62 protein-coding genes, 6 tRNA genes and 1 other RNA gene are annotated in these 82,326 nt (G+C 40.1%); 42 read left to right on the top strand and 27 right to left on the bottom strand.

Translation table 11 applies throughout. From position 1 onward, the window contains the following. From tnpA to D5018_RS07570, 3 genes are all read right to left on the bottom strand, one after another. A partial coding sequence (tnpA, locus tag D5018_RS22375) for an IS66 family insertion sequence element accessory protein TnpA (protein ID WP_416351532.1) occupies positions 1 to 170 on the bottom strand: 170 nt, incomplete at its 3' end. A 40-nt stretch (positions 171 to 210) separates the two neighbouring features. Continuing rightward, on the bottom strand, positions 211 to 1,875 hold the full coding sequence (locus D5018_RS07575; protein ID WP_133309252.1) for a hypothetical protein: 1,665 nt from the start codon (positions 1,873 to 1,875) through the stop codon (positions 211 to 213). Between the two features lie 249 nt (positions 1,876 to 2,124). After that, positions 2,125 to 3,933 (bottom strand): hypothetical protein, encoded by a 1,809-nt coding sequence (locus D5018_RS07570; RefSeq protein WP_121838402.1) that lies wholly within the window; start codon positions 3,931 to 3,933, stop codon positions 2,125 to 2,127. 237 nt (positions 3,934 to 4,170) lie between these two features. On the opposite strand from D5018_RS07570, the gene alaS reads away from it, so the two are divergent. From alaS to D5018_RS07530, 8 genes are all read left to right on the top strand, one after another. Further along, on the top strand, positions 4,171 to 6,795 hold the full coding sequence (gene alaS, locus D5018_RS07565; protein WP_121838401.1) for an alanine--tRNA ligase: 2,625 nt from the start codon (positions 4,171 to 4,173) through the stop codon (positions 6,793 to 6,795). 494 nt (positions 6,796 to 7,289) lie between these two features. Next, positions 7,290 to 7,490 carry a carbon storage regulator CsrA gene (gene csrA, locus D5018_RS07560; RefSeq protein ID WP_121838400.1) on the top strand — a complete coding sequence of 67 codons (201 nt, stop codon included), beginning with the start codon at positions 7,290 to 7,292 and terminating at the stop codon, positions 7,488 to 7,490. 258 nt (positions 7,491 to 7,748) lie between these two features. After that, positions 7,749 to 7,840 (top strand) — tRNA-Ser (locus D5018_RS07555). A gap of 23 nt (positions 7,841 to 7,863) precedes the next feature. Then, positions 7,864 to 7,940: transfer RNA gene (locus D5018_RS07550), tRNA-Arg, on the top strand. Between the two features lie 28 nt (positions 7,941 to 7,968). After that, positions 7,969 to 8,045 (top strand) — tRNA-Arg (locus D5018_RS07545). 39 nt (positions 8,046 to 8,084) lie between these two features. After that, positions 8,085 to 8,161: transfer RNA gene (locus tag D5018_RS07540), tRNA-Arg, on the top strand. Positions 8,162 to 8,184: 23 nt separating this feature from the next. Beyond that, positions 8,185 to 8,261, top strand: a tRNA-Arg gene (locus D5018_RS07535). Positions 8,262 to 8,279: 18 nt separating this feature from the next. Beyond that, positions 8,280 to 8,371: transfer RNA gene (locus D5018_RS07530), tRNA-Ser, on the top strand. A 159-nt stretch (positions 8,372 to 8,530) separates the two neighbouring features. Here the strand turns inward: D5018_RS07530 and D5018_RS07525 are convergent. Beyond that, positions 8,531 to 10,360, bottom strand: coding sequence for an ABC transporter ATP-binding protein (locus tag D5018_RS07525; protein ID WP_121838399.1), 1,830 nt, complete (start codon positions 10,358 to 10,360; stop codon positions 8,531 to 8,533). A gap of 82 nt (positions 10,361 to 10,442) precedes the next feature. Between D5018_RS07525 and D5018_RS07520 the strand changes: the two genes are divergently transcribed. Beyond that, complete coding sequence (locus tag D5018_RS07520; RefSeq protein ID WP_121838398.1) at positions 10,443 to 10,961, top strand: methylated-DNA--[protein]-cysteine S-methyltransferase; 519 nt, start codon at positions 10,443 to 10,445, stop codon at positions 10,959 to 10,961. Here the strand turns inward: D5018_RS07520 and D5018_RS07515 are convergent. After that, positions 10,955 to 13,162, bottom strand: coding sequence for an ankyrin repeat domain-containing protein (locus D5018_RS07515; RefSeq protein WP_121838397.1), 2,208 nt, complete (start codon positions 13,160 to 13,162; stop codon positions 10,955 to 10,957). The genes D5018_RS07520 and D5018_RS07515 overlap by 7 nt on opposite strands. Positions 13,163 to 13,716: 554 nt before the next feature. On the opposite strand from D5018_RS07515, the gene D5018_RS07510 reads away from it, so the two are divergent. Then, positions 13,717 to 14,280 carry a PhnA domain-containing protein gene (locus tag D5018_RS07510; RefSeq protein ID WP_121838396.1) on the top strand — a complete coding sequence of 188 codons (564 nt, stop codon included), beginning with the start codon at positions 13,717 to 13,719 and terminating at the stop codon, positions 14,278 to 14,280. Between the two features lies 1 nt (position 14,281). Here the strand turns inward: D5018_RS07510 and D5018_RS07505 are convergent, their stop codons facing one another. Further along, positions 14,282 to 14,947 carry a hypothetical protein gene (locus tag D5018_RS07505; protein WP_133309251.1) on the bottom strand — a complete coding sequence of 222 codons (666 nt, stop codon included), beginning with the start codon at positions 14,945 to 14,947 and terminating at the stop codon, positions 14,282 to 14,284. Positions 14,948 to 15,608: 661 nt separating this feature from the next. After that, entirely contained in the window at positions 15,609 to 15,824 is a 216-nt protein-coding gene (locus D5018_RS07500; RefSeq protein ID WP_121838394.1) for a hypothetical protein, read from the bottom strand. A gap of 156 nt (positions 15,825 to 15,980) precedes the next feature. Between D5018_RS07500 and D5018_RS07495 the strand changes: the two genes are divergently transcribed. Beyond that, positions 15,981 to 18,083 carry an ankyrin repeat domain-containing protein gene (locus D5018_RS07495; RefSeq protein ID WP_121838393.1) on the top strand — a complete coding sequence of 701 codons (2,103 nt, stop codon included), beginning with the start codon at positions 15,981 to 15,983 and terminating at the stop codon, positions 18,081 to 18,083. A gap of 47 nt (positions 18,084 to 18,130) precedes the next feature. Here the strand turns inward: D5018_RS07495 and D5018_RS07490 are convergent, their stop codons facing one another. The 8 genes from D5018_RS07490 to D5018_RS07455 are packed head-to-tail and all read right to left on the bottom strand — an operon-like array spanning position 18,131 to position 26,355. Further along, on the bottom strand, positions 18,131 to 18,838 hold the full coding sequence (locus D5018_RS07490; protein WP_121838392.1) for a DUF3379 family protein: 708 nt from the start codon (positions 18,836 to 18,838) through the stop codon (positions 18,131 to 18,133). After that, the gene (locus tag D5018_RS07485) at positions 18,831 to 19,394 is read right to left on the bottom strand and encodes a sigma-70 family RNA polymerase sigma factor (RefSeq protein ID WP_121838391.1); all 564 of its coding nucleotides are present in this window, start codon (positions 19,392 to 19,394) and stop codon (positions 18,831 to 18,833) included. The genes D5018_RS07490 and D5018_RS07485 overlap by 8 nt, the downstream gene beginning before the upstream one ends. 40 nt (positions 19,395 to 19,434) lie before the next feature. Beyond that, positions 19,435 to 21,075, bottom strand: coding sequence for a BatD family protein (locus D5018_RS07480; protein WP_121838390.1), 1,641 nt, complete (start codon positions 21,073 to 21,075; stop codon positions 19,435 to 19,437). Then, positions 21,069 to 22,949 (bottom strand): vWA domain-containing protein, encoded by a 1,881-nt coding sequence (locus D5018_RS07475; protein ID WP_121838389.1) that lies wholly within the window; start codon positions 22,947 to 22,949, stop codon positions 21,069 to 21,071. Before D5018_RS07475 ends, D5018_RS07480 begins: the two co-directional genes overlap by 7 nt. Next, the gene (locus D5018_RS07470; RefSeq protein WP_121838388.1) at positions 22,946 to 23,941 is read right to left on the bottom strand and encodes a vWA domain-containing protein; all 996 of its coding nucleotides are present in this window, start codon (positions 23,939 to 23,941) and stop codon (positions 22,946 to 22,948) included. The genes D5018_RS07475 and D5018_RS07470 overlap by 4 nt, the downstream gene beginning before the upstream one ends. Beyond that, positions 23,935 to 24,417, bottom strand: a complete 483-nt coding sequence (locus D5018_RS07465; protein WP_121838387.1) for a DUF4381 domain-containing protein — start codon at positions 24,415 to 24,417, stop codon at positions 23,935 to 23,937. Before D5018_RS07465 ends, D5018_RS07470 begins: the two co-directional genes overlap by 7 nt. Continuing rightward, positions 24,414 to 25,349 (bottom strand): DUF58 domain-containing protein, encoded by a 936-nt coding sequence (locus tag D5018_RS07460; protein ID WP_121838405.1) that lies wholly within the window; start codon positions 25,347 to 25,349, stop codon positions 24,414 to 24,416. Before D5018_RS07460 ends, D5018_RS07465 begins: the two co-directional genes overlap by 4 nt. 49 nt (positions 25,350 to 25,398) lie before the next feature. After that, positions 25,399 to 26,355, bottom strand: coding sequence for an AAA family ATPase (locus D5018_RS07455; protein ID WP_121838386.1), 957 nt, complete (start codon positions 26,353 to 26,355; stop codon positions 25,399 to 25,401). A gap of 316 nt (positions 26,356 to 26,671) precedes the next feature. Between D5018_RS07455 and fadI the strand changes: the two genes are divergently transcribed. Then, positions 26,672 to 27,982, top strand: coding sequence for an acetyl-CoA C-acyltransferase FadI (fadI, locus tag D5018_RS07450; protein WP_121838385.1), 1,311 nt, complete (start codon positions 26,672 to 26,674; stop codon positions 27,980 to 27,982). 6 nt (positions 27,983 to 27,988) lie between these two features. Further along, positions 27,989 to 30,109 (top strand): fatty acid oxidation complex subunit alpha FadJ, encoded by a 2,121-nt coding sequence (gene fadJ / locus D5018_RS07445; protein ID WP_121838384.1) that lies wholly within the window; start codon positions 27,989 to 27,991, stop codon positions 30,107 to 30,109. 550 nt (positions 30,110 to 30,659) lie between these two features. Here the strand turns inward: fadJ and D5018_RS07440 are convergent. The 3 genes from D5018_RS07440 to D5018_RS07430 all read right to left on the bottom strand — a co-directional run bounded on the left by D5018_RS07440 (position 30,660) and on the right by D5018_RS07430 (position 38,330). Then, positions 30,660 to 30,935: a hypothetical protein gene (locus tag D5018_RS07440; protein ID WP_121838383.1), complete on the bottom strand. Its 276-nt coding sequence runs from the start codon at positions 30,933 to 30,935 to the stop codon at positions 30,660 to 30,662. A 127-nt stretch (positions 30,936 to 31,062) separates the two neighbouring features. Next, positions 31,063 to 35,334: an EAL domain-containing protein gene (locus D5018_RS07435; protein ID WP_121838382.1), complete on the bottom strand. Its 4,272-nt coding sequence runs from the start codon at positions 35,332 to 35,334 to the stop codon at positions 31,063 to 31,065. Positions 35,335 to 35,537: 203 nt separating this feature from the next. Then, positions 35,538 to 38,330 (bottom strand): insulinase family protein, encoded by a 2,793-nt coding sequence (locus D5018_RS07430; protein ID WP_121838381.1) that lies wholly within the window; start codon positions 38,328 to 38,330, stop codon positions 35,538 to 35,540. A 334-nt stretch (positions 38,331 to 38,664) separates the two neighbouring features. Between D5018_RS07430 and sixA the strand changes: the two genes are divergently transcribed. Beyond that, positions 38,665 to 39,126: a phosphohistidine phosphatase SixA gene (gene sixA, locus D5018_RS07425; protein WP_121838404.1), complete on the top strand. Its 462-nt coding sequence runs from the start codon at positions 38,665 to 38,667 to the stop codon at positions 39,124 to 39,126. 13 nt (positions 39,127 to 39,139) lie between these two features. Here the strand turns inward: sixA and D5018_RS07420 are convergent, their stop codons facing one another. Together D5018_RS07420 and smrB are read right to left on the bottom strand one after the other, a co-directional pair. Further along, complete coding sequence (locus tag D5018_RS07420; RefSeq protein ID WP_121838380.1) at positions 39,140 to 39,532, bottom strand: VOC family protein; 393 nt, start codon at positions 39,530 to 39,532, stop codon at positions 39,140 to 39,142. A gap of 13 nt (positions 39,533 to 39,545) precedes the next feature. Next, positions 39,546 to 40,058, bottom strand: coding sequence for an endonuclease SmrB (smrB, locus tag D5018_RS07415; protein WP_121838379.1), 513 nt, complete (start codon positions 40,056 to 40,058; stop codon positions 39,546 to 39,548). A gap of 351 nt (positions 40,059 to 40,409) precedes the next feature. On the opposite strand from smrB, the gene prmB reads away from it, so the two are divergent. The 4 genes from prmB to D5018_RS07395 are packed head-to-tail and all read left to right on the top strand — an operon-like array spanning position 40,410 to position 43,877. Then, positions 40,410 to 41,354 (top strand): 50S ribosomal protein L3 N(5)-glutamine methyltransferase, encoded by a 945-nt coding sequence (prmB, locus tag D5018_RS07410; protein WP_121838378.1) that lies wholly within the window; start codon positions 40,410 to 40,412, stop codon positions 41,352 to 41,354. 16 nt (positions 41,355 to 41,370) lie between these two features. Beyond that, positions 41,371 to 42,465 carry a chorismate synthase gene (aroC, locus tag D5018_RS07405; RefSeq protein WP_121838377.1) on the top strand — a complete coding sequence of 365 codons (1,095 nt, stop codon included), beginning with the start codon at positions 41,371 to 41,373 and terminating at the stop codon, positions 42,463 to 42,465. 6 nt (positions 42,466 to 42,471) lie between these two features. Next, entirely contained in the window at positions 42,472 to 43,608 is a 1,137-nt protein-coding gene (locus D5018_RS07400; RefSeq protein ID WP_121838376.1) for an ATP-NAD kinase family protein, read from the top strand. Further along, entirely contained in the window at positions 43,602 to 43,877 is a 276-nt protein-coding gene (locus D5018_RS07395; protein ID WP_121838375.1) for a YfcL family protein, read from the top strand. Before D5018_RS07400 ends, D5018_RS07395 begins: the two co-directional genes overlap by 7 nt. Before the next feature lie 33 nt (positions 43,878 to 43,910). On the opposite strand, the gene D5018_RS07390 is transcribed toward D5018_RS07395, so the two are convergent. Together D5018_RS07390 and mnmC1 are read right to left on the bottom strand one after the other, a co-directional pair. Further along, entirely contained in the window at positions 43,911 to 46,349 is a 2,439-nt protein-coding gene (locus tag D5018_RS07390; protein WP_121838374.1) for an ankyrin repeat domain-containing protein, read from the bottom strand. Between the two features lie 98 nt (positions 46,350 to 46,447). After that, positions 46,448 to 48,382, bottom strand: coding sequence for an FAD-dependent 5-carboxymethylaminomethyl-2-thiouridine(34) oxidoreductase MnmC1 (mnmC1, locus tag D5018_RS07385; RefSeq protein ID WP_121838373.1), 1,935 nt, complete (start codon positions 48,380 to 48,382; stop codon positions 46,448 to 46,450). A gap of 443 nt (positions 48,383 to 48,825) precedes the next feature. Here mnmC1 and fabB point away from each other — a divergent pair, with 443 nt between their 5' ends. The 5 genes from fabB to D5018_RS07360 all read left to right on the top strand — a co-directional run bounded on the left by fabB (position 48,826) and on the right by D5018_RS07360 (position 54,619). Next, a complete protein-coding gene (gene fabB / locus D5018_RS07380; RefSeq protein ID WP_121838372.1) occupies positions 48,826 to 50,037 on the top strand; it encodes a beta-ketoacyl-ACP synthase I in 1,212 nt (403 codons plus the stop codon). A 200-nt stretch (positions 50,038 to 50,237) separates the two neighbouring features. Continuing rightward, positions 50,238 to 50,335, top strand: an RNA gene (gene ffs / locus D5018_RS07375) — signal recognition particle sRNA small type. A gap of 239 nt (positions 50,336 to 50,574) precedes the next feature. After that, positions 50,575 to 51,921, top strand: coding sequence for a hypothetical protein (locus D5018_RS07370; protein ID WP_121838371.1), 1,347 nt, complete (start codon positions 50,575 to 50,577; stop codon positions 51,919 to 51,921). Between the two features lie 160 nt (positions 51,922 to 52,081). After that, positions 52,082 to 54,235 (top strand): hypothetical protein, encoded by a 2,154-nt coding sequence (locus D5018_RS07365; RefSeq protein ID WP_121838370.1) that lies wholly within the window; start codon positions 52,082 to 52,084, stop codon positions 54,233 to 54,235. Between the two features lie 27 nt (positions 54,236 to 54,262). Further along, complete coding sequence (locus D5018_RS07360; RefSeq protein WP_121838369.1) at positions 54,263 to 54,619, top strand: hypothetical protein; 357 nt, start codon at positions 54,263 to 54,265, stop codon at positions 54,617 to 54,619. Positions 54,620 to 54,688: 69 nt separating this feature from the next. Here the strand turns inward: D5018_RS07360 and D5018_RS07355 are convergent, their stop codons facing one another. From D5018_RS07355 to dinG, 4 genes are all read right to left on the bottom strand, one after another. After that, positions 54,689 to 55,612 (bottom strand): histone deacetylase family protein, encoded by a 924-nt coding sequence (locus D5018_RS07355; protein ID WP_121838368.1) that lies wholly within the window; start codon positions 55,610 to 55,612, stop codon positions 54,689 to 54,691. A 273-nt stretch (positions 55,613 to 55,885) separates the two neighbouring features. After that, on the bottom strand, positions 55,886 to 56,548 hold the full coding sequence (locus tag D5018_RS07350) for a primosomal replication protein (protein WP_121838367.1): 663 nt from the start codon (positions 56,546 to 56,548) through the stop codon (positions 55,886 to 55,888). Continuing rightward, on the bottom strand, positions 56,545 to 57,312 hold the full coding sequence (locus D5018_RS07345) for a sulfite exporter TauE/SafE family protein (protein ID WP_121838366.1): 768 nt from the start codon (positions 57,310 to 57,312) through the stop codon (positions 56,545 to 56,547). Before D5018_RS07345 ends, D5018_RS07350 begins: the two co-directional genes overlap by 4 nt. Then, complete coding sequence (gene dinG / locus D5018_RS07340; protein ID WP_121838365.1) at positions 57,313 to 59,385, bottom strand: ATP-dependent DNA helicase DinG; 2,073 nt, start codon at positions 59,383 to 59,385, stop codon at positions 57,313 to 57,315. A 381-nt stretch (positions 59,386 to 59,766) separates the two neighbouring features. Between dinG and D5018_RS07335 the strand changes: the two genes are divergently transcribed. From D5018_RS07335 to D5018_RS07295, 9 genes are all read left to right on the top strand, one after another. Beyond that, complete coding sequence (locus D5018_RS07335) at positions 59,767 to 62,118, top strand: DNA polymerase II (RefSeq protein ID WP_121838364.1); 2,352 nt, start codon at positions 59,767 to 59,769, stop codon at positions 62,116 to 62,118. 119 nt (positions 62,119 to 62,237) lie between these two features. After that, positions 62,238 to 63,413: a porin gene (locus D5018_RS07330; RefSeq protein ID WP_121838363.1), complete on the top strand. Its 1,176-nt coding sequence runs from the start codon at positions 62,238 to 62,240 to the stop codon at positions 63,411 to 63,413. 348 nt (positions 63,414 to 63,761) lie between these two features. Continuing rightward, complete coding sequence (locus tag D5018_RS07325; protein WP_121838362.1) at positions 63,762 to 66,653, top strand: TonB-dependent receptor domain-containing protein; 2,892 nt, start codon at positions 63,762 to 63,764, stop codon at positions 66,651 to 66,653. 469 nt (positions 66,654 to 67,122) lie between these two features. Then, complete coding sequence (locus D5018_RS07320; protein WP_121838361.1) at positions 67,123 to 67,905, top strand: DUF3450 domain-containing protein; 783 nt, start codon at positions 67,123 to 67,125, stop codon at positions 67,903 to 67,905. Continuing rightward, the gene (locus tag D5018_RS07315; RefSeq protein ID WP_121838360.1) at positions 67,905 to 69,260 is read left to right on the top strand and encodes a MotA/TolQ/ExbB proton channel family protein; all 1,356 of its coding nucleotides are present in this window, start codon (positions 67,905 to 67,907) and stop codon (positions 69,258 to 69,260) included. The genes D5018_RS07320 and D5018_RS07315 overlap by 1 nt, the downstream gene beginning before the upstream one ends. Further along, complete coding sequence (locus D5018_RS07310; protein WP_121838359.1) at positions 69,260 to 69,787, top strand: MotA/TolQ/ExbB proton channel family protein; 528 nt, start codon at positions 69,260 to 69,262, stop codon at positions 69,785 to 69,787. The genes D5018_RS07315 and D5018_RS07310 overlap by 1 nt, the downstream gene beginning before the upstream one ends. Positions 69,788 to 69,800: 13 nt before the next feature. Next, complete coding sequence (locus D5018_RS07305) at positions 69,801 to 70,205, top strand: ExbD/TolR family protein (protein ID WP_121838358.1); 405 nt, start codon at positions 69,801 to 69,803, stop codon at positions 70,203 to 70,205. A gap of 1 nt (position 70,206) precedes the next feature. Continuing rightward, on the top strand, positions 70,207 to 70,821 hold the full coding sequence (locus D5018_RS07300) for an energy transducer TonB (RefSeq protein ID WP_121838357.1): 615 nt from the start codon (positions 70,207 to 70,209) through the stop codon (positions 70,819 to 70,821). A 4-nt stretch (positions 70,822 to 70,825) separates the two neighbouring features. Further along, the gene (locus D5018_RS07295; protein WP_121838356.1) at positions 70,826 to 72,070 is read left to right on the top strand and encodes a tetratricopeptide repeat protein; all 1,245 of its coding nucleotides are present in this window, start codon (positions 70,826 to 70,828) and stop codon (positions 72,068 to 72,070) included. 46 nt (positions 72,071 to 72,116) lie between these two features. On the opposite strand, the gene D5018_RS07290 is transcribed toward D5018_RS07295, so the two are convergent. Next, entirely contained in the window at positions 72,117 to 72,596 is a 480-nt protein-coding gene (locus D5018_RS07290; protein ID WP_165905017.1) for a nucleotidyl cyclase domain-containing protein, read from the bottom strand. Positions 72,597 to 73,324: 728 nt separating this feature from the next. Here D5018_RS07290 and D5018_RS07285 point away from each other — a divergent pair. The 10 genes from D5018_RS07285 to virB11 all read left to right on the top strand — a co-directional run. Beyond that, on the top strand, positions 73,325 to 73,657 hold the full coding sequence (locus D5018_RS07285; protein ID WP_121838354.1) for a TrbC/VirB2 family protein: 333 nt from the start codon (positions 73,325 to 73,327) through the stop codon (positions 73,655 to 73,657). Positions 73,658 to 73,672: 15 nt separating this feature from the next. Continuing rightward, a complete protein-coding gene (locus D5018_RS07280) occupies positions 73,673 to 73,993 on the top strand; it encodes a VirB3 family type IV secretion system protein (protein ID WP_121838353.1) in 321 nt (106 codons plus the stop codon). Continuing rightward, positions 73,990 to 76,464, top strand: coding sequence for a VirB4 family type IV secretion/conjugal transfer ATPase (locus D5018_RS07275; protein WP_121838352.1), 2,475 nt, complete (start codon positions 73,990 to 73,992; stop codon positions 76,462 to 76,464). The genes D5018_RS07280 and D5018_RS07275 overlap by 4 nt, the downstream gene beginning before the upstream one ends. Beyond that, on the top strand, positions 76,461 to 77,096 hold the full coding sequence (locus D5018_RS07270) for a type IV secretion system protein (RefSeq protein ID WP_121838351.1): 636 nt from the start codon (positions 76,461 to 76,463) through the stop codon (positions 77,094 to 77,096). The genes D5018_RS07275 and D5018_RS07270 overlap by 4 nt, the downstream gene beginning before the upstream one ends. Before the next feature lie 208 nt (positions 77,097 to 77,304). Next, a complete protein-coding gene (locus D5018_RS07265; protein WP_121838350.1) occupies positions 77,305 to 77,583 on the top strand; it encodes an EexN family lipoprotein in 279 nt (92 codons plus the stop codon). A 5-nt stretch (positions 77,584 to 77,588) separates the two neighbouring features. After that, entirely contained in the window at positions 77,589 to 78,605 is a 1,017-nt protein-coding gene (locus D5018_RS07260; protein ID WP_121838349.1) for a TrbL/VirB6 family protein, read from the top strand. Between the two features lie 141 nt (positions 78,606 to 78,746). Further along, positions 78,747 to 79,481 carry a VirB8 family type IV secretion system protein gene (locus tag D5018_RS07255; RefSeq protein ID WP_121838348.1) on the top strand — a complete coding sequence of 245 codons (735 nt, stop codon included), beginning with the start codon at positions 78,747 to 78,749 and terminating at the stop codon, positions 79,479 to 79,481. Position 79,482: 1 nt separating this feature from the next. After that, positions 79,483 to 80,400 carry a P-type conjugative transfer protein VirB9 gene (virB9, locus tag D5018_RS07250; protein WP_165905016.1) on the top strand — a complete coding sequence of 306 codons (918 nt, stop codon included), beginning with the start codon at positions 79,483 to 79,485 and terminating at the stop codon, positions 80,398 to 80,400. After that, the gene (gene virB10, locus D5018_RS07245) at positions 80,393 to 81,532 is read left to right on the top strand and encodes a type IV secretion system protein VirB10 (RefSeq protein ID WP_121838346.1); all 1,140 of its coding nucleotides are present in this window, start codon (positions 80,393 to 80,395) and stop codon (positions 81,530 to 81,532) included. The genes virB9 and virB10 overlap by 8 nt, the downstream gene beginning before the upstream one ends. Further along, on the top strand, positions 81,510 to 82,326 hold an 817-nt coding region (virB11, locus tag D5018_RS07240; RefSeq protein WP_121838345.1), incomplete at its 3' end, for a P-type DNA transfer ATPase VirB11. The genes virB10 and virB11, both read left to right, overlap by 23 nt.

The following is an 82,326-nucleotide window of genomic DNA, read 5'->3' as shown; positions in this document are numbered from 1 at the left end:
TTACTGTGTTCCACTTCTTTACGTAAGCGTTTTATTTTAGCTTTGGCGTTATGGAATGATTGGATAAGGATCGATTTTTGATGACAGAATTGACCTATGGTTAATCCTGAATCCCGTTGCTCTTCTAAAAGGTGCAGCCACTCTTCAGGGCTTCTATGTTGATGTCGCATTAGCTGTAGCCTTTGACAAATAAAGACCACTATGCCGATTTTAATTAACTAAGACAGGTGCTGTTTGGCAGACGGTTACAATAAACTCATCGAACATTCGCTTTAATTTAACGTGCTCGATGGGAATTGAAGGATCAATGGGGTCGTAAAGCAAGGGGGTAGCATTTTTTTGCTCTTTTGAAATTTTAGCTATCCATGCCAAGATCATTTTGGAAAGTTTTATTGCTTCTTGTCCTGTCCTTGCGCAGTTGAAAAAACGAAATTCAATAGTAGTTTTAGGGTGAGAGACTATGTGTCCCTTTTCAGCATCAGCAACCTGTGTTCCATAATCAAAGCCAAACTCGGCTGGTATTTTTACTGGCCGATATTTTACAAAGTAATTACCAACTCCCCAAGCTAAATCGAATAGTTGTAAAACCTCTTTATTATCGGAAAAGGAGCCAACGCTTTTCCCTGTATAGCCAGCAAGTAATAGTTCATTAAATGCGTCTAACAAACCTAGTAAAATATTTAGATTAACGGATGGGTCCTGTGCCAAGTATTTCCAAGTATCGGCTGAGAATTCTTCTGTTTTAAAGCATTGAGTCAACCAAGCTTTGTTTTCTACATCAACAAGTAGTCTGAAATAAAATTCTGGGTTGTAACCGACTGCCTTTGTTAGGTCTATATGCTTATGCCCTGAACTCGCCTTTAATCCTAGCGTTTGTGCTATTTCTGTAATAAACCAAGAAAATAGATTTTCAATAGATATTTTATGACCTTTTAGTTTGACGAGTTGACCAAGTTTGTATGGTGACACGTTAACTTCAGGGAGGGTGTGTTTATGCCAGTTATCAAAGAACAATGAAGCTTGCCAAGCACCTATTTGATAAGTAAGTGAAAGTTTTTGTTCATCTAAAACAATCTTACAATGAGCTCGATTAATGCTGTGCAATGTCAGTTTATCTTGAATGGCAGTTCGCCAACGATGAAGCAATGCAAGTTTTGCTTTTTTTGTCAGGAAACGAGGTTGGCTTTCGGGGAAGTAGTATTCAAACTCTTCACCATTTTTTACTAGTTCTAACTTTATATTTTGACATGGATTTTCGTTATGAGAATGCGTAAGTAAATATCGCTTTATTAGATAGGCATTGATAAATTTGGTGTCACACTCATCAAAAGCAAAAGAGGTGCAAGAGAAATTGCTCTCAATAAGGTGAGAGTTCAAACGTGATAATAGCGATAAATTATGTGGTAATAATGTCGAGAGGTTGAGCGCTACTTCGTGGTTACAGACCTCAACGCAATTTAATCTATTGCTGACGAGTGACGTGTATGCCTTTTCGGCTGACATTAGTTTTGCATATACAGTTGAAGAGTCGAATAAAGTTAAGAGCAAAATAATATCAATAGCAATAATAATGGCTCTAGAGAAGTGGTTACATATGTTCCATTTATGCTCCCAATAACAGGTTGAGTTCTTAAAATAATTGTAGAATAGCTCAGAGACTTCTTTTGCATGATGAGGCTTAACATCAACTGCCATAGAATGACCTAGTGAGCTGTTCCCGACATCGAAGTCGCCTTCTTTTAAATCTGACTCTACGAGAATTCTACTAAAGTCAGATTGATGCTGCGGAATGGTGGCAATATTATCAAACCATATCTCTAGTGCTTTTATCGCTTCAATACATTTTGCTTCATTTTGTAAAAGTTCCGACCTCATTAACAGATCATCTAACTTACTAAGAATTAAGTGATCTTGAGTTGGTTTTGCTGAAACTGAAGATGAAGTTGGGAGTGGTGAACTGTGAGCACAAGTTATTTCGGTTATACATGTTGATGAGATCATTTTTACTTAGTGATATTCAATTTTGACATCTGGAAATATACAGAGATCAGATACATGTAATGGTTAAATTTTATTCATCTGTGTAATTGGGGAGATTGCTCTCTGTTGAGTAACATTGAAAAATCATATCCATAATAACTCACGATATTCTTCTGGCTCTAACCCTAAGCTTTTAATGAAGTCATCAAACATGAGCTTGAGTTTGGCCTGCTCAATCGGAACCTTAGGGTTGATTGGACGGTAGTGAATTGGAGTTGTCTGCTTTTGCTCTTGAGCTATTTTGCTTATCCAAGCTGAAATAAGTTTAGAAATTTTGATCGCTTCTTGGCCATTTCTAGCGCAATTAAAAATACGAAATTCAATTGTGGAGTTAGGATGCGAAACAACTAAGCCCTGTTCAGCTGCTGCAATTTGTTGCTTATATTTTTGTCCTAAGTTAACAGGGATTTTTAGTGGTCTATATTTATCGTCATTAGGTGCTACTCCCCAAGCCAAATCTAAGAGTTGTAACACAATTGCATTATCAGCAAAATCACCTTTGCTTTTTCTTCTATATCCTGCTTTTAGCAACTCATTGAATACTGTTAATAATCCCTGAAATTCAGCAATGTTTGAGTCAGGCTCTTGTATTAAATATTTCTTTGTTTTATGAGTGTATTCGGCAGTGTCAAAGCATTGTGTCAACCATGCATTGTTCTCAACATCAACCAATAATCGGAACAGGAATTCAGGGTTATAACCTGCGGCTTGGCTCAAATCGATATGTTTATGTCCTGAGCTTGCTCTGAGTCCAAATTGCCGAGCTAAGTCGGTTATAAAGGTAGATAACATCGCTGACATCGACATTTCAATATCGCCTATTTTAACTGTTTCACCAATTCGGTAAGGCGATACGTTGACTTCAGGTAGAGTGTAATTGAGCCAGCCATCAAAAAATAATTTCGCATGCCATGACCCGATTTGATAGTTAAGAGTCTGAGATTTTTCGTCTAAATCAAATGTGCAATGAGTAAGAGGTATATTTAATGAAAGTAATTTGCTTTTGATGGTATCTCTCCACTGATTTAATAGCATTAATTTTTGAAAATCCATCATTCTTTTTGATTGCCTGTTTGGTGGATAATATTCAAACTCCTCACCATTTCTTATCAGCTTGGTATCTATCGGCTGACATCCATGTATAGGCTTATCGGATGTAAGTAAACATCTTTTTATGACATAGGTATTGATGAAGGCTTTACCATCAGGTGTGAGATCTGTGAATTTATGACTTGAAGGCTTAGTCGGAACTTGATGAAGCCAAAATAATACACAATAGGGGACAATAGTAGCCTTATTTAGCTTGATTACATGCTCATTGCTATCTAACAGTTTTTCTCTATTAACAACTACAGAGCTGTAAGCATGCTTGGCGGACATTAATTTTGAGTAAACCGTGGCGGGTTTGTAAATCGCTAGTAGTAAGATAATGTCAAAAGCGATGATGATGGCTATTTCAGGATCATTATAAGTAGTCCAACTTTTACTCCAGTGACCTTCTGTTTGTGAGTTTGAATAATATTGAACAAAAATCTCGGATACGACTTTTGCGTTTTGAGATTTGACTTCAAAAGCTAACAATCGATTTAATGTTGAACTGCTAGTATTGAATACATCATTTTTGACATTACAGCTTGTTATACATTGCTGAAATTCAGATTCGTAGTCACACGCTTGAGCAATAACAATATCATCAAACCAGCGTTCTAGATTTTGCACTGCGGTTATGTATCTTTCGTCTTGCTGTAATGCTTTGGGCGCGACAAACAAATCGTTTAGGCGACTTTGTATTTGCCAATCAGGAGTTGAGCCTTTTTTAGGAGAGAGCGGTGCTGAAGTTGTGGATAAAAAATTGTTCTGAGCCACCGAAGTAGAAGAGGCTTCTTTTATCATTTATCTTCAAAATTAAGGGGGTTATTACAACAATATACTGACAGAAACTCGTTTTCATGAGTGAATTTTTGTTTATTTTAAGCGTAACTGAAAGCTATCGTTAAAAATCTGACGTTTTAAATATTTTGTAGTAGGTGTTTTGTTGCTCATAGGTATATAATCTCCGCATTTTGTATGCGAGTAATATCAAGACAATTCATGCTTGATAATTAATCTTTCCAATTTCAGGACGAGTTCATGTATCAAACCACTGCCGTGCTTCGAACCGCGTTTTTAGAGTTTTTTGGTCGCAATGGTCACCAAATTGTCGATAGCAGTTCGCTGGTTCCGCACAATGATCCAACCTTATTGTTCACCAATGCTGGTATGAACCAGTTCAAAGATTTATTTTTAGGACAAGAGAAGCGTTCTTATACTCGAGCAACCACATCACAGCGATGTGTGCGTGCTGGTGGTAAGCACAACGATTTGGATAACGTTGGTTATACCGCTCGTCATCATACCTTTTTTGAAATGCTGGGTAACTTCAGCTTTGGTGATTACTTTAAAGAAGATGCCATTAATTTTGCTTGGACGTTTTTAACTGAAGAGTTAAAGCTGCCAAAAGAAAAACTGTGCGTAACGGTTTATGAAACCGATGATGAAGCATTCAGCATTTGGCGTGACAAAGTTGGCGTACCTGAAGATAGCATTATTCGAATTGGTGATAACAAAGGTGCTCAATACGCTTCAGATAACTTCTGGCAAATGGGGGACACTGGTCCTTGTGGCCCTTGTACTGAGATCTTTTATGATCACGGTGAGCACATTTGGGGTGGACGCCCTGGTACTCCTGAAGAGGACGGTGATCGCTTTATCGAGATCTGGAACCTAGTATTTATGCAATACAACCGTCAGCCAGACGGTACTATGGAGCCTTTGCCAAAGCCATCTGTAGATACAGGTATGGGAATTGAGCGTATTGCTGCCATTTTGCAGGGTGGTCACTCAAACTATGATATCGACATTTTCCAAAAATTGATTGCTAAAGCCGCTGAACTAACAAGTGCTAAAGATTTAGAAAATAAATCACTACGAGTTATCGCTGACCACATTCGTTCATGTGCTTTCCTAATTGCTGACGGTGTAATGCCATCAAACGAAGGTCGTGGCTATGTTTTACGTCGGATCATTCGTCGTGCGGTTCGTCACGGTAACAAACTTGGCGCAACGGATACTTTCTTCTACAAGTTAGTACCAACGTTAATTGAAGTAATGGGCGATGCAGCAAATGGCCTTAAAGAAGTTCAAGCTATAGTAGAGAAGGCACTTAAAGCAGAAGAAGAGCAGTTTGCCCGTACTCTTGAGCGTGGTTTGAATATTCTTGATGCGGCGCTTAATGGGCTTGACGGTAAGATCTTAGATGGCGAAACCTTGTTCAAGCTATATGATACTTACGGTTTCCCTGTTGATTTAACTGCTGATGTTTGTCGAGAGCGTGAAATCGACGTTGATGAAGCAGGCTTTGAAGCTGAAATGGCGAAACAAAAAGCACGTGCTCAAGCGGCAGGGCAGTTCAGTGCAGAGTATTCATCAGCAATCACGCTTGAAGAAACTACCGACTTTACAGGGTATGAACTACTGGCTGATAACAGTAGTGTTATCAAGTTGCTTAAAGAAGGTGAGGAAGTTTCTGAATTATCTGCTGGTGATGAAGCCATTATCGTACTAGAGCAAACTCCATTTTACGCTGAATCGGGTGGTCAAGTAGGTGATAGCGGTATCTTAACTGGCGAAGGTTTTGAGTTTGAAGTAAAAGATACTCAGAAATACGGTCAAGCATTTGGTCATATTGGTAAACTTGTTTCTGGCTCACTAAAAGCTGGGGGTAGCGTTTCGGCTCAAGTTAATAAGCAACGTCGTCATCGTACTCAATTGAACCATAGCGTAACTCACTTATTGCACGCTGCACTTCGACAAGTGTTAGGTACGCATGTTACTCAGAAAGGTTCATTGGTTGACCCTGACAAGCTGCGTTTTGACTTTTCTCACTTTGAAGCCGTAAAAGTGGAAGAGTTGGTTGAAGTTGAAAACTTAGTAAACCAACAAATTCGTCGTAACCATGAGCTTAAAGCAGAAGTGATGGATATTGATGCGGCGAAAGAAAAAGGCGCTATGGCTCTGTTTGGTGAGAAATATGATGCGGAAGTTCGTGTTGTCACCATGGGCGATTTCTCTATCGAGCTTTGTGGTGGTACTCATGTAGGTCGCACGGGTGATATTGGTTTATTCAAAATCACTCAAGAAGCAGGCATTGCAGCTGGTGTTCGTCGTATTGAAGCGGTAACTGGAGCTGCGGCAGTTGAGTTGGTGAATGCTCAACAGCAAGCGCTATCTTCAGCGGCTTCTCTGTTGAAAGCTGAACCGAATGCACTGGTTGCAAAGCTTCAAGCACAGCTTGATAAAGCCAAGTTACTTGAAAAAGAAGTAGCACAACTTAAAGCTAAGTTGGCATCAGCGGCAAGTGCTGATTTAGTCAATGAAACCGTCGAAGTGAACGGTATTAAAGTATTAGTGAAAAAACTTGAAGGTGTAGATGCAAAATCGCTTCGTGATCTTCAAGATCAACTAAAAACCAAACTAGGTACAGGTGTGGTTGTATTAGGGATTGCTGGCGATGCTAAGGTTAACCTTATCGCTGGTGTCAGCAAAGACCTAACCGCTAAAGTTAAAGCGGGTGAACTTGTAGGTATGGTTGCAGGCTTTGTGGGTGGTAAAGGCGGTGGTCGCCCTGACATGGCACAAGCTGGTGGTAGTCAACCAGAAAACCTAGAGAACGCACTAACTAAGGTATTACCTTGGTTAGAGGAACGCTTGATTTAACCTTTGTTAATGCTTCTTATAAACAATAAATAATGCGCTTTTAAAGGCGCATTATTTTTGAAGATATAAAATTAAGAAGAAAGCCGTTAGAAGTCAGGTCTTATATCTTACTGAACCAAGTGAGGGACTAGGGGTTAAAAAGGACTTCGATGGTTAATGAAAGCTCAGCGAACCGTTTGTTCATATACAGCCTTATGTGCTGAACCTGAACAGAAAGTTGCTGAAAATCATAATGCTTGAGCTGATATCTTGGGGATGCAAGATATACGTGTTAGGTTTAGGACGACATTTTATAAACATATTTCGATAGTTAATCAGTTGCTTGTACGGTAAAGTCATTCGGGTAAAGCATTACTCATTTGATAGCCACAAATCGCCATTTAATGACGTTTTCTCAATTGAATACTATTAATTTAGACCAAGCTGACCTTATAATAGGCGGAAATCGGAGATGTGCCGGATGTACGCTGTAATGGAAAAATAGGAGCGATCGAATGCTGATTTTGACTCGTCGAGTTGGTGAAACATTGATGATTGGTGATGAAGTCACTGTCACAGTTTTAGGTGTAAAAGGTAATCAGGTACGTATTGGTGTTAATGCACCAAAAGAAGTATCTGTCCACCGTGAAGAAATCTACCAACGCATTCAGTCTGAAAAAGAAAATTCATCAGAGGATAGTAACGGCAATTTCTGATTGTAGGGATTTGCAGTTTATTGAAGGCCAGCTTTTTAGCTGGCTTTTCTTTTTTAGGCTTTATGACGTTTATCTTTTATTTATTAAAACTCAGCGTTTCTGAACAAAGCCTACCTAAACTTGCACTTTTCCTACATAATTTACTTCTGAATAGGATAACCCTTCGACAATGTGATTAAAAACAGGGCAGTTAGATCGACATAAATAAAAAGGGTTTGACTTATTTCCTTCACACAGTAATATGTGCGCCAAGAAAACGGAGAGGTGGCCGAGTGGCCGAAGGCGCTCCCCTGCTAAGGGAGTATGGGCTTTATCTCCCATCGAGGGTTCGAATCCCTCCTTCTCCGCCATTTTCTTATTAGATTTTTTTGATGCGCGTGTAGCTCAGCTGGATAGAGTACCTGGCTACGAACCAGGCGGTCAGAGGTTCGAATCCTCTCACGCGTACCATCAAATCTAATATGAACTTGAAGTCGACGCGCGTGTAGCTCAGCTGGATAGAGTACCTGGCTACGAACCAGGCGGTCAGAGGTTCGAATCCTCTCACGCGTACCATTCAATTTCATGTTTATGTCTAATTTAGTAAATACCGATGCGCGTGTAGCTCAGCTGGATAGAGTACCTGGCTACGAACCAGGCGGTCAGAGGTTCGAATCCTCTCACGCGTACCATATTTACTTGCTTTTTAATCGATGCGCGTGTAGCTCAGCTGGATAGAGTACCTGGCTACGAACCAGGCGGTCAGAGGTTCGAATCCTCTCACGCGTACCATAAAAGTAAAAGTACCACGGAGAGGTGGCCGAGTGGCCGAAGGCGCTCCCCTGCTAAGGGAGTATGGGCTTTATCTCCCATCGAGGGTTCGAATCCCTCCTTCTCCGCCATTACTTTTACCCATTCTTATATCTATCCCTTTTTTAAATCTTCTTTTTAATTTAATCATCTTTATTTCTAAGATTATCTAATTTTTACTGGATAAAGTGCAATTGCGTGAACGTCAACAGAAGCGCACATCCATGTGCTCACGACTGTGGTATCCTTAACTAATCTATCCCTAAGAACCCACCAGTTTGATGTGCCCACAGTTGCGCATAAATACCACCAGATTTGATAAGCTCTGAATGTGTGCCTTGTTCAACCACTTTTCCTTCATCTAATACGATCAATCGATCCATTGCTGCAATGGTCGAAAGGCGATGTGCAATAGCGATAACTGTCTTGCCCTCCATTAATTGATATAAGCTTTGTTGAATAGCGGCTTCTACTTCAGAGTCGAGAGCAGATGTAGCTTCATCAAGTACCAAAATTGGAGCGTTTTTAAGCAGTACTCGCGCAATAGCGATTCGTTGTCGTTGCCCGCCAGAAAGTTTCACTCCACGCTCACCAACTAACGCATCAAGGCCATGATTGCCCTCATGATCCGATAAGTCTTTAATAAAGCTGCCTGCCTGTGCTTTATCGATGGCATCAAGTAACTCTTCTTCCGTAGCATCAGGGCGGCCATAGAGAATGTTCTCTCGAATACTTCTGTGCAGAAGCGAGGTATCTTGGGTCACCATGCCTATTTGGGCGCGTAAAGAGTCTTGGGTAACTTGACTGATATCGGTATGATCAATGTTGATTGAGCCATCGTTAAGATCATGAAAACGCAACAAAAGGTTTACCAGTGATGATTTACCTGCACCTGAGCGCCCAACTAATCCGACTTTTTCACCGGGCTTGATGGAGATATTTAAATCATCAAATACTGGTTTATCTTGGTCATAATAAAATTGCACTCGGCTAAAGTCGATTTTCCCTTGGGTAACCTTTAAAGCTGGAGCATTCGGAATATCCACCACTTCTGTGGGCTTAGATAAGGTTTTCATGCCATCAGCAACGGTACCAATATTCTCAAATAGTGCACTGATTTCCCACATGATCCATTGAGACATACCATTGAGTCGCAGTGATAAGCTAACCGCTATAGCAATAGCCCCTACTGTAATTGCGGATTCTTTCCAAAGCCAGATTGAAAGCGCTGCGATACTGAATGCCAGCACATAGTTAAGGGTTTGAACCCCAACATTTATTTTGGTGACTAAGCGCATCTGCTTGTAAACGGTTTTTAGAAACCCGTCCATCGAGTCTTTAGCGTATTGGGCTTCGTTGTCGGTATGAGCAAACAACTTTACTGTGGCGATGTTGGTATAACTGTCGACGATACGACCTGTCATGGTTGAACGTGCATCAGCTTGCTCAGTCGAGACTTTTTTTAATTTAGGTACCAATAAATATTGAATACCTATATAACAACCTAACCAAACAAACATAGGTAACACTAAACGCCAGTCTGCTGAAGCAATCATTACCAGCATCGAAGTGAAGTACACCAGAATATAAACCAATACGTCCAATAACTTCATTACAGTTTCACGAACCGCTAAAGAGGTTTGCATAACCTTAGTGGCGACACGACCAGCATAGTCACTCTGGTAGAAACTGATGCTTTGTTTAAGCAGGTGCTTGTGAGATGACCACCGAATCGACATAGGGAAGTTGCCCATTAGCCCTTGGTAAACGATAAGTCCATGCAGGAGCGATAGTGATGGAATGACAACCAGAGTGAGTAACGTCATCCCGAGTAGTTTCATGCCTTCCTCTTGCAATAAGGTATTTGGATTTTTATTTACCAGCCAATCAACCAACTGACCCATAAATCCAAATAACGACACTTCTAAAATAGCTAGTAGAGCTGTCAGTACAGACATGATGGCTAATTGTGTACGATAGCCTTTAGTGTGGTGCTGGCAAAACGCGAAAATACCTTTTGGTGGCTGCGTGTGGCCTTCAATGGGAAGAGGATCGACCCATGACTCAAATCGCTTGAACATACTTATCCTAAATTTAAAAATAGTCGAAAAACGATTCAGCATACTGTAGATTCAGAAATCGGCAACTAGGGATAACAAATAAATGTTGAAATTTCATAACATAAAAGAAAAAGACACAGCGAAGCCGATTGTGTCGAAGCTTGTTAATTTTTCGTTAGGCAAGGTGCTACTAGCTGCAAATATAGATGGCCTGACACATTTAAAGCTAAATGAGCAGTCATTAAATTTGGCATCGAGTGATGAGCCACAAAGAGCATTGGCAGACGAACATATTGAAAATGCAAGTGTGCAGCTTAATGAGTATTTTGACGGCCTTAGAAATGAGTTTGACTTATCCCTTGCTCCCCATGGAACTGATTTTCAAATGCAAGTTTGGCAGGCATTACTTAAAGTACCATTTGGTGAAACAGCGAGTTACAGTGATATTGCCGAACACATAAAACGACCAAAAGCAGTTAGGGCGGTTGGAGCTGCAAATGGTGCGAACCCTATTGCGATTATTGTTCCATGCCACCGAATTATTGGCAAAAGCGGCCAGTTAACTGGTTATGCTTATGGGGTTGAGATTAAACGAACCTTGCTGCAACTAGAAGGTCATTGAATAGAACATTGGCTTGATGGTTTAAGCGATTCTTCTAAAGCTATTAGATAGATCAAACAGTCTGCACATTCACTCTGTTGGGCTATATCTCTAGGGGAAGATACAGCGGGCTCAAAAAAGCTTCTCTTACCTAATAGATGATCATAGGTAATATGAGGTTCAATGGCTTGTATAGCATCAATATTTTGATGAAAAGCCAAATAGTGCAATGGCTGCCAACCAGATACTGAACATACTGCATCAAGTAACTCTGGGTATTTCTTTATTAGAAATTCAATTACTTTGTTTTGTCCATAATCGCAGGCGCCATGAATAGGCAAAGGAGAGCGTTTAGGCTGATAGAGTAAATCTGGGTTTGTTTGAACTAAATATTCTACGACGTTTAAATTACCATATCTTGCCGCTAGATAAAGTGGAGTTGGGTGGAGATGCAAAGGCTGTGATTTAGTATTTAATTGGTAAAGATATTCTACGACTTCTTTTTCCCCCATGATTGCTGCACATTGCATAGGAGTGTGACCATTATCATTCACACAACTTGGGTTTACACCGTTATCTATTAGTGCTTTTACGCTTGGCAAATCACCAGATTTTGCGGCATTCAAAAGCCCAACTTGCTTAAATTTAGGTGGAGTTTTATCTAACATTTCCGCTGTAAAATATTGATAGTCAGAGGAGAGCAAGTAACTAAAAATAGAGGATTGCTCGTAGTCAGCATCAAGCACCAAAACTCTTTGGATGATAGCAAGGCGGATTTCAGGATTATTAATCATGGTTAAAGTTTGAATAAGATCTGTTCTGCTCTCATGTTCTTTAACCCAACTTAAAACATTCTTTTTAAAATTTTCATCAACTTGAATTCGTAAATTTAAGTAAATGATTGGCTGTAGCTTAAGAATCTCACAACACATCTGGTTATATTCTTGATTCACGCTTGGGTTTGATTTTAAAGGTGGTTTACAAATATGACTGAATACATCTTCAAAGGCTGTAGCTCTAAAAATAGCTTGATGGATCATTCCGCAAGCGTCTTGTAATGTAAGTAAAGAAACATCAGAGGGTAGATCATCTAACTCTACAGGAGCCTGTTGGTCGGTTTCTGCTTTGTATAAATAGGACGAATCCTGCGCTTGAAAAAATTGATACCCATCGATATTTCCTAATGAAATACTATCTCTATTGTGCGCTTGCGGATCTGTATTTTCCTGTTCTTGTGACTCCATATCACCTGAAAGTTGTTGAATTGTCAGTGGAAAAATACAGCATCGGACTAAATTACAAAATAATAAAGCATCTCTGTCAGAGTACCTTACTTTCCATCGGGCTTGAAAGTCAGATATAGGTAGGCCTAGTTCATGAACAACTAGACATTTCAATGATTGTCTATAGGTATAATTATTGATGAATGCGTCGCTTGAATTTACAAAGCAATCGATGACTAGAGCGAGCAGTTGAGCTTGAGCTTGTTCAAATTTTTCACTGTTGTTAGCTGAGAGAGAAAGTAGTAAACGGTGGTAAGTAAACTCAACATTGGGTTGCCAACCTCTATAGTAAGGCGTTAATTGTAATATCAGTTGGCGTATTTGTGTTTTTGTAAGTTGCTTTGTATTTAGTAATTCGATGATTTTATTTAACACTAGACAGCTATTGCTAAAACGTTTGCTGGTAATAACATCCTCCTTTACCTTCAGTTCTTCCGGAATGAGGATAACTTTCTTTTTTTCTTTATCGTCTTTCGATGTTTCTGTTGTTTTCTGCGGTGGTACTTCTGATTTAGCATTCTCAGGTTTCAACTGTGTTTGAGAGCTTGCTTGGCGCTCTTTTACCTTCTCTAAAACAACTGATGGTTTTTGTGATTCAGCGGGTTTAGTAGCAGGAACTGGCGAGGTAAAGCTTTGGTTACTTGCGGCTGCTGTGACTGCATCAAAGAGGGTGGTTGTACATTTGGCTTGCTCTTTTGCTAGTTTCATCAATCCTTTTAGTTCTTGGTTTTCTCTGGCATCAGTTACTTGAGCATCAATGATTTCATTTAATTTTTTCGATAAAACTGGAGGTATAAGAGGAGCCTCTTCTACAAGTACGTATTCATCATTTTCAACGTCTCCAATGTCTTTTTCTTCTAGTTCAATAGCTGGCTCATCTACTCTTTGTGGGTCTTGCAAAGGGGATGCGTCGCTCCTTAATTGAATTTCAATGCTCATGAGATCACTTTGCCTTTTTATATTTCAGCTAGTTATATCAAATTGGAGTTATGTGGTTAGTTAATTTTCTTTAATCCTAAAAACATCAGTTGGCTACGTTCTCAAGCGTAGAAAAAATGGTTACTAGCAAGGCTTAGCTTGCAGCAAGTAGTTACTCTACTTGCAAAAGTTATAACGCCGCTAGCAGGCATTTTAGCAAGCTTGTGGGCGTAGAGCGATTCATCCATTTTGTGAATAACAATGGTTCGGACACTTTTTATAAGTAATTGAATTTACAAAATTTTATAAATTGAATCTGAAAACACAGATTCATTAAAATTCAATGACTTACTAAATATTGAGGCACGACCAATCAAAAACTGTCCGAAGTATTGGAATAATAAAATTTTTAAAATTATTTCGAACTTAGATAGATATGACCTTAAGGAGCGTTCAACTGATGTTTTTAGGATAATACTAGAATTAGATGTTGGAGCTGTTAGCCTCACGCTATTTTCAGGGCTAAAAAAGTGATAGCATCGCGGCATCTATAAGTTTGAATTGAATCGTTGAAAATGTCGTTATCCAAAGAGTTATCCAATCGCTGTAGCGATAAATGTGAGTTGTGCGGTGCAGAAAGTGAATTAGCCGCGTTTGACGTGAGTTCTAGTTCTCAGTCAGATACTGAAATTGCCCTTTGTTCAATTTGTACAGCGCAGGTTGAAAAAAGAGAAGGTTTTGATGTTAATCACCTGCGCTGCTTAAATGACAGTATGTGGAGTACAGTACCTGCCGTGCAAGTGATGGCCGCAAGAATGTTAAATCGTCTTAGCAGTGAGACTTGGGCACAAGACTTAAAAGATATGCTTTATCTTGATGAAGAGCTTCAGGCTTGGGCTGATGAGGAAGCTCATGATGATGAGGATGACATCAAGCATGTAGACTGTAATGGTGCCGTTCTTAATGCAGGTGATTCAGTTGTTGTAATTAAAGACCTTAATGTGAAAGGTACCAGCTTTGTGGCCAAGCGCGGCACAGCAGTGCGCAATATTTCATTAACTAATAACCCTGAGCATATTGAAGGACGAGTCAACGGTACTCGTATTGTCATCCTGACTCAATATGTTAAAAAATCCTAATTTATCTTTTTTTTGGTTGTTGAGTTATCGGTAATAATGGGGTTTTTTCATCAGCTCCAATTTCAACAACGATGGGAGGAGGCGTTAATGACGTCCCCTTTACCTCTTGTCGTGACGATTCTAGTGTTCTTTGAGTTATTTCAGCTTTAAGATCCTTTAAATCTTTAACTACTTCTCTTGCTTTTTCAGTTAGTCCTTGGTCGTATGCATGAAAAGCGGTATTAATTAAGGCTAATATATTTATTTCGTCTTTAGTTAGTTGCTCATTATCTCTTATCTGAAAATAAGAATAGGGAACCCCTAGTGTGCTTTTCGCATCATGATCCACATACCCCCTAAGCGTTCTAAGAGAGATTGGCTCTGAACCATAACCTTTAACGAAAACAGGATCTCTAAGGGAGCGACCATCTGTATCTTGCAAATCATTAGGTAAGTCTTTACTAGGATAAAACTTGCGAGCATTATTCATTTCTTCTTGTGTATATGACTTGAGAAAATCAGAAGTTGAAGGAGAGTTTTGAGCTGGAAGATTATCAATAAGATCTAAAAAATCGAGAACGTTTTTACACTCTGGCTTTATAACGAGTTTTCGATTTTGAGGCGTGTAGTTTTCTGAAGAGGTTACATCTAAGGAGTCTAAAGCAGGGATTGCTATTGAAGCAATCATACCGCTTACAATTATAGGTAAGCAAATCATAACACCGATTGAAGTAGGCGAGCTAAATACTATCGGAGACCAAGCTAAAACAGAGCAGCAAAATGAAGGCGCTTGTAGCATGATAAAAGTTGCGTCACCAGCAGCAGCCGTAATACCTACAGCAGCGCCACATGCTAGACCTTGCTCTACTGGAGTTAATGGAAGGTCTTTCTTATTCCACTTTTTTTGAGGTATTAATGTGAGGGCGAAGGTCTCATTATCAAAATTACTCTCTTTAGCGTGAGTGACTATCCAGAACCCTTCTTTTATTTATTGCGCTTTCATGAACAGTCGATGAGACGTTGTATGTTGTGCTTCCAAATGTCGCAGACCCGTCAAGAGTTAGGTCATGAGGAGTGTTCGCTACAAATTGTAGGTGTAGCTGCTCTGAAGAAGTTTGTGCTACAGCCATGTTTTTTTACCAAGTTACCCATGCATATAGATTGTGGCTTAATATTTAATTGTTAGTGTGATTTTTAGGTAACTTTTTGATTAAATTAGATTCACTTTGACTGGTACTAAAGTTTATAGTCGTTTGGCGTTGTGTTCAACTCACTAAGTTTTATTGTTTTTGCCTTGAGTAGAAAGCGCTCGTGCAGGGCGAAGTCTAATTATGAAAACTCAGTAAACGTTAGACTTGCTCCATTTCCAACTCAATATCAGTACAGCCTTTTTTACAGTATATTCCAGGGCTTTTACCTGCTGATTCTTTTGGTAAAACAAGCATAAGGTCATGACTACACTCAGGACATTGACTTGCTTTTCCTGCTAATACTCGTTTTATCAAACCTTTCTGATTTTTGAAAGATTGGCTGGTGAGTTTATTTATTTTATCAAAATCAGACATATTTCTTCTTTTAAGCAATTCAACTTCAACATTATATCAAACTCAGACTTTTGGGCGTACTCGTTACTTAAAAAAGTGAGATGAACACTAATTAATTTTTATGTCACCTCATATCGTGGTTTAGTCATTAACTCATTCAAAGCTTGTGAGTTGCCAATGTCAGGAATAGATGGATTACACTATGACAAACAGTGGGGTTTTGACCACAAATATGAATTTTGTCAAGGACTGAAATTTGAGAGCAGGAAGACAGTTTCGATTATTTATTACGATTCCGGCCGGCAAGTAGGTGTATTTCGATATGTAGTGACGCCTCCTAAAAATCAATCATTGGTATGGGGCATTGCTCGCTTTATGGCCGGTACTCCGTATGGTCCTTGCTGTGATCCCGCCGCAGTGAATTCAAGGCATGATAAATTAGCTGAGAAGCTGATGGGGGACTTGGAAAAGCATTTAAACACAACCTCGTTCATTCAGAATTCGATTGCAGCTGGCAATATTACTGAAATAGAGCAGATTCCAAAAAGTGTATTAGCTGATCGTATTTTTAATCATTCTGGTGAAGTGCTACTTCATCATGCTGTTAGAGTTAATTCAACAGAAACAGTAACCGTATTAAAAGCAAAGGAGGTGGACGTAAATGTAATAGATAATTGTGGAATGACACCCTTAATGCTGTGTTGTATTGATGATAACGCTGATATGGCAAAGTTATTATTAGATAAGGGAGCTAAAATCAGTCATTGGTTGCATAAAAACTATTGCGATGAGAATGGTCGTGTTGTGTTTCCGCCCAAAACAGGACTCTTTCATTTAGTTGCTCACTATGATGCAAAAAAATGCATGGAGTTATTTATTAATGAGGAGCAATTCAAGGGCTATTTTCTGGATGAGCAGAATGAAGAGGGGATAACACCGCTTCACATTGCTGCAAAACGAAACCGTTTGATGATAATGCAGATGATGTTTAAATCGGGAAATCGTAGCTTTTCAATCAACCGTCCGAGCCATGTAGGTGATAGGCATACGGCTCTGCATATGGCTGTCGTTAATGACCACAATGAAGTTTTAACTTTATTATGTGCTAATGGTGCTGATATCAATGTTGCCGATAAAATGGGCAACTATCCTATCCATCTTGCATTGTTAAGGCGCAACGTGGCCTCCGTAAAGCTTTTGTTGGAAGGTGGGGCAGCATTAGATGTGCTCAATTCTGAAGATTTAACTCCCATAGAACTCGCTGGGCACTTAGATTTAGATACTCAATCTGAGCAGGTGTGTTTGCTCGCTCTTTTTGTAGATTATCTAGAACAAGTTGAAAATGATAATGATGCTTGCAAACACTTATACCATAAAATGGATGCTGGTATTTATTTTGACTCGGTATTAAATGATCAAATTGCAAAAGTAAAAAAATGGGAACCATACATTCCCGACTTGAGGTATCAAAACCACTATTTTTACTCTTCATTAGTTCAACTGAGAGATAAAACGTTATTAGGTTTTGCTGTTGAACATTCCACTGATGTTGTGTTTCATAGATTAGTCAATTCATGTCCAAAATACATGATTAATGTAGTGGATTTTTGCGGAATGAGTCCACTGCATCTAGCCGTAAAAACAAATCAACCTGAGAAAGTCAAAGCATTACTTGAGCGTGATGCGAATCCCCATCTTATTGCCTATAATGGTGAATCCCCTCTGTTCTTGGCACTTAAATATACTGTAAGTCCATTAGTATTAAAGGTTTTATTGGAACATGATGCCGATCCAGACTTTTGTATTACCCAAGAGTATCTATTTCAATTTGATAGATGCAAATATCTGATTGAGTATGCTGCTGAATATGCGCAGTTGGAGAAGTTACAGATATTACTTGAATTTGGAGCGGATGCTAATAAGTTTGGTTCAGTCAAATGCTGTTCTGCTTTGTATTGGGCAATAAGTCGTAACGCCACACCTAAACAATTACAGCTAGATATGATTCATTTGTTATTGGAATCTGGTGCAGATCCGAAATTTGCTGATATCCGTGGAGAGACACCACTTCATTTAGCTATCGAGCTTGGAAACGTTGATGTTTTGGATTTATTGCTGAAAGAGAGGAAACACTATTTTGTCCAAATCTTGGATATAGTTTTGCCTAATGCCCCATTACCCATGCTTCAACATGCCTATCAATTAGCGGGCAAATTAAAAAACAAGCAAGTAGGGACTAGGATAAAAACGCTATTGGATAACACATTTCCCAAAAAATAAGGCTCTGCATTATGAATGAGAGCCTTTGAGATAACTTTTAAAATCAATTAGATAAACGTATCTTTAATTTCTTTCTTAACATAATTTAAGTCTTGTTGATCTTTACCAACCAAAATCATGTAATTTCCATTTTGATCAAAAGTCATGCCTTCAAAGCCGTCTTTTTCAAAATTGGATTTCGCAATCATTCTATCTTCATTCGGAATGATGAAAACAGTCACTTGCCCACCCGTTTTGTTTTGCATAACAAGGTGCATACCTTTGATACCTTGGAAATCACAGTATTTCGCAAACACTACTTGTCCAGGTTGCTTTGTAAAGTGCCCACCTTTTAGCCCTTTTATGCCATTTAATTCATGGTTGATTTTAGCAAAGCTAATATCCTTTGAAGCTGAAAAGTGCTCTGGTCCATGATGTTGGTGTGCAATCGCATAAGAGGTTAAATCAATCTCACCTGTGCGCAACATAGTGAAAGTTACGCCCGCGACAAAAGCGACGGAAGCGGCCATTGATACCACAAAGCTTGTAGTGCGTTTAACTTTTTGATGTTGCTTTAACTGCTGGCGTAAAATTAAGCGCTCGGTTAAATCCTCAGGGGGAGATACGTGCAACGCATCCGCAATTTTATTATCCAGTGACTTTAAGTCACTCAGAAAGTCATGTTTAGCAGAGTCTGCGTTTGCCGCTTCTAAAAAAGCTTCGTCTTGACTATGCGGTTCAGCATAAGCTTTACGGCGAAATTCTAACTCATCCATGCGATAGCCCCCTTGTTTCTGTCTTTTCCATTGCTTCTTTCAATTGGTTACGCGCCCTAAAGAGTCGAGTCATGACTGTGTTTCGGTTTAAATCAAGAATGCTGGCGATTTCATCTCCGGTAAAACCACCGATAACTTGCAACAGCAAAGGTTCTCGGTATTCCATTTCTAAATTGCCAATTTGCCTTCTCAATAAATGTTGTTCAGCATGCTGCTCATTAGAGCCTGAAAACACATCTTCTAGATGGTCTTGCTCTATATCGGAGTAATCAAATTGCTTACGTTCAAACCGACGAGCGTTCTCACGACGTAAAATCGTGATCAACCAAGCCTTGGCTGCTTTGTCATCCTTTAAGGAATCTAAAGCTTTCCATGCGCGTAAAAAGGTTTCTTGAGTTACGTCTTCAGCAACATGTTTGTCCCCACACAACCAATACGCATAACGGTATATGTCAGTGTTCAGGGCACGAACTAGGCTCTCGTAACGGCGTTGTTTAGTAATCATGTCTATAGAGACCGTACTATCCGCCTTTTTATTTCGAAAATGTTTCAACATTTTTGCATTCTTTTTGGGCTGAACGCCATACCTTAGGTCGTTAAGGATTTAAAGGCGTTAAATGGTTGTCATTTTTTTTCGCGTTAGATGCATTTAAAGACTCAATGGCTTCCCTAAGAGCTTTTGCCGTTAGTTGGCATTGTCCCTTTCCATATTGAGCAGCCTGTAGTTCCTCTATAACTTGTTGAACTTCTGTTGACACTTGAGATACTTGTGACAAATTCAAAGTCGTTCCTTGGAGTTGGCTAGCATATTTTTGGAGCAGTGTTAGCACTTTACCATACTCTTTGGCTTCAAATGCTTGTTCTATCTCTTTTATGGAGATATCAGACCACTGAGCAGATGCTCTAGGAATTGCCATTTCTTGTGTGTTCGGCTGACGACTTTGTCGCCACCACATGAAGGTGGAGAATAACCAAAGCAAGGCTAAAACAAGAGAAACCCATGGCCAATAGCCTGCTGACTCAACTGGTGCAGGCGTTGTTGCAGTTTGAGGCGGTGCGATAGGCTCTTGTGTAGCTGAAGCAGGTACAGATCCAATGACCTTTATTGTTTTTGCAGGCAAGATTGCAAATTCTTGCTTGCGCTTGATTGGGTTCCACCATGGAACGCGAACTTCCGGCAAGGTAAAGGAGCCAGGCTTGGTTGGAACGATTGCAACCGTTTGGCTTACTTCAGCCACTAAAGAGTTGCCACGAACATAAGTTTTACGTACTGGTTTTTCAGGGTAGCTCTTCAACGCGTTAGAGTAGCTTAGGTTAAGTGTTGGAACACTGGTATCGTCAGTATTCGAAGCCAAAATTTTGATGGTTCGCGTGATAGGGGAACCAACCTCAAACACATTTTTGTTTTCTGGCCACGTTTCTTTTAGAACCACTAAATCAGAAACTAACCAATCACCGTAATAATCAGCGGGTTTAGGTAAGATTTGAATGGACTGTGGTTTTGCATTTAATAGAACAGGGCGACTTTCATTAAAGCCAAATAAACCACGGCTTGGTTGAGTATTGGTTAACACATCGCCACTAAAACCTGCTCCAGTAATTTCTAACTTACCAGCCTTGTTTGGAATAACGCCATAGGTTCTTTCAATGACTCGAAAACGGCGGCCGTTGACGATTTCGGTTGTATCTTTGTCATTGCCTATTTGTTTAACTTGAGCATCTTCAATGTTAGGGGCATTTAATGCCCCACGCTGCAAATCAACGGCAAGGTAAAGCTTCATGGTGTAAAGCAAAAGCTGGCCAACGTAACCTTGCTGGTGATTCAGTGAAGTGATGATGTAAACGTCTTTATTCTTCTGCTTAGCATTTGCATCCGAAACGACTTGCAGAGCGATTTCATTCGATTTTACATTGTCGATTTCGAAGCTAGGGATCTTCACGATACCTTTGTGTTTCGGAGCCAACAGAATTTGCCAGCGGGTTTCTCGTTTAGCGTCGAAGTTGATGATTTGAGTGCTTCGACTCACGCTAGTACGTCCGACAATAAAATCTTTGAGTAGGGCAGAGGTGTTGAGAGTTTTGCCTTCAACTTCGTCATCAGCGGTAACGTTTAAAATGAAATACTCGCCTTTAACAACAGGGTTTCTATCAACCGATGATTCTATTTTTGTAATAGCCAGAGCAGGAGAGGAAGTGCTGACCAATAGAATAAATAATGTTAAGAGTCGTTTTACCACTGTTCTTGTCCTTCTACTGTTCGACCTTGTTGACGGCGTTTTTGATACTCAAGTTGCATTTTATTTCTGATCAACAGTTGTGGATCATCTGGGATGGCATTTAACGCCCTTTGCATACTTGCTGGCAATTGCTGTTTAGGTTCACCATTATCTTGTTTTTGTTCAGCGGCTGTAGCTTGTTGTTTTTTGGATTTCTGTTTATCCGCTTTTGGTTGCTCAGACTTTGATTTCTGTTGCTTTTGCTCAGATTGTTTTTGCTTTTGGTCATTCTGATTTGTCTGCTGGTTTTGCTGTTGAGGCTTATTGTTTTGCTCATCAGACTGTTGAGAGTCATTGGCAGACTGTTTTTGCTGATCTGACTCTTGATTCTGATTGCTTTGTTGTTGCTGGTTTTGCTTCTGTTGTGATTTTTGCTCGTCACTATTCTTGTTATTCTGTTGATCATTTTGCTGAGGTTGCTGATCTTTTTTGTCTTGGTTTTGTTGTTTGTTATCACCGCTACTGTTTTGTTTCTTTTGTTGCTGCTGTTTTTGCAGTTTTTTTGCAAGCTCTAAATTATGCTGAGCGTCAGCCATGGATGGAGCTTGTTTTAGAGCTTGCTGGTAACGTTTTTCAGCCTCGGCATAGTTGCCCATTTGCATTAGCGTATTGCCTTGATTGTAGAGCCCTGTTGCTGAATTATCTTGTTCAAATCCTTTCAAAGCTTGTTTGAAATCACCAGCTTTGTATTGTGCACTGTGTTGCCATTGTGGTTGATTGAATTGTTTAGCCGCTTGTTGATACTCTTTGTTGTTATAGGCCTCTTGCGCTTGTTGATTCTGCGTTTTCCATAGGGAATTCCAATCCATTGCTTTTACTGGTTGTGGCATTAGTAGACCAGCACACAATATTAGAGTGAACAGAGTGGCCCCGTTTCTAAATAACATAAGTACAAAGGGGGTCAGTAATAAAGCGATGTATGGCCCTAAGTCTTGCCATGTTTCACCTTGTAAGTCAGTCAACTTGGCTTGTTTTTTTACACTTAGCTGATTAGTTATTTGCTTGATATCATTATCATCAGCTCGATATTGGATCATGCTTCCTTGTCCTGCTTGTGCCAATTCGCTTAATAAGTCATATCGAGTTTTTGCCACCACAACTTGGTTAGCGTTATCTCTTAATAATTGTCCATCTGGCAAACGAATCGGTGCGCCTTGTTTACTGCCAAAGGCCAAAATAATCAAGCGAAAATTCTGATCGTCAAGTTGAGCTTTGGCCTGTTGCAGTTGCTTTTCGTTAATACCATCAGTGAATACAATAATGTCACCTTTAATATGTCCGCCGTGAGTAAGTAGTTGCTTCGCCTTATCAATACCTGAAGCTAGGTTCGAACCCGCCACGGGCATAATATCTGGCGTTAGTGTTGGCAAGAAATTTAACAGCGTTCCTTTATCACGAGTCAACGGGCTTATGGTAAATGCGTCTCCAGCATAGGCAATTAAACCCGTTTCCCCTTCGTTGAGCGCTTTGATCAAATCAATAGCTTTATACCTCTCTTGGGTTAAGCGGTTTGGAGGTAAGTCTGTAGCATAAGTGGATAAAGACATATCCATGAGCAGTACTCGGCCTTGAGTGCTGGCAAAAACAGGTAAATTTTGTTTTGTAACAGCGGGGCCTGATAAGGCAATGACCAGTATAAGCCAAAAACCACTTAGTAAAAGTACTGAGTTTTTATTGTTTTGTGCACCAGTATCAATAAGTAAGGTTGCTAAGTGAGGAGAAATATAACGGTTCCATACCGTATTTCCGCCTTGTTGTCGCCAAAGTAACACCAGTACCATTGCCAGAGGAATGAGAGCAAACAACCATTCAGGACGAATAAAATGTAAGGTCATTTTTGTTCTCCTGATTTGATTTTGGTTAGATTTTGCAATGTGGGCAATCGACTGAGACACATAAATACGTGAAGTAATAGCATGAGGGCTAGAGGATAATAAAACAGCTCTGAACGTGGGCGATACGTTTGTTGATCACGGGCGATAGGTTCTAACTTATCAATTTCATGGTAAATCTTTTCTAATTCCTCAGTATTACGGGCGCGGAAAAATTTTCCATGGGTTTTATTTGAGATGGCTTTTAGTGCATTGATATCGAGATCCATAGATGGATTTACGCGCTGACGCCCAAATAGGGTTCTTTGCTCTAAGATATCGGCACCTACGCCAATGGTATAAATGGTGATCCCTTGTTTGGCAGCAATATCAGCGGCTTGTTGCGGGTCAAGTACCCCTGCATTGTTAGAGCCATCGGTAAGTAAAATCAATATTCGATTGCTTTCTTTAACTTTATCAAAGCGTTTAACGGCTAGCCCAATGGCTTCGCCAATAGCGGTTTGTTTTCCAACTAGCCCAATTTGAGCTTCTTTTAAAAATTGGCTTACCGAACGTCTATCAAGAGTAAGAGGTGCTTGCAGGTAGGCGTGATCGGCAAACAAAATCAATCCTATGCGGTCGCCTTTACGACGTTGGATAAAGTCACTGACAACATGACGGATCATGGTAAAGCGATCTACGGTTTGATTATTGAGTACCATGTCTTCAATTTGCATACTGCCAGATAGATCCACTGCGACCATGAGATCACGACCTTTACTCGGCAGGTCAATAGGATCACCAAACCATTGCGGGCGGCAAATGGCGGTTAAGAATAGCAACCACAATAGCCAATAGCCGTATTTTTTTGTGGAAGCCTTTTGTTGTTGGACACCAGTAAGTTTGCCGGTTGCTGGCAATTTTAAGTGACCACCTTGTTGTTTTTGCTTTATGCGTTTGAAAAGAAGTGGCAAGGGAAACAATAGCCAAATCCAAGGCCAAATTATGGTTAACATTTGTCCTCCTTTTTAAGTGGAAGCGATTGCTTTAACCAAATTGCAGCAAGAGTGCTTAGCTGTTGTTTTTCTTCTTGTGTTAACGGAGTGGCTTGGTAGCGTTTTTCTAATAAGCTAGCTATTTTTCCTTGATGTGATTTAGGCATGGTTTGATCTAACCATTGGTACCATTGATGGCCATCTACGGCTGCAATATCTGCTCGGTTACGATAACTCAACGCTGCACGCTTGAGAATTGCATTAACTTGGACGGCATAAGTGTCAATGTCGAATGGAATAGCATGCAACTCAGCCATAGCTGCCTTCTTTACCTTTTGATTATTTTTATGGCGCTTAATGAGTAGGTAAGTCATTACTATCAACAGTACAGCTGTGATAATTACAATCCAATACCCGATAGCAAGAGGCCATAGCCCAATTACTTCAGGGGTATGAATATCTTTTAACTGTGCTAATGCTGGATTATTGGTATTCATTGGCGTAAAAGCTCCAATTGCTCACTGAGCTTTTTGCCTGCATCGATAGAGTTTGGGTAAACATGTATTTGCTGCATGAGTGATAAAAATTGTTGTCTTTTTTGTTGTTCGCTGTTCAGCCATGATTTATACGATTGGCGAGTTAACACTGTTTTCTGCTTGCCTTGTTTAATAGGCAAACTAAATTGCTTAGGCAGCTCTAGTTGCCCTGTACGGAGCGGATCGGTAACTAAAAAAGCCTTTACTTCACAATGGCGTTTAAGTTCAGTGAGTGGGGCAATGCATTCGGGAGTAAAGTTTTGGCCGTCAGAAATAATCCACACCAAGGAACCAGGCTTTGCTAATCGTTTTAAACGCATGCAGGCATTAAATACATGGTTTGGTTGATAGTCGTCATTATCTATATTCGCGAGTTGATTTTGATGAAGCTCATTTAAGGTAGAAATGAGCTGTAAAATGCCATGACGACGGCTTTTGGGTTTCAGTTCTACATGATCAGTTTCTGTTGCTACTAATGCACCGAGCCGATCGCCTTGCTGAACGGTATGCCAGCCTAATGTCGCTGCTATGTGACAAGCTTGCACAGATTGCAGCAATAACTGAGAACCAAAAAACTGGCTGTGACTGAGGTCTACAAAAAGTAGAATTGGCCTTTCTCGCTCTTCTACGAATAACTTAGTATGGGGCTTACCGGTACGAGCCGTGACTCGCCAGTCTATACTACGCACGTCATCACCTTGTTGATAATGCCGTACTTCAGCAAACTCCATGCCTCGGCCTTTAATATTACTGCTTCGGTGACCCGCTAAAGCTGCTTTGGCTCGGTGGTTTATGTTCGGCAGTGCTTTAGCTAGGTTTTGACAGGCTAACAGTTCTTTTTCAGAAAGCTCATAACCATTGGCAAATAGAGGCAATTGTTGTTCAGTTATCATGGATCCCATTAACTACTTTTGGTGAACGTATCTATTAAATTCATATCGCTTAAGGTACAGCCACTAAACTGAGCACTTTTTGGATCACATCATCTGTGCTGATCCCTTCAGCTTGAGCTTGGTAACTTAACAAAATACGGTGTCGCAGCACATTACCTGCAACTGCTTGTATATCTTCAGGCGAGACATAATCTCGCTCTTGTAACCAAGCTCTAGCTCTGGCACATCGTTCTAATGAAATAGTTGCACGAGGACTGACACCGTATTCTATCCATTGTGCAAGTTCTTCATTAAAGTGCTGAGGTTGACGAGTTGCCATCACAATATCGATGATGTATTTCTCTAGCGGTTCGGCAAGGTAAATATCCAATGCAGCATCACGAGCAGAAAAAATATCCGCTTGAGAAATAGGTTCCATTGACGGCAACTGGTGCGTTTGTGCTTCTTTGCGTGATTGACGCAAAATTTCCATTTCAGTTTCAGCACTCGGATAATCAAGATTCAAGTGCATAAGGAAACGGTCAAGCTGGGCTTCTGGGAGTGGATACGTGCCTTCATTTTCTAATGGATTTTGTGTCGCCATTACTAAAAACAAATTGGGTAACTTATAACTGTTTTTACCTACCGTCACCTGCCCCTCAGCCATCGCTTCTAATAGTGCAGATTGCACCTTAGCTGGGGCTCGGTTGATTTCATCTGCCAATATTAAATTATGGAATATTGGCCCAGCTTCAAATTCGAAAGCTCCAGTTTGAGCGCGATAGATATCTGTACCTGTTAGGTCAGCAGGTAATAAGTCTGGCGTGAACTGAACTCGATGAAAGTCACCTTCAATACCGTCACACAAGGCTTTGACAGCGCGGGTTTTTGCCAAACCTGGAGGGCCTTCTACCAATAGGTGTCCATTGGCAACAAGCGCAATAAGTAGGTTTTCTGTGAGTGTCGGCTGACCGAGGATCACGGTATTTAAGTATTGTCTTAGTGTTTGAAAACGGCTTAGAGACATGATTTTTCTCAGTAAATTAATTGCTTCGACTACGTTTGATGGTGTTTTTTATCATTTTATTTATGGAAAGTTCAAGGGATATTAAATGATTCATAATGAGATAAATCTAAACGAGTGTTTGAATTTCATCCGTAAATAGTTAGAATCAGATCACAGTTTTATGGTCTGACCTGTTGTTGCCTGACAAGTTCCGTTTTCAAACCAAGTTTTTGATGTTAATGGAAATCAGTCATTTTCAGATCGGTTTATTTATTCCATTCAAATTTATTCTATGGTTATAGGATCTAGTGTATGGATTATTTCAAAGGGGTTTTTTATGGGTGGTAAGCAACAACTGACTAACAGTCGCGGCGAACGAGTTGCGATTGTGAGTGGTTTACGTACACCGTTTGCTCGACAAGCAACGGCATTACACGGAATTTCGGCATTAGACTTAGGAAAGATGGTCGTTAACGAGTTGCTTTCTCGCTCGGAACTTGATCCTAAATTAATTGACCAATTAGTTTATGGGCAAGTGGTACAAATGCCAGCGGCACCCAATATTGCTCGTGAAATCGTATTAGGCACTGGCATGAATGTACATACGGATGCTTACAGTGTCACTCGTGCTTGTGCGACGAGCTTCCAGTCAACAGCGGATATCGCTGAATCTATTTTATTGGGCAACGCTGAAATTGGTATTGCGGGTGGCGCGGATTCATCATCGGTTGTACCGATTCAATTTTCTAGACGCTTTGCTCATGGTTTAGTGGACTTATCAAAAGCGAAAACATTAGGTCAGCGTTGGAACATCATTAAAAAATTAGGTTTAAAAGACTTAAAGCCAGTACCTCCAGCCGTTGCGGAATATTCGACGAATTTAAGTATGGGACAAACCGCAGAGCAAATGGCAAAAACGCATCAGATCAGCCGTGCTGATCAAGACGAGCTAGCTCACCGATCACATACTTTGGCTGCTAAGACATGGGAGTCAGGTGTTTTAAAAGATGAGGTGATGGTAGCTCATGTTCCGCCTTATAAATCTTTTATCGAGCAAGATAATAATGTTCGAACTGATTCTAACTTAACGAGTTACGCTAAGCTTCGTCCTTCGTTTGATCGCAAACATGGAACTGTGACCGCTGCTAACTCAACGCCATTAACCGATGGTGCTTCAGCAATTATTTTAATGAGTGAAGGTAAAGCAAAAGCTTTAGGTTATAACCCGATTGGTTATATCAAGAGTTATGCCTTCAGTGCAATTGACGTGTGGGAAGATATGTTAATGGGACCGTCTTATGCTACTCCAAAGGCGCTTGCTAATGCCGGTATGCAGCTTGAAGATCTCGATTTGATCGAAATGCACGAAGCCTTTGCCGCTCAAGCTTTAGCGAATATGAAAATGTTTGCTTCTAAAAAGTTTGCAGAAAAAAAGTTAGGTCAGTCTCGCGCCATTGGTGAAATTGATATGAGCAAATTTAATGTACTGGGTGGCTCGATTGCTTATGGTCACCCATTTGCGGCAACTGGTACGCGTTTGATCACTCAAGTGTGCCGAGAGCTTAAACGTCGAGGTGGTGGTACGGGCTTGGCAACTGCTTGTGCTGCAGGTGGTTTAGGCGCTGCAATGATTGTCGAAGTGGAGTAAATCAAGATGGAAAGAACTTTTAATTTAGAACGTCGTGATGATGGTATTGCAGTGGTTACTATGGATGTGCCAGGTGACACCATGAATACTCTCCGCGCCGAGTTTGCTAATGAAATAAGTGAGCTACTTAGTGAAATAAAGCGAGATAATAGCATTAAAGGGTTAGTGCTAATTTCAGGTAAAAAAGATAGCTTTATTGCTGGTGCTGACGTCAAAATGTTGGATGCCTGTAAAACCAAAGATGATGTCACTGCAATTACTAAACAGGGCTATGAAGTCTTTGCTGAACTTGAGGGGCTTTCTTTCCCTGTAGTTGCCGCTATTCATGGTGTGTGTTTAGGTGGTGGCCTAGAACTAGCAATGGCCTGTCATGCAAGAATTTGTACTGATGATGCTAAGACAATGCTAGGGCTGCCAGAAGTCATGCTTGGTTTACTTCCTGGTGGTGGCGGTACACAGCGCCTACCTAAATTAGTGGGGATCACAACAGCTTTAGATATGATGCTTACGGGTAAGCAACTTCGTGGCAAACAAGCGCTAAAAGCTGGTCTAGTGAATGATATGGTTCCTCAGTCTATTTTGCTTGAATCTGCAATCAATTTAGCCAAATCAGGTAAGGTCGCACCTAAGCCACGTAAAAAATCACTAATTAATCGCTTATTAGAAGATACATCAATGGGTCGCAATATTGTTTTTGATCAAGCGGCGAAAAAAGTCCATAAGAAAACTCAAGGAAATTATCCAGCTCCACCAAAAATTATTGATTGCATCAAAGTGGGTGCAAACAAAGGTATGCAAGCTGGTTTAGAGGCTGAGTCTCGACATTTCGCTGATTTGGTTTTGACTAAAGAATCAGCAGCACTGCGTACCATTTTTTTCGCTACTACAGAAATGAAAAAAGAAGCGGGCGAAGCGGAAATTCGAGACTTGAATAAAGCTGTTGTTTTAGGTGGTGGGCTGATGGGAGGCGGTATCGCTTCGGTAACCGCTACCAAAGCTAAAATGCCTGTCCGCGTGAAAGACATTGCAGAGCAAGGGCTAAGTAATGCCTTGGCTTATGCTTATAAGCAACTCGATAAAAAAGTAAAACGTCGTCACATAACTGCTTCTGCTAGAGACAATACCATGGCTTTGATGACCACAACGACTGAATATCGTGGTGTCAAAGATGCAGATATTGTTGTTGAAGCTGTGTTTGAAGATTTAAATCTAAAACATCAAATGGTGAAAGATATTGAGCGAGAATGTAACGAAAATACCATTTTCGCTTCTAATACCTCTTCTCTTCCAATTGGTCAAATCGCAGAAGCCGCCGAGCGACCTGAGAATGTAATTGGCCTGCATTATTTTTCTCCAGTAGAGAAAATGCCGCTGGTAGAAGTTATTGCTCACGAAAAGACGTCACAACAAACTATTGATACCACGGTAGCTTTTGCGCGTAAGCAAGGTAAAACGCCAATTGTGGTAAAAGATGGTGCAGGCTTTTACGTTAATCGTATCCTTGTGCTTTATATGCTAGAAGCAGCGCAAGTTTTACTTGAAGGTCAGCGGGTTGAGCATTTAGATAAAGCACTGGTTAAATTTGGTTTCCCTGTTGGCCCAATCAATCTTTTGGATGAAGTAGGTATTGATGTTGGTGCTAAGATTTCACCAATCTTGGAGAAAGAGTTAGGCTCTCGATTTAAAGCACCAGATGTTTACGAAAAATTATTAGCTGATGGTCGTAAAGGGCGAAAGAGTGAAAAAGGTTTTTATCTTTATGGCAAACAAGCTAAGAAAGGCAAAAAGCAGGTTGATGAATCGGTTTACGCCTTATTTGGAATTACCCCAAGCCATGATCATGATCCGAAAAAAACCGTTCAACGTTGCGTGGTACAAATGCTAAATGAAGCGGCGCGTTGTCTAGACGAAGGCATTATCGCTTCACCAAGGGATGGAGATATCGGTGCTATTTTCGGTATTGGGTTCCCTCCATTCCTAGGTGGTCCATTCCGTTATATGGATGAAATGGGCGCTGATAAATTAGTGACGCTTCTTAAAGGATATCAAGCCACTCATGGTGATCGATTCGAACCTTGTGAATTGTTAGTAAAAATGGCGGAAGAGGGTAAAAAGTTTTACAGCTAATTTTTACAGTCAAGAGATCTGCGTCAAAAAACTGACAAAAAGCGGCAAAAACAAGCCGCTTTTTTATTGCCTGCCGGAAAATTGTCGTTATTAATCAATTTGATATAAGTGATATCTATATGGCAAGTTAACCTGCCATTCTGGTGGTAACTCTTTTTTCGTCATACCTGCGAAGGCAGGTCCCCAGAGACTTTGAGTTCAAAGGAAATAGGTGGTAAGAGTTCACTTTCTCTGAAGGTTTGGTGTTGAGTTACTTGTTTTAGGGGAGATAAAGGGTAGTGATGCGGGTATTTAAATGAAAGTTATAGCGCGTTTGGGATTGATGTAATCGAGTGAATAGATAAGTTATTAAGAGAGCAGCAACGCTGAGGATTGATACCTCAGCGAACGCTGATGCTTTCATAATAATTCCTACTCGGAATTAGCTCCACCAAGCTTTTGCAGATACTACTTCTAGTTCTCTCAAGCCCTTTGGTAGCTTCACTTTATGAGTTTTAGGCTTTGCTAAACCCATAGCAATAAGGATGTTTCTTAGCATAGTGAGACCCTTTTAGGCGATTGGTGCTAATCGTACTTTTGGGGTTGCAGCAATTAAACGAACTTTAGGAGTTGCAGCAATTAAACGAACTTTAGGAGTTGCAGCAATTAAACGAACTTTAGGAGTTGCAGCAATTAAGCGTACTTTTGGGGTTGCAGCAATTAAGCGTACTTTTGGGGTTGCTACATTTAAATTTACTTCAGAAACTTCTTTTTTACTTTGTACGTTATTTGCAAGTGCGAAAAATGCTGTAGTGACAGACGCAGCTAATAGGATTTTTTTATACATAGTTCTCTCAATATGATTAATGAAATTTTCATATTGTCTAAGCACACATCGTGCCAACAAATGTTCTTATTTTTAATTGGAAAAGCTATGTTTACTTCTACTACATCGAGATACTAGGTTAGGCCTCCTAACCTTTATTGTTTTTTAAAAACTTTGTAAATTCTAATGGTGGCAATGGCTTACTAAAAATATAACCCTGTATTTCTTCACACTTCAGAGCACGAAGCGCAGTCAGCTGATTTTGTTCTTCAACACCTTCAGCAACTACTTTGAGCTCCATGTTATGGGCAATCGTAATAATTGAATCTACCATTTTGAGGTCACGATCGGATTTATCAATATCATCGATAAAAGATTTGTCTATTTTAATGGTAGATATCGGGAAGTCCTTAAGATAAGTTAGGGAGGAGTAACCCGTACCAAAATCATCTAAAGCTAAGCTTATTCCCATGTTGCGTAACTTAGTCATTACTTTAATGGCTTGTTCAGGGTCTTGAATTACCGTACTTTCAGTTATTTCAATTTCAAGATGTTTAGAGTCAAGCTCAGAATATTTAAGTACTTGAGTGATTCTTTTTTCAAGATCAGGCAAAGCGAATTGTCGTGAAGAAAGGTTTACTGCAACTCGACCGTTGAATCCATATTTTTCAACCCACTTTTGAGTTGCATGACAAGCTTTGCTGAGTACAATTTCACCGAGCTCAACAATTAGCCCTGTTTCTTCAGCAATCGGAATAAATTCAGCTGGAGAAATAAATCCATGAACTGGGTGTATTAAGCGTACTAAAGCTTCCATCCCAGACAATTTATTTGAACTTAGTGAAATTTTGGGTTGGTAATAAACTTCAAAATAATCTTTTTCCAACGCTTCTCTAATGAGATTCTCTACTTCTAATTGACGAATAGCCCCAGCATTTTCAGATTCTTTATAAAAATTAAAGCTATTGCCACCATTAGACTTGGCTGAATACATAGCAACTTCAGCGGATCTTAATAAATCATGTTCGTTAGCTTCATCATCGGGGTAAAGCACAATGCCAATACTGACACCTACAACAGCTTGATGAGTTTTTAAAGAAACCGGTTTTATAAAGGTTTCAATAATTCGACTGGCAATTGCTGCGATATATTTTATGTCGGTCAGCTTTTCGATAACAATAGCAAACTCATCTCCGCCTAAGCGGTATAGAGTGGCATCACCATCTAAAGCCTCTGTCATTCGTTTTGATACTTGAACTAACAATTCGTCACCTAGGGCATGACCTAGTGAATCATTGATTTTTTTGAAGTTATCAATATCTAAAACCAGTAAAGAGTGACGAGCTTTACGTGTGACTAAGCTGGTTAATGTCAACTGCAAACTGTCGCGATTTGGTAACCCTGTCAGGTTGTCTGTAGAGGCAATTTGGCGCATCTCTTGTTCTTGGGCTTTTTTGATGGTGACATCAGAGAAAATAGCAACAAAGTGGCTGGTGTTACCTCTATGGTCATAAATGGTGTCTATCGTCACGTCCATTTTAAATAGGCTACTATCATTGCGCTGAGCGTCTATTTCACTGGTCCAGCGACCGTAGTTAGTAAGCATATGTTTTACTTGCTGGGTAAAACTATCTGGGTATTGAGTAAATTTAAGCTTTTTACCTATAAGCTCTTCATTTGAACAACGCATGATTTTGCAGCAAGCAGAATTAACTTCGATAAATTGAAAATCAGCATCGAGAATAAACATACCTTCAGATATGTTTTCAATGGCCGTACCAAACAGCTTTAACTGTTCTTCGTTACGCTTAAAATCATTAATATTTTTTATGGTTCCTGTCATACGAACAGGTGAACCATCATCTTCACGCTCAACAACACGAGCACGATCTAAAATCCAAATCCAGTCGCCATTTTTGTCTTTAACACGGTAAGGAACTTCGAAGATATCCGTACTAGCGTTTAAGTGCTCACTGAGCATTTTGTTGACATGCTTCCGATCCATGGGATGGATATTATGACCTTGGTCTTCATTTTCTGCTCTTTGTCCTATTTCGGGAAAATTGAGGCTTTGCCAGACATTAGAGCGGAAAATTTTACCAGTTCGAATATCCCAATCCCACATCTCATCGCCACTTCCCCATAAAGAAAGCATTAGTCGCTCTTCGCTCAAAGCGATCTGTTTTTGAGTCTCTCTACGATTTTTTAAAAATTTTATAATTAGAGCTAAAATAAGTAAGCATATAAGAAAATAAGTAAATTTAGCTTCTCTATCTAACCACCAAGGGGGATTTATGACCACTGTTAAAGCTTTTACATTACCTTGTTTTTCAGTTAGAGGGTCTATGGCTACAATTTCGAAGGTATATTCACCATGAGGGATGTTTGTATATGTCGCGGAGTTATATTTTGCTGAAATCCACTCACTATCAATTCCTCGCATTAAATATTTAAATTCGCTTGAGGCTTGTGTTGAAGAAAAATTAAACGTAAATGGGGAGTCCGAATAATTAAAAATATATTTGTTGTTTTGTTTATGTTCTTTTAGATCAACTTTTTTATTTAATATGGATATTGATGAAATGTGGGTTGTTATTTCTTTGCTTGATTTTATGTGGTTTTTTAATTTTTTAAAATCAAAAATTGAAATGCCTTGAACGCCCGCTAACAAAAATTTATTTTTTTTGTATGGTAAGATTGTTGCTGTGTTATATTCAGATTGGCTGCCATTATTCATTTTTAATGAATAATGATTGTTATTTAGAATGATTAATAACTCAGATTGAGATGTAGCGATCACTTCATCATTTTTACAATAAATTGAATATATGAATTTGTTTCCGTTATGTACAGTTGAATACGAGTTGTTTACTAAGTGGTATTTTTTTAATGAATTTGACGTGCCAAGGTATAAGTTGTTATCAGAAATACAGATGCTGTGTATTTCTTGATCGTATATTTTGTTTATTATATTGGGTTTTATTTCAAACAAACCATCTTTACTTGCTATATAAATAGAGTTTTTATTTTTTATGATATCGAAAATTGGCTTTTTGTCTGATACCTTAATTTTGTTAATGACTTGTTTTTCTTGGATTTTATATAAGTACCCTTTATCTGTTCCAGCTAGTAATGAGCCTTTATCTTTTAATACTGCAGTGATTTTTCCATCAATAATTTTAGTTGAACTATTACTTTTATTGTCAAAAAAGTACAAGCCGGAGTTAGATGCTATATATAGCTTGGACTTAAATGGAGCTATAAACTTATAACCTTTTAGCTTCGATTTTTTTGTGTTGACTTTGAAAAGATCAATGTTTAATACTGATATTTCATCGTTAGTGGAATAGTAAATCTTGTCGTGATTGTTCTCAAGACTCCAGACAGAGCTTTCTGTTAGATTAAGTCTATTTATGAGATTTTTTACGTTTTTTATTGTGGTTAGGCCATAATCAATACTTCCAATGTAAAAGTCATTGCTTTCTGTTTTAAATGTAATTATTGGAAATAATTTTCCTTCGATTTTACCTATGACTTCATTTTTTGTGATGTTATATATTATTTGATTGTTTAAACCTAAGAGCTGGTTCTTATATATGGCTAGGTGGTTATATGAGGTGCGATTTAGGACTTTCTTTGAATAATTACTGTTTAATTTAAATAATCCATCTTCGCTGCTAAAATACACATTGTTATTATGTGATATTAAGTCGTTTATATTTTTTTTTATTAGTTTCTTTTGACCGTTCTGAAGATAAAAAAGCTCTTTGTTATAGCTCCTGAATACTAACTTTGAATCTGTAAGTAAAACAAAGTTTCTTATCCCAATCGGAGAACTATCTTCATATAAAACTTTTGGGTTATGCCTTACATTAATCAATATTTTCGAATCTGTTGTGATAGCAATCGAGTCATTTTGGGCCTCAATTGACCATACAGGTTCACTATTAATTAGTTCATCATGTACTTTTTCAAAAATTTCAAGCTTAATGTTATATCTAGCCAAACCACTATCAGTACCAACCCAAAGCGTACCGTTATCGTCCACGAACAAACTGCGAATAAATGAACTAGGTAGCCCACTCTCGCCTGCGTAGTAATGGGTAAATTCAGTACCATCAAATCGGTTTAATCCATTAACCGTGCCCACCCACAAAAAGCCATCTTTATCTTCTACAATCGAGGTCACCGTACTCTGTGACAATCCTTCAGCAACACCGTAAGTCTCAGTATTGAGAATAATGTGTGATTCTGGAATTTCGATCAGATCTGTTTCTTCGTCTTTAGATATCGAATCGTCTGATTTTTGTTCAGTGATTGAGGTCGGTTTGGTTTGGGAAGCTTCTACGGAGTTGCCAGAAGCATGGATAGTCCCTGAGAGGATAAGTAAAAACACGGCACAAATGTGTCTGAAATACATAGTTATCTTTTTATTTATTGTTATTGGCTTAACGAGTACGATAGAACACAACACTTTTTCAGATTCTTAACCATTTGTCAAAGCTATTGTATCTAATTGACACTATTTGTTGCGGCCTTGAAATATTGTGTCAATAAATGGCTAAACAACAGGATTTTGACGGTGTTTTTCTCTGACTCAATATTGTCAATTATGAGCATTCTCTAAAGGCTGAAGCGCGTAGAGTGGTGCTTGAATGAAATAAGATCTTCTGGAATGGATTGAGTGGCTGTAATCTGTTGGTTTTGATGTTCTTCACCACAAGAATAAAGAACGATTCTGTCTTTATGATTGGTTTTCATTTTTTCTATTAAAAAACGGATCAGCTCTGCTCTAGTGAGGAGAGTTATTTCATTCACTACTTGTTCTCTTTGATTAAATTGATAATCTTTGTTCCCAATGCTGGTCCAATACCTCTGGCTTCGAGTTTTAAGATTAGGATCATGTTCCATAATTTGGCTGATGAGCCCAGCTTTGGTTTTTTCCCATTGCTCGGAAGTTAATTCCATGACGGTATAGGCAAAATCTCCAATGAACTTGTCAATTTCTTGTAAGAGCAATCGCGGCCCACTGTTAGGGGATTGAATGTAGAAAATCATTCCTGGATGACGATTGAGCGGCAAGTAGTTTGTTCCAACCATATATCCAAGTTGTTTTTGGGTTCTTAACTCGTGGAAGAATGAAGATGACATAGTGTGATTGAGTAAACTGAACAGAGCCATGTTGAGTGTGTTGGTATGCTCAGATTGGAAATAAACTAAAATGGCACTATCTTGGTGTTCGGTGCTTACTTTACTGACTAACGTCCCTCGATTTTTTAAGTTAACGAGTTCACGTTCACTTTCAGGGCTTGGAGCGGATACTAAATCCAGAACTTCGCTCAAATGTTCGCAGATATCTTCGGCTTCCTCTTGTAAATAATCGCCATATAAGAAGCCTTCTAAGTATGTGGCTTCGTAAAATCGTTCAACATGCTGATGGAGTAACTCTAGTGTTGCATCCTCAATTTCTTTCGCTAGTTTTAATGGCTCATAGCTTCTTAATTGTACGGTTGAGGTTAATGCTGAAAATAATTGAGAAATAGGGCGGGTGTTACTTATATTTCTCCAGTTTCTGATCAGCTGTTTGGTCACTCTCTGAAAGCGTGTTTGGCAAAAATTACGCTCTTTAGCTTTTTCGATGATCAGCTTCAATAAGTCTAACTGCTTGATAGTAAAACCACTGATATGGAGCGTGAGTCCTGCTTGATGTGGATAAATATGATAATGAATGCCAGCAACCTCGGCATCATAGGTATATTCAGCGAGGTAATCTAAGACCATTTCTATGTATAAGCGGGTATATGCGGCGTGAGTTTGCGTATCGCAAGCATGAAGTGAATCAATGGCTAAATAGATGTGACCTTTCGGTACATTGAATTTTTGGTCTTTTTGATACCAAAGTCTGAAGCCTTTTCCGTCTTTTAAAATACTTGGAATTGTGAGTGGATAATCCGTTAACCTAGGGCGCGCCTTTTCAATAATAAAAGGGTTTGGTTCTGGTAAGGTTAGTTCTGATCTAATATGAGGATTATTACATTTTTGGATCAGCCATTGGCCTACCTCATCGATCCTATATTCGGCTTTATACCACTTGCTGCAAATTTGCGCTTGGATTTCAGGTGCAATAACTTGCAAGCGCATACGCTCAGGCTTTAGCATTGCTAATAATAAATTGGTTTCTGCAAGGTTTAGCCCGTCCATACGGTAATCACCATAGATAACATCTTCAACAGGATAATGTTGCATGTTGATGCTGAGGTGGCTAACCAGTTCCATGGCTTTAACGGGTTCTTGATAATCGAATGCCTGTTGAAGCAAGTTAGCACGTTCTTGATAACGCCAATTTTCTAATCCATCTTGTTTTATCAATTCTAAATATTCGAAAGTGGTAATGACAATGTCATCAATGTGCTCTAGTCCTAGCTCTGTAAGCTGATACAGTATTGAAAAATCTTTAAAATTATACCCAGAGGCACCGCCACCAGAAGAAAGGTTGTTAACCCAGCCTTTTGATTTTAGATATGAAAGCAGACTGCCTTTAGTTTCGTTTCCTAACAAGTGACTGATAAAGGTGAGTGGTTTACTAGGGTAATATTCTTCTACATTAGGTAATAAAAAGCTGATGGTTAATCGTCGCTGACTTTTAACTGGAACTACACTTATTTTCTTTTGTAATTGTTGTTGATCATACAAAGGTGTTTTCGGGTAATTTTTGCTAAGAAACTTATTTTTGATATCGGAAAAAAACTTGTGAGCCAGTGCTTCAAGTTCATCTAAAGAATTTGGAGAAATTAAGCACAGAGTCATAATATTTGCACTGTACTTATTGTGATAAAACTCGAGAAGTTCTTGTCGTAATTCATTTTCGTCACCGCCAAGCGTTACCAAGTTACCTACAGAAAATTGAGTAAATGGGTGATTTGGATTACATGTTTCTTTCTCGACATCGAAAATTCGGCGTACATCATCTTTTAGCTTTAAACTGAATTCAGATTCAATAGCGTGTCGTTCTCGATCAACGAATTCAGCATCAAAAAGCGGAGAGATAAAAAATTGACTAAAGCGGTCCAGTAAAGCGTCGAAATAAGCAGGAGCGATTGAAGAAAAAAAGTTGGTATGCTCGCTGCCAGTCCACGCATTATTACTGCCGCCATAATGGTTTACAAACTCATTAAATTCACCACATTTAGGATATTTTTGAGTTCCAAGGAAAAGCATGTGCTCTAGAAAATGAGCCATGCCCTCACGATCTGATGGGTCGTCGAAGTGCCCAACATTAACGGCCATAGAAACAGCTGATCGGTTAGTTTTGTCGTCTTGTATCAAAAGCACCTTGAGTTCATTGTCTAGTCTAATAAACCGATACTGACGATGATCATTGGGGCTGGTGATGATTGAACGTGGTTCGGTGGTCAATGATTATTCCTGTAATGTGAAAGCGCAAAAGAGTTCAACCACAATATATAGTGGTTGCTGTTTGCTGATTTCGCAAATTATGCCGGAAATATTTTTTGATATTAGTTCTCAGCCGTTTTAAATTGCTTTAGAAAATTATAGTGAGCAGAGTTAAACAATTACTGTGATATAGTTCGGATTTCAACCAGATGACCGGCCTAAGTATCAATTTGTTTCAATATTGATTTATTCGGCTTTTGCCATTGCCCGTTTTGAAGTTACAATTGGGTTAATAACCAATAAAGTGAGGCAACATCAAAGTCAGGTGTCGCGTCATTTTGATGATGAGATATCTATGCAATTTTTCTTGATGCGCCATGGTGAGGCAAGCTTTAATGCCAAAACTGATGACGCTCGTGTCTTAACTCCGAATGGGAAAGCTCAGGCTTCTCAAATTGGGCATTGGCTTAACGAACAGGTAGAAACATTTGATTTAATTTTGGTAAGTCCATACGTGAGAGCCCAACAGACTTGGGATGAGGTGAAAAAGTCGTTAGGCAAAGTTCCTCGCATCGAATCACTTACAGAACTAACACCTGATGCTGACCCTGAACGTTGCGCCATAGCAGTTGAAGCGTATGCTCAACATTATCAAGCCAAAAATACCTTGGTTATCGCTCACATGCCGCTGCTTGGTTATTTAGTTAGTGAGCTTGTTTCGGATATTGAGCCCCCCTTATTTTCGACTGCTGGAGTAGCTGTAGTTGAAATGAATAGCGCATCGTCAAAATTACTGGTTCAACATAGTCCACACTGATACTATTTTTAAACTATTCAACTTTACCTTCAGGTGGCTGCCAAAGTTCGACTTTGTTGCCATCTGGATCGATTACCCAACCAAACTTTCCAAATTCAGAAACCTCGGTTGCTTCCATCACATTGCAGCCCTCTGATTTCAAAACGTCGAGTAACGTAAATAAATCATCGACGCGATAATTCACCATAAAGCCGGCTTGGCTTGGTTCAAAGTACTTTGATGTGTTATCAAATACACTCCATACGGTAGCGCCGTCAGGGGTTGGGTTCTTTTCATCATGCCACTGAAAGCTCGTTCCACCCCAGCTTTGTATATCAATACCCAAGTGCTTTTGATACCAAGCTCTTAATTGTTCTGGGTTACTAGATTTTATGAATACACCGCCAATTCCTGTTACACGTTTCATTTAATTATCCTTTTTATTCGATATCGATTAAGACCAGAAGAGCAGCATCACTTCCCCATTCTTTTGGCGCTTGATGAAAAGCTAACACTTTCGGGTGTTGAGCTAACCACATTGGGAGTTGCTGTTTTAAAATACCAGAACCATAACCGTGCATTACGCTGCAACACTCAACCCTTTGTTTGATACACGCGCGTATCAATGCTGCTATTTCAAGTTTGGCTTCGGTTTGTCTCATGCCGTGTAAATCAAGCAATAGATCAGGCACAAAGTCACCACGACGCAATCGTTTTAATAAGTGATTATCTACGCCACTTTGTTTCCAACGCATTGGTCCTTCATGTGGAAGTAAAGGCTGATAGCTGTCAGAAAAAAAACTGTCAGCATCAATTTTTTGCTCACGTTGAATCGTCACATTCCTTGATTTAGTGGCTTCTCGAAAGTGTCGCTTATCTTGTTTAAGGGGCTTAATTCCTTTCATCAAATCAGCAAAACTTTCCATATCATTAAGTTCGTCTTTGTTTTTCATTGCTTGGTTCTTTGAGATAAGTGACGATATTTTACTGAATCCTAAGCCAAGTTGACATAGAATATACCCTTGATAATCCCAATGGCACGATTTCAGCGAGGATTAATTGGTATTTAGGTAAGGTAACTTTCAGAAGTCTGGTCGATGTTAAAGGTAAGAACTTAGTATAAATACCAATTAAACTCGCACTGCGTGTGCTTCTGAGCGTACATTCTTCTTTGTTATGAAAGCTTAAATTAGCCCACTAGTTTTTCGCTTTCATGCCTTGAATAATGATACGCTCAAAAGCCCTGAAAAACTGCCACTGGAATTATCAAGGGTATTTGTAATTGCACCAGCTAGGAGTGTGTTTTGGACAGAATTTATGTGGAAGAAGCGGTAAATGAACTGCAAACCGTAGGTGATATGCTGAGATGGGCGGTCAGTCGTTTTAATGATGCCGATATTTACTATGGGCATGGTACTGATAATGCGTGGGATGAGGCAATTGCTTTGGTTTTCCACGCGTTGCATTTACCTCATGAAATCGGTCAGCAAGTCATTAACACTAATCTACTGACGTCTGAAAAACACAAAATCGTTGATTTGATCATACGTCGTGTTAACGAGCGTATTCCAGTACCTTATCTTACAAACAAAGCTTGGTTTTCTAACTTAGAGTTTTATGTTGATGAGCGTGTATTAGTACCGAGATCACCGATTGCAGAAATGATTAGCAATCGTTTTGGGCCTTGGTTATACAATAAGCCTGTTAACCGAGTATTAGATTTATGTACAGGTAGTGCTTGTATTGCAATCGCATGTGCTTACGAGTTTGCTGAAGCCGAAGTTGATGCGTTGGATATTAGCGATGATGCTTTAGAAGTTGCTCAAATCAATGTTGAATCTCATCATTTGATGGACAGGGTGTTTCCGATGCAATCGGACGTATTTTCGTCAATTCCTAAAGGTCCACAATATGATTTAATCGTATCTAATCCTCCTTATGTGGATGCCGAAGATTTATCCGATATGCCTGACGAATATCATCATGAGCCTGAAATTGGCTTAGGCTCAGGGCGTGACGGCTTAGATCTCACTAAACGGATTTTGGCTAATGCGGCTGATTACCTAACTGAAAATGGTGTATTAGTAGTAGAAGTTGGTAACTCAATGGTTCACTTGATGGAGCAGTTCCCTGAAGTACCATTTACTTGGGTTAACTTTGAGCATGGTGGTGACGGTGTGTTTGTATTAACACGAGATCAATTGATTGAGAGTGAATCACTATTCACCATTTATAAAGACGAAAATTAAAACATCAAGGAAAACCATGTCAGGAAACAGCATTGGAAAGAATTTTGTCATAACGACTTTTGGTGAGAGTCACGGTATCGCGTTGGGATGTATCATTGATGGTTGCCCACCGGGTCTTGAAATCAGCGAGCAAGACATTCAATTGGAACTTGATCGTCGCCGTCCAGGGACTTCACGATACACGACAGCACGTCGAGAGCCTGATGAGGTTAAAATTCTTTCTGGTGTGTTTGAGGGCAAAACCACAGGTACATCGATAGGCTTGTTGATTGAAAATACCGATCAGCGTAGTAAAGATTATTCCAACATCAAAGATAGTTTTCGACCCGGACATGCGGATTACACTTACCAACAAAAGTATGGTTTACGTGATTATCGAGGTGGAGGCCGCTCTTCGGCAAGAGAAACCGCCATGCGGGTTGCTGCTGGCGCAATAGCCAAAAAATACCTCAAAGAAAAACTGGGTATTGAAATCCAAGGTTACTTATCCCAGTTGGGGCCAATTACTGCCGATGCTATTGATATTGAGCAAATCTCGCAAAACCCATTCTTTTTTCCTGATGAAAGCAAAATAAAGCAGCTTGAAGATTATTTAAAAGATCTCAAAAAGCAGGGCGATAGTATTGGCGCGAAAGTCAGCGTAGTGGCGACGAATGTTCCTGTGGGGTTAGGAGAGCCCGTATTTGATCGACTTGATGCTGACATAGCACATGCACTAATGAGCATTAATGCGGTAAAAGGTGTGGAGATTGGTGATGGTTTTGGTGTTGTAAATCAGAAAGGCTCTGAAGGTCGCGATTTAATGTCGGCTAAAGGATTCCAATCTAATCATGCAGGTGGTGTGTTAGGAGGCATTTCTTCAGGCCAACCTATCATTGCCAATATTGCGCTTAAACCAACTTCAAGTATTAGTGTTTCTGGTGAAACCATGGACATTAATGGTAATGATGTCGATATTGTTACTAAAGGCCGTCATGACCCTTGTGTAGGTATTCGAGCAGTGCCGATCGCTGAAGCCATGTTAGCAATAACATTAATGGATCATTTTCTACGTCAACGTGCTCAAAATAGTGATGTTTCAACACAAACACCAATTCTAGGAATGGAATAAGCAAATATGAAATTTCGACTTGGTATGTTTGTTAATCCCTTCGCCGGACTTGGTGGCAGTGTTGCCTTAAAAGGAAGTGATGGTGTTGCTGAGCAAGCTTTAGCTCTAGGCGCGGTCCCTAAAGCGCATTTAAGAATGGCTGAAGCGCTAAAAGTGCTGCTGCCATATAAAAATAAAATCCAAATTCTCACAGCCAGTGGCGAAATGGGCGAGCTGGTGGCTAAAGAGCTGGGTTTTCACGTCGAGCTTATTTATCAAACTTCTCATACGCCAACTTCAACCGATACTCATCAAGTTGTAGAAGTCCTTAATCAGACTGAAATTGATTTACTACTATTTGCAGGTGGGGATGGTACAGCGCGCGATGTGTATTCAGTTGTTGATGATACCAAACCTGTATTGGGTGTCCCTGCAGGAGTAAAAATTCATTCAGGGGTGTATGGCGTAACACCTAAAGCATCTGGCCTAGTGGTTAAAATGTTACTTGAAGGTGAATTGGTCAGTCTAATGCGTGCTGATGTTATGGATATCGATGAGTCGGCTTTTAGAGAAGGCCGAGTCAAAGCCAAGCGTTATGGTGAAATGTTAGTGCCAGCCGAGCCAAGATACATCCAAGCGGTAAAAATGGGTGGGAAAGAGGTTGATGAGTTGGTTTTAGCTGACATAGCCGCAGATGTAATTGAGAACATGGAGGATGAACTCTTCATTATGGGCTCTGGCTCGACGGTTGCTTTTGTTATGGAAACCTTAGGCATAGAGAACACCTTGCTTGGTGTCGATCTTATTCAAAACGAATCATTATTAGCTTCAGATTTAACGGCACAACAACTGTTAAGTTTAACTGAAAGTCAATCAACCAAATTGGTGATAACCCTAATAGGCGGTCAAGGACATATCTTGGGGAGAGGAAACCAACAATTGTCCTCAGACTTGATCCATCGCATAGGAAAGGAAAATATCATCATCCTTGCCACTAAAACCAAATTAAAAGCACTTGAAGGTCGTCCTTTAATTGTAGATAGTGGCGACCCCAAACTAGATAAAGAACTCAGTGGCTACTATCCAATTACCACTGGTTACCACGATAGCGTGATGTACCAAGTAGCTGCACCAGATGAATTGGAGAATGAAATTCGATGTTAGAACAATATGAAATGGCTTTAGATAACTGGATTGAGAATGTCGTTTCTAACGGTGATGATGATGCCTTATTTGCCAGCGGCTACTTGCAAGGTCATATTGCAGTAGTGCTTTCAGAGTTAGAAGTCGAGGGTGATAGCTCTTTGCCTGCATTGGATTCAAAAATTGAAGTATGTATGGAACTTGCAAAAGATGAATTGGAAGAGGATGATTTGCAATTGGTCAAGTCTGCATGGTCTGAGTTGAGAACGGACTTAGAACTACTAAAGTGAAGCACGAGGAGCAGCTTCAAATGTTGCTGTTCCTTATTTCATCAGTGCTTTTGGGGGATTCATTTTTTGTTGGCGAGACTTAAAATAACTTGCCCATTTTGCTACTTGTTCTTCTGGTTCAGCACGTAATAGCTTTAAACACCTATCAAATTCAGTTTCTCTAGAAACCAGTGAGGTAAACCAACTTTTACTTGCAGTTGATAAAGCACTTTTTACTTCTTTGCTAACCTCGTCAGGTCGTCTGTTAGTGGAGTGATAAGTGATTGCAAGTTTTGACTGAGGATCTGAAGATGCGGATAAACTACCACTAGCATTTGCACAGGCCGTTATTAAAAGATCAAATTTTTGCTTTTCTATGTCATCTTCTATCGCTAGCTTAACGTTATAGCCAATGCGAGAAATACGAACAAAATCTTTAAGCGTTGAAGTTAACTCTTCATCGAGTATATCAGTTGTCTTTACCACCCCTGTATTGTGGTCAGGCTTATAATAGCTATCGGAAATCTCTCCTCTTAAAAAACGACCAAGTTGAGTAATTCCCGTGACAACCTGAGGGTCTGTAAGCCAAAGCTCAGAAGTTCTATCAGGTGGAACAGCAAGTAAAGAATGAAGTTGATCGGATAATGTTTCTTTCCCTCCTGTGTTTACTTTTTCCAGTATCCATTGAATTTGGCGGTACTGATCAAATATTTTGTCAGAATCGCCATAGTCTCTCGCACTTCTTAGAAAAGATTCTAAAAATACAGTTTGAAAAACATTTAAACCATCTTGGGGGCATATTTCATTAATAGAAAATCCCGCACTTAAGAAAAGTGCTAAAATATCAGGATTTCCGCTTTTTGCTGCTGCGAATAACGGTGTAAGCCCCGAATGGTTTGGTTGCTTAAAAAGAGGATTTTTTTGCACATTTTCTTTTATAGCGTGTAGAGTTACAAAATTGACTTGTTCAACTTGCGCTGTTTCGGCAATATTCGTCCGTTGACATGGCACTAGCATGAGATCTGTAACTAATGCCAAATTTCCTTTTAGGCATGCAATGTGTAAAGGGGTATTTCCATCTTTGTCTTGAATATTAAGCAATGCACCAGCATCGAGCAGGGCATCAACAATTCCCGACTGTGCAAGATTAATTCTTTTACTAATAATGGGATGGTTGCTATATAAATCTGCGGTTAGTAGGTGCAAAAAAGTTTGGCCATTATGATCTTGGCAATTAACATCAAGGTTATGACCACTTAGCAATTCAAATATTGGAAGTGAACCAACGAGATGTATGGCAGATTGTTGTTCAAAAAACGTGTTTGACTTGAGATTTACGTCTGCCTTGCATTCCAATAATAGTGTTACTGCTTGAGAGTTGTTCAATAATACAGCCCACATAAGTGGAGTATATTGGTTAGTTATTTCCCACCTCGCCTGTGCTTCAATTCTATATGCCCAAGTGTTAACTTTTTCAGGGTGTAGTTTTAACAATCTTTCAAGAATATCAGCTTTATGTTGAGCTATGGACCAATGAATTAAAAAGCTGACTTCGTCATCAAAGGCATGAACTGCCCCAACTTTAAGATGACCACTTCTTATTGTTGCAGTACTCATTAAGTCATCAAAACTGTGTTGATTGTATTGGTTTATATCACTTTCGAGTAGCCAACCTTTAGCTAAGTAAGCTTTAATATGCGGTTCTAGTTTTATGTCATGTTTATATTTGTCGTAAGTATCGTTCTTAGAAAGAGTCGATGTGTAATCGTAAGGCCATGCTCGTTCAGTATCTGATTTGGTTGAAGGCCTGTGAGCACGTAAAAAGATATCTATAACTTCGACTTCTTCCAGCTCGAACTCTTTCACTTCAGATTGTATATCGGGCTTCTCTGTTAATTCTATGTATAACTTAAATGCTTCTCCTGCAATTGTTTGATCCTTGTGGCTATCTGGGTATTTATCTGGATGTAATGCAAGGCAAATTTGTTTACGAAGCTTACGTTTTGTTTGCGATGCCATTGATGCTGGCCAAAGTAGTTTTTGTATTTCTGACTCGACTTCTTCTGGGCTTGCTTCTAGCTCCTTTAGCTCTAACAGCTTTTGATAAACTTGATTTAACTTTTCATCGGTTGCGGTTTTTTGGGGGCATGGTTCTGTTTGTATGTCTATGGCGTGGTGTTTTATTTCTGCTACTTCTACTGGCACTAAGTTTGTTCGAACGTCTGTTTCGGAGTGCGTAATTTCTTGCTCACCAATGGTCTTCGCCTCTGGTTTTACATCGACTAAAGTCCATTCGGAAAGCTCATCGGCTTTTTGTATGGCTTGATGAGCTGAGTGAGAATGAAACTCGCTAACTTTGGGGCAACAAGCTGCAGGTGCAAAGTTTGAAGCAGGTGACAGAGAATCACCCTCTTCATTGATGTTTACTTCTGTGAGTTCAAATAATAATGCAGCTTGTGTTTCATTTCCTGCTTCGGTGATTGCAGTGGCCATTGTGTATACAAAAATATTTTGGTAACACCGAATTTAGCATTTAAAGGGTTATGCCGTAATAAAGCTAAACAAATCTTAATCCGGAAACCATTGCGGTATTAATTTAAAGGCCGTCCTTTGATTAATTTTCGTTTCCATAAGCGATTAGGATTAACTTTTTCAAATAATGTAGGGCTAACAGGTGGTAGCTCATTACATAATACTGCTGCTAACGCCTCTGCGGCCAAAGGGCCTGAACATAATCCTCTAGAACCTAATGCTCCCAATATGTATAGGCCATTAAATACTGGCAGTGGCATATTTTGCCAATAGTCAGCCACTTGTTGTTTTCTCTTAAATGGCTGCTCAGCTTCGAGTTGTTGTATAGCCTCAAAATTAGGGGCTAGTCCCAGCATAGGAAAGTGATCTCGTGTTACTAAGCGAACACCAACCCTTGCATCCTGTTCACTAACATCAATACTATTTACCCACTCTCTATCCGGGTAGCTTTCCTCCATTCTTTGCTTATTTTGTTGTTGCTCAAGTTCAGAGTAATGAATGTTTTCCGCTCCTTTTATATAGCTAGCACCTAAGCAGTGATGCTGGTTATGGGATGGCGTCAAATAGCCATGGGCACAAATAACTGTTTTCAGTTTTGATAGCTCATTATTGGATGGAATATGGCTAACTTGTCCACGAAAAAGGCTGGCTGGCAAATGACGCGTTTGCTCAAAACCAGTTAAACCATAACCGGATGCATTGATGACTTTTTGGTAGGGGCCGTAGCTTTGATTATCTGAATGCAATATCCAGCCTTGAGGCGTTTGCTCTAGCTTAACAATCTGAGTGTTAAAGTGAGTGTTTACCTCGGTTAGAACGCTAGCTTTGTTTAAAGCGGCTCTAGCAAAGTCAGCTGGACAAACCCATCCAGCTAAGGGGTAATATAAACTGTCTTTATCGATTGAAACGCCTGAAATCTCGTTGGCCTTGTCTGCCGAAATGGATTGTAAAATCTGTTGAGGCCAATCATTGCCATTCACAATTTTTTGTAAGCGAGCAGTAGAGCGTTCTTCGTGACCTGATTGCACCACACCACAAAAATCATGGGCAATGCTAAACCCTTGCTGATGCAGAGACGATATGCGTTGGCGACAGAACAAAAATGCCTGCTGGAAATACTGACTGAGTAAATCATTTTCTGGTGTTAAAAGAGGGTAGAGTCCTCCCTGTTTGTTGCCAGAAGCCCCTTGGGCTACAGAGTTATCCTTACAGAAAAACTCAATAGGCTTTCCTCGTTCAGCCAGTGATAAGGCTAAGTTAACACTTGCTAAACCGCCACCAATGATGGCAATTGAAGATTCAATATCTGCGTTTTGTAGGTGTGTGCTAGTGCTATTTTCGTTGATAGAGTTACCCGTCATAAATTGCAAATAACGGGATTGCAGTAGCGTCTTGTCAGTTTGATTGGGCAAGAAAATGTTAGCATATGGCTGGCAGCTACTTGCCATAAGTTGAACAAATTCAGCGTTTATCTCAGAAATATTAACATCGGGCGAAAGTTGCCAACCATCAATTTTTGTAGCGCTTAGTTTACAGAGCTCAATAAAATCATTCGTTGACTCGTGGGCATAGCGATCTAATAGCAGCTTTCCGTCATCAAACTTTAATCGTTGGCAACCTAAAATATCAACCCATTGAATGGAGTTCAGATCATCAAGAACTTGTTGTAAGCGTGGAGGTAAAAGCTCGAATTCTGCTTCAAGTTTCAGTGACAAGTGCCCAGAACCCAACAAAACCATATGGATTGACTGCTCTGGGTAGTAGGTTCTTCGAACATACTCTAAGCAAGCAATTTCAAGTGAACACTGGTTACCAATATGAGCAATCGCTAGCAAAGTGTGTGGAGCTGCATTGTCAAATAAGCTTTGTTGAAACTCCAATAATTGTTCAGAATACTGGGGGTATTCCGGATAGTTATCTTGAAAAAACTTGATTATCTCAGCAGGATAGCGCTTAATTGTGGTCATTTCACCAGCTGTAGTTTGGTGTGTCACAGAACTTACCTATATTCAATGAGTAGCCAGATTCTAGGCGGGTATTTTACCCTTGATAATGGAAAGCTGACCACTTATTAGTGACAAAACGGATATTATTGTCGCAGAAATTAGGTACTAATTAGGGTCTGCTGATCTTTCATGATTGTTTTTGCAGCGATAAATTAGTTATCTTATGAAAGGCAGAGTTTGTGCGGTGTGGTGATTACCGACATACAAAGCAGTCGTTACTTCGTTTCCACATAAACAAACGATAACGCAGCAGAAGTGACCAATTTACGCTGTCTTCGATGCTTTTGAGCACTTCTTGTTCTGTGTTGTGACCAGTTTACTTAGATGGCTAAGCTTCACTGCTCACGCCTTGAACAGAAAAAGTGCTCAAATAGCACAAAATTTAATCCTGAAAGTTCAACAGACCCTAGTACAAATTGGATAGTTAACACATGAAAAGAGTCGTCATTAGTGGATTAGGTGTTGTTTCAAGTATTGGTAACAACAAGCAAGAAGTCACTGAATCATTAAAAGCTGGTAAGAGTGGTATTACTTACTCAGAGCAGTTTGAAGAAATGAACCTACGCAGCCGCGTATGGGGTGATATCAAATTAGATCCAAGTGAGCACATCGATCGTAAAGCGCTTCGCTTTATGGGTAATGCTGCTGCATACGCTTATATCGCTATGGAACAAGCGATTGAAGATGCGCAATTGACTGAAGATCAAGTGAGCAATTTTAGAACTGGTATTGTTGCAGGTACTGGTGGTGCTTCTTCATCAAACCAAGTTCAAGCTGCGGATACTCTTCGTAATCGTGGTGTTAAACGTGTAGGTCCTTATGTTGTACCACGTATTATGTCTAGTACTGCATCAGCTTGTTTGGCTACACCATTCAAAATTAAAGGTGTGAACTACTCAATCAGTTCAGCTTGTGCTACCAGTGCCCACTGTATTGGTCATGCAGTAGAGCTAATTCAACTAGGTAAGCAAGACATCGTATTTGCAGGTGGTTCAGAAGAAGTTGATTGGACTTTGACCATGGGCTTTGATGCAATGGGTGCGTTGTCTACTCAAAATAACGATAACCCAGAAAAAGCGTCTCGTACTTATGATGCTGACCGTGACGGTTTTGTTATCTCTGGTGGTGGCGGTATCGTAGTGGTTGAAGAGCTTGAGCATGCTCTTGCTCGTGGTGCGAAAATCTATGCAGAAATCGTTGGTTACGGCGCAACTTCTGACGGTTACGACATGGTTGCCCCATCAGGTGAAGGTGCAGTGCGTTGTATGCAAATGGCTATGGCTGATGTTGATACACCAATTGATTACGTGAATACTCACGGTACATCAACACCAGTAGGTGATGTACGTGAACTTGAAGCCATTAAAGAAGTTTTCGGTAATGAATGCCCAACTATTGCATCGACTAAGTCTCTAACTGGTCACGCACTAGGCGCTGCAGGTGTTCACGAAACGATTTATAGCTTGATCATGCAAGAGCAAGGTTTTGTTGCTCCAAGCATTAATATTGATAACTTAGATGAGGCGGCAGAAGGCTTACCAATTGCTACTGAGTATCAAGAAAAAGAGCTTAACACTGTAATGACCAATAGTTTCGGTTTTGGTGGCACTAACGCAACTTTAGTGTTGAAAAAGTACAAATAAGCGATATTAAAATTTAACTTACTAAAGCCCATCTTGAATGGGCTTTTTTGTGCCCTCAGCTTTTTCACTAGGCGATAAAACACGCATTTAACTCTAATTTTATTGTTTTTGTTGGTTCTACTCTTGAACCGACTTTAGGGATAAGAGATAATTCGCCCGTCTTCGAAACGACCTTATCTTTGAAGAATTCAATGGTGACCCTAGGGTCCCCCCGCAATGATACCTTGTGGACTCGGTCAGGCCTGGAAGGGAGCAGCCGCAGCAAGTGACTCATGTGCCGAGGTGTTGGCTCTAGGGAAGCCTCCAAATATCTCAATTATATTTGGAGGTTATTTCTGTTTATATATAAATCTTTTCTCATTTCAATATCAAACTCCAGATTATTCTTAACAAATAATACACAGCTCTATCCATACCTAGCTTTAAGCTAACATCTAAATTCTAAGTTAATCTTTGTTAAATTGAGCCTTGAGCTTTCGAATGTCAGCTAAAGTTTAGTCACAAATTATCCGATTTTTTTGTGGTAGATAATTGCTTATGTCAACATTATTCCCATCTTCATTAAGTGGTATTCCTATCACAAGTTTATCTCAGAGTGATGACCGCTTTGACCTTGAAGAAATACCTGCAGAGGGAACTGATAAATATCATTGGGCAAGGTTAGAAAATGAAAACTTAGCTAAAATGAGTAAAATTAGAAAGTTTTTTCAATTCTGCCGACCTCAAAGAAATACAGTCTCAAGAGAGCAAATACCAACGCTAAAATCAATTGAATTCACCAATGAAGAGTTACTCATGTTTGACTATGAAGTTACATCTGAAAGTATGTCAAGCCCAAGCCATAAAAGGGAATTTCGAGAACGTGAGTTGATGATGTTAGAAGCTGAGCATAAGCTGATGGTGGAAGAGTTTGAGCGCGAGAAACGTTGTTTTCCAGATATTCATGGTCCATCAGAATTAAGTTTGACACCAATTCAGCCCCCAAAAAAGTTATCAGCAGGCACCGCTTTTGCAACAGCTGTAGAATTAATGGGAGGGGAGAATCCCGCACTTTGGGAACCTGAGAAATTTGTCAAAAAAATTATCGAACGAACAGAAGATGATTTGTCATGGCACATTGGCCAAGTATTCCTTGAAAAAGTCAAAGCTGGAGAGCCGCTTCCGATTATCGGCTTTAAGCGCACCTGTAATGAGATGAAATCTGAGATAAGCCGTTTCTTAAAGTTGAAAGAAGTTTCAGATAAAAATAAAGAGGGGCTAAGACAATTTTTGTTGCAGTTGTCTGAACTCGAAAAAAATGGATATTCCTATCAAGATTCATTGAAAGCTTGCTTAGTGTTCCCATTATTACAAGCTCTTGTTTATAACGATTGTAAAGATAAAAGTTGTTGGAAGAAAGATATTAAGGCTTGTGCTATTCATAGAATAGATAAAAGATATAGAGAGCAAGGTTTTACTGAAACTGCTTCAACCCTTGATATAATAGAGCTACCGTTTGATTTATTATTCTCAGAAAATCACACTGCAGATGAACAAAGTCTACTGGATGTTATTGCCAGACATCTTTCGGCTATAACAGGAATACCTAAAACATTCGACTATTCAACAAAATTACTAATAAAAGATTTCATAAGGCATTGGCAAAAGAAGATTTATTGTCCTTCTTTTGCCCCTTTAAATGATGTCAATTTATCACTAGGCGCTCATACTCCCTTTGTGCCATGGGGATTCATAAAAACAGTTAAAATTGATCACGACAATGGGAATATGTCTTGTGCATTTTTTTCTTATCACGATTTACTTCATGAGATTGATATAGAATCAGGAGCTTGTCAGTATTCACAATACTTTGCTGTATTGAAATTCTATAAATGTGGATTGTAGGCTTCTAACTGTTTTTTGAAAAACTTAAAAGTATAGGCTCGACTATAGAAATTTACGTCTGAATATTAATCTTTGCTGACAATATCTAGAATATATTTGTCTTAAAATCAATCAAGAATATATCCTACAGGTCTTTGTATATTGGCATTATCGAGGATGTATGGCAGCAGACGCTTCAGGGGTTAGTGTCAGTCCTGCTCCAACTGCTTTTCAACCCGAATTAGTTACCGCTGAGTACCCGCCTGTTAACGGTAACCAATCGATTGACTCCAATGAAAGAACACCTTTATTACATGGAACTCTACCAGTAGGCTCTGTTCAAACGGCTCGCTCACACAATGAGATTGCACGGGCTCGTTGGCAAAACGCGGTATTTACTATCCAGCAAGTCCCTTTACCTGAATTGCTTGAGCAAGCATTTACAGATCTACAAAGAGAAGAACTTGAAGCCATTGATGCCGCTAGGAAAGTGCTAGAGGGTGAGGTGGCTTTAGGTCGCAAAGAATTCTTTTTAAACTTACTCAAATCTATCGTGGTGGCAGCAGGTTGCTCAGTTGCCTTTTATTACGCTCTTACTAATGGAGACTTAGAGCTAATGATCGCAGCAGGGATACTGACAGCGATTTTTACCTTGGCGGCTTTAGACAGTATTAGTGCTTTAGTAAATTGGCGTCGTCTTGTATCAAGTGGGAAAGGTTTGCCTATTGGTGCAGATGCCATAGGCAATTTAACTTATCCAGTTGCGGCTTGTCTGACCACCGATGAAAAGGTTCGTCAGACTATAGCGCGCTTAACTTCCTTAGTTGTTAATGGAGCGTTGCGTTTAGGGACTGGCATTGTTGGAACATCCGCTCCTACCAACTTGCTTTCTGCCAAAGATGTGATCAGTCAAGGTAAGAATCTTATAGATACGGGCGAAAAATATATTGGAAGGCGTATTAATGGATTAGATATTACTCTTTCAAAATTAACTGAATTAAAGAGAGCGGCTAGAAAAGAACGGCAAGAGGCTGAATTATTTCGGCATCGCCTTGCAACTCTCTATAAACAGCACAGATATCAAAAACAGAATTTGCAAAAGTTTCGAAGTGAGTTGATCAAAATAATGGATGATTTGAAAGCTCAAGTACGTCAATTACGTGCAGATGTTAGAGATGATTTTGACCTGGCTAAAGCTTGGGTGGATTGTTGGAGGAGATTGCCTCGAGATACTCAGCAATTATTCCCTGAACTTCAATCAATGAGTCAGAGTACTTTCGAAGTGTTACACCCCAAACTCAATGAAAACTCTGCTGAGAATACTTATTTACTAGGTATTGATCCTAATAGCTTAAATATAAAACCAGATGGAAGTCGACCTTTTGTTGCACATGCTGAGAGAGAACTCGAATCTGCTGAGAAGGAAGTCGAAGCTGCTCATAAAGCACTAAAAGATGCGAGTGTTCATTTTGCGGGGAAGAATGTTTGTTTCAAAGCATTTAAAATGCCGTTTGCAATAGGCGGATTTTTAGGCTTAGGTGCTGCCGCGGCTCTTACTGTTGGTTGGGCAGGCACTCCAGTTGTTGCTTTTATGTTGGGTAATTGTGTTATATCAGTAATGGATTTAGACAAAGCGATTGCAAATTATCGTCATATAAAAAAAGAAGGACAGCCTTTGCCAATTGGAGATGACAGTATTGGGTTTGGTTTTTTTGAATCCTTAAAGGCTATAGGAGTTGAAGAAAAAAAAGCAGAAAATTGGGCAAAAAAAACCTCGACATTGGTGCGATTTTTATTCAGCTCTGGCGCATCAGCTACACAAAGCGATGTCATGGAAAGAGTCAAACAATTTGAAAATGTTACCGATAATGTTAAACCTATTCTTGAAGAAATCACCGCTCTTGAAGATCAACAAAAAAAACTTGATAAAGAAGAGTTAAAGTTACAAATAAAACTTAACGAGCTTGAACGAGACTTAAAAAAAGCATCAAAAATTGAGCTTGAAGCTTCAAGTAAAGCACATTTAGCACATCTTGAGAATATTCAACGAGTGGCAAAAATTAAGGTTAATGTCCAGATCGCCTTGTTGTTTTATTACTCTGAGCTAAAAGCGTTATTACCAAATGAAAACCGAGCTTTCTTACAGCAGTTTATTTTTCAACTAAATCAACTATCACCAAGTACAAAGCCAGAGGTAACAAAAGCTTTGAAAACGATATTTGATTCACTTCCAGCGGAAGCTCAAGGTGACATTAAGCAGCAAGTAGATGTTGAGGCGAAGCTTGGAGGCCCAAAAAATATGGCACTTGAACCAGCTGTTATGATGACAACTTAAAGTTTAAGCACTATTTTAGAGGTGAAGATGGCAACATCCGGTGTAGTTGGGGCAATGTACTGGAAGCATCAGGTTGGTAGAGAAGAGTTTTATGATTTAGCCCAAATAACTTTAGGTGAGGCAAGCCAGTGTATTGATAGAGGCTCGCCAGAGCTGATAGAGTTTATGTTACTTGAAACCAAAACGTGGAAAACGGTTAAGCATTCAATGCTTTTTGCAGTAAAAGAAGAAGCGAACAATCAAGGTGAATCTTTTAAAGTGATCTTAATATCGCGAGACAAATCAATAACAGAATTTATGACTAAAAACGCACAACATGAATTAAGATGCTATTTATCTGAAAGCCTAAAAGAATATCGAAAAACCAAGAAGGATAAAAAGTAGACATAACTCCCCAATAATTTTTTTTTAAAGTAGAAGTGTCACATTTTGTCAGAACTAATTAGGGCAAGCCTAATTAGGGCAAGCCATAGAAGCGCACAATTTGGTAGCTTGCTGAATAAGATGAAAATGCCGATTTATCAATTGTTGCCTATCTCGGCTATATCCTCCACCAATTACCGCGGCTACGGGAATATCATTTTTAGCTGCTGTACTGAATACTAACTCATCTCTTTTGGCTATGCCTTGATCGCAAATGTTCAGATAACCCAAATCATCATCTTGGTGAATATCAACGCCAGCGTCATACAAAATAAGATCAGGCTGGTGAAGCCTGATAAGCAAACTTAATGTTTCCTCTACAGTTGTTAAATATTCATCGCTTGAGGTGCCTTTTTCAAGCTCAATGTCATAGCTTGATTGCGCTTTTCGAGCGGGAAAATTTTTTGCACAATGCAATGAGCAAGTAATGATTTTATCATTATCTTGAGCCATCGTTGCAGTGCCGTCACCTTGATGTACATCGCAATCAAAGATAAGTACTTTTTCTATATTTGGCTCTTTTAAGGCTTGGGTTGCCGCAAAAATCAAATCATTGAACACACAAAAGCCACTACCGAAATTGTAATGAGCATGATGATATCCCCCTGTCAGATGTATCGCTCTGCCATGCTCAATGGCTAATTTTGCTGTTAGGGCCGTTCCTGCAAGAGAGTGGCGACTTCGAACCATCAGTTTCTCACTCCAAGGAAAGCCGATACGCCTCATGGCTTTTGGGTTTATAGTATTCGTGAATAACTGGTCGACATAATCAGGACAGTGAATGGTTTTGATATCGTCAATGCTTACTGGCGTAGGCGAGTAAAATTGTGCTGGCACTGCTAATTTATTATCAAGCAAATATTGATAAATATCTCTATATTTGCTGGTGGGGAAACGGTGATTCTTAGGTAAATCCAAGTCGGAATATGAAGAGTGATAAATCAGGGGGAGCATAATAAAAATTAGGGCCTGTTGATCTTTCGTGATTGTTTTTGCTGCGATAAATTGGTTATCTTATGCAAGGCGGAGTTTGTGCGATGTGGTTATTCCACATAAACAAACGATAACGCAGCAGAAGTGACCAATTTACGCTGTCTTCGATGCTTTTGAGCACTTATTGTTCTGTGTTGTGAGCAGCTTACTTAGATGGCTAAGCTTCACTGCTCAGGCCTTGAACAGAAAAGTGCTCAAATAGTACAAAACTTAATCCTGAAAGATCAACAGGCCCTAGTAACCTTTTTTAGCATTCGGTCGTTCAAATAGCGCAATGCGTTCTTCAATGTAACTAATGGCTTGACGGCACTTACCTAAGCGCTTTTGTGTTTCTAAAATTTCGTGCTGTAATTTGAGCTTTTCTCTGCTAGGGCATGTCGACAATTGTAAATCGAGAGCATGAATTTTTTGTTCAATTCGTGATGCCCAGTTTAAATGTTTATTTAGTTCATCATACAATTTGTGAGAGTTTTGCATGACATTACTGGCTATCCACTCAAATCCGCTGTTTTGATGTGCTCTTTGTTGCTTGTTGATATATCTAGCTCTAGACGATGCTTTAGCTTGACGAGCCGCTTTTAGGTTGATGTTTGTCGTCGCTAGAGCACGTTTTACCGCGGAAAATTGGTCGTGTATTTGCTGGCAACTTATCTCAATGGTTTCTTTATTTAAACCCACTCGAAGACGCTTTTCTAGTTGCTGGATTTGGGAGCGAATTTGTTGGATACAGGGCTGAAGTTTTGCTCCTGTCTGTAAGAAAAGCTGGGTATTAAATCTGTCAGTATTTTGCAAAAGCTTACATTCGCCTTGAGCTAGTCTAGAATCATGTTGCAGTACTTCTTGCTCTAGTTTATCTAGTTGTTGTGCTAACTTGCTGATCAAAGCTAATGAATTCAAAACCAATTGCTCCATGCTAGGTGAATGGACATGATGATGACAACACTGATAAATAGTGGCTTGATCACAGAGGAACCAAACTGAATGGCAAAGCGTGCGCCTATAAATGAGCCAAGCATCATAAATAAGCCCATCGATAGCCCAATTTCATACATTACATCAGACTGTAGCATAAATACCACTAAGGCCGTGATATTACTCACTAATGTCATGGCTCTAGCTAGCCCACAGCAATTTAAAGTGGGAAGTGAATACAGTCTTGATACTGTAATTGTCCAAAAGGCACCAATCCCAGGGCCGGCAAAACCATCATAGCCACCTAGAAAAAAACCACTTAGCCATTGTTTGATTTTGTTTGGTGTAGTTTTAGGTGAAGCTTCGTTTTTACAACCAATCGCATTAGGACTGAATAAGGTATAAAGTGCAACGCCAATAATGATGGCGGGTAGAATAAGTTCAAGCCAATAATTATCAATAGCCAGTACTAATAAACTACCACACACAGCACCAATAAAAGTGGCAATTGCGGTGTGGTACCAAAGTGATGGAGTAAAAAACTGTTGTTTAAAATAAGTCATTGCTGATGTGAACGAGCCAAAACAAGCGGCGAGCTTATTGGTGCCCAAAGCAACATGAGGCGGTAAGCCTACAGATAGTAAAGCTGGTATCGTTAGCAAGCCACCACCACCAACTACAGCATCAATAAAACCTGCTGCAACACTTACGCCTGATAAAATCAGCCAATGACTGGTTTCTAATAACATTTACTCAATCACTCTTCGAAAAGGTGGCAGCGCATCTAACAGTGATTTGCCATAGCGTTTGGTTAATAAGCGTTTATCAAGAATGGTGACACGTCCATAGTCTTGCTCTTTTCTTAATAAGCGACCACAACTTTGAATAAGCTTTCGAGAAGCATCGGGTACGGTTAATTGTAGAAACGGGTTACCACCTTTGAGCTTGATGTACTCAGCATGGGCTTGTTCAACAGGTGAGGTTGGTACTGCAAAAGGTAATTTGGTGACAATTAAGTTAGTTAAGTAGTCGCCGGGTAAGTCTAGCCCTTCTGAGAAGCTACCAGTACCAAAAATAATACTGGGTTTGTTGTTATCACAGCGTTGTAAATGTTGCTTTAAAAGCTCTTGTCTTGGAGAAGAGCCTTGGATCAATAGCGGTACTTTTAGTTTTGACTCTAATAGTTCACTGACTTTATCCATCTGCCAATAGGACGCAAATAAAACCAGGGTTGCAGTTTCGTCTTCTACCAGCTCTAAGATTTTGTTGGCTAATTCTTGAGTAAAATGATCATCAGTTGGTTCACATTCCATCTTAGGAATATACAGAGTGCCATTGTTTTCATAATCAAATGGCGATTGTAAAGCCAAGTAGCGGCTTCCATCATTTAAGGTTAAGCCAACTTGATGACAAAAATGATCGAACTTATTTAACGCACGAAGCGTTGCACTACATAGCACAACTCCAGCGGCTTTTTGCCACAATAAGTTCTCAAGCATAAAGCCGACTTCAATAGGCGAGGCCTGAAGTAAGTAATCACCTTGTTTTGCGGTTAGTAGCTCAGCCCATCGAGCCGAAGGAGCACCTTTGGCTGAATCTTCCTTAGCCATGGCCTTCCAGAGTTTGCTCACGCCTTCTAAGCGCTGCATCATAAATCCAGTTTCGGTGAGTAAGGCTTCAGCTTGATGCTTGGGAATTTCACCATCCTTTATCGCTTCGTTTAAAACGCTTTGGATTTTGGCAAATTGCTTAACAGCTGAGTTTGAAGCCGTGGCTAAATTCTCGGCTGGAATTTTTAGTTGCTCAGGGATCTTACCGTGTTCAAATCGCCAGCGAGATTCTTGGTTATTAAATAGCTTTAGATGAGAATCAAAAAACTGTGCAACAAGTTTCGAACCTGACATCATCTCAGCAATGTGATCTTGTAAATTTTGCGCGGGTGAAATGACGGAATCACTTTTTATTTGATTTTGTAGCTTGGAAACCGTTTTCATCAGCTTTTCTAGCCAATCGGCCGTTGCTTTTACGGTAGATTGCGCACTACTAAAATCACGTGCAACAGAGGGCAAGTGGTGTGCTTCGTCAATCACGTAATAGCTTTCTTCTGGATCAGGCAATATTACGCCACCGCCAAGTTCAAGATCTGCAAACAGCAAGCTATGGTTAACGATCAGTACGTCCCATGTATCCATTTCATCGCGTGCCGAATGAAACGGGCAAAGTCGGTGATTTGGCTGCATACGATGACAAGAGTGTTTGTCGGAAGATATTTGTTGCCAAAGATGATCAGGAATAGGGCGCTTTAAGGTATCAATTTCACCGTTCCATTTTCCCTCATGGAAATCTTTTAATAACTGTTCGAGCAATTTGATTTGCGATTGTTCAGGCTTAGTCTGCCACATTGCAACTTGACCACCGGACTCAGAGCCAATCATCATTTCCAGCTTTGACAAACACACATAACGCTGACGCCCTTTAACCAAGCCAAACTTAAAGCCTAACTCAGCTTGCTGGTGAAAAAATGGAATATCTTTATGAAGTAGTTGTTCTTGCAGAGCCACGGTTGCAGTTGCAATGATGACTTTCTTTTTTTGCTCTAAGGCTAGGGGGATTGTGCCCAATAAATAAGAAAGGGATTTACCAATCCCTGTTCCCGCTTCAACCACAACAATTCGGCGATGCTTATCATATTCGCCGGCAAGGGTTTTAGATATTTCCGCTACCATGTAGTTTTGCTCACGACGAGATACAAAGTTCGGTAACGCGGCAGCTATGTCTTTGTATATAGCTCGAATACGAGTTTTAATTTTGGTTGTGAGCATAAGTAAGTAGCAGTATTGTCCGTTATTGGTTCAGCAGCTTCAGTTTTATCTAAAAACTACATTCCATTACTTTAAAATTGTACCTGATTATCTATCAAATTCAGCCAAATACTAGCTAGTGTGATAATTCACTAATAAATCGACACTTAATAATTGTCATACCTGCGAAGGCAGGAAATGAAATAACGACAGCTTTTTATGTCGATCATCCAGCGACTTTTAAGAACAAACAAAGGCACTAGACTCCCGCTTTCGCAGGAGTGACAGCGAAGCACGCTGAATTTCATGGTGGTTCAGGAAATTATATAACTGTATATATTAACAGGTTTAGTGCAAAATGCTTATTAGAATTTTTTGGTTTGCACTCAGGTGACCGTACAAATGCCCCAGCAAATTATCACAGGTAAAGTATTAACTCGTCGATTGAAAAATCTCGATAAACAGAACTTTTTGGAATACTTTATAGCGACTGAGCAAGGCTGTGTTCAGGTCGATGTTGCTGCGGCTGATTGGGTTTGCTTTTGCCATCAAAGTGATTTGCTTGAACTAAAGAAAGTAGCATCTTCCGTTCATTTTCAGGCTCAGGCTGTCGAGCTGAGAAGTTTTACTCTTCAACCTGTATGTGCACTGTATGTTAAATCAAGCCGAGATATGACCCTACTGAGACGCATTTCAACTGAATATAACATTGCGTTATTTGAAGCGGATATTCGGCCCGAACATCGTTTTCTTATCGAGCGCTTTATTGCATTTGATGTCGACTTTATTGGTCAATTTGAGCCCTCAAGTGATAATACGGCTAGATTTACTGCTGAAAAAGCAAGGAAAGCGATAGAAAAGACGGACGTTAAGTTAAAAAGTGTATCGCTTGATTTTGAATGTTCAATGGAAGGTGAATTGTATTCTGTAGGCCTTTATAGTGAAACGCACCAATCCGTTTTTATGGTTGGGGAAGACGTTGAAGGCAGCCCAGAATATTTACATTATGTAAACGATGAACGGCAATTGATCTTCGCATTATTGGATTGGTTTACTGAGCATGATCCAGACATCATCATTGGCTGGGCTGTAGTGACATTTGACTTAAGCTTGTTATATCGCCGAGCCAAGCTTCACGGCATCCCTCTCACATTAGGACGAAAAAGTAGTCTGTTAACATGGAAAGTCGAGAATAAGCATCGACCAGAAACTTTGTCGCTGCCCGGAAGAGTCGTTTTAGATGGGATTGACTGGCTAAAAGCGGCGTTTTATCAATTCGATAGTTTCTCTTTAGAGTTTGTGTCTCAGCAATTGCTAGGAGAGGGCAAAGCGATCGATGAAGTAAAAAATCGTGGAAACAGAATTACTGAATTATTTCATCAAGACAAGTTAGCACTGGCACACTACAACCTTACTGATTGTCGGTTAGTTTGGGAAATCTTCGAAAATACTCAGCTATGGCAATTTGCTATCGCTCGTAGTGAATTGACAGGTTTAGAACTTGGGCGAGTTGGTGCATCTGTAGCTGCATTTAACAACCTGTATCTTCCTCACTTACATCGTAGTGGTTATGTTGCACCTCAGTTTCCAGCAAGTCAGGGCTTAGAAAGCCCTGGCGGATACGTGATGGCTTCAGTTCCTGGTTTGTACAAAAATGTACTAGTTTTAGATTTTAAAAGCTTATATCCATCCATTATTCGTACTTTCTTAATCGACCCCAAAGGGTTGATCGAAGGACAAGAAGCTGAGTTAGAAGAAAGAGTATCCGGATTCTTGGGAGCCGAATTTCATCGACATAACTCCATTCTACCTAGTCTCATTGCCAACCTTGATGTACAGCGCGACTTAGCTAAAAAAGAAAATAATCAGCCATTATCACAAGCCATCAAAATCATTATGAACTCAATGTATGGGGTGCTTGGCTCGACGGGCTGTGTTTTCCATGATGCAAAATTAGCAAGCTCAATCACCATGCGTGGTCATGAGATCATGAAGCAAACAAGAGTGTGGATAGAAGAGTTAGGTTACAAGGTGATCTACGGGGATACGGACTCTACCTTCGTTTGGGTTGAAGATATTGATGCTAATTTTTCAAAGATTGGAAACGATCTAGTAAAAAAAGTTAATTGTAACTGGCAGAAAAAACTACAAAAAGAGTATCAACTTGACAGTTTTTTAGTGCTTGAGTTCGAAAAACATTATGAACAATTCTTCATGCCAACATTACGAGGATCTGAGCAAGGAAGTAAAAAACGATATGTAGGACAATATCGAGATAAAAATAAGCAACTTACTTTATCGTTTAAAGGAATGGAAAATGTTCGACAAGATTGGAGTAAAATTGCAAGAAGGATCCAATTTGAACTATTTGATAGATTGTTTTCTGGTAAGCCATTAAGTCATTATTTGAGTGAACAGCTTACGCAATTAAAAAATGGTGAATTAGATAATGAGCTAATTTTTATTAGAAAACTTACTAGACCACTCGAGGATTACACCGCTAAATCTTCCCCTCATGTTAAAGTCGCAAATCATCTACTCGCATTAACTGGAGATAAAAAATTCAGTAAGCGTGGCTGTAAAATTGAATATATAAACACTATCTCAGGCGCAGAGTCTGTATATCACAAAACATCACCAATTGATTATGACTATTACATAGACAAGCAAATTAAACCAATAGCGGAGCCTATTTTTGATGTAACTGAAGAGAGTTTGGTAGAAGTTCTAAGCAATCAGTTGAGTTTAATATGAAATCTTTTAATGAAAACCGTAACTTACATTAATAAAGTTTAATTTCATTATCTTGGAGTGCCTATATGCTTTTGTTATAAGAAACAACGCATTTAACTGTATTTAAAAGGTCACTCAATATGAAAAAATCTTTATTGGCAACTGCTGTAGCGGGTTTAATGCTGTCACCTGTTGTGTTTGCAGCTCAGTTATATGATAACGGCAATACATCGATAACAGGCTCAGGTGCAATAGGAGCCGCAGTCGTAAACACTAACAGCAAAACTGAAGCTATTAATGGTGGCAGTAAAGTTCACCTCGATTTTGCACACAAGCTGCAAAATAATTGGAATGTGTTTGGCACATACGAGTGGGGCGTTAATCTAGCAGGTCAACCCGAACTTAAAGTAAACAATGATGCTTTAGTCTCTGATCAAAAAAGTGATTTTTTCTATAACCGTTTAGGCTTTGTAGGAGTCTCTCATCCGGTATATGGTAGCTTAGCCATTGGTAAAATGTACGGCGCATGGTGGGATGTTGTTAAAGACACCGATAATGGAGCTATCTGGGATGGTCTAGCTGCTGGTGTATACACATTCAAAGGTGATGGTGGTGTAAACGGTGTTGGTCGCAGTGATCAAACCATTCAGTATCGAAATACCTTTGGTAATCTGAGTGTTGCGATTCAAGCACAAGTTAAAGAAAACTCTTTCAGCATCGATCCTACATCTAAAGATTCACCATTTCCAACTCACGCTTTACCGGCGAACATAACCTACAAAAATACCTACGGAATTGGCTTACGCTATCAAGTTGTTCCACAAGTGACGTTAACAGCTGGTTATAACAGAGGAAAATTCGACATTGATTATGGCGCAATCAGCAATATCAAAAAGCCAGATGATGCAGATAAAATCTATGGTGGCGGAATTGTATTAGGTGACTGGGATGCACCTGGTTTCTATGCCGCCGCAAATTATAATCAAACGACATTCCATGATGTTGATAACATCGGACGCATGATCCCAAGCTCAAAAGGTGTTGAAGCCGCGGCATCGTATTTAATGGATAACGGCCTACGTTTTTATGTTCAGTACGATGTATTAAATGCAGGAGATGATTATAAACAAGCCTATGACGGTGACACGTTCAAACGTGCCAACGTAATCGGAAGTTTACAATATCAAATTGACCCTCAAACATTAGTTTACTTAGAAGGTCGCATTGACAAGAGTGACTTTAAAGGTTCACATGAAGCCGCAATGACTGCATCAGATGATGATGGAGTTGGGATAGGTATCAAATATAGTTTTTGATAACTCGCAAAAATAAATTTAACAAAATCTTAAAAAGCTGGAATCACCTTCCAGCTTTTCTATTTTAGGCTTGATTTCAAATAAAACTCAACAAATACAGCCTTGTAATCGTATCTTGTTTCTCACCGTTCTTTCCCTCTTTGCTGACAGCAAAAAATAATTTATTTCAAAAGTGAAATATTTTTCGCGCCTGATGTTGCTTAAATGTTTCAAATATGATTTTATTGCGTCATTCAACAAATTTATGTGACGCAAGTTGCAGTTTTAAGTTGAGTGAACTGCCTAATTTGGTGCAATTCAAAACAGGCAGAAAACTATAAAGACATAAAATGTCCAGGGAGATAGACAATGCTTAAAAATAATTTATTAGCTAAATCAGTGAAGTTTGCATTGATTGGCGGTGCTGCTACGGCGGCATTTACTTCTACAGCAGTTTTGGCTGAGGAAGATGGCGCTAAAGTAGAGCGCATCGAAGTAACTGGTTCACGTATTCAAAGAACTGACATAGAAACGGTAACTCCAATTACCTCTATTGGTCGTGCAGAAATCATGGCAACAGGTGCTATCAATGTTGCAGATGTACTAAACCAATCTCCGGTTGCTATTGCTGGATCAGATCAATCAAATACTTCATTTTCAACTTCAAGTGTAGGTTTGAATACAACTTCATTGAGAGGGCTAGGAGAAGCGAGAACTCTAGTGCTTGTCAATGGTCGCCGTTTTGTTTCTGGTGTGTCACCATCAAGTGGCTATGCTGTCGACTTAAACGCAATTCCTACATCGATGATCGAACGTATTGACATACTTAAAAGCGCATCATCAGCAGTATATGGTTCAGATGCTGTCGCTGGTGTGGTAAACATTATTACCCGTAAAGATTTTGAAGGTGTAGAGGTTGATGCCCTAGCTGGTATCTCACAAGAATCAGACCGTCAAAAGCATGCAATTAATATTACAGCAGGTAACACTTGGGACACAGGTAACGCTACTTTCGCTGTGGGTTATGATGAAGATAAAGGTCTTAAGTCATCAGATCGTGACTTTTCACGCTTTGACCAAGCTGTTGTTTTGGACAAAGATGGTAATGAGATGATAGGAAATATCTTCTCATCTTACCCTCCGCAAGGTCGTGTTGGTGGTTTAAATGCAGATGGTACACCATTTAATTTTGCACATGAAGAAGGTAAAAACCGCTTTAACCGTGCATCATATCGCCAATTAGTTACTCCACTAAAACGTTCTTATGTAGCATTCAACATTCGCGAAGCAATTTCTGACGATATCGAATTCTTTGGTGAAGCAAACTGGAACTCATCTAAGACTTTTGATTCTACAATTGAACCAACACCATTTTCTACAGATGATGTATTTTTGCCAGCTCGTGGTGGGAAAGGTGGAATCAAACTTTCGAACCCAATGGTTCCTCAAAAATTACGTGATGCTCTAATAGCACAACGTAACGCTGCAATTAAGGCACGTGAAGAAGCTAGAAAGAAAGATCCTAGCTTGCCGGTTATTAATCCGTTAACTGACGATGATATTATTCCTACACTGGTTCGACGTATGGTTGAGTTTGGTGCCCGTTCTACGGATCTTGAAAGAAGTACAATTCGTTTTGTTAATGGTATCGATTGGGCTATCAACGATAATTGGAACTTCAATGGTTATGTCTCATGGGGACAAACTGATCAATCTCAAGAAAATGGTGGTCAAGTTAACGTAGAACGTGCAGCACTTGCATTTGATGTGATCAAGGATGCTAATGGTAACCTTGTTTGCCGTAACGAACTTGCACGTTTACAAGGTTGTGTGCCGTTAAACTTATTCGGTGCAGGAACAGTTACACAAGATGCAGTTGATTATGTTAGATCACCTGCAAAAGTTAGTGGGCAGGTTCAACAATTTGTAGTAGCAGGTTCTGTTACTGGTGAATTACCTCTAGAGCTACCAGGTGGTAACATTGGCGTTGCAATGGGTGTTGAGCACCGTTTAGAAAAGGGAACATTCAAACCAGGAGACTTAGCTCAAACAGGTGCTTCAAGCACAAATAAATCAGAGCCAACAGATGGAAGCTTTACGTCTGATGATGTATTTGTTGAAGCAGTACTTCCAGTACTTGATAACTTAGAGTTAGATCTAGCTGCACGTTACACTGATCACGAAATAACAGGTGGTGATACGACGTGGAATGCTGGTATTAAATACTCCCCAATCGAGTCACTATCGCTACGTGCTTCTGCTGCCAAAGCAGTAAGAACACCGAACATTGCTGATTTATTTGGTGGTCGTGGTGAAACTTTTGCTGGTGTTACTGACCCATGTAACAATGTAAAGGCTTCAGACACCTCTGAAGTTGCTAAAAATTGTTTATCCATTCCTTCAATTGCAGCACGCGTAGCTCGCGATGGTAGCTTTAAACTCACTCAGGTAGAGGCACAGAGCACAGGTGGAACAGTTGGTGGAAGTAAGGATGTTAAAGCTGAAATCGCAGATACGCTGAGTTTAGGTTTTGTATGGCAAGTTATTGATGGTTTATCAATGACTGTAGACTATTACGATATTTCTATTGATAATGCAATCGCAACGACAGGAAGAACTACGGTACTAAACAGATGTTTTGAAGTGTCGAAAGATAAATTTGACCCTACTTGTGACGGAAAAGTTGTGCGTGATGGCAATGGTGCACTTACAGAAGTTCATTCTGGTAAGAGTAATGAAAATCGAATTGAAACTTCAGGTGTAGATATTGAGTTAAATTACACCATGGATTTAGGTGATGGTACTTTAAAAGCTGATTTAGTGTGGAACCATGCTAATAAGTTTGAAACTACTCCATTACGTGGTGGTGAAACAATCGATTCTGTTGGCGAAGTCCTAAGTCCTGATGATCGTGCAAACTTAAACTTATACTACACTCTGAATGAGTTAGATCTGTCTTGGAGAATGCGCTACTGGTCTGCTTCAACAGACTCTAATGAAGGAAGTAACTTTAACTTTACTAACTTTAAACCATTAGAGAAGTTTAATAATTTCGGTGGTGTTGTTTACCATGATATGTCAGTCGGTTATCACATTACGGATAAAGTGCAAGCTACTTTAAATGTTCGTAACATTTTTGATAAGCAACCTCAATTTGCTGGACAAGGTTTCAGTAGCGGTGGTACTGGTATCAACACTGTTTCAGAGGCATTTGATGTAACTGGTCGTTATTTCCAATTAGGATTTAATGTTAAATTCTAACAACTAAATTAACCTTAAACTCTAAAAAGCCTTAGTCAGACTAAGGCTTTTTTTATGGTCGCAGAAATGTAAGATTTAGATTGCTGGCAAGTTAAATTTGATAATATTTTCTGTATGTCAGCAAGTGATAGGTTGTACTAAAGAGTCCGATGAGGCTAACTAAATAAAGGAGATATAATTAAATGGCATTAACATTATGTATTCTTTGATGGCTTTGCTTTGTAAACAAAATGTTAATAAAAACAATTATATTACTTAATTCCCACCTCAGAGTTTAAGAACTATTGACACTCGTCAACCTTTTATGGAATTATGCCTTCGGGTCTATGCCTAAGGGTATAGAAAAAGGGAAAATAAAAACAATCACAATAGAAAGATGTACTTACGTGATTGCATGAAGTATTAAAATAAACACTCAGCAATATCAGTAGGTTAACACTTTTTAATTAACAAAAATTGGTTGGGAACTATGTCCAAGGTAAGCAAGAGAACTAAAATTGCTTCGGCGTTAGTAGGTGTACTAGCGATTGCAAGCAGCAACCTGGCAGTTGCAAATCCTCTGAGCGATGTTCAAAAAGCAGACGGTAAAATTCACACTTCTGCTGCGGCTTCTCAGAAGAAAGTTGATAAGTATTTTGATCAGGCACAAGATCTGCTTATCCAATATGACTCTGTTGCGGGTGAGCGTGAAACGCTAAAAGACTACAACGATTATGTAGCAAAACTGGTTGCAGACCAAGAAACGACTATGGCTGCAATTCAAAGTGACATCGACGGTGTTGATGCACTTCGTCAAGGTGTTGTACCTCTTATGTTTAAGATGGTAGATGCACTAGACAAATTCGTAAAGCTGGATCTTCCTTTCAAAACTGACGTACGCGAAGAGCGTGTTCAGCGTTTAAAAGAAATTCTTGACTCTGCAGAAGTTACCCTGGCTGAAAAATATCGTCTGATTTTAGATGCATATAGTATCGAGCGTGAATACGGTACTTCTACCAACGCTTATGAAGGTAAGCTAAACCTTGGTGGTAAAGAAGTATTAGTAGACTTCCTACAATTTGGTCGTGTTTCTCTAGTTGCACAAAGCATCGACCAAAAGAATGCTTGGGTTTACAACAAAGAAACAAAATCTTGGGATGAGCTAAATGATGGTTACCTTCGTAACATCACTAAAGCTATTCGTCAGGCTCGTGGTCAAGCTGCACCTGATATGTTCGCTCTACCAATCCCAGCTGCGGAGGCTGCTAAATAATGAAAAAGTTAATCACATCCACACTAGTGGCTGCTAGCCTTTCTTTAGTAGCTGGCATGGTAAGTGCTGCTGATGCGCCTACGTCTGTAGACCAACTTCTAAAGCAGGTTCAAACCGACCGCGCAGCAAAAGGCAAAGTAGACAAGAAACGTGAAGCTGAATTCCGTGCAGAACGTGCTGACAAAGCGGCGCTTCTTAAAAAAGAAAAGCGTGCTCTTGCTAACGAAAAGCAGCGTGGTAAAGACTTACAACAACGTTTCCTAGACAACGAGCGTCGTATCGCCCAACTTGAAGCTGACTTGGTTGCAGCTCAAGGAGACTTAGGTGAAATGTTTGGTGTTGTTAAAGGTGAAGCTGGCGATTTCGCTGGTAAGCTTGCATCTTCTAACATTTCTGCTCAGTACCCAGGTCGTGACAAATTTGTTGCTGACTTAGGTGCTCGTAAGCAGCTTCCTAAAATCAATGAGCTAGAAAAGTTCTGGGAAGACCAACTTTTCGAAATGGTTGAGCAAGGTAAAGTTGTTAGCTTTAATGCAGATGTTACTGGTCTAAACGGTGAAGTAACTAACACTAAAGTAACTCGTGTTGGTCCGTTTAACCTATTAGCTGACAACCAATATGTGGTTTACAACGATACTTTAAGCATCATCCAAGACCTAGCTCAACAGCCAGGTGGCCAACAAGTATCAAGCGTACAAAACTTCCTAGGTTCTACTTCAGGTTACACAAAGCTTTTTGTTGACCCAGCACGTGGTAACCTACTTAAAGTATTCACTGGTAAAGCTACTCTAGAAGAGCGTATCGAAGCTGGTGGCCCAATCGGTTACATTATCATCGGTATTCTTGTTGTTGGTGCTTTAATTGCACTATTCAAGCTAGTAACTCTATACGCTACGGGTGCTAAAGTTAACGCTCAACGTAAAGACATCAACAACCCAGGTAACAACCCTCTTGGTCGCGTACTTCAAGCTTACCAAGCGAACAAGTCTGGTGATGTTGAAACTCTAGAGCTGAAACTTGATGAAGCTATCCTAAAAGAAACGCCTTCTCTAGAAAGCGGTATTTCTATCATCAAAGTATTCGCAGCTATCGCGCCTATGATGGGTCTATTAGGTACAGTAACTGGTATGATTGCTACCTTCCAAAGCATTCAGTTATTCGGTACTGGTGATCCTAAGCTAATGGCTGGCGGTATCTCTATGGCTCTTATCACGACTGTACAAGGTCTGATTGCTGCCCTACCACTAATGCTTCTACACGCTATTGTTAGCGCGAAGAGCAAGTCTGTAGTTCAAGTACTAGAAGAGCAAAGTGCTGGCCTAGTTGCTGAGCACGCTGAGAAGAGGGCTCAATAATGATGCTATTCCTGATGGACATTTGGGATTCCGTCAGGGGCTTCATGGCCGCTGGAGGCGACGTCCTCTGGCTGGTTGCGGTAGTACTATTCCTAATGTGGGTGTTAATGCTTGAGCGCTACTGGTTCCTAAACTGGGTATCACCAGCTAAACATAAAGCAATCATCAAAGCATGGGATGAAAGAGAGGATTCAACCTCTTGGTACGCACACCGTATACGTGAAGCTTGGGTATCCCAAGCCAAACAAGAGTTAAACGCGGGAATGCTTATCATCAAAACCTTAGTAGCTATTTGTCCTATGATTGGACTATTAGGTACAGTAACAGGGATGATTCAAGTATTCGATGTGATGGCAGTACATGGTACGGGTAACGCTCGTATGATGGCAGCTGGTATTTCAATGGCTACCATGCCAACAATGGCAGGAATGGTAGCAGCGTTATCAGGCGTATTCTTTAGTACACGTCTAGACGCAAAAATGAAAATCAGCATTGAGAAGCTAAAAGATAGCTTGCCACACCACTAGAGAGAGATTGAATATGGCACGTAAAAAGCATTCCGGCGTAGAAGATGAAGCACAGATCGATATGACTCCGATGTTGGACATCGTATTCATCATGCTTATTTTCTTCATCGTGACAACATCGTTTATCAAGCCATCTGGTCTTGATTATGAAAAACCTGAAGCGAGTACGGCTCCAAGTCAACCTTCTTCTAACATCTTCATTGGTGTAAGTAAGACTGGTGTGATCAAGATGGAAAACCGTAACGTAGATATTGAACGTGTAACAGCAAACGTTGAACGTATGCTGGCCGAAACACCTGACGCTGCGGTAATGATTGAAGCCGATAAGCTAGCTGAACATGGTATCGTGGTGAAAATCCTTGATAGCGTGAAGAAAGCAGGTGTAGACAAAGTGTTTGTATCAGCAGGGAAGGATTAATATGTTCCGAGGAATAGTATCTATCATTATTGGTGGTGCTGTTACCTTTGGCCTGTTTGTCTTCATGGCATTCTTAGTAGGTGGCGGCGCAGGCCGCCACGCTGAGAAAACTGAGTCACCACAGATTCAGATCAGCATGGAGAGGCAGGACTCTCAGGTACAGGACAAGCCTAGGGTTAAACCTAAGCCACCGACGCCACCGGAGCAACCACCTAAGCCTGAGGTACCACCACCAGATACGTCGAGCAGCATTGATACAAGTTTGAACTTTAACCCGAATGGTGTTTCTACAAGCGCTTCTCGTGGTGGATTTAAACTTGGTAACATGATGACCCGTGATGGTGACGTTACTCCAATCGTACGTACGGCACTAGAGTATCCACCTCAAGCGGCTCGTGACGGTAAAGAAGGTTATGTAGTACTTGGCTTTTCTATCAACACTGTTGGTGGTATCGAGGACATTAAAGTTCTAGAAGCTAAGCCTAAGCGTATCTTCAACAAAGCGGCACGCCGTACTTTGAGAAAATGGAAATACAAACCGCAAATCGTTGATGGCAAGCCACAAAAACGTACTGGTATGAAAATCCGTTTGGACTTTACGTTAGACAAAGGATAATAACATGGCAAAGTTAAATAAATTTGCAGCTGCTATTATGCTTTCCTTTGGTGCATTGACTGTGGCAACTTCAGCGGTTGCAGCAGACAAATGCCCAATTGAGAAACGTAAAAACCAAGCAGTTGGTCAGAGTGTAGGTAAAAAGATCCAAAGATCTTACAAAGCCTATACTGAAGGCAACATCGATGATGCTTTAGCAACTTTGCTTGAAGCATCACCGAAGAAAGATTTTGATAAAGCGTCTGTTGCCCGTATGTTGGGTAACTTTTATGCAGAAAAGAACCAACTAGACAAAGCATTTACACAGCTGAAACAAGCGGCTGATTTAGATGTTCTAGGTGGCACTGAACATGCTGATACGCTTAAGCTTGTTGGTATTTTAGCAGTTCAATCTGAAAAATTTAAAGTGGGCATTAGCTACTTTAAAAAATGGTTGGACTTTACTTGTAAGCAAGATGAAGACGTTTATCGGTTATTAGCGGTTTCATATTCTCAAGTTAAAGACTGGGATAATGCGATCAAGTATGCTGATCTTGCGATTAAGCATGCTAAAAAACCGAAGAAAGATTTTTACAACGTAAAAGTTAACGCTTACTACAACAAGAAAGAGTTAAAAAACGCGGTAAAAGTTCTTGAAACGGCGGTTGAACTATTCCCTGGTGAAGGTTCATTCTGGCGTCAGCTATCTCAGTTCTATCTAGCAACTGAACAGTACAAAAAAGCCCTTTATACTTATGACTTAACTTATAAAGCAGGTTTCTTAACAGCTGGTTCGGGTATTACTCGTTTAGCACAATTGCAAGCTCGTTATGGCGGTCCTTATCACGGTGCTAAGTTGCTTGAAAAGCACATTAAAGCTGGTGATGTTAAAAAGGATAAAAGCTCTCTTCGTGTTGTAGCTGGGTTATTCCAAAATGCTAAAGATATGAAGAAAGCCGCTGACTACTTTGGAGAAGCTGCTGCGATTGATAATGATGCTAAGCTATATTTGAAGCAAGGTAGAATGTTATCAAGCGTTCAACGTTATTCGCAGTCAATTAAAGCTTATGATAATGCGATTAAAGCGGGATTAAAAAATCCTGGCGAAGCGTACTATGAACTTTCTCTTTCTTATTTGAACCTTAAGCAATACAAGTCATCGCTTAAGAACATCTTACTTGCTAAGAAAGATAAGAAAACTAAGAAACATGCGACTTCTTTTGAAAAGTACATCAGAGAAAAAGCACGTATTAATAAAGTTAAGCTTTAATCTTCTATACTTGTAAATAAAAACACCTCCAATTGGAGGTGTTTTTTTATTTCCAATAAATTATTTTTTCTGGCTCTTGCACATCAGTCGCATTTATATTTATCTCACTTTCCACTTTTTTAATAAGACCGTCTGACTGTTTGTTAGTTGTTGGTGTGCAATGCCCAACTATCACTCTACACTCGAATCTTTGATTAAATCGTAACTGAGAGTCGTTTTTTACTTCATTAATCGCGATACTTATCCTTTTTAATACTGCCTGTAATCCGTTTGTATCTAGATCGAATAAACCGATTGTGAAGTAACCTTTTTCACTTCTAGCCAATAAGTCATTGCTTCTTATAAAGCTATTTTGCAGTTTTATGGACAGAATTTTAAGCACTGTATTAGGATTGCTTGTTTCATCCATGTTAGGACATAGATACAATAAGGCTAATCCTTTTTGTTGTGATAGATGTTTTTGCCATTCTCGGTTAAAAGCTTCGGTAAAGTAGGCTTGGTTATAGACGCCGGTTTCTTGGTCCATGAAACTGGGTTTCCGCCATGAATACAACATGCTTTCTCCTAAAAGCATTCACGCAATAGCATCAAGTATAGATGACAAACAACTTTATGAAAAAATTAAAAATATTTTCAGTAATGCTCTGAATTTAAAATAATAAGTGGTGGCTTTGTTGTCTTTTATTTCTATTGAATGCGCAACATCAGCACAAGATTTGCGCAATGGCTCATAGCAATTGCTATAAAAAGTAAGCAAGACAAAGAACTCTAACAGTTCTATTTACGGTACTAAGTTCTGCATTATAGCCAACATTTACATTTCTAATTTTTTTAAAATAGTGTTGCGCTAAAGTTAATTCATACTATTGTGATCTCCAATATTTATCAAAGTTATACTACCATTCCTTCCTAGTCGAACAGCACTAGCTCATCGGATATTGGTAATATTGGTAATATTAATAATTAATCTGATATTTTCATAAATAGATCAATAAGATATTATTTTTCATCAAGGTAATATTTTTTGGCTGTTTTCGGTAATTGATTACTTTTTAAATTTCCTTCTTCTATTCATATCTGAATTTTGTCATCTCAATGTCGCATTACGTTTTCTTTTTCAATCAATGTATTTACAGCACAGTTTACTGATGCAATCTTGAATGTACCTATTTAGAAACAGATGCTTTCAAGGACATGAAGTGTCTTTCATAAACAACTCTAGCCCTAGCTTTGGGCATATGCTTGGAGTAGATAATGAAAGTAAATTCACTCAATGCCATTACTACCAATTCGATTCAATCAAGCAGACTTAGGGCGCTGGTCGCCCACCTTTTTTTGATTTCCATTTTACTGCTGACTCCCGAATTCGCCTTTGCTGATCCTATTTCTGAAGGTGTGGATTGGGTGATGCAATTACTCACCAATGGCATTGCTCGCAGTGCTGCAATTATCGGGATTGCTATTTTGGGTTATCTAGCTTGGTTTGGGCGCATTACTGGTGAGACTTGCGGTAAGTATATTGCAGGGATAGTGCTGGTATTTGGTGGTTCAACCATTGTTGATCTCATCATTTCAGCTGTTAAGTAGAGGGGGGTAATTACTATGTCTTTTACTGAGTTTCGTGATCCCTTGTTCGTGGCTGTCACTCGTCCAGCAATGAAATGGGGCGTGACCTTGGATGGCATTATCATTGCGGCAGCTGTTGTAACTGTCCTGATGATAGCCACTAAAAATCCCTTTATTTTACTGCTGTACTTTCCTCTTCATGCACTCATGTATTCATTGTGTTTACGTGATCCTCTTATGTTTCGCTTACAAAATCTGTGGATGAATACCAAAGCCAAATCTGTTTGTAGGCGATGCTTAGGTTACGCCAGTGCCAGTCCTGTTGTTAATACTCGCAATAAGGAGAGAATGTTATGAGTGCTGTTGCCATCGAAAAACTCACTGAACAATGGCAGAGAGAAAATTCCGTCGATGAATATATTCCTTATCAAGCGCATGTGGACGAGCACACCATAAAAACCCATAGCGGTGATTATTTGCAGATTATAAAGCTGCAAGGTGTGGCGCATGAATCCGCTGATCCTGAGCAAGTAAACCTCTGGAAAGAGCAATTCAATTTGATGTTACGAAATATCGCCAGCCCTCATGTGTGTTTATGGACGCACCTTATTCGTCGTGAATCCAAAGTGGTTCCAAAAGGTGAATTTAAAGCCGATTTTGATAAGCAGTTAAACCAGAAATACATCAATAAAATCTGCCAAAGCCAGTTGATGGTCAATGAGCTATATCTAACTGTCATCTACCGTGATGCCAATGTGACGCTTAAAACAAAGTTACAAGTAAAATCGCCCTCGGTTGAACAGTTACTTGCCGAACAAAAGCAAGCGATATCAGCGTTGAATGACGTTGTTAATACGGTTTTATCATCATTGGAAAGTTATCAGCCTAAACGGTTAGGTATCTATTCAAAGGACATTATTAATAAAGTGAAAGGGAAAGTGTTCTACAGCGAATTACTGACACTTTTAGATTATCTGACCAATGGCGAGTGGCAACCCAGAGCTATTACCACTGCTGATATGTCAAAGTCATTACCCAGAGCAAGACCATTATTTTCTGATAACACCTTTGCCCTGAAAGGCATTACGCAAACCCGTTTGGGCGCGTGTTTAAGTATTAAGGAGTACCCTGAACACACCGAAGCGGGTTTGCTTAATGCACTTTTATCAGCACCGTTTGAACTGGTGTTAACACAGAGCTTTCAGTTTCTATCAAAGCCAATTGCTACTGAGATTTTACTACGCCAACAAAAAAGGCTGACAGCCACAGGAGATTTTGCTCATTCTCAAGTCGATGCCATTGATATTGGGTTGGATGATTTAACCGCTGGACGCATGGTTTATGGTGAACATCATTTGGTGCTAACCGTATTGACTGACACAACAGAAGCCCTTGATAAGCATCTTTCAGCATTAAAATCTGAGCTGGCCGACCAAGCCATTATTCTCACCAGAGATGATTTATCAATTCAGTCAGCGTTCTACTCACAGCTTCCTGCAAACAGTCGCTTTCGTCCTCGTCCGGCTCGAATATCTTCTCGCAATTTTGCCGGATTTTGCGGTTTTCATAACTATCCATCAGGACAAGTTTGCGGCAATCAATGGGGCGATGCAGTAACGGTACTACAAACCGTTTCTGGTGCTCCCTATTACTTTAATTTCCATGAGTCTAATACGCATAGCCAAGTCCTTCAGGCTCATGTAAATCGTGAAACAGGTAAGGATGACAAGCTCAAGGATGAGCATCACGCTTTGGGTAACACCTTAATCATCGGTGCTTCTGGCTCTGGTAAAACTGTTCTGCAAGGCTTTTTGATTTCTCAAAGCAAAAAGTATCAGCCAACGCAAATCATCTTTGATAAAGACCGTGGTTTAGAGATCTACGTTCGCGCCACTCAAGGGTTATATCTTCCTCTACAAATGGGTAAACCCACAGGCTTTAATCCTTTTCAGCTTGAACCCACAGCCGACAATATTCTGTTTATCACAGCTTTGATTTCCAAGCTTTGCGGTGGCGAGCTACAACACCAACATCAACAAGATTTGGCTGATGCGGTAAAAGGTGTAATGAGTTTACCTAAGCCGCAACGCCGTTTAAGTCGCTGTTTGGAATTTCTTGATCCGGTTGACCCAAATGGTTGTAGCTCAAGACTACAAAAGTGGTGTTGTGGCGGTGAACTCTCCTGGGTTTTGGATAACGAAGTCGATGAGCTATCTATTACCAACCAAACCTTGTTTGGCTTTGATGTCACAGAGTTTTTAGATATTGAAGAAATCCGCACGCCCATTGTGATGTATCTGTTTTATCGCATCGAAAAACTGATTGATGGTCGCAAACTGCAAATCTTTATGGATGAGTTTTGGAGGCTACTGGCTGATGAATACTTTGAAGATTTAGCCCAAAACAAGCAAAAAGTCATTCGTAAACAAAATGGCATTATGGTCTATGGCACTCAATCGGTTAAGGACGTGCTGAATTCACCCATAGCGCATACCTTGATTGAGCAATGCGCCACTCTAATTTTAATGCCCAATCCCAAAGCTCGGCGTGATGATTATATGGATGGACTCCATTTAACCGAACGTGAATTTGAGCTAATCCGCACTGAACTTCAACCCAACTCCCACCAATTCATTATCAAGCAAGGCCATGAAAGTGTCGTTGCTAAATTAGACTTGAACGGCTTTGATGATGAACTGGCGGTGATCTCTGGTACTACCGATCAAGTGAACTTGATGTATCGGATTGTGGAAACGGCTGGCAGTGATCCCAAAGACTGGCTCCCTGAATACTTCAATGCCTTGCATGAACAGCGAGGTGAAGTATGAAACGCCTTTTTCTAATGATGGCGCTACTGATGACACAATCACTGCCATTACCCAGCTTAGCTTTCCCTGTGATTGATATTGCTAACCTGCATCAAAAAATTATTGAAATACGTCACCTATTGGAAGAAATCGACACGCTAAAACAGCAACTCGATACCGCTAAACGCCAACTGAGTAGCATCAACGGTATTACTGGAATGAGTGATGCCATTGACTCTGTTTACGATGTGGCAGTCAAAGTCGATCCCAATCTCACTCTCAAGCAACAAGGTTTACATAATAGTGAATGGCTCAAGTTGGGCGGTGACAGCGCAAGCTTGTTCGATGATATTAATCGCTACCGTGGACGTTGGTTAGGTCAAACCCAATTATCGCTACAAGAAACCCAAGTGAGATATGACCAACTGACAAGGCTTATCAACAAGATCACTCAAGCACCAAAACAAAAAGACATTCAAGACTTACAAGCCAGAATTCAAGCTGAAAACGCCATGCTTGCCAACGAACAAGCCAAATTGCAGCTGATGAAAGCACAAGCACAGGCCAGTGATGCATTAGCGCAACAGCGTATTACCCAAATGGCGATTGAATCGGCTGGTGTGCTACACCCGATTAATGTGAATTGGAACTAACCCACCAAGGACGGCAGAACCCATTAAGTATCTGACCATAAGTTTTCCGATAATTTTGGTGTTCAGGTCAAGTGTTATACAAGATGCTTTTGTGCAGGAATATCGGAAGTCTTTCAAGCAAAAGCAACGCAGTAGAGTGCTTGAGATGGGCGCCAAAAAAACGAGAAAACTTGTGGTTGGGTACTTAATTCTACAATGAGGACTCTGCATGAAACTTATCAATATCCTATTAATTTCAAGCTTGTTTTGTGTCATGACAGGCTGTTCAAAAATGAGTAGTCACCATAACCAACAAAGCCAAGCCCATGATGTGGCTTGGTTTAAACAGCATCAGAAAATCTTGATGCAAACCTTAACTCAATGCAGCAACAATCCGGCTAAGTACCGCAATCATCCCGAATGTATCAATGCTCAACAAGCGGCAAATGATATTGTGGCTGGTGATCCTGTACCGCTACCTGCTGATATGGCTCATCCTAAAGAGTAATCAAGATGGCGGCTACCAGTAACTTGTATCGCAGTATTTTTAGTTTGGTGGATCAAGCTTTGCACAACTATGTACAGCAAGGTTCGGCAAGGCTGATCCAATATCTGATCCCAGTATTCACTTCGATGATGATTTTATGGGTAGTGATCTGGGGTTACTCAATGATGTTTGGTCGCAGCCAAGAACCATTACAAGAAGGCTTTTTCCGGATAGTGCGTATTGGTTTTATTCTGACTTTGGGGTTAACCGTTGGTCACTATAACCAAACAGTGGTGCGCTTTTTAAGTGAAACACCTCAATTTCTAGCGGCGGTTGTTTCTGGCACCAAAACTCAAAATGCGGCGCAGCTGTTAGATCACCTGTTCGGCCAAATCCTCATCCTTGCCGATAATGCATGGCGACAAGGTGGGGTGATGAACGGCAACTTCGGCATGTACATTCTGGCGATGGGGATATTAACCATCGGCGGTTGCCTGACCTTATTGGTGGCGTTCTTTATTTTGCTCAGCAAAGTCATGGTCAGTGTGTTGTTGGCTATCGGTCCGGCCTTCTTTGTTTTGCTTCTGTTTCAAGCTACTCAACGCTTCTTTGAAAGCTGGTTAGGAATGGTACTCAACTTTGGTTTTATCTTGCTGCTAGGTGTGTCTTCGGGACAGTTGATGACCACGGTGGCCTCCAAGTATCTGGCGCAAATTTCTCATAACCATGCCGCTTTAACTACGCTAAGCGACAGCTCCATGCTGTGCATCGTCATGGGACTGTGCATTTTAGTGATGAAGCAAATTCCTGCCATGGCCTCAGCCCTTGGCGGTGGCGTGGCGATTGCGGCACATGGGGCGATTTCGAACAGTTTTCATGCCATGCGTCCCACCACCTTACGCCATCAATATCGAACGCTAAGACGGGATTTGAACTACACAGGTCAAGCACTATCAGCACCGATTAAGCCTGTTGGTTCAGGTTATCGTGCTTATCAACAACGCTTTGGTGGTAACAGCATTTCAGGAGAAAGTGAACAATGAAAAAATGTCTATCAGTGTGCTTCATCATACTGCTAACCCATTGCTCAAGTATGCACAAGCCACCGCACTGTAAAGATGATGGTAAAGGACTAAAACCTGTGAACAGTCAGCCTATTGTTATCAAACCTATTGAGGTACGTCATGGCTGAACTTAAGCAGCAACTTACTGATAAGCAGCTACTTCAAAAATACTTTGCCGAAGCCAGAGGGTGGGATGCTGAGCTGAATGTGAGAATTAAACAATCTGAGCAACGTGCTTGGAAATGTTGTTTGTTACTGGCTTTACTTGCCACGCTTTTAGCCATTAGCCTGATCACCTTAATGCCGCTGAAATCCATCGAACCTTTTGTAATTCGAGTCGATAACAACACTGGTTTTGTGGATGTGGTTTCAACCTTAGCCAGCAAGGGACAAGTGAAACAACACGCTCAAGAAGTGTTGGATAAATATTTCTTAGCCCAATATCTACGTCATCGAGAGGGCTACCAGTGGCAAACTCGCAGTTACAACCGCAAGCTTATCGGCTTGATGTCCGATGAAAACACTCAGCAAGATTACGGCTTACAAACCGATCCTAAATCCAACTCCAACGCACCAATTAATCTCTATGGTCAATCAGCGCAAGTGCTGATCAAAGTGAATGCCATTAGCTTTATCGGGCATGAAAAAAGTAATGGTGAACAAACCACAACCGCTTTAGTCCGTTATACCAAGCAAGTTAAACAAATTGGTGAAGAGCGTCCATTAACTCATTGGGTTGCCACCATCACATTCACTTATCGCAATGCGCCGATGTCAGTCGCCGACAGACAACTTAATCCTCTTGGTTTTCAAGTGCTGAGTTATCGCAATGATCAAGCTACGGGAGGTGATTAAGATGGACCTATACAGTCCTCTTTCGTCATTCCTGCGCAGGCAGGAATCTAGTGCCATTCTCTTTGGGTTATCTAGCAAAAGTCGCTGGATGCCTGTCTATACAGGCATGACGTTAATGCTGTTATCTTCTACTTCATTTGCTTTAGAAACCCCTCATATCGGTCACTTTGATCGACGAGTACGCCATATCAATTTCAATCCGCAGCAAGTGGTGAAGCTAGTCGGTCACTATGGTTTTGCTACCGATATAGCCTTTGCTAACGGTGAATCCATAAAGCAAATAGCTATGGGGGATAGTGCGGCATGGAGTGTAACGCCCGTCGACAATCACATCTTTATCAAACCCAAAGCTCAACAAGCCATCACCAACATGACGGTACTCACCAATCGTCATGTGTACCAATTTGAGTTAAATGCGTCACAGCTAAAAAACAGTAACCAAGCCACAAGCCGAAGTATGATGTTTGCGGTAGATTTTGTTTATCCCGATGATCTTAAAAATCAGCTGCATCAACACAACCAACAGCAGTTGCTTGACGACCAACTTAATCGTCACACTACGCCACAGGTGAATAACCAAAACTATTTCTACAAAGGCGATAAAGCCTTATTGCCTGTAACAGCCTTTGATGATGGTCGTTTTACTTACTTTAAATTTAACTCCAAGCAAGACTTACCTGCGGTGTATACCGTTAATAGCGATAACAGTGAAAGCTTGGTGAACAGCCATATCAATCCTGACTTTCCCAATACCATAGTGATCAGGCGAGTAGTCCGAAGGCTAGTACTACGGCAAGGTCGATTAGTTTTGTGCTTGTTTAACCAATCCTTTGATGCAGAGCAGCCTGCAAGTTATCACAAAACACAGATCCCACAGGTGCAGCGAGTTGCTAAAAGGCGTGGAGGCTCGCATGGCTGAATCATCATCAAATCAAGTTGAAGAGCTGTCATCTAATCCCGTTCCAGAGTTAAGCAATCGAGTGCAGAGCAACTCATGGCTGACCAAAGTCGTGATGGTTGTTATCGCTGGATTAATGATTGTGCTGTTAGTGGCGATTAATGGTGGTTTTAGTCATGGCAAATCTGATAGCAACTCAAGCCAACATCATTACACCATTGCCGATCATTTAGGTGCGCCACCTGAGCCAGCTCATAAACCCAATACCAGTAGAAAAGCAAAATCAAACAAAGAAACTGACTCAATCATCCATACAGGACAGCTAAACGAGCCCAGTTCACCTCAATTTGGTCATTTAGCTCGATTAAACGGTCAGAAGAAAACTCTCACACCACAACAACGTAAACAGCTCGATGATTTATTGGTGTTGAATAACAGCTCACAACAAACAGTTTCAAGAAACATCCAACAGCGAGAGTCTTTGCCTGACTTAAACCAAGCACAACCTGATAGCCACTCACTAAACCAACAACTGCAAGCCTCCAAGATTCAAGGCAGTATCGCCAGTCGCATCATTGATCCCAACTTGTTTATTACCAAAGGCGCATTTCTCGACTGCATTTTAGAAACCGCCATTAGCAGCGACGTAGCAGGCATGACCCGTTGTCAATTAAGTCGTGATATTTACTCTACCAATGGCAAGGTATTGCTGCTCGAAAAAGGCAGTCATATTGTTGGTGAGTACCAAGCTGGATTAGAGCAAGGGCAAGCTCGAATCTTTGTATTGTGGGATCGCATCGAAACCCCAACAGGCGTGATTTTGGATTTAGCGTCACCGGGAACCGATAACCTTGGCCGCAGTGGTCACAGTGGTTATGTCGATGGTCATTTTGGACAGCGATTTGGCAGTGCCATGCTACTCAGTCTGATTGGTGATGTCGGCACTTATTACGCCAATAAATCCAAAGGAAATAGCAATAAAATCCAATTCGGAGACACCATTGGCGGCACTAAAGATCTCGCTTCTATTGCACTGCAAGACTCAATTCATATCAAACCAACTTTGTATAAAAACCAAGGGGAACACATCAATGTATTCGTAGCTAGAGACTTAGATTTTAGGAGTGTTTATGAGCTTAAACTTAGCCAATGAAGTTGCAATTGAACCCAATCGTGCTGTTGCTTTATACGAGCACCTTAACGTACTCAACATTTATTTATATCCACCACAGATCACGGAAGTTGTCATCAATCAACCATTGCAAGTGCTAACTGAAAGGGAAAGTGGCTGGAAACAACATAAAGTGAAATCACTGACTTTGGAGTACTGCCAACGATTAAGTAAGTTAATTGCTACTTATTCAGGTCAAAAACTGGATGCCGTGCATCCAATATTATCCGCCACTTTGCCTGATGGTGAACGAGTACAAATTGCCATTCCTCCAGTCACTCAAGTAGGTAAGATCAGCATTACTATCCGCAAGCCGTCCAAATCCGTGTTTACCTTGGACGAGTATCAACGGCAGGGCTATTTTTCACAACAAAGCCATGTTGATGGCAGTCAGAATGAAACCGATGCCCAGCTGTTGGCCTTTAAGCAAGATGGCAATATTGCCGCTTTTCTAAAACTCGCCATCAAGCTGCGAAAAAACATTATCGTTTCTGGTGCGACAGGCTCAGGTAAAACTACATTTCTGCGCTCATTACTGCAACAAGTTCCTGATTCAGAGCGATTGATAACCATAGAAAACGTCGATGAATTGCAGCTGTATAACACCCACTCCAATACCGTCAGTTTGTTCTACTCCGCAGGCAATCATGGCGTGGCCAATATCACTCAAAAGCAGTTGTTAGAAGCCAGCTTACGAATGAAGCCCGGCCGAGTGTTTGTCGCAGAGTTAATTCGTGGCGATGAAGCCTTTTACTTTCTTCGCAATATCAATTCAG

Origin of the sequence: Parashewanella curva, assembly GCF_003675895.1 — a bacterium.
Classification (GTDB): Bacteria; Pseudomonadota; Gammaproteobacteria; order Enterobacterales; family Shewanellaceae; genus Parashewanella; species Parashewanella curva.
This window is presented reverse-complemented; position numbering and strand designations above follow the sequence as displayed.

What these genes read in the sequence shown, in the direction of transcription:
- D5018_RS07575 (WP_133309252.1), bottom strand. Translation starts at nt 1,875, where the DNA reads ATGAGGTCGGAACTTTTACAAAATGAAGCAAAATGTATTGAAGCGATA.
- D5018_RS07570 (WP_121838402.1), bottom strand. Translation starts at nt 3,933, where the DNA reads ATGATAAAAGAAGCCTCTTCTACTTCGGTGGCTCAGAACAATTTTTTA.
- alaS (WP_121838401.1), top strand. Translation starts at nt 4,171, where the DNA reads ATGTATCAAACCACTGCCGTGCTTCGAACCGCGTTTTTAGAGTTTTTT.
- csrA (WP_121838400.1), top strand. Translation starts at nt 7,290, where the DNA reads ATGCTGATTTTGACTCGTCGAGTTGGTGAAACATTGATGATTGGTGAT.
- D5018_RS07525 (WP_121838399.1), bottom strand. Translation starts at nt 10,360, where the DNA reads ATGTTCAAGCGATTTGAGTCATGGGTCGATCCTCTTCCCATTGAAGGC.
- D5018_RS07520 (WP_121838398.1), top strand. Translation starts at nt 10,443, where the DNA reads ATGTTGAAATTTCATAACATAAAAGAAAAAGACACAGCGAAGCCGATT.
- D5018_RS07515 (WP_121838397.1), bottom strand. Translation starts at nt 13,162, where the DNA reads ATGAGCATTGAAATTCAATTAAGGAGCGACGCATCCCCTTTGCAAGAC.
- D5018_RS07510 (WP_121838396.1), top strand. Translation starts at nt 13,717, where the DNA reads ATGTCGTTATCCAAAGAGTTATCCAATCGCTGTAGCGATAAATGTGAG.
- D5018_RS07505 (WP_133309251.1), bottom strand. Translation starts at nt 14,947, where the DNA reads ATGATTGCTTCAATAGCAATCCCTGCTTTAGACTCCTTAGATGTAACC.
- D5018_RS07500 (WP_121838394.1), bottom strand. Translation starts at nt 15,824, where the DNA reads ATGTCTGATTTTGATAAAATAAATAAACTCACCAGCCAATCTTTCAAA.
- D5018_RS07495 (WP_121838393.1), top strand. Translation starts at nt 15,981, where the DNA reads ATGTCAGGAATAGATGGATTACACTATGACAAACAGTGGGGTTTTGAC.
- D5018_RS07490 (WP_121838392.1), bottom strand. Translation starts at nt 18,838, where the DNA reads ATGGATGAGTTAGAATTTCGCCGTAAAGCTTATGCTGAACCGCATAGT.
- D5018_RS07485 (WP_121838391.1), bottom strand. Translation starts at nt 19,394, where the DNA reads ATGTTGAAACATTTTCGAAATAAAAAGGCGGATAGTACGGTCTCTATA.
- D5018_RS07475 (WP_121838389.1), bottom strand. Translation starts at nt 22,949, where the DNA reads ATGACCTTACATTTTATTCGTCCTGAATGGTTGTTTGCTCTCATTCCT.
- D5018_RS07470 (WP_121838388.1), bottom strand. Translation starts at nt 23,941, where the DNA reads ATGTTAACCATAATTTGGCCTTGGATTTGGCTATTGTTTCCCTTGCCA.
- D5018_RS07465 (WP_121838387.1), bottom strand. Translation starts at nt 24,417, where the DNA reads ATGAATACCAATAATCCAGCATTAGCACAGTTAAAAGATATTCATACC.
- D5018_RS07460 (WP_121838405.1), bottom strand. Translation starts at nt 25,349, where the DNA reads ATGATAACTGAACAACAATTGCCTCTATTTGCCAATGGTTATGAGCTT.
- D5018_RS07455 (WP_121838386.1), bottom strand. Translation starts at nt 26,355, where the DNA reads ATGTCTCTAAGCCGTTTTCAAACACTAAGACAATACTTAAATACCGTG.
- fadI (WP_121838385.1), top strand. Translation starts at nt 26,672, where the DNA reads ATGGGTGGTAAGCAACAACTGACTAACAGTCGCGGCGAACGAGTTGCG.
- fadJ (WP_121838384.1), top strand. Translation starts at nt 27,989, where the DNA reads ATGGAAAGAACTTTTAATTTAGAACGTCGTGATGATGGTATTGCAGTG.
- D5018_RS07440 (WP_121838383.1), bottom strand. Translation starts at nt 30,935, where the DNA reads ATGTATAAAAAAATCCTATTAGCTGCGTCTGTCACTACAGCATTTTTC.
- D5018_RS07435 (WP_121838382.1), bottom strand. Translation starts at nt 35,334, where the DNA reads ATGTATTTCAGACACATTTGTGCCGTGTTTTTACTTATCCTCTCAGGG.
- sixA (WP_121838404.1), top strand. Translation starts at nt 38,665, where the DNA reads ATGCAATTTTTCTTGATGCGCCATGGTGAGGCAAGCTTTAATGCCAAA.
- D5018_RS07420 (WP_121838380.1), bottom strand. Translation starts at nt 39,532, where the DNA reads ATGAAACGTGTAACAGGAATTGGCGGTGTATTCATAAAATCTAGTAAC.
- smrB (WP_121838379.1), bottom strand. Translation starts at nt 40,058, where the DNA reads ATGAAAAACAAAGACGAACTTAATGATATGGAAAGTTTTGCTGATTTG.
- aroC (WP_121838377.1), top strand. Translation starts at nt 41,371, where the DNA reads ATGTCAGGAAACAGCATTGGAAAGAATTTTGTCATAACGACTTTTGGT.
- D5018_RS07400 (WP_121838376.1), top strand. Translation starts at nt 42,472, where the DNA reads ATGAAATTTCGACTTGGTATGTTTGTTAATCCCTTCGCCGGACTTGGT.
- D5018_RS07395 (WP_121838375.1), top strand. Translation starts at nt 43,602, where the DNA reads ATGTTAGAACAATATGAAATGGCTTTAGATAACTGGATTGAGAATGTC.
- D5018_RS07390 (WP_121838374.1), bottom strand. Translation starts at nt 46,349, where the DNA reads ATGGCCACTGCAATCACCGAAGCAGGAAATGAAACACAAGCTGCATTA.
- fabB (WP_121838372.1), top strand. Translation starts at nt 48,826, where the DNA reads ATGAAAAGAGTCGTCATTAGTGGATTAGGTGTTGTTTCAAGTATTGGT.
- D5018_RS07370 (WP_121838371.1), top strand. Translation starts at nt 50,575, where the DNA reads ATGTCAACATTATTCCCATCTTCATTAAGTGGTATTCCTATCACAAGT.
- D5018_RS07365 (WP_121838370.1), top strand. Translation starts at nt 52,082, where the DNA reads ATGGCAGCAGACGCTTCAGGGGTTAGTGTCAGTCCTGCTCCAACTGCT.
- D5018_RS07360 (WP_121838369.1), top strand. Translation starts at nt 54,263, where the DNA reads ATGGCAACATCCGGTGTAGTTGGGGCAATGTACTGGAAGCATCAGGTT.
- D5018_RS07355 (WP_121838368.1), bottom strand. Translation starts at nt 55,612, where the DNA reads ATGCTCCCCCTGATTTATCACTCTTCATATTCCGACTTGGATTTACCT.
- D5018_RS07345 (WP_121838366.1), bottom strand. Translation starts at nt 57,312, where the DNA reads ATGTTATTAGAAACCAGTCATTGGCTGATTTTATCAGGCGTAAGTGTT.
- dinG (WP_121838365.1), bottom strand. Translation starts at nt 59,385, where the DNA reads ATGCTCACAACCAAAATTAAAACTCGTATTCGAGCTATATACAAAGAC.
- D5018_RS07335 (WP_121838364.1), top strand. Translation starts at nt 59,767, where the DNA reads ATGCCCCAGCAAATTATCACAGGTAAAGTATTAACTCGTCGATTGAAA.
- D5018_RS07330 (WP_121838363.1), top strand. Translation starts at nt 62,238, where the DNA reads ATGAAAAAATCTTTATTGGCAACTGCTGTAGCGGGTTTAATGCTGTCA.
- D5018_RS07325 (WP_121838362.1), top strand. Translation starts at nt 63,762, where the DNA reads ATGCTTAAAAATAATTTATTAGCTAAATCAGTGAAGTTTGCATTGATT.
- D5018_RS07320 (WP_121838361.1), top strand. Translation starts at nt 67,123, where the DNA reads ATGTCCAAGGTAAGCAAGAGAACTAAAATTGCTTCGGCGTTAGTAGGT.
- D5018_RS07315 (WP_121838360.1), top strand. Translation starts at nt 67,905, where the DNA reads ATGAAAAAGTTAATCACATCCACACTAGTGGCTGCTAGCCTTTCTTTA.
- D5018_RS07310 (WP_121838359.1), top strand. Translation starts at nt 69,260, where the DNA reads ATGATGCTATTCCTGATGGACATTTGGGATTCCGTCAGGGGCTTCATG.
- D5018_RS07305 (WP_121838358.1), top strand. Translation starts at nt 69,801, where the DNA reads ATGGCACGTAAAAAGCATTCCGGCGTAGAAGATGAAGCACAGATCGAT.
- D5018_RS07300 (WP_121838357.1), top strand. Translation starts at nt 70,207, where the DNA reads ATGTTCCGAGGAATAGTATCTATCATTATTGGTGGTGCTGTTACCTTT.
- D5018_RS07295 (WP_121838356.1), top strand. Translation starts at nt 70,826, where the DNA reads ATGGCAAAGTTAAATAAATTTGCAGCTGCTATTATGCTTTCCTTTGGT.
- D5018_RS07290 (WP_165905017.1), bottom strand. Translation starts at nt 72,596, where the DNA reads ATGGACCAAGAAACCGGCGTCTATAACCAAGCCTACTTTACCGAAGCT.
- D5018_RS07285 (WP_121838354.1), top strand. Translation starts at nt 73,325, where the DNA reads ATGAAAGTAAATTCACTCAATGCCATTACTACCAATTCGATTCAATCA.
- D5018_RS07280 (WP_121838353.1), top strand. Translation starts at nt 73,673, where the DNA reads ATGTCTTTTACTGAGTTTCGTGATCCCTTGTTCGTGGCTGTCACTCGT.
- D5018_RS07275 (WP_121838352.1), top strand. Translation starts at nt 73,990, where the DNA reads ATGAGTGCTGTTGCCATCGAAAAACTCACTGAACAATGGCAGAGAGAA.
- D5018_RS07270 (WP_121838351.1), top strand. Translation starts at nt 76,461, where the DNA reads ATGAAACGCCTTTTTCTAATGATGGCGCTACTGATGACACAATCACTG.
- D5018_RS07265 (WP_121838350.1), top strand. Translation starts at nt 77,305, where the DNA reads ATGAAACTTATCAATATCCTATTAATTTCAAGCTTGTTTTGTGTCATG.
- D5018_RS07260 (WP_121838349.1), top strand. Translation starts at nt 77,589, where the DNA reads ATGGCGGCTACCAGTAACTTGTATCGCAGTATTTTTAGTTTGGTGGAT.
- D5018_RS07255 (WP_121838348.1), top strand. Translation starts at nt 78,747, where the DNA reads ATGGCTGAACTTAAGCAGCAACTTACTGATAAGCAGCTACTTCAAAAA.
- virB9 (WP_165905016.1), top strand. Translation starts at nt 79,483, where the DNA reads ATGGACCTATACAGTCCTCTTTCGTCATTCCTGCGCAGGCAGGAATCT.
- virB10 (WP_121838346.1), top strand. Translation starts at nt 80,393, where the DNA reads ATGGCTGAATCATCATCAAATCAAGTTGAAGAGCTGTCATCTAATCCC.